Here is a 115,343-nt window from a genome sequence, read left to right on the forward strand (position 1 = left end):
TATGATAACCATGGCTGAAGGTGTAATGGACCTTAAACTTCCTCTTCTTTTCATAATCCCAAAGAACTCGAACTATTCATTCATTAAGGAAAGTTTTAAAGAAGGGGAAAAACGTGAAGCCTTTTTCATGGGCCTTGGAGACGCAGTCATGCCCACCTTGCTGGTAGTTTCCGCAAATGTATTTCTCGAAAACGGAGGATTCTCATACCCTGTGCTCGGGGCAATGCTGGGAACTCTTGTAGGGCATGTATTTTTGTCCATCCTGGTAATGAAGGGAAAACCTCAGGCAGGGCTGCCCTTCCTGAATTCCGGAGTAATTCTCGGGTTTTTTGCCGGAGTCCTGCTTTCGGGAGCCTCAATCCTGTAAGAGAAAATGTAAATAGGAGTTTTACTTTTCTACTTCATTTATTTTTATAAATTTCAGTTTCCCATCTACTTTTCCGGGGCTTTCACAAAGATTTTTTTATTTTATAGATTAATCAATTGACATGGCCAAACGAATCGCAGTGGTCTTTGACAGTGCCGGAACTCTTCTCCGCATGTACAGAGTTGCAAAAGAATCCAGCACCGGGAATATCCTTGAAAACATAGAGAGCACTGCCATTGTCGCGAAGAAAAACGGTTGCGGCCTTGTAGCTCTTAATACCGAGAACGAAATAATCCTGCACTCAAGAAGGGATATGTTTTTATTTGAGTTTATAAAGGAGTATGGAGTTTCAATAGGTATCAGCTGTTCAAAAGGAAAGTTTACCCCGGACGTTGCCTGTGAGATCATAAGAGGGACTTCTCTCATGATGGGGGATGTTCATGACGTGCTTAAGGCAGTTACATCCCTCTGCCCTGACAGCATTTATCTTGCGGCAGGTCTGATTGTGGACTCAGAGGCAAGAAAAATACCCTATGTGCTCAGCACGGGAGGGCAGGTATTCGGTAAGACGTTGCAGACCATCCAGTCGCTCTATGCTATGGAAGTGGATATGTACATAGCATCCGGGGACAGAATGTCAGCTCTTGTGCAACTTGCAGAGTTAGTAAATATCCCGCAAGAAAGAGTCTTTGCTTTTGCAGATCCCATTATGAAGGAGAAAGTGGTGCTTGAACTTAAAACCAGGTACGAGAAAGTAGTTATGGTAGGGGACGGAATTAACGATATCCTGGCTCTCAGGGCAGCAGATGTGGGTATAATGACGACCCAGCAGGGAGACGAAAGACCAGAAGAGCTCCGGGCAGCAGCAGATGTGGTGCTCGACGATATAATCAAAGTTGTGGATGTGGTAAAAGGATTATAAAGAGCAAAAATCCCTCAAATTCACCAACTGATATTGATTCTAGATGTTAACAGTGACATAATAATGCGTTATGTTTATGTAATGTTTACTCTTATCTAATTGTTGCCCATATGTGTGAAATTTATTGATTCTGTTAATGCGATATTCACTTTAAAGTAATTACTTTTCACTCTTGAGCGATACGTCCAGGCAGGAGAAAGCCACCAGGACTTATTTGCAACTCATAATTTGCGGAGGAAAATACATGCCAGTATTTATTGAAGTAAAAAATCTAACCGTAGATTTCGATGGTCTTAAGGCACTGAAAAACGTAAGTTTAAGCATCAACGAAGGGGAAGTCGTTGGGATTCTGGGAAAAAGCGGATCCGGGAAAACAATCCTTATGCATGTGTTGCGTGGGACCGAATCTTTTGAGAATATCTCGGGCGAAGTAATTTATCATCTGGCCCGCTGTGAGAAATGCGGATATATAGAACGTCCAAGCAAAATAGGCCAGAAATGCCCGGTCTGCGGCGAGAGTCTTGAGGCATTCAAAGCTGATTTTATAAAACTTTCACTTTACGACCCTATAAGAAAGGATATCACCAAGCGCATTGCAATAATGCTCCAGAGAACCTTTGCCCTTTATGGGGATGAAAGAGTTCTGGTAAACGTCATAAACTCCCTGAATGAAATCGGGTATAAGGGAGAAGACGCCATGAAAAAGGCAGTTGAACTCCTCGAGGAGGTAAACCTGAGCCACCGTATGATGCACGTGGCGAGGGAACTTTCCGGGGGGGAAAAACAGCGGGTTGTGCTTGCAAGACAGCTTGTAAGAAATCCATTTCTCCTATTAGCCGACGAGCCTACAGGTACCCTTGACCCCATGACTGCAAAGCTGGTTCACGAAGCCATTATAAAGGCTGTTAAGAGCTACAATATGAGCATGGTCCTTACATCCCACTGGCCCGAAGTAATCGAGAAACTGGCAGATAAGGCAATTCTGCTTGAAAATGGGGAAGTAGTCCAGGAAGGAGACCCACTTGAGGTTTCTGCGATCTTTATGCAAAGTGCATCCATGGTCAGGCAGGAAAAGAACGCTCTGGTAGGAGAGCCTATTATCCGCGTAAGGGATCTGACAAAGCGTTATATCTCAGTAGACCGGGGTGTGGTAAGAGCTGTGGACAAAATCTCTTTTGACGTGATGGAAGGAGAGATTTTCGGCCTTGTCGGGGTAAGCGGAGCAGGCAAGACCACAACCTCGAAAATCCTTATGGGAATTTTACCACCAACCTCAGGAGAAGTTGAAGTCCGCGTCGGGGATGGATGGGTGGACATGACAAAATTAGGGGTTGAAAACAAAGGCAGGGCAACGAAATACATGGGATTCCTGCACCAGGAATATGGGCTTTATACCCACAGCTCCGTAATAGACAATCTTACAGAATCCATTAGCCTGGACCTTCCATTCGAACTTGGGGTTCGAAAAGCCATAATTACTCTCAAGGCTGCAGGTTTTGAAGAAAATAAGGCAAAAGCTGTTTTGTCCAAAATGACCAATGAAATGAGTGAAGGAGAGCGACATAGAATTGCACTTGCGCAGGTCCTTATCAAGGAGCCAAGAATCGTCATTATGGATGAACCAACCGGGACAATGGACCCTATTACCAAGGTATCAGTGACAAACTCCATCCTTAAAGCCAGAGAAGAGATTGGAGAAACCTTTGTTGTTGTCTCTCACGACATGGACTTTGTGAATGAGATCTGCGACCGTGTTGCACTCATGCGCGATGGAAAGATCGTAGCTATAGGGAAACCGGAGAACGTACTCTCCCATCTCACTGAAGAAGAAAGGTTCAAAGCTACAGAAGAAGGGCTCAAAGCTACAGAAGAAATATAAATATGCCGCCACCTCTTAACATAGAAAAATACTAAAATGAGGTGCCGATTACGAGTAATGAGATCAGCGTAGAGGTGAACGGGCAAAAATACACTTTGCCTGCAGGCTCTACCCTTGGAGACGCTCTTAAAGTTTCCCGAGCCCCCTATATAGCCGGTACAGCGGTTGGAATTCTTAAAAAAGCCGCTGAGAAGAGGACGGAGAATGTCACCGAATACGCTATCAAGACACCCAGAGGGGAGCTAAGGATAGAACTCAAAGATCCGGAATCATCCTCTGGAAAACTATGGGCTGAACATTATAAAGAGTATGAAGGTAAAACCATCCACTGGGCAAGTCCTGAAGCTCTGGCTTTCGGACCTTTTGAAGCCGACATAAAGCCTTTGCGTGAGACCGGGAGCTTTGAAGCGTTTGATGTTGTATTCGGGGCAGGAGGATTTGACTCCCGTAATACTCATCTGATCCTGTCAAGAAAAAGGCATGCCGCTGAGTATGGATCTCCCGAAGATGGCGTTTTTGCAACAATTGTAACCGGGAGAAATCTTATTTTCAGGCTTTCGAGAGAAGACTCCATCCTGAGCATAGAGCCTATTATAGAATGGGAACAACTTGCAGAAAAAACCTGTACTACCGATCTTTCTACCCTTCTTGAAAATCATGACAGTGTATTTACTTATTTTGAGGTCGAGCTTTCCAGAAACTCCCCTAAGGGAGCTGAACACTTCTATGCCCTGACCCGCGAGGGAACTCTTAACGTAGATGTGATAACCAGCTCATTTATCTCAGATGATAGCCTGAAAGAAGAACCTGTTCCTTATGAAAATTTTGAGCCGAGAAGAGAAGGTGCCATCTCTGTCAGGACAGTCGGATACGGGGCCGGTAGGATATATATTTCCAGAGAGGAACGGCCTTCAAGCCTTGTGCATTCGGTCGTCGGGCAGGTAACAAAAGGCCTTGAGCTTATCAAACTCGCAGAAAAGGGACAGAAGCTGTCAGTAGAAAGCCTTCCTCCCCAGATAGTCCTGTTGGGACACAGCTTTGAAGAGGTCGAGCCCGTACTTTCCTCTATAGGGGTGGAACTGGTAAAAGATGGGTACACAGGAAAGGACGCAGTAATTGTCAGGCAGGACCCGCCAACAACTCTGGAAATTTTCGGAGAAGCGAAAGTGACTGCTTATGCGGTATCCAGGGAAAAACTCATTGAAGTTGAGCTTTACCCGGAGATAGCCCCAAAATCGGTAGACTTTTTCCGTCATTCTCTTGAACTCAAGACAAAAACCGTCGGAAAACTTCCTGTTTATATGGTCTATGAGAACACTTACCTTTTCAAAACAGAAAAGGAAGTGGTGAAATACAAAGAAATCCTTCCTGAAAACACGCCAAGTGGCAGGGTACTGGCCGGGGAAATTGGAATCACAAATCAGGCCGCAAAAAGGATGGGGACCATAGGAGCGAGACTTGTAGATGATGATCTCTTCGGTCCTACCGGAGAAAAGTTTTCCTCAACGAATATTATCGGTCGGATAGTCGAGCCTGAGAGACTTAAGGGCATCGAAGAAGGAGATGCGATATATATAATTGAAGCTGCACGCAGGAGAACTGATGATAAGGGGAACTGAGAATCCTAATTATTGATAATTATTCAATTATATAAGTTGTATTTAATTAATTAAATAATGCATAATAAACTATTACATAACCGAAAATAATGTTGATACTTGAGCGGATTCACATGTTTGGATTTATCGCAGGTGAAGTCTCCCGAAGTTGAGGAGAGACAGAAGATGACAGAAATAAAACAAAATGAGATTACAAAGTACATTGTAATCAGTTCGGATAAAGTGCTGCCTGCGGATGCAGCCATGAAGATTTATGAATCAGAGTTTCCGGTTACGGTAAAGGAGACCTGCTTTGGGCTTATTGTAACAGGATCAAAGGAGGATGTCCTTTCAGTGGTAGAAAAGATTCAGCAGATGGATAAAAACCACATTTTTATAAAAGATAGGGGATTTCCTGCAGGTGATGAGAGGCGCTGTCGGGCAAGCCGGGGCGGAGGCCCGAGGCCTGGATTCCATTTCCTGAGGGAAGAAGTGAAGATGCTCCCTGCCATAGGGGCTGCACTTGATGAACTGGAAGCAAAAGAGTCCGTAAAAGAAAAACACAAAGAGAAAAGCAGGCTTAAAGTTTCTGATTTGGAAAAAATTATTGAAGAGGAGCTTGCGAGGTGAATTTTTTTGGCAAAGGTTTTCATTTACCCTGTAAACAGTCTTATTTTATCTGACCTGGTTGAGCGCTTCGAGCATAAACCCCTTACAATGATGAACCAGGTAAGAGAGAAAGTTACAAACATCAGCCTGGATTCTCCCCCTATTAATATTACTCCCGAAGATCCTAAAATCGGGCTTCGATATGCTGCGGTTGAAGTGCCGGCTGGAGTAAGGGGAAGAATGTCTCTAATAGGTCCCCTTATAGAAGAAACAGAAGCTGCAATCATAGTTGAAAACCCCCCTGCAAACTTTGGCTGCGTGGGCTGTAACCGCACAAACGAACTGATGAAATATCTGGTGCGCGATAAAGGGGTCCCTGTTCTGGAAGTAAAATATCCGGAATCCGACGAGGATGCCCGCGATTTCGTGAACAAAATCGCAGCATTTCTGGAGTCATTGCCTGAAGAAAAGCCGGACGAAGATGAAAAGCCAGTAGATGAAGAACCGGCAGAAAAGGAGGCAGAGGAATGAGTGCCGAAGAATCCGGACTTGTAAAGATTGCTCTGGTTTCCTGCGGCTCTGAGTATGCCGGGGTTCAGCCCGAATTTGAAGCTGCCGCAGCCAGAGTAGATGCAAAATTCATTTATCCCGAAATTGACATTGCATCCATAGATACCATAGGCAAAGATTTCGGGCTTGAAGTTGCAAGCGGAGACCTCAGGCTCATGATGGCACGGGCAAAGGCCGTTGTTGAAGGTACAACAAAAGTAGATGGGGTCTTTATTACTACCTGCTTCCGCTGTGCAGAAGGAGCTATTGTTCGAAACGAGGTCAGAAGGTACATCCATAAGCACTCCGAGATCCCTGTAATCAGCTATTCATTTACCGAACGAACAAGTGCAGGCACCCTGCTCACCCGTCTTGAAGCCCTGACCACAATTGCCAGGCGCAGGCATCTCCTTGCCAGGGAAGTCCAGACCGGGCTGACTGCGGGAATTGATTCGGGATCGACAACCACAAAAGCTGTGGTTATGAGAGATAACAAGATCATAGGTAAAGGCTGGGTGCCTACAACAAAAGTCCTTGAAAGTGCTGACGAAGCATACTCCCAGGCCCTTAAAGAAGCCGGAGTTGCCAGAGAAGAAGTCCAGGCTCTGGGCACTACAGGATACGGACGTTTTCTTATAGGGAACCATTTTAACGCCCAGCTGATCCAGGAAGAAATTACCGTCAACTCAAAGGGAGCTGTCTACCTTGCAGGCAGGCAAAAGGGCTCTGCGACGGTCATTGATATCGGAGGTATGGACAACAAGGCGATCTCTGTTGAAGACGGAATCCCTGGCATGTTCACAATGGGGGGGATCTGCGCAGGAGCTTCGGGACGTTTCTTTGAAATGATCTCCAAGCGTCTCGGTGTGGAGATTACGGAACTCGGGGCACTTGCAGTCAAGGGTATGCAGGAAAATGTAAACATGAACAGCTACTGCATAGTTTTCGGGATACAGTCCCTTGTAAACTCCCTTGCCAAAGGAGCTACTCCTGAAGATGTCGCAGCTGCAGCCTGCTACAGTGTGGTAGAACAGATCTACGAGCAGCAACTGCAGGAAGTGGACGTAAAAGAGCCATTGATCCTTGTAGGAGGTTCTTCCCTTATCGAAGGAGTCCCGAAAGCTCTCGGAGACCTTCTCAAGATTGAGGTTCTTGTACCGGAAAACTCCCACATGATAGGGGCAGTAGGGGCAGCACTTCTTGCTTCCGGCTATGTGGAGGAGTGAGGTCAAAATGGATTCGCTTGAGATCTTTGTTGTCGAGTCAGCAATTGATTCGGAGCAGGAGTTTTACAGGAAGATTATCGAGGACAACCTTGCAAGTCTCAAGCTTGCTCCTGCAATAGGACGGATCAAGGTAGTGCTAAGACCTGAAGATTCTCTCTTCCAGATGGCAATCATTCTCAGGGATGTTGGCACCAGGGTTACGACAATCGATATTGCTGATGTGGAAGCAAAACCTGTCGCCGGAGAAGTAATGATTTCTATCAAAAAAGAGCAGTACATTCCGGAACTGCTCGGGAAACTCTGGGAGCGCTACGGAAAAGCGAACATCAGCCAGCCGGACCGCTGGACTGTAGCCATAACCACGGATAAACCCGCTGAAGAGGCAGCTTTTATTAAAGAAATGATGGTTGCAGACCCCAGGCACAGGCTTCACGAAAATCTCGTGGATTTCGCGGTCCGCGCCACTCCTGAGGGTTTCAGGGTTCGCTACCATCTATATAAAGGCAATCGATTTGTTTTTGTGGCATCTGAGGAAGCATTGAAACATGAGTGGATCGAAGAAGCAGGAGCAATGCTCGAAGAACTGACGGAAGGAGGGAAAAAGTAAGATGGTTGTACTCCTACCCTATCTTTACACCGGCGGAGTCCATAAACACGGGCTTTTAATTGAACTGATGGAAGATCTCGGAGGCTACATAATTCAGAAAGTAGTTACCGGGACCGAAGTCAATCTTATAATGCTTATCCCTGAAAAAGATATTGATATTGTAAAAAAGCTCTCGCATGAACTGCTTGGAGTCCTGATGGAAGCTCCTCTTACAGGGGTAGAGATTGCAGTTGTCTCCCCTACACTTGCCTCACACCACCTGCCACATTCGGCCTGCGATATAGCAGAATACCTTCGCCATCCCGGAGCTAATACAAATATGATAGGGCTTGCAAGGGGAATGGGGCGCAGGGTCTCCCTGTCCATGGACTATGAACGAAAGCTCATCAACGAGCACGATATTGCGGTTTTCACCTTCGGATCTTTCAGTGACTGTATTACGAAAAAGAAGCCGAAACTCTTTGAAGGCATTGAGATACCTATTGTGGTTACCGGAGGGCCTGCTGAACTGAAAACCGAAGATGTCCCCGGAGCAGACCTCTACATTGGAAATATAGGAAGGGTTTCTCACAGGTTAAGAAGAACAGAGGAGATTAATGCCCTCGACAATCTGAACGAAGGGGTTTCAAAGATTGCTTCTGAGATTCGCCAGCAGCAGGCAAAAGACCCGCTTGCGGTACTTCCTGCGCGAGTCATGAAGGAGATCGAAAACCAGGTTCCGGAAATCCGCAGGGTGCTCTCTCCTGCTCCTCTCACCCTTCAGCTTGACGGACTCAGGGTCAAACTTCCATACGATGAATTCCATGAGAAAATTGAAAAGCTGGAGTTTGATGAAGGAGTCGTCCTTTCCGAGCTTGCAAATATTTCCAGGTCAAAAATGAAAAATTATATATTGATAAAAATCAAATCTAAGTCTGACGTTGGTTTTGCAATTTGACCCGGATTCTGTTGGGTTAAACTTTATCCTTTACATTTTTACTGGGTTTGTGGCTTTTCACTTATCCTTTAAACTGTAAAGTCCTACCAGAAAAATGGCGTCCAATCCTGTTTTCCACGTTAATGTGCGCTGGTGGTTTCTTATGGAACTTGAGGATATTGTGGAAATTTTGAAAAGTGACCCCGAGAAAGTCATCCCGGAGCTTCTCGATGATGTCCGGAAACAGTATGGAGAAGTTCCTTACATTATGAATTTTATGAAAGATCTCCCTGAGATCTTCATCCCAAAAACTCTTTATGATAATTCTATCATGCGAGAGTTCAAAAATCTCGACCCGGAAACCGTGGAGCTTATTTCCATAGGTGTAGCTTCTGCCCTTCGCTGCGACCATTGCCTTAAAATGCATATCAGAATCGCAAAAAGAAAAGGAATCACAAAAGAAAAAATATTTTATGCAATAATGATAGGAGCATCCCTGGCCAACGCCGCAGTACTTGCAGGAAGTACAAGGGCGCTTGCATCCGAATTCCCTGGTGACGAAGAGGGATCTAAAGAAGAGGAAAGTGACGAAAAAGAACAATGCTGTGATCCTGATTGCGAAGTATGCAATATCTCCGGAGCAAACATTAAGTAAACAGTCAGCAAAATCCCCGAAATTTAACTTTTTCAGGCTCACTTATTGGAAGTTCAATTTTAGATTTTATTTTAAAAAACAATTTTTGAAGATCGTTTTAATTAAAAATCGGTTTACAGACCAAATTCTGGTTCAATTTTTGCAATAACATTTCTAAGTTAAGTTCTTATAATCTTAATGCTTATTTTTTTACAGATCTTTTCGGTATTTAATTAACACAATCCATAAACTTATTGAGATCAATTGAGAACTCACAAATTATGTCTGTAAAACAGGTTTACCTGATTTATACTAATTCTAATAATCATACTAATAATAATCATACTAATAATAATCATACTAATAATAATTCTAATAATCATACTAATAATAATATTAATAATCTTAATAATAATTGGAAGTAAATTAATTGCCGATACGGAGGCTCATTTACATTAATCAAAACAATATTCATGGAATCATTTTCTCCTTTGTCTTATTGCTGATGGTATTATTCTTACCTGCTGTTTTCCCGGCATCCGGGGCAAGTTCAGAGAAGATTCTCGATAATCCCTGGAGTCATTCTCCTATTACAGTGTACATCGACGGCAAAAATATCCCGCTCCATTACAGCCCCACCTACTATGAACAGATAGAAAAGGCTCTTGAATACTGGGAAGACGGGGGAAACGGTAACCTCGAGTACAGCCCTGTTTTTGAGATTGTCGACTCCGAAGAAGCGGACATACGAATAATGTGGGTGGAAAACCTGGAGAGCGTTGAAGGCGCTCCTTCGGGTGTAGCAGGCTATGCAAAACCCAGTATCTCCGGAGATCGTTTCGTTGGAGTGGATATAGTCCTTGAGGTTGGAAACTATCAGGGTAGGGGCTGGAGGCAGTATGGAGACGCAACCATGCTTACCATTGCAAAGCATGAGCTCGGGCATGCTCTTGGTCTCGGGCACAGCAATGATCGGGGAGATATAATGTATCCTGAGTACGAACTCAGGGATAATGTGAACCCCATTCTGCTGAACAAATATGGAACTCTGTTGCGTGTAGCAGGTTTTATAGCTCTTGCAATTCTCCTGCTCCTTGGTGTAAGCTGGCAGTACAGCCGGAAAAAAAGAAAAAAACTTGAAGATGAGTACTTCAAATGAATGATATCAAATGAATGATAAATAGGCAGATTTCCGGATCACACAGGAGGCTCGTAAGGTTTTTTGTTTTCGAGGGCAAACCTTTTGAAAAAGTCTCTGAAATAAGCAGGAAGTGTCTCCATTTCGAGAATACGTTCAAGGGAAATCCAGGCGTATTCAATATGCTCCGAACTCAATTTAACCTCAGCTATAACATATCCCCCATTATATAGAACAGCAATAACCTTTTTTTTCGGGAGCTCAAAGTTTACTTCTCCTGCAATTTCCCCCGGATAAATTGAAATTCCGGTTTCCTCCCAGACCTCACGCACAACTGCTTCTTTAAGAGTCTCCTCCAGGTTCACCTTCCCACCCGGCAGGTCCCATTTTCCAGGATTGGTGCGGGAGTTTTCCGAACGCCTGAGTAGCAGAAATTCTCCTTTCTCATTCCGGACAAGGGCGTATACAGATATGATATACGGTTTCTCCAGATTCATGTAATATTATCTCAGATTTCTCTGTCTTAAAGGCTGGCTCTTTTAAGATCTTCACATTACAGGTCCTGATTAAAAATTATCTCTCAATAGGAAGGCTTTAAGGCAAATATTTCTATAGAGTGGTTACAAGACTTAAAGGAAAAGGGCAGAATCCGGAATTAATGAATGAAAATGAATCGAAAAAGAATCGAAAAAGGAATTCTAATTTGAAATCCGGTTGAAAATACATCAGAACCACGTCACAATAAGTAGAACTAAAAGAGTCATGAAAAAGGGATTGATATGGCTGGCTGGAAAGGAAAAACAGTATATGTAGACCTTAGCTCCGAAGCAGTTACCGTCACCGGTACCGATGAAAAATTAATCCGTATGTACCTGGGAGGCAGGGGACTTGGAATAAAGTTACTTTCCGAGCTTGCAGATCCTGATATTAACCCTCTTAGCCCTGAAAACCCCCTGATTTTCACTGCCGGGCCGCTTACAGGCCTTGCTCCGATGGCTTCAGGGGCAGTTCTTACATCGAAGTCACCTCTAACAGGCACAATATTTAGCTGGAACATGGGTGGGGGCTTCGGGAGAGAACTTAAAAAAGCCGGGATTGATGCTCTGGTCATTACCGGAAAGGCAAAAAAACCTTCCTTTGTGGAGGTAAGGGGGGAAGATATCAAAATTGTGCAGGCAGACCATCTTTGGGGGAAAAATATCGAAGCATGCACCGAGGCCCTGAAGAATAAAGGAAGCGTCGCCTGCATAGGTCGGGCAGGTGAAAAAGGAGTTCTGATTTCTTCTTTTGTCATTGATTCCGTACACAGCGGAAGGGGGGGTCTGGGGGCGGTTGCAGGCTCAAAGCTGCTGAAGGCAATGGTTGTAAAAGGGGAAAAAGAACGTTTGCCAGCCAGTCCTGAAAAGTTCAAAGACCTTGAAACAAAGATGCTAAAGCTTTTTGAAGCAAACCCCGTACTCTCCAAAGGGCTTGCAAACTACGGCACGCCTTCACTTGTAAAGCTTCTGGATTATATGGATCTCATCCCCTGCAAAAACTTTTCCGGAAGAGGAACTACTTTTGCGGATCTGTTCTCAGGGGAGTATATCAAAACCAGCTTCGAGCTTGAGAAAGAAAGCTGCCCTGCCTGTCCTCTGGGCTGTAAACGAAGGATAATAAAAACCGGGCAGATCCTTCCTGATTACGATTCCCTGTGGGCTTTCGGGTTCAACCTTGAAAACCCGGATTTTAACTCCGTGCTCCGGGCAGACAGAATCTGTAAGGATTACGGGCTTGACCCTATCTCTGCAGGTTCCGTACTCGGCGCCTGTGCGGAACTCAAATCCGGGAAAATAGATCTCAGGGAACTTGAAACTCTTCTTGAAGCAATCGGGGGAGGGAGTGAACCCGGAAATGGAGCTAGAAAGTATTTCTCAGCCCGGAAGAGAGAATATCTTAGTATGGATGTAAAGGGTCTCGAACTCGGGGGTTTTGATCCCCGGGGAATCCGAGGGCAGGCCCTTGCTTACGCTACCTCCTGCCATGGGGGAGATTACTTTACAGCCTTTATGGTCGGACCCGAAGTTCTTGGAAAGCCTCTACTCCTTGATCGCTTCAGCCTCAAAGGAAAAGCTGGAATTCTGCAGGTCTTTGAAAACCTGACTGCTGTGCTGGATTCCCTTGTGCTCTGTCCGTTTTCGATTTTTGCCATTAATGAAGAACTCTGTTCAGCCCTTCTGCATTCGGGGGTTGGGATGGAAGTATCTCCTGCGGAACTCTTGAAATCAGGAGAAAGAATCTGGAATCTGGAGAAAATTTATAACCTGAGAGCGGGTTTTACACGGAAAGATGATGCCCTTCCTGAAAGGTTTTTCGAAGCCGGCAGCGATGAAAGAGGAGATGAAATTCCCAGGCAGGAGTTTGAAGTTGCTCTTCAGGAGTATTACCGTTATCGTGGCTGGGATACGGAGGGAGTTCCCTCTCAGGGAAAACTGAGAGAACTTGGACTCGGATGTTAAAGAAAAACTGAAAAAGGCTACGGACTTTTGCATGTATTGCAAATTCCGCAGGAACAGGGTTCATCCGGAGTTCATAACACCTCCGCAGGAAACCCGTTACATCTTTAGATTTAGCGGGTAATTGACTTGAACAGTCAAATTTTACTTATTATCTCAAAGATTCCGTTCAAATTAATGGAATTATCCAGTTATTTCGAAAGTTTTCTCTGAAATTACTCCCGGAAAAACAAAATCTCGCATAAGCGTTATATACTCTAGGATAATTAATCGTATTAGTTCTCTACCTGTGAGATTGTACATGTATTCAGGTAGTAATTACTTTCCAGTTTTTCTATACAGAGCAAGTAAGCAAAGTATGGATAAAAGGGTAGACAGGCTTAAAAATTAGAACAGCCATCTTATACCACTTCACCGGAATTGGCACTGGAAAAATTTCCCTCAAATCCGGTATGGCGCTTACAACTTATTGAGATAAAAGGGTAGACAGGCTTAAAAATTAGATAAGCCTTTTTATACCACTTCGCCGGAATTGGCACTGGTAAATTTGCCCGCAAATCCGGTATGGCGCTTACAACTTATTGATATACATATCTAAAACGTAAGGGAGAATTGTTATGAAACAGCAGGTTGAAGTTAAGGAGCTCAAAGAAGGGAAGTACGTAATCGTTGACGACGAAGCATGTATCATAAAGAGCATTACAAAATCCAAACCCGGGAAACATGGGGCCGCAAAGGCAAGAATCGAGACAATTGGTCTTTTTGACGGTCAGAAGCGCTCCTACATTGGTTCAGTTGCAAACAAAGTCTATGTTCCGATTGTAGAACGAAAAAGTGCACAGGTAATCTCAATCGTTGGCGAAATCGCCCAGCTCATGGATCTGGGAGACTTTTCGACCTTTGAGATTGTAATCCCTGAGGAATACAAGGAAAAGGTAAAAGAGGGCGAAGAGATTTCTTATATCACAGCCCTCGGAAAGGTCAAACTCGATATAAGGACATAAGTCTCTGAAAAGCAGGTGAAAACTCAGGTTAATAACCTGAGTTTCTTTTTTAAGTAAACAATTTACATCAGGTAAGAGTATGTTTTTGCCCAATTCCTTTATAGATGCTCTTGCAGACTATGAGTCTGCACGTTATGTTATTTTCGGCGTACCCTTTGACAATACCTCCTCGTACCGCGCAGGCAGCCGCTGGGCTCCGGATGCGATGAGGCAGGTTTCTGCAAATTTTGAGAGTTATAACCCGACATTTGACATCGATCTTGTGGACCTTCCGATTTATGATGCAGGAAACCTGGAAACATCAGCCCTGGTTGACGAGACCCTGCGGGATCTTTACGAAGATGTAAAGGGTTTACTGAATGATGGAAAGCTTCCAATAATGCTTGGTGGAGAACATTCCCTTACTTATTCGACGGTTAAGGCGTGTGCCGAGTTCGCAGGAGATGATTTCGGAGTCCTTATCCTTGATGCTCACTTTGACCTCAGGGAGGAGTACAGGGGATTCAAGAATAATCATGCGTGTGTATCCCGGAATATTCTCGATCAGGTCACGAAGAATCTTGTTTCTATAGGTATAAGGAGCGGCCCGGAAGAAGAATGGGTTTTTGCCAGGGAAAATAACCTGAAATACTACACGGCAGATGATGTTGAATCCATAGGCATGGTCGAAGTCCTCAAAGAAGTAATTGAATGTCTGGACTGTAGCCAGCTCTATCTTTCTCTTGATATGGATGCAATAGATCCGTCTTACGCCCCGGGTCTCGGTACACCTGAGCCTTTTGGCCTCAGTGCCAGGGACGTCAGAACTGCAATAAGGACTCTTGCTCCTTACTCAATGGCTTTCGATGTAGTTGAAATTGCCCCTGAATATGATTCCGGACAGACAGCCATGCTCGGAGCAAAACTCATGAGAGAGTTCATTGCCTCCCATGCAAAAAGCTGTATCAAAATATAAGCTGCAAAGAACATATGGGCTTTTTGTAAAAAAGTGATGAAAGGATGAAGTATCCCATTTCGGGACTTCTCCAATTCAATATATTTTTATTTGACAGCTCTTTATTTAAAAAAATCTGACTCGATCACACTCTTTTATCCTTTATTACGCGCGCCAGATAGCTATGATCTTATCAATTGCTATGTGCGTGTATCTTCCGTCTTTTCCAAGAGTGAGTACATTGTCTGCGCAGGCTTCCACTTTTCCGTTAAAAATATCAGGCTCCCCGCAGTAGATGTCTACAATTTCTCCGAGATGGTGTTCCACTATAAAAGACTGCATTTTTTGCACCTCAGGGTATTTCCCACGTATCTAATTTTGGTCCTGCTGGATAAGGAGCAGCTTTCATCCTCTATATGAAGAATAAAAAGCTTAAGTTCCTCCATCAGTCCAAAGAATTATCTAGCTGTAAAAGGGTTTAGAAAAAGATCAATAATGCCCTTTTTCTTCCCCTGTCATTTCCAATAATATAACGGTTTTAAAATATAAAGTTGTTAGATTATTGAGCCCACATAGCTATAATCTTATCAATGGCTATGTGTGTAAGTTTTCCATCATTATTGAGCGTAAGGACATTATCAGCACAGGCTTCTACAGTTCCCCTGAAAATATCTGGCCCTCCACAGTAAACATCTACAGCTTTGCTAAGGTAATGTTCCACAATAAAAGATTGCATCATATATTTTACTCCTGCTGGTCTTCTTGTTTCGGTAGCTGTTTTTATTTGCCTGTTCCCTGTCTACCATTGCTTTGTATATACCGGTTTTCAAACCAATATCTTAGAAACAGACATCTGTGTTTAACTAACTGCTCATTCCTTATAAATTTATTTATAAACTAATATTGATTTTCCGGATGCATCGGCTTTAAATCCCTTTTAAGAAAATTAGCTTACGTGCTGAAATTTCACTTCTTTACTAGATAGCGGTTTTACAAAAAATAAAATCATAATTATATGCTCTTTTACTTCCGGTTTATTTGTGCGGAGGAGCCCGGGAAAGCTAAGTTTAGCTGAAAAATATTTGATAAAGTCCTTTTTTATGAAAAACTTAATGGAAACTCAGACAATACATACGAGAATAATTATTACTACTTCTATTAAGAAATCCTACTTTCAGATTTTGGAATAAAGATTTATATGCGTTTATTCACCCATCAACACTCTTAATAGCTATTTTTCATCGAACAAATGTCCCCTAAATTTTAAGATTATTTTCTGTCGAATACCCCGCTAGCTTGCTGCGGGGTGCGCCAACGCAACTTTGATTAAAGAAGTTAAGGGATAAATCTTTTTCAGAGCAGATCTCAATCCTCTCTACTATCAATCCCCCTGATCTCATAGAGAAAGATATCTTCAATTCTTGTGTCAAAAAGCCTGGCAAGCTTGAAAGCAAGCTCAAGAGAGGGGTCATACTTTCCTTTCTCAATAGCGTGTATTGTCTGCCTTGTTACCCCGACTTTTTCAGCCAGGCCTTCCTGAGTAAGGTCATGAATTGCCCTGTAAACTTTAATATTATTTTTCATCTCAACCCCCGTATTCTTTGTTGTAGTGTCTGTAAAACAGGGAATAAAGCACAAGGACTCCGCAACTGGCGTATGCCATGACGAAACCGAGATCTGTGTAGCCGGGGTAGATATCTCTCATGGCTATCAGAACTGTACCTCCAATAGCAAGACCCAGTGTAACTATCCGGAGAGTAACATACGAGGCTTTCTGGCCGACCTGGTGAACACGCTCGTCTTCCACAACACCTTTCACTCTGCTTTTGCATAAATATATAGCAGCTGTGCCTGCGAAGAAAACGCCTGCGGCTAGTGCCGGATTGCCTATCGAAAAAGCAAAGCTTAAAACCGCTCCCATAAACATTACAATAAGGAATAAAAATATTTGAAATTGCTTAAACTTCATCTTTAAAACCTCCTTGTATATTTCCCATTATATTTGTTCTTAATACTGGGCATCTTTAAGTAAAAGTCTGGATACTTATAGTAAAATGATATGTGCAAAATGTACTGTTTACTTTACATTACGTAAAGTGTTGAATATATTATTTATAGATTTCGGAACAGACGAAAATGGTTCTTCACCGTTTGCAATTGTTGACAATTATTACGTAGTTTGTCAGTGGCCCGGCAAAAAGAGAAAAATCAAGCTTGAATGTGGTTTTCAACAGCAGAGGTCTCTAAATTTTCACATGTTACCTCAATATTTAGAAAATGAATGTAAGTTACCACTCGAATAGCAAAAAGCCAGAAAAATAATAAATTGTGAAAAAAAATTTTTGAGAAAAAGGTTTGAAGAAGGTTTTTCCTCCTTCAAATACACCAATCGAATTTCAGCAAGGTTCAGCCCTTGTTAGCGACTCCGACTGGCTCTGGCTTTTGAGCTGAGAATTTTGAGACGTGGGGTTCTGGGGAGGGCTCGGGCGTGGGGGCGAGGCTTGCCTCCTTAGAGAGAGCTGCAATCAGGCATCCTCTGGCAATTGCGTAGATAGGATCTCTGGAATCTGTTCCCGAGGGGCTTACAATCCTGTTCTTCTTGACACTTGAAATTCTTATTGGTAGGTTAGTCTCCTTTAATCTCTTCTCAAACATTTCCATAAAGCCTCTGGCTCTGGTGCTTCCTCCGGCAATTGCGACCTGGAATTCAGCATCTGGAGGAGCAGTCTCCGATAGTTTGCGCTTGAGGTGCTGCAGAACGTATGTCAGGAGGGCATCGTAATAAACAGCAATTGCTCCCTGGACACTTCCGATTTCGTACTCTGAACCCAGTGAGAAATCTGTTTCTTTTACTGAAGTGATCCTTTCCTTTGCCATGCCTGTGGCAGTTGCGACCTGCTCATCGATCCAATCCCCTCCACGGGCAATGCTGAAAGAAACAATGGGAGTTGCCATGTAAGCCACAGTTACGTTTGTCATTCCTGCTCCTACACTGATACCGATCCCTGTGAAGTTGGAGTCACTTAGTTCTGAATACACAACTGCAAGTCCCTCATCAATAGGGTAGGTGACATATCCTAGTTTATTTGCAAGGGCTTCTACGGTTTTTCCATGATAGAGCACATTGAGCTGGTTATCTATAGGATTTGCAGGGACGGAAACGTACAGTATTTCATCTTTCTTTTCAGGGACTCCGAGTACTCTTTCAATGATGACCTTGATCATAGGAATGGAATCTTTTTCGTCAGGGCTTATTATCCCCTGCTTCATGGGCCTTCGGATGTGCTTATTAAATACATTTGAAAATTTGAAGGCATCTTCTCCAAGCACATTCAGGTTGTTGCCCTTATGGGTGTACAGTACTTTTCCATTGTCAAGCATTTGTTTTGTCAGTTCGTTTGACTCCATTTCAAGGAATGCGTTTCTCTGCTGGGAAAAGGAAATTAAGCCATTTCCTTTGGTCGCGCATATGATATTCATGGTTCCTACATCAAGACCTTTAGCCATTTTTAGTGTCTCCTGAAAAGTTTCTTTTTACTGTTGAATATCCCTTTGGTTTCTTTGCCGCTTGATGCCGTACTGGTAGCCCGGGCAAGTAGCAGTGACGCTGAATCAAGTCCATCATCGAGAACTTCCAGCTTTCCGGAACTGGCAAACTTCAGGCTCTCAACTTCTGAAATTTCATCCTGAATACTGACCTTTTTCTCTTCCGACTCTGTGAACCCTTTTCCGAGAATAAAATCGTATTCAGCGTCTTTTAACTCCATATTGAATCTCGAAAAACCATCTTTTTCTGTAAGAGACCTTTCGAGTGTTTTCTGGACTTCTTTTTCAATCTCGTCTTCACTGTGACTCTTTATCTTTTCGGACTCTATCTCAGAAAGTTGTCTTGCTCTCTCTTCAATCTGATTCAAAACCGTATTTGCAAAGGCATTTCCTGCAAGCAGGCAGACCCCTGTAGCATATACGGCTGCTATATAGGTAACAGTCGGGTATACCCAACCATGGGGGTAAACTGCAAGAAAAGCTACAATCCCTGTACAATTAAGGATAAGCCCTGTTCCCACGATATGCAGATGATATTCTTTCGGTTGCTTTATCATCAGATTGATACCGGTAAGGATCAGGGATAAACCGAAACCTATGAAACCATAAGTAATGGCTATTTCTCCAGGATCGGATTTTCTTGTAAGATGTACTGAAAGAGCAAAAACAATACCTGTTAGCGCCAAAAGAAAACCGGATAGCAGCGCCATCGATGCAAAATAGTGGCTTATTTTGGATTTCATTGACACCATTAATAAGATAGTAGGGATATATAAAAACGTTTTGTTTTTTTTACAAAGATACTATTGAATTTTAAAAAAACTGTGATAAAGATTAATTTAATAATTGACCACGCATTGATGGTTGGAAATTACATATTTCCAAAAATATTTTGTTCAATTCCAATCTCAGATTCAACACATATAAACCTTCTAATGATCTCGAAAACACGCGCTTTTTACAGGGTGATTCAGAGACCAATTAATATATGATTAATCGAGGTATTCTGTATTCTGAAAAGAAATTAGAGAATCTGTATGCAATTTTTTGTGGAAAATATATTTAGTAAGTAGCGGGGAAAAAATCGATAACTGATTAATTTAATATATTATGTAATCCGGCATATTTCTCTTGACTCTGAAAAGTTATGTCTACAAAAATAGATTTTTAACACTTGCGTGACATACGAACAAAAGTGTTAAAGCAGGAAAGTGCATATCGAAAAAATTGAAGGTGCGGATGGAAAGAACTTGAAGGTTTAAATCGTTCAGCAGTTCATCAATAATAGTTCAGCTTTTTTCCCGCGTATTTCCTGATCACAATCAATCTCTTCTTTTTTTTATTACAAGGGAGCGCAGAGGGTCACGAATACCCCTTCCTTTAGGTAGGGGATGAAGTGAACCCTCGCCTCTTCGTTTTTCTCATTAAATCTCTAAATCATTACTTTTTTTGTAAAATGAGCTTGATTTGGCACCATGGCCATAGGAGGTGCCAGCCGCCTATAGCCTGGATGTGATATACATTGGAATTGAACAGTTTTAGCCATGGCTATGGTCAGATTACCTACCATCTCGTGTTGGTGCCAAAGTATCGATACAATATATTCTACAATAAGCGAATTAAAAAGGATTGCGAGTTGATCCTCAACAACATTTGCAATGAGCAAGGCTACAAGATTCATGCTCTGGAGATTGTAGACGATCACGTTCACTTGTTTGTGGAATTTCATCCAAGTAACTCTTTGTCAGAAGTAGTTCAATACTTGAAAGGAGGAAGTTCTTACAGGCTTTTCAAGCTTCATCCTGAACTAAAGAAACGATATTGGGGTGGAAGTCTATGGTCAAGTGGAAAATTCTATCGATCAGTTGGAAATTTAACAGCTGACACAATTAAACATTATATCAAGGAGTCACAGAAAAAACCGAAAGCAAAAGTCAAGTCCTCTAAATCAGTAAAACTTGGTCAGAGAATTATTGAAGACTTCTGAACCCCTGAAACCGGGCGTGCGGCCCGAAGCATACCCCATCCTTTAGGGTGGGGTGGCCGCACGCAATTTGATTTTGAGTCATTTTAGGGAGCTGCATACTGTTTCAGAGCGTTTCTCTCTTCCCTGCGGGAACTGTGGAAATAATTTATATAAGATTGCCACCTTATTAAAACTATGGAGGATAAATTTTTAAGATATACTGAAATTGCATTTTGTATTACTGTCATTGTACTTGTTCTGATTTCTTGCAGTAATACGCCTGTTTGAAATAAAATTCGCAAACTGATTCCTTCAAATTGTTGACATCCCTGGATTTACTCCTTCAGTTTTATAAAAATAATTGATTTTTTGCTCTATTTTACAGGAGTACAGGATTAATACTGGATACAGGACTAATACCTGAGTACAGGATTATGCCGGAAGATAAAATATTTTCGAGATAAAGAACCTTCTCACCCCTTCTCCTCAAAAAGCTCTCTAAGTTCCTCAAGCCATTCCGGAGGGCTTATTACAAGCAGGATATCATCGGGATTAAGTTCTGTCTCAGCTCCAAGATCATAAATAAGCCTGTGGTTCCTGGAAATTGCAAGCACAGAAACTCCGTACTTCTTCCGGATATTAAGGTTTCCCAGGGTTTGGCCTGTAGCTCCTGAGTGTTTTCCTACCCTTATGCTTCGGATATCTACATCGGAAAAGTCAAGGGAAAGCTCACAGACACTTTTCCGGTGTATTTCAGGGCTGCGAAGCATCCTGTAATGGTCAGCCCTGAGTTCTCCGCTCTTCGCAAAATACATGGCTCACCTTTCAGTTTTTCCTGTTTAATTTTTATTCAGCGGTACATGCGGCTTAAAGGCTCGATTATTATGACTATAATGTTTTCTTTTTCGTAATCAACTCTATAGAGTAATCTTAAATGCCTGGATCGCAACCTGAAAAGTTTTTCCTGACTTTCAATTACTCTTTTTGCTCCCCGAGGAATAGGATCAAGGGCAAGCTCTTCAAAGATTTCCCTGGCCCGTGAATGAGTAATTTCATCTGCAGATTTCAAAAAAATTTGAGCTTGAGTATCAAGAAAAACTTCAAACATTTTAGAGCCTCAGTTATTAAAAGTTATTAAAAACTATTAAAGGTCTTTAAATTTTATGAGTTTTCCTCTCTTCTTGTTTTCAAAGCTCTTAGAAACAATCTCTTTTTCCTCTGCGGTGAGCAGGGTATCTATATCTACCATATGTTCCTGTATTTCCCCAAGTTGTTTTTTGATAAAGTTAAGTTCTTCAAGGAGCCTGTTTTCAATGTTTTCTCTACTCATGAGAATCGCCGTGTCTTATACTTATTAGATTATTGTATGAATTACTATTAAAAGTCCGCCAAAAAATACATATTTGAAACTAGACTCATAAGACATGAATATCTAAAAATCCATTTTCCCGATGTTTGCAACAAACGCATGATAACAGAAAGATATCACATTATCTATGAATGTCGGGCTTATGACTTAAGATTCGTCTGTGACATGTCCTGGGTTTCACAGAAATAGCGAGAAATACCAAACACTTTCTCTATAGGAACTACAAATCCTACACCTGTTCCAGGCTCATCAAGTTTTACTGCCTCGGTAATGGAATTCTGGACAGAGTCTGACATGCTTGATTCGACGATAGTAAACACGATTTCTTTCTCAGGTTCGATCATCAGGCCAAGGATACTCTTATTTTCATGTATACCTGTACCGCGCCCAAATAAAATTGTTCCTCCATGGGCACCAGCCTTTCTGGAAGCCTTAATGACATCATCGCCCCACCCTTTTTTTACAATTGTTACTATTAGTACAAAATCTCCTTCATTTGACATTATTTCTACCTCCATTAAATCTTATATATACACCCAGAAGCATAACAAAGATAATAGGTGCAAGTGCTATCATTGCGATCAGGCCGAAACCATCTACAATAGGATTTCCGCCTTCCTGTACCGAAGCCACTCCTACAGCCATTGACATGAGAAATGTCACAGCCATGGGGCCTGTTGCGACGCCTCCTGAATCAAATGCAATCGCTATGAAGTCCTTGTCGCAAAACCATATCAAAACAAGGACAAACAGATAACCAGGAACTATTATGTAAAGGAAAGGAATTCCATAAACAAGTTTTGCCATCGCAATAGAGACAAATACAGCAACTCCGGAAGAAAGCGTGTAGAGCATGAGCTTCGAACTGATATAACCACTGGAAGACTCCTCAATCTGATAACATAATACTCTTACAGCAGGTTCTGCGAAGGTAGCAAGAAACCCAAGGACAAAACCTATCGGGATTAACAGGTTTTTTTTGTCAGAGCTACCAAAAAATTCGCCTATTTCCCTTCCCACAGGGAAAAAGCCATTATAAACCCCGTGTAGAAATAAGATCATTCCGATTGCAGTAAAAAGCATTCCTGTAAAGAGCTTAATCAACTGTGATGAGGGCAACTTCAGATACAAAAGCTGGAATATGATAAAAAATAACACCAGAGGGACAAGTGCCTGGATAACCTCTAGAGATACAAGCAATATCCCCCCTGTAATCCCCGAGCTCATGAGGACAACACTCCCAATAGCATTATACTGATTATGGGACCTATCGAGGCGAAACCTATGAGCCCGAAACCTTCTGAAAGTTGAGACCTATCCTGTAATACTGAAGCTGTTCCGATCCCGAGGGCAAGAATTACAGGTACTGTCATAGGCCCGGTAGTCACGCCTCCGGCATCAAAGGAAATAGCAAGGTATTCTTGAGGTGTGAAAAAGGACAGCACAATTATAATTAGATAGCTTATTGCAAACAGATACTTTATCGGGACGCCGTAGATTATCCTAAGAATGGAAAAAGTCACAAAGAACCCTACTCCAAAAGCTATTGATATGATCAGTAAATTGCGGTCTATGCTGTCCTCTGAAACTGAATCAATCATACTGCTCAAAACTCTTACATCAGGTTCCGCGATAGTTGCAAGAAACGATAACAAAAACGCAACTGCTCCAATAAATATAAGTGAACCGTGTTTTGGTAAATCGGCTCCTATCGCCTCGCCTATTGGCAACATCCCCAGTTTGACGCCCATAAGGAAAAAAGTCATTCCCACTATGACCAGTACTGTGCCGGTCAAAAAGGATGTAATATGACCCAGGTTTGAACCGACTAATACCAGCATGATCACTACCACTGCCAGTGTTAAAGGCAATACCGCCTGAATAACTTCAAGAAAGGTTTGTTTAAAGTCCCTCATCATAGGAGTTTTCCACCAGAGAATAAAGTAAGATATTTTCGAACAAGCAAATCGAAGATATTTAGAAACATTTAATTAGTGAGACATAATTGAAATCTTATTTGCCGCCAGTGGACATTGAAATTCCAGTTTGCGACTCCCCGCATTCATGAGATTAAACATTAAAAATTTTTGTATATGTGTATTAATAATCATGTAAGTATTAATAATTTTACATACTAATATAAGTAAATATTCGTGTATCCAGGGTTTTGATGTTTTCTTTAAAATTGCTCCTTTTCAATAGTATTAGACAAAAATACTGAGAGAAGAGTGGATCTTTATCCCACTCTATCTTCAAAAAGCTCTCTAAGTTCCTCAAGCCTTTCCGGAGGGCTTATTACAAGCAGGATATCATCGGGATTAATTTCTGTCTCAGCTGCCAGATCATACATAAGCTTGTTGTTTCTGGAGATTGCAAGAACAGAAACTCCATATCTCTTCCGGATATTAAGGTCTCCAAGGCTTTGCCCTGCAGCTTCCGAGTTCTTTTCGACTCTTATGCTTCGAATATCTACATCGGAAAAGTCAAGGGAAAGTTCACAGACACTTTTCCGGCGCATTTCAGGGCTGCGAAGCATCCTGTAATGGTCAGCTCTGAGCTGTTCACCCATGGTTTCAATTTCGTTGCCTGGAACCATGTACCTGTTGAGTACCCTCGCAAAGAGTTCTATGGAGCACTCAAATTCATCTGAGATAACTTCGTTAGCTCCGATGGCATAGAAGCCATCCAGTTCGTTCAGGAAATGACTCCGTGCAATAATATGGATGTCCGGATTCAGTCTCCTGGCAGTTTCAATGATTCTCCAGGCACTTACAGGGTCGCCTGCGGTTACTACAACTGCTTTTGCAGTACGGATGGCGGCATGTTCAAGCACGGCTTTCTGAGCTGCATCCCCGTAAATGATCGGCTCACCGTTCAGTTTTTCCTGCCGGACCCTCTCGGGATTAATATCAATTACCACGTAAGGGATTGAAGCTTTCTGGGCAGCAATTCCTACATTTTTTCCATTAACTCCAAAGCCTATTATGATCAGGTGATTTTCAAGCTCTTTTTCCTTCTTTTCTTCCTGGAAAGTCCTGTACCGATCATATACAAATATTTTATGAAGGGGAAGCTTCTGGCTTGAAACTGCTGCATAATGTCCCAGGTCCACCAAAAAAGGAGTTAACACCATGGAAAGCACGGTAACAGCCAGAAACTCCTGATAAATTTCTCCGGAAAGAATTTCACTCTCGAAGCCTACCTTCGCAGTAATAAGGGAAAATTCTCCTATCTGAGCCAGAGAGAATCCAACAAGGATCATCGTATGCAGAGGAAAGCCTATGATAAAAGTGGTAAGAGCGTTTACAAAAGATTTCAGGAAAAGGATCAGGGCAGTAGCTGCAAGGATAAGGAACAAATGTGTTCTCATCAGGTCAAGGTCCAGCAACATACCTGTGGAAACAAAAAAGATGCTCATGAACATATCCCTGAAAGGCATAACGTTTCCGAGAGCCCGAGCAGCATATTCGGACTCCGAAATGATCAACCCTGCAAGAAACGCACCAAGAGCGAGGGAAAGGCCTGCCAGAGAAGTTAGCCAGGCAACAGCAAGACCTATTACTACTATACTCAGCAGGAAAAGTTCGCTATTACGTGTTTTTGCCACATGGAACATGAGAAAAGGGACCACATAACGGGCGCTTACAAGAGTGAGAATAACGAGTCCGATTCCCCGAAACAAAATCTCAAGGAGAGCACTTCCGGCTACCGTCTCTCCTGCAAGAAGCGGAGCAAGTATAATTATAAAAACAGCAGCTATATCCTGGAAAATAAGGATTCCAAGCGCTATCCTCCCGTGCGCACTGTAGATCTCCCCTTTCTCCTGCAACAATTTCAAGACAATCGCTGTACTGCTAAGTGCCACAATGAGTCCCATGAAGACTGAAGCCTCAGGAGAATAGCCCAGCCACCAGAAGATAACAGCAACAATAAGAGTCGTAATAAAGATCTGCAGCCCCCCTCCTAAAATCACAATTCTCCGAAGCTTCAGAAGTTCTCTCAGGGAAAACTCTATCCCGATTGTAAATAGCAGAAGCACAACTCCGATTTCGGCCAGCACTTCAATATTTTCTGTCTCTCGAATCAGTCCTAAACCAAAAGGTCCCGCAAGGATCCCAGCAAGCAAAAAACCTACAAGTGGAGCTATCTTCAATCTCGAGAATGTAAAAACTACAGGGATAGAGAGCCCAAAGATAATTAGCAGGTCAGTTAAAAGATGCAGTGCCATCAATAGCTATTTAATTTTTAAATGATATAAATATCATTGGTGCAAACCACGGATATCCCGGGCAATAAAAAAATTTATGGCTCTTCGTTGTTTTGTGTGGATATCCTCATAAAAACCAATGCGGTCTTGAAGTGAAAATCATCTTATCCATGGAGAATGACGAAGAGCCAAATTTATGCGGAGTCTGTCCCACAAATAAGGGTAAAATGGATCTATTTGGTATTAAAATCTTTTTTTAACCCTTAAAAATTGAAATCGATCTCATTATGGTATTAAAAGTATATTATGGCTTTCAAAACCTTCAGAACGCATTATTATTCCCTTTAAACTGCTAATAAAATAATTAATTGCTTTTCTTCCTTTTTATGCGCATATACTCCCCTAAGAGGGAGTAAAATGGGGGATGCCAGGAGAATTGTAGTTTTAAAAGAAGATAGGCGGGCAGGAACGGGTAAAATCCGGAACAATCTCAAATAAAAAGAGATTCTCAAGAATTATTTTCGAAAAATGATAATTTTTAAAACTTCTTTAGACAATAAGTATTTAATATATGTATTAAATATTAACGTTGACGAATTTAAGACGCATTTTTCTTCAAATGAGCTGGAAAAAACAGGATTTCATTTACTATATTCTGGACATATGTCCCTTAATTTTTCTTCCAGCTTTCACGAGGGTTGAACGTGATATCTAAAGTTAAAGACTGTTTTAACGCATCTAAAGAAGAATTTTCAGACTGGAAATGGCAGTACATGCACAGAATTACGACCGTGGAAGAGCTTGAAAAACTGATCCCGCTCTCGGGGCCTGAAAAAGAAGACATAAAAAAAGCTCTTGAAGTTTTTCCCATGGCGATATCTCCTTATTACGCTTCTCTTATTGATCCGGAAGACCCGGAATGTCCCATTCGGATGCAGGCCGTGCCCCTTTCAGCCGAACTTCATAAATCTTCAGGGGAACTTGAAGACCCTCTCTGCGAGGACAGTGACTCCCCTTCGGAGGGGAGCTGCATAACCCACAGGTATCCGGACAGAGTGCTTTTCCTTATCTCAAACCGTTGTGGGATGTACTGCAGGCACTGCACCCGCAAGCGCAGGGTCGGCAACAGGGAGTATGATTATTCTGAACAGGTAATCAGGGAGGGGGTCGAGTATGTCAGGGAGCACCCCGAAATAAGGGACGTCCTGCTTTCGGGGGGAGACGCCCTGCTTGTTTCCGATGAGAGGCTGGACTGGCTCTTAAGGGAACTTTTTGATATTTCTCATGTGGATATTGTAAGGATAGGCACAAGGGCTCCTGTAACCCTTCCCCAACGCATAACCCCGGAACTGTGTGAAATCCTTGGGAAATACTCTTCGATCTGGCTCAACACCCACTTCAACCACCCAAAAGAAATCACTCCTGAAGCTAAAAAGGCAATGAATATGCTTTCACGTGCCGGAATTCCTCTGGGCAACCAGTCCGTACTTCTCAGGGGAGTAAACGACTGTCCTACGATAATCAAAAAACTCTGTCACGAACTCCTGAAAATAAGGGTCAGACCTTACTACCTCTACCAGTGCGACCTCTCCTTCGGGCTGGAACATTTCAGGACATCGGTTGCAAGGGGCATAGAGATCATAGAGATGCTCAGGGGGCATACCTCGGGGCTTGCTGTCCCTACTTTTGTGGTCGATGCCCCGGGTGGGGGAGGAAAAATCCCTGTCGGGCCCAATTACCTTATCTCAAATTCGGATAATGGGGTCACCCTCAGGAATTACGAAGGGGTGATCTGCATGTACTCGGAACCTGCAGAATACTCTGCGGTGTGCCAGCAAAAATGTTCAATCTGCGATAAGCACCCCGGGCTTAAAAGTGATACGGGCCTTGCAAAACTCTGCGACGAAGAAAACGATGTCATATCCCTCGAACCCGAAGGCCTTGAAAGAAAACAGCGTTTTTGAAGGAAAAAACCCGGAAAACCCGGTGTTCCGAATGCAAAAAATGTGTTTAAATACTTAAGGAGGAGTTACTGCGGAAAAAAACGTTCCCTTAACGCTTGAGATTAAAGAAGAACTCCCCGACTACTGGAAAAAAGCAGAGTTGAAGATGTCCGGGGCAAGGGCTGAACTTGTTATTGATTACTACAATAGAAGAATTAAAGTCATGGATTTTGCCGGGCTTTTTGAAGAAATCTCCGGGACCCTCGAAGCCCTTGCCGAAGCAGAAGAAATGGGTAAAATAATCGTATACACTCCTCCGGAAAAAGGACACGAGCCCAAAACCTGCGGATATGCGGAGGAAGGGATCATCAGGGGATACTACGCCGGAAAAGACTGCCATATTTTCTCAAGCTACCCTAAAAACTCCAGGGGAATTTCCTTTCATAAGGAAATAGAAGACCAGGTAATCAAAAATTGCCTGAGGAAGAGCAGAGGAGCGGGAAAAAACCCACATAAATTAGGAGACTCTCGGAAAAAAAAGAGCTGGAAAATACAAAAAGAGAATATCCGGCTTCCGGAAGAGTACACACTCAGGCCCGCAGTCCAGGCTGATGCCTCCGCAATGGCAATCCTTTACAGTCAGGGATTTCAATTCTATCCCACTCCCCTGCACATGGAAAGCTACCTGCTAAAAACCATGGATTCCAATGTCCTTTACTTCCTTGTGGAAAAGCAAGGGGAAATCGTGAGCCTTGCCTCGGCAGAAATGGACTCCGAAACCGGGAGTGCTGAAATAACCGACTGCCTGACAGTTCCTTCAGAAAGGGGAAAAGGGCTGATAAAAGAGCTTATCACAGCCCTGGAAAAAGAACTTTCATATCGAAACTTCCTGAGTTCTTATACCCTTTGCAGGGCTTCGTCTCCTGGCATCAACGCAGCCTTTGCTTCCCAGGGCTATGCCTACACAGGCAGGCTTGTGAACAACTGCAGGATCGAAAAGGGGTTTGAGGATATGAACATCTGGTGCAAGAGGCTGAAATAAATGCCCCTGCAAAATTTATTCCTTAATTTTGCATCCTGTACATCAGGGAAAAACGCTGATTTGCTGCTGGAGTTGTTCTACTGTTTTCCTTGCAGCTTCTTCAGCCAGGTGCATCCGGTGGGCTTTTTGCGAGACAATCCCTTTTGTTGAGTCCTGCAATTCCAGATCTCCCCGTACCAGTTTTTCCCCTTCCGGAGAGCCAGTGTTTACAAAGGCTACAGTTACATTTCCTTCTTTGAATTGTTCAAAATATTTTGTGTCCTCTCCTGTGGAAGTATAGAAGAACAGGATATTCAAGTCCGAAGAAGCGTAAACAGGTGTATAGAGCCCTTCGGATTCGGTTAAATTAACCAGCAGAGTCTGGGAATCATATTTTTCCTCCACACTATCTACAACCAAAACTTCCATCCCTGATTTTTCCAGTTCATCCCCGAGGCTTTCAGTTAGGGATTTTAATATGAAATCGTCGCCTTCGACATAGAGGTAGATCCTTCCCGGAAAGTCAATTTGTGGGTCGCCTGTGGAGTAGGCACTTACGACGGAGTTAGCTAGGGTCTCGCTCCGTGCCGCCTTGAAGTCCAGAACATAAAAGGAAGAGAGGACAACTGCAAGGACGAGCGCGGAAAGGACTATTTTCTTTATTGCTGCGTTTTCTGCCATATTTCTCAAAATTATATGTTTATCGTTAAAAAGAAATCGGATTTATTGGGATTAAGGGTTTAAAAAGGGAAATAAGGTCTTAAAATGGGAATAAATAATGGTTGGGAAATCGGGACGTACCTGAAAAGGAAAATATAGGAATTCGTGTTAAAAAAGAGAACTGAGAATTCCGGATTTGAAATATCCTGAAGGATAAAACCGGAATCCCGAAATTCAGATAAACACGATGAACAGCACATAGGACACCGTCATCATTGCAAGGGAGTGCTTGAGCCCTGAAGCCGTACTTCCCGAACCCATTTTTCCTGCAACCAGCCCTGAGCCTAAGCCCTGCAGAAGAGCTGCATGGAAGAAGAGAAGGGTATACTCCTTCAGATCAAAGCCTCCCATGGACATTGCCGGATTGCTGGAACCGTCGAGGGCAGGGAGGAAGAACGCAGCAAGCACATATACTATGACCAGGAAGACGCAGAAGGTCACGAAGATGATAAAGACATAGATAAACATCTCTGCAGAGCGCTCTTTTTTAAGGTATTTCTCAATATCGGCATCATCCGCAACCGTGCTGATAACCTGGTGGATATCCCCTGTGGATTCGCTTGCTTTGGCTATGAGGGTCAGGCTGCGCCGAGTCATGTTTGTCCGTATCCTGGCTTCAAAACGTTTCAGGGCTTCTACGAGGTTTGAGTTCCAGCGGATATCCGCAACCGTACATTTGATTTCGGATTTCAGCCTGCCCATATTTGACTGGGCTGTAATGGCAATAGCATCGGCAAGTAGAATCCCTGTCCCGTTTATACTTGCAAGCCTTTTAAGGAACTCCGGGACCTGATCCTCAATCTGCCTGATCTTCCGAACTTCGATTTCATGGAAGATAATGTAAGGAATGAAAAGGACAAGAATGGTTACGTAGATATAGTCGTCAAGGGTAGATGCAGTTTCAACAAACCCTCCATAGTAAGGCCTGTGTTCCAGGAAAGCAGAACCAAAGTACACGAGTGCAACGGGAGCGCTTATTACAAAAGCACATGCTGGCCTATCAAGCATAGTCTTTATAGGGTGCAGGAGCACACTTTTGACCCTGTATACCTTTTCAAAAAACTCCATTTTCTTAAGCAGTTCCTCATCTTTTTCTGTTATTGGCTTTACCCTGACATCACTGAAAGAATCCTGCTTAACTCCGGAGATTTTCTCCTCAGGCATCTTTTCCGCATCTCCTGTAAGCATATCCAGGAAGACGAGGAAGATCATTGTCCCGAAGGGAATTGCTCCATATACAAGGATATAGAGGTTGGTCGCGCCCCCGTTATCAATCATATTCATGACTACGAGGATAACCATAAGGAACAGAGGGCCCACAACGAATACAGTAATATAAACCTCTGCCAGAAGCCCGAGTGTCTCAAGGAAACGCTTTTGTTCCTTATTGGCATTGGATTTATAGAGGTCTGTCTTATTTTTCAGGTAAAGGGTAACGTCTCCGCCGCTGGAGACTATTGAAATCAGGCCGTCCACAAGATCTTTAAACTGCTCGGAAGGCGTCCTGTCGGCTGCATCCCAGAGAGATGCCTGAAGGTCCTTTCCGAAATATTCTATGTCCCTTATAATATTTCCGAACTCCCTTGAGGCAGTCCCGTAGAGGTGAGAATACTTCGAAAGTGACTTCATGATCTCAAAGATAGTCATGCCCCCGCCCCTCTGCATAACATAGAGAAAAGCTGTTGCATGGGGCATTGCTACATTGATAGCTCGCTTCCTGTTATCAGCTTTCATGGACGGGTATGCCATAATAAGCCCGTAGCTAAGGGCTCCGATCATCGAGAACAAGAGGAGGCCCCCTACAACCGTAAGGATGAAGGGGAGCTGCGCTTCAATAAAAATAGGGGTATCAACTGCCCTGGTTACCCTGTTCGAAATGCCAAAAGTCGAAACAATGCTTTCCGGGGTGATGCCCCTGAAAATCTGCCCTCCTATAAGTAAACCTGTAAGCCCGCCGAAGACTCCTGCAAGCAGGGAATATAAAATTGCAGCTGAGACATACTGTTCCACAGGCAGTGGAATCTGGGCCTGGCGAAGCTTTATCCTGAACAGGGAAAACCTGTCTTCTTTCTCAAGGATTTTTTCTCCGAAGATCCTGAATGCCAGGGTATTTATAGCGTTCATGGATACCCCCATTAACCGTGGTGCAGTACCATATCCCGCAAGGTGTCGTTTTCAACCGCTTCCATTACAAGCTGCGGGTTTATGGCATACATATGCACTATCAGGGAAACACTCACGTAATCACGGATCTGTTTTGCTGTCATGTAGGCAAGGATCTGTTCCCGGTTTTTAAACTCAACAAAGAGCTTCTCTGGTTTCCAGCCCCTTGCTTTCATAATCTCATTGAGCACATAGGAATCCCCGGCCCGCTTGAAGTTGTCATGTACCGGGTCCCAACGGTAAAATTCATTGATCCTGAGACTTCCTGACCTTGCATCAAGCCCTGTAATCTCTACAATGGTGTTGGTTCTCCTTACCCTGGTCTCATTGACATAGGTCTGTATCTGGATACTGATTACTCCAAGGGCCTGCATCATCACGTGAGGGACATTGATTGGTTCGTTTTCAAGCCTGTTAACCACTGTCTGTACATCGCTCGCATGCATTGTTGAATAGGTAGTGTGCCCTGTTGACATTGCCTGGAAAAGGGTAAGAGCCTCCTTTCCCCGGACCTCACCCACAATGATATATTCCGGGCGCTGCCTGAGGGCGGCTTTCAGGAGTTCATACATGGACACCTCTCCGGTACCACCTACAGTGAACGATTTCCTGGTTGCACCTGCGATCCAGTTTTCATGGTGGAGCATGATTTCCCTGGTATCTTCAATGGACACTACCTTTGACAGCCTCGGAATGAAAAGAGAAATCGCGTTCATAAGGGAGGTCTTACCCGAAGCAGTACCTCCTGCCAAAAGTACACTGATGTTGTTTTCAATGGAAATCCAGTAGTAAGCCATCATCTCGATGCTGCATGTCCCATATCTGATAAGGTCAATTGGGGTTATGGGGTCTCCTTTGAATTTACGGATAGTGTAGGAACTGCCCCTTGTTGTGATCTCTTTTCCAAGGATTGCCTGAATCCTTGAACCGTCAGGAAGAGTTGCGTCTACAATCGGTTCTCCTATAGAGATATGCTTGCCGCTCCTCTGACAAAGCTTGACAACCAGGGAGTCCAGTTCCTTTTCCCCAAAATTGATATTGGTCACGATGTTATTGTGTTTTCTGTGGTAGAGATAGATAGGGATCTCAATACCTGAACAGGAAATATCTTCGATATTCGGGTCCAGAATGAGTGGATTTATCCTTTCGTATCCGATGAAATTTCTCCTGAGAAAATACATTATCTTGTGAATCGAGGGAACTTCCAGGGTACTGTAATACTGGTCCAGAAGCCTCATGCCTCTGTTAATGAGAATAACGTCCTTCTCCTGTCCGGATATCATATCATCCTGGGTAAGAACATCTTCCAGATTGTCCCGGACCCTATCAAGAACGGCTTTTTCATAGGTGGTGAGAGTGGGCTCAACAGCATTATAATATTTCATTTCCATGTTTTCAATTATGCTGATAAAGGCGTAAGGCTCCTCTACCCAGTAGCGTTCTATTTCAGTAAATCCTGCAGGAATTTCATACTCAAGAAGCGGACCGTAGGTTTCAGGGTCATATGGGGGAAGAACCCGGATCTCCTCATCCTTAAGACTCTGGATAATTTCTGCAAACTTCTTTTTTGCCCCTTCAGGGGTTTTTACTTCATTAAAGAATTCTTTAAGCTTATCACTTAATTTTTCGCCTTCTTTGATCCCAACTATATCACGGCCCAGATCCTTCAGATTCCCGGCGAACCCGGATTTTTTCTTAATTTTTGCTTTTTTGGAAATCTTTTTATTTTTACCTGAAGTTCGGACTTTTTTATCTTTTTTTGTTTCCTGCAAACTCTTTAATTCTTCAACTCCACCTTCGTAATCTGGGCTTTTCTCATTGTGAGGGCCGGCTGGAGGGAAAATACCTTTGTTTTCGGTTTCAAGAATAAGTTCAACTTTCTTTTCAGGAGCAGTTTCTGCAGAAACTGTGGGTTTTGGTTCAAGAGCTACTTTTGAATAAATGGAAGGGTTCGGTTCAAGAGCCTCACTTTCTTCTTGTGAGGTGGGTTTTTGAGTTCCGGTCGCTTCTACAAACGGAGGAGTTTCCGATATGAATTTATTTATCGGGTTTTCCTCAGTCTCAGTTTCCTGAGAAATATTCGTAAATTGAACAGTTTCGAGTACAGGTTTAGGTTTCCGGTTTTCAATCTTGATTTTCATGTCAGGAAGGTCGGTATTCTCGTTTTCTGTATTTTCATTCCCTGTATTATCAGTTCCTGAAGCTTTCGGAAGAATATTTTCCAGATCCCTGTTGTCATTATCAGCCTGAAGGCTGTTAATATTGGCTCTATTCAGAGTATCTTTATAAAAAGTCCTTTTGACAGGCACCTGTAGAAGACAGGATTTCCCTGCCAGAACATCTTCTCCCTCACCTTTATGTATATTCTTGTCTGGTTTTTCTGAGTCATCCGGAGATTTCTCGTTTTTGGAAACCATAGAAGCTCACCCCATCAAGGATTTGTCCCCTCTCAAATTTAGTTCTCAGTCTAATATAATGCATGACAAACTGTTTAAATCTTTTCTCTATGATCTGACAACTTTTCAAGTTTCATAGATATATTACTTAGTACTTTGCGTATTCTTATAAAGCCTTTTTTATTCCTTCTATTGGTATAATAAGGGTAATTACTGGAATTTTCCTTTTTTAATCATATAAGAAATAGAGTTCAATAGTATTAATCTTTTCATTAATTTCTTTCATATGTTTAAAATTATCTTTCTACTGTTCTATATAATTCAAATGTATAAATTAAATAAGTAAGCGCTTACAGTTTGAAACACAAAAAACGGATGTTTTAAAAAGGACCGGAAAATCAAAAGAGATGAAGGGGAAATAAAGTAGAAGTGAAAAAGAAGCAAATGGATGAAAAATAAATTAAGAATAAACAATAAGATTAGAGGGAATGTAGATTTTTCAAAGGAGTTTAATCCCCGATGAGGTTATTTCAAACCTGATCGGATTCAGACTGAGGCATGTCCTTCGCATTTTAGGAATCCTTATGTAGCGCTCAATATTTCCTGTATAGGGATTTTCGTTTACCATAAGTCGGAGAGAACCGCTTACCGAGTATTCTGCAAGGTTATGGGTCATCTTTAATGCAGTATCGTCCATGACGAACATAGATGTACAACCTGCCTTTGTACTCAGGATGAAGTTCAGAGCATCAAACTGGTCCCTGAAATCCTGGATCGAGAGGCGAAGAGTAAAAACGCCGATATTATCAATGACTACAATATCGGTTCCTTCAGGCACATAATCCGAAAGTGTGGGTAGATCTATCTCCAGACCTTCAGGAGTAAACCCAAATTTGGAAGTCTGGACTTTCTCGGAACGTTTTTGAAAAGCCTTTTCGATGGTCAACTGACCGGATTCATAATATTTAGTAAGCCCGAGGTCCATCATTTCAGACAACTCGAGGATATCTTCGGGAAGTTCTTCTGTTGCGACCAGGACACATTTCTTGCCATCAAGGCACGCCCTATGCAGAAAATGAACCGTAAAAGTAGTTTTGCCAGTCCCTGTATCTCCGGTGATTAGAAGAACTCTGCCTGGCAGGTATCCGCCGCCGATCCTGTCGTCAAATCCAGGTATTCCTGATGATATCCGTTTCATTGTTTTGACTCAATCCATTTCTGTGTAGTAAAGCCTTAAAACTCTTGAATTATGAGATTGATGAGAGGGGGTAAAACTGAACTTTTTCTTATTGGGTATAAGGCGAGGTCTTATATAAAATTTACACACAGATATTGGGGAAAACTGTGTAGTAAATAACAGAATATTAGGTGTAGAGATAAAAATATTTGAAAAAAAGAAACGACGAGAGGGGGACTCGAACCCCCGGGATGCGGGGCATCACGGGATTAGCAATCCCGCGCCATACCGGGCTTGGCTATCTCGTCATATCGAACTTTAGAAACGCGTTCCCTAAAATGCATTTCATATATTTAACCTTTTCCGGAGAAAACTACTTTAAATAAATTGTTCATCCAGAAAAATTACAGTTCTATTATAATACCAAGCTCTTGAAAACTATTAAATTAATGTGCTTAGTGATGAGCACACCGCAGGTTGTTGTACCTCGGAGACTTCAGTAGGCTGAGATCTCTTCTCCACCCCGCGACCCCGCAAGCGACGGTTGCCCACGGTGAGTCTGCTCCCTTCCGGGCCTCGACCGGTTTCCGCGGTTAGGGCACGAGAACCTGTTTTCCAGCAAGTCCGCATACCTGCACTATCCAAGCAGGACGGGGTTTCTCAGTTGAAATCACAGGCTGAAATCTCTTTGACGCATCTTCCTTTGGCTTCGTCCCCCGCATATCGGCGATTTCGGGTTATAGGTAACGCCGGGCTACCCGGACTAGCTCATCAGTTATACAAAGACATTAGTCACTTATAAAACTATCCCTCCCGATATGTATTTTAAATCCCCCTTTCATAAACGGACAATGCGCCTGGGTAAAATAAATAAACATCTCATGAAAGCATTTATTGAGAAAAAATACATATGGGAAAAACCAATGGGTTGGAAGGTTTTTTATAGAATCCTTCTTTAAAAGCTATTTTTAAAAGCTATTTTTAAAAGCTATTTTTAAAAGCTATTTTTAAAAATCAAAAAAAGGTTAGTGAGAGAGCCTTCCTTTGAAATATATATTATCATGAATAAAACGCCTTATTTATTTATATGCCGTTTTTCAAAGTAATAGATACATAAAATATATGCATAAAATATATGCATAAAATTCCAAATGGCTTGCAGTGTGTTAAAACACCCTGCAAAATAAATCCACTAGGGGAGTTTGTATGAGATATGGAGTTGCAATTGACCTGGGGACAAGTGGGTATCGGGCTCAGAAGATTGACCTTGATACTCAGGAAATTAAAAGGACAGTAATAACATTGAGAAATCCCCTTCCCGGAGCGAATGTGATGGATCACATGGACTTCGCAATTCACTATGGTCAGGATCTTGCTCACGGGCTTTCCGTAAATGCGGTAAAGACCCTGCTCCAGACCCTTGATGTGCAAAGCGGAGAACTTGACAGACTTTCAATCTGCGGAAACCCTATTCAGTTATCCATTTTTCAGGGAATCAGCATTGAAGATCTGGCTTATGCAGGGGAACGGAAGAAAAAAAAGTACAATATACAGGAACAGAACAGGAATGCGAGAATAATATCCAGCAGCGAAATTTCGGGGCTTGAGGAATTTAACTGTGAAGTTGTAGTCCCTCCTGCAATAAAACATGAAGTTGGAGCCGATGCCCTTGCCCTTATTATTAAATCTGGCATGCTTAACAGCGATGAGATTTCGATTGCAACGGATTACGGGACAAATGCCGAGATGGCGCTCAAAGTAAAAGATATTATTTATACAGGCTCGGCAGCTGCAGGCCCGGCTCTTGAAGGGCAGCAGATAAAGCATGGGACCCTTGCTTCTCCCTTTGCAATTTCGGATTTTGAATTCGAGGACGGAGCATTGAGGAATTATGTATTAAACGAAGAGATGAAACCTTATCCCGGAGATCTTGTAGACCCCAAAACCGGAGAAATTCTTGAAGAGGGGCAGGTCAAAGCAAGAGGAATTACGGGTACAGGAGTGATTGCCCTTATAGAAAAAGCCATGGGCCACGGCCTGGTTGAACTCCCAAAAATCAAGACTTCGGACGAACTAATTCACCTGCAGAACAAAATCACTTTCTCGGAAAAAGACCTCAAAGAAGCCGGAAAAGCCATTGGTGCAATCAGGGCGGGGCACATTACTCTCTGTGCGGTTTCAGGTATCGAACTGACAGATATTGATACCGCGTATATGGCAGGTGCTGCCGGCACATATATGGATGCGGAAAAAGCCCAGAAAATTGGCTTGATCCCTTTCTCTACGGGAAAAATTACCCAGCTCGGGAACACCTCTCTTGCTGTTGCAAGGGAAATCCTGCTTTCGGAAGAAAGGCTGTGGGAACTTCAGGATATTGCAAGCCAGATTATAGGCACTCACACAATGTTTGCGACTGCTCCGGAGTTCCGGGATGCCTATGTCCTTGAACTTGCGTACTGGGAAGAGGGAATGCCCTTTAAGATGTTTAAGAAATTCCTTAAAAAGAAAGGGCTTCCGTCACTTGATGAGCCCATAGATCACCCTGTGGTAGATAAGCGCGTGGAAAGAGATATTCCTGTACTTGGTGAAGAAGGTCTGTATGTGCTCGAAAGGGTCGGGACCTATATGACAATGGTTGTTGACTGTCCCGAGTGCAGGCAGTGCATAAAAGTCTGCCCCAACGACGCCATTACAATTGACGAGGAAAACAGGGTTATGATAAGTACCGACCTCTGCGAAGGTTCACACTGCCAGAAATGTATAAGAGCCTGCCCACCTGACAAATTTAACTGGGAGAATTTAGAGGTCTTCAAACCACAGAAACAGGAGTAAGGTTGATCTGACTGTCAATGGATCAGCACTCAGGTACTTATAACGTCGAAAAATGTTATTATACAATTCACACTCAATAATTAATAAGAGTGATGACGATGGGCGAATCCATCTTAATGTATTTAAAAGTGCCGTTCAGTAGTACTCTGGTCTTTATGCGTGGCTTAGCAGAATTGACACGAATATTAAGGGATAAACAGGTAAACAAATAAGAACACAATCTGAAATAAATACTATTTGAACCTCAAAAGGGCAGAATAAGCAAGAGAAATAAGAGAACCCGTTTGTGAAAAGAACTCGTTTGTGAAAATAACCCTTTTGTGAAAATAACCTGTTTGTGAATTCAATTTAAAAGTGAGGGACAACTTTTTAACAAAAAAGGAGTTTTGGGCGGTTGTGTACACAATGAACACAAATTATATAAATAACCTCATCATAACGAATTATTGAGGCATCTAATCCACTTTCACACCATAAATCATCTACCACATCTAGCCCAATTAGATTTTTAAGTTACGCAACGCAGTTTTTTAGATGCCTCATTACCCAAATAACGCGAAGCTAACTGGGATAGAAAATCATCATATATAACCTTTTATATTCAATGTTTAAAATACTAATCTGATTTGCGATCTCATCTAGCAGAATAAGTGTATTTTGTACAGAATATTGTACAGAATAAAGCATTAAAGCTCCTGATAATTCAAAAGCTTTAATATCTCTACACAAAATATTTCTCTTTTTATTTCGGTGCATTCAGGTCAGGGCATCAGGAGTACGACTCATTATTCGTGAATACTGTATCTATTTTCTCTACTATACTCATCAGGGTTTAGTTTTTATAATTATATTGGGCTGTAGCTTTATTTTTTGAGGCAAAAAATTCTATATTCTAAAGCTGAATGAATATAAATCCTGACATGTAGAGATTTTGATCGAAAATAGATCGGAAATAAGTCCGATAGAAAGAATATCTACGCTTTACCTATACTTTGAATGATACCTGTAAAGGCTGAGATTTTTAGTGATATGCCGTCTTGCTGAAAAATGTGGGAAAGATGCTGAAAAGGGCGAATGGGAGAATGAATTATTTAGGAAGAGTCAGGGGTAAAACTAGCACAAATTTTATAAATAACCTCTACATAGGAGTTAATGAGGCATCTAATCCACTTTCACACCGTAAATCATCTACCACATCTAGCCCAAATAGATTTTTAAGTTACGCAACGCCTATTTTTTAGATGCCTCAATCACCCAATTTGGATGAAACTTTTGATAATGCCTTCTATTAATAATAGAGTTTCTCAGATATAAATATTTATATTTTACTTGATCTATATTTATGCAGGGTATTCTGGAGTATTGAAGGCTAATCTCCGTTATTTCAATGGCAGGGTACAGCTGTCAACTGTATCTATTTCGGCATGGTGTAACATTTTTCTTTTTCCTCATCAATGCCATATTGTAGTTTTTTCCAGCAGCATTTTTCCAGCAGCATAATAGTCTCAAGTATGTCAGCTATACTTTGCTCTTAACTCTAAGTATGGGATTCCATAGGGAAGTCCTGCATGTGAAACTTTGAACGGTGTTGGAGATGTAAGAATAATAATTATTCCATGGCGGTATAGCATCGGTTGCGATATCATAGATGCCTGCGAATTTATTCGCTGGAGACGTCATTTGTTTGTAGAAGTAGGTGACCTGATAAATACAGATTCCAGAAGGAAAACACAGACAATAAAACTCAGTACACAAACATGTTCTTTTATAGATGGATAAAAAAGGGAAATAAAAGGAAAAAGGAAAGGAAGAGGTCAGAGGGAATAAGCTTCACGAAGTTTTACAACGAGCGCTTCGACCTGTTCCACTGCTGTTCCTATATACTTATCAGGGTTTACGAGGTTCTCAATATCTCCTGCACTCAGGTACCTTGAAACAGAAGGAGTATCCAGAAGTACCTGTTTGAAATGTTTCCCTGTATCATGGGCTTCCATCGCTGCATTCCGGACAAGTTCATGGGCTTCCTGTCTGCCCACACCTCTTTTTGCAAGTTCTATCATTACAGCTTCACCCATATTCAGGCCTCTTAGCAGTTCCAGGTTCCTGCGGATATTTTCGGGATAGAACCTGAGATTCTCAAGCACACTGATCCCAAGTTTAAGAATATGGTCCGTAAGTACACAGGCTTCCGGGAAGACAACTCGTTCACAGGAAGAATTTGTAAGGTCCCTTTCGTCCCATAGGGTATTATTAAGAAGTTCAGGCTCAACCATTGCTCTTACAATCCGTGCAAGCCCGCAGATCTGCTCGGACTTTATAGGGTTGCGCTTGTGAGGCATGGTAGATGAACCGACCTGCTTTTTCCCGAAGCTTTCCTCAACCTCGGCGATTTCACTGCGCTGAAGAGTCCTGATCTCTATGCCGATCTTGTCCATAGTAGTAACAGTATTTGCCATCCACATAACAAACTCGGCATGCCTGTCCCTCTGGATGATCTGGTTTGATACATCCACAGCCCCGATTCCTAGGTGCTGCATTGTAAGTTTCTGGATCAGGATTCCGGATTTTCCAAAAGCTGCCTGGGTACCAACAGCTCCGGTCATCTGCCCTACGGTAGCTCTCTGAGTCAGCTCGTATAAGCGGTCCAGATGCCTTGAAATCTCAGAAGCCCAGATTGCAAAACGGAGCCCATATGTTGTGGGAACGCCGATCTGCCCATGTGTCCTTCCGCAGCAAACCGTATTCTTGTGGGCTTCTGCCTGGTTTACCAGAACCCTGAGCAGGATTTTGAGTTTATCTTCCAGTATATCGATTGCGTCCTTTATCTGGAGAGCTGTTGCTGTGTCAAGGATGTCGTTTGAAGTAGCTCCGAAATGGACCCACTTTCCTGCATCGTCTCTGCACTGCTCAGAAATCGCAACAACAACCGCCATCATGTCGTGGTGAATCTCGGCTTCGATTTCGTCAACTCTGTCAGCTTTTACAGAGGTAATGCATTCGGAGATGACCTCAGCCGCTTCTGCGGGGATAAGTCCCATATCCGCTTCTGCCCGGGCAAGGGCTGCCTCGGTCTGTAAGATCCTAGCAAGTCTGTTTTCCTGACTCCATACGTATTTCATTTCTGCTGTACCGTACCGGTATTCTATAGGATGAATAGCCACATCAATCACCTTACTGGAATCGGGAATTTTATTTAATCCCGGATCTACTTTAAGCCTTAATTGTTCTTAGTTTTTTAATAGTCTGAATTTTAGTATTTTTTCCTGAATAACCTTAAACTAAATTATCCTTTAGGCTAAATTATCCTTAGCCTAAATTATCCTTAGCCTAAATAATTCCTGGCAGTATAGAGTTTCAATATTAACTTCACAAATATCATATAAACATGCTAACCGGTAGTCTAATATTTCAGTTACTGCCGGAACTGCAAATATTAACAATACCACTGATGTCAATAATTCTAGTATCATTACTGTTCCGCAGCCGTTAACTTCAGCTTGCAGAGTACGGAATAAACAACAGAACCAATAAATAAACTTTGAGTCTGCAGGATCGAACAAAATCGGGGCATGTGAATGAGAAGAGAATAGACGAAAAGAAAGGGTTACAAATTCAGCAGGTAGCGTAATTTTTTAATGAAAAACATTATATGCCTTAACATCCTTTAAGCGGGCTATCTACCGTATCAATAATAAAAAATAATAGCAGGTGACAAAAATGGCTCGTTTTCCAGAAGCAGAAGAAAGATTATTAAACAAAAAAATCTGCATGAAGTGTAATGCCAGAAACGCTGTAAAGGCAACCCGCTGCAGAAAATGCGGCTACGGTGCTCTTCGCGTGAAATCTAAGGAATCCAAGGGAGCATGATCTTTTTTGCAGGTGGAAGCACACCTCCAGAAAATTATTGAACAGGACGGAAAAGTTCATCTTACCCTTATCGACCCGGCGTCCCAGACGCCCGAACGAGCCGCCGAAATTGCTCTTGCAGCAGTTGAAGGAGGCACAGATGCCATCCTGATAGGGGGCTCAACCGGAGCGTCGGGAACCCTATTAGATGAAACTGTAATAAAGATTAAAGAAAAGGTAAATGTCCCCACCATCCTTTTCCCGGGAAGTTCAGCAGGGCTCAGCAGGTATGCAGATGCCGTATTTTTCATGAGCCTCCTGAATTCCAGAGACTTAGGGTATGTGATTACAAACCAGGTGCTTGGAGCTCCGCTTGTATACAGAAGCCAGATTGAGCCAATCTCCATGGCATACCTTGTGGTCGAACCCGGAGGTACTGTTGGTTGGGTAGGGGACGCAAAACTGATCCCCAGGAAGAAACCTGAAATTGCTGCGGTCTATGCCCTTGCAGGCAAATATCTTGGCATGCACTATACCTACCTGGAAGCAGGATCCGGAGCCGATACGCCTATCAACCCCGAAATGATAGGGGCTGTCAAACACGTACTCGGAGAAAACAAACTTATTGTTGGCGGCGGGATCAGAGACGCAAAAACCGCAAAGCTCTGTGCTTCTGCAGGTGCGGACATGATTGTCACCGGCACGATTGTTGAAGAAGTAAAGGACGTAACTGCAAAGGTGGCTGAGATTGTATCTGCCATCAAAACCTGAACTCTTATAAAAGTTCTCATGGGTTTGCTGCCTGCTTTTCGGCAATCAAAAAGATTCATTTTATTATTTTACTATTTACTTTTTACTTTTTTGAGTTTCGTTTTTAGAGAGCTTTAGCTGTCTCGACTTCCTGCTCTCTCCGGCTGAGTGAATGAAATAGTATTTGGCAGTTAAGTCACGGTGCAGATTAAGTATAATAGCGATGACCTGCCAATAAAAACCGGGGGCCTGGTCTCTGAATAAAGGCCAGAACCAGCAGAAGAAAGGACAAAATAGGAGGAATAATCTGGACGTAAGAGAAGAAGTCCATGAACAGATTCTGGAAATCCTTACAGGTGCAAAATTTCCAATAAACACGCTGGAGGAATTAATTGCTGCTTTGCCCGAGGGGCTGGACACCACATGCATGATAGGCGGCACTGAAGTCACGGCAGCAGAGGCGAAAAGCCTGATTACTGAAAAGGACTTTCCATTCAAAGATGCAAAACACGTAGCAGATCTCCTGGTTGAAAGAGCAGGGCTCTAAGTTTGAGTTATGTCTTTTTCATGGATTTCAATACCGTCGGTGGGGAAACCAGCCTGTGAAGCGTCAGGCTGAAATTATTTTTTAGCTCCAGAGAAAGCCTGAACTCTCATAAAAAGGTATTAAAACTGTTCTGGAAATCGCCTGCTAAAAAGTTGTCTATACACACTGGGATACCTGCTGCATCACAGGACTTCACTTTTATGTAACCCTTACTCATTCCGAAACTTTTTATTTCTGAAACCGTTTTTATACTTAAAAACTATCCTAATGCTTAACTTTCTGGAATCTGTAACAGCATCAATTTACAGGCAGCCGATTGTAATAAATAGTTTTAAAGGTAATATCTCACTCCTATTTTAGTATCATTCTCCTGTTAACACAAAATATTCTATTAATATGGTAGGGTCCGAAGAAGGCATGTTCAGAGCAGACAACTCTTCGTGCAGCGAATATAAAGTCTGCAGAAATCCGGAGGACCCTTTAACTTGCAATAAACACTAAGAGGTATGATTATGATCAGGATTTCCAATCTGGTAAAGGATTATGAGGTACGTTCCGACAAAATAAGAGTATTGGACCATATCGACCTCACGGTGAAGGACGGAGAGATTCTCGGAATTACAGGTCGAAGCGGAAGCGGGAAATCGACCCTGCTCCGCATTATTCGGGGAGTTGAGCCCTTCGATGAAGGAACTGTGGAAGTTGATGGGGAAACTGTAAGCCATGATTCAGGGATTGAAGGAGCAAATTTCCTGAAAAGCGTTACCGCTATCCACCTTCAGCGAAATTTTGGGCTCTGGAACGGTCCTGCAATAGAAAACATCATAAGGAAACTGAATTACCTCCGAGTAGGGCATGAAGCCCTTCCGCACAACGAGACTGAAGTTTATGACGATCTCTTTGCCGAGGCGATGGAGTACATGAAACTTGTGGGCCTGGAACACAAAGCCCTTCACTCTACCAATCTCCTCAGCGGAGGGGAAAAGCAAAGAGTTGTAATGGCAAGACAGCTTGCTGCAAAGCCCAAAGTCCTTCTCCTGGACGAGCCTGTAACAATGACGGGACCGGATACAAAGCAGGAAGTCCTTGATGTGATAAAGGGCCTGAAAGATAATCTGAACATCCCGATTATAGTGGTCTCCCATCTTCCTGAAATCCACGCTTATCTTGCAGACAGGCTTATATTCCTCGAAAACGGGAAAATCGCAGCTGAAGGAGAACCTACCTGGGTCCTTAAAAACTTCCTTAGAGATCTGAAACCCAGGGAAGGGCTCTCAGAGTCCGGGAATAAGGAAGTCTGCATTAAAATAAGGAATATCTCCAAACGTTATTCTCTTATCCGTATGGGAGAAGTCCTCAATATCAAAGACTTCTCTCTGGATGTTTACGGGGGAGAGATTCTTGCATTTATCGGGCCTTCAGGAGCCGGAAAGACAACCATTATGAAATTGATGGAAGGGCTTGTCAGGCCAAAAAGTGGGTCTGTCGAGTATTTATGCAAGGGAGGCTGGGTGGATGTTACCGAGTACAGCAAGAATCGCATGGAACTCAGGCGGATTATGAGTGTTATGAACCAGGAATTCTCAATGTCCGTAAACTCCACTGTAAGGGAACAGATCCGCTTCAGGCTGAGCATTAAAAAACAGGGTGCAATTGAATATGCGAGAAATAAAGCCAGGGAAATGGGACTTTCGGATGAGACTCTGGATACGGTCTACCGCCTGCCCGACATGCCTGAAGAGGAAAAGACTACAGCACTCAGGGAGCTTAACCTCAATGACACCATTTACTCCGAACTCTTCCCAGCAATTTCGATGACAGATGTCGATACCTACGCAAAGCCGGTCTTCGAAGCCCTTGACCTGCCAATGGAAGTCCTTGATAAAACTCCTTACCAGATAAGCGGAGGAGAACATGTCAGGGCTTTTATTGCCCTGAGCCTTGCTACCTCTCCCGAATACCTTATGCTTGACGAACCTTTCGGAGACCTCGACCCTGTAACCCTCAGGGACGTGACAAATTCATTAAAAAGGATCAATGAACGCTTCGGCACGACCATTGTACTCGTGAGCCACCACATGGACTTTGTCCGGGAAGTTGCCCACAGAGCGGTATTAATCGAAAACGGAGCCCTTGTAATGGATGGAAAGCCGATTGAAGTCTCCCGGGAACTGATCAACAGGAGCAATGCCCCTTACATGGAGCACAGCCTGGAAGACCTCATTGAAGGCAACTTAGAAAGCCAGTAATTTAAGAGTCTGCTCAAGACTCTTTTTCTTATTTTATTTCGGCATTTCCAATTGAGTTCCTCTTCTTCAGATTGTCTTAAAAATCGGGGAAGATAAAAACATATTATATTTATGCCTTCTTTTTTTTATATTCTTCTCGAAGTTTGTCCCACTCCTCGTTTCCGAATTTTATGTACAGGCTCGGAGGTACGATTTGTTTCTCAAGATTTTTAACTGTTTTTTCAGAAAGTTCCTGGTTTTCAATAACCTCTTTTCCGGCGGAGATGAGCAGCTTTTTGTATTTTCCTATCAGCGGTTTTAGAATGATATTGTTTTTGCCCCTGAATATTTCCCCTTCTCCCCTGTAGATTTCTGCAATCAGTTCTGTGTGAAAAGTTCTTGCTAGCCGCCTGAAATAAAGGCGTTCGACCTCAAAATTTGTTTGTCCGGGCAGCCCTGCATTCGAAATCACAACGAATTTCGGATACTTCTCGTAACGCTTAGAGTGCCTGTATTCCCCCATTGCATCCTCTTCAAAGTGGGGCAAAAGGGCAGGAGTAAGTCTATCTATGAATTTTTTCATTATGGAAGGGACGTTATCAAAATATACGGGGCATGCAAAGACTACGATATCCGAAGCCATAAATCTGGGAAGCAAATCATCCATATCATCGCGAATAGTACACCGTCCGGGTGTCTTGAGCCAGCACTCAAATTTCCCCCTGCAGTTCCTGATATTCTTCTCGGCAAGGATTATATTTTCAGTTTCTGCCCCGGCTTCTTCTGCTCCTTTTAGAAATTCCTCAACCATGATGAGCGTATTCCCTTCTCTACCTTTATGGCTCCCGCTGAACACTGTTACTTTCATATAACAACCCCCTTTACTCCATTAAATTAAAACTGGTGAGCCGTTTCTTCTCCGGCTCAGAATCTTCCGAATCCTTTGAATCCCCCGAATCCTCCGAATCCTTAAATCGTTTTCAAAATCCTTTATCTGCACCCGTAAAGAGATCCTTCTTTCTACCTACCAGTTTCGTTTCTGTCCTCATTAATGTTTTCACTAAACTTTTTTCCCACGCACCATGCTTTGCCCAGATGCTTTCCGATTTCCCAGTAGTTATTGTCGTACATTGAAAAAACAATGGGTTCAATCTTTTCTATATCAGGAACTCCATTACAGAGATACCGTTCTTCTGCATAACTTTCCACAATCTCTCCGATAAAAACCTCGTTAGTCCCGCCGAAGTCAAGGGTTTCCACGAGCCGACATTCAAGGTTTACAGGGCATTCCCGGATCATTGGAGCTTTTTCGAGCTTTCCGTAGAAAGTTTTAAAGATACCTGATTTGTCTACCTTTTTCCCGGAAACTATGCCACAGTAGTCTGTAGCTTCAACTATGTATCTGGAAGGAATATTCACGCTGAAGCAATTGTTTTCCTTGATTCCTTCATTTGTATAGTGCATTTTTCCCAGGGTAACTGCGATCATAGGGGGACTTGCCTGAACAATTCCGCAAAAAGCAATTGTCAGGTAGTTTGGCTTTCCTTTCACATCGGCACCCACGAGGGTAGTGGGCATAGGATAAAGAAAATTCTTGGCTCCGATGGCTTTTTTCTCTCCGATTTCCATCCTTTCATCCTCCTCAGAGGTTAAGTAAATTGAAATTCTCCCGGGATGTAATTAGTATTCCGGTTTTGAGCGATATCTTGATAGATATATAATTCATCGAAATATAAATGCCCTGTGAGAATTTGAAATGGAACCTGGCGGTTAGGAGAAAAGGAATTGAAAACGATTCAGTGGGACAGAGGTACAAAAAAGGAAAGTTTGCAAGCAGGAAAAACGATGGGCTGGTGTGAACAATAGCACACCTGTTAGCCGGTTACTCATGCCTCAAAGCATCTACAGGAGCCAATTTTGCGGCCTTGCTTGCGGGATAAACCCCTGCGGCAACGCCCACAACTATAGCAACTATGAGGCCTGCCACAAAAATATAAGGGGAATAAAGGAAGGGAAGGTTAAGGAGGTTTGTGGCGGCATAAGCTCCTCCTACTCCCACTCCTACTCCAAGGAGACCTCCGAAGAGGCTGATGATAATGGATTCTATGAGAAAGAGCAGAAGAATATCAGTGCTTGAAAAGCCAAGTGCCTTCATGATCCCTATTTCCCTGGTGCGCTCAGTAACTGTCACAAGCATGATGTTCATTATTCCTATCGAGCCCACAAGCAGGGAGATAAGAGCTACTGCAACAAGGAAATTTCTCAGGGTATCAGCAAGCTGGTTTGTTTGCTCAAGGACATCCGCCTGATTGAAAATCCGGTAGGGCTTCGCGTCTTCATCGTTGATATCCCTTGAAGATACTCCAAAGTTCCGGGCAAGCCGTTTATCCACCTCTTCCGAGACTTCTACCACTTTCTCGATGTTGTCGGACATGGCAAAAAAGGCCGAGAAATCATCTTCTTCTAGCATCTGGTTGATGGTTGAAACTGGGATAAAGATGCTCACATCCCTATCGATCCCCCCTCCTACGAAAGATGTAGCAGGGCTTTTAATGATGCCTTTCACCTTGAACTTCCGGGTCACCGTCCTGCCCCCTTCAAGACGCAGGGTAATGTCTATAGAACTGCGGGTGGATATGTTCCTATCAAATTTTTCGTTTGCAACTTTGGACCCGATTGCTGCAGAAAACGCATCCTGGTCACTTATGAAACTGCCTCTTTCCATAATGATATTGGCAGTATCCTCATAGTCTCCAGTTACTCCCGCGATGTCTATGTTTTTATTCTGGGAGAAGGAGGTTACCACACCAAGCTGCTGTTTTATGGGAGAAACCCCACTGATGCCGGGAGTTTTTTTGATTATTTGAAGCTCATTGTTGTAAAAAAGGTTTGGTTCCTGGCTGTAAATAATAATAAAATTGGAACCCTGGGCATTTATCTCCTCTTCAAAAAAAACATTGAAACTCTCCCCAAGAGAGACGTTCGCCACCACCGCAGCAATCCCTATGATAATGCCAAGGGTAGTCAGGCCTGAGCGGAGCTTTGCACTCGCTATGCTCCCAAGAGAGATACCGATAGCTTGCCTTACCTTCAGCATACATCCTCCCATTTTAGAGTTCCGGGCTGCTTAAGCTCTGAATCCTATTTTCGACAGGTATATAGGGAGATTAAGGGTCTTCAGCCCTCAGGCAGTCCATTGAGGATTAATTTCCACAAAACCCAGCAGATATTAATGTACAATATTTCCCCGTAAATGTTAATGTACAATATATCCCCGTAAATATCAATGTACAATATTCCCTTGTAAATATTAATGTACAAATATATAATAAATCATTGTTGGAAGAAATGGGAGTTTCGATGGGTATTCTGCTCTAAGGTTCTCATGTAACACAGGCGTTAAAAACAGAACAAACTTCCAAACATTACAAATTAGCACATTTCTTATATATGCTGATGTTATATGATAGGAAATATAAGCATATGTATGAAATACTGAAAGTTAAAACGAAATAAAAGATAAATAAACATCATTTTGAGAATTTTATAACCAGTTTCTAAACACTTTAAGCTAGATTTTGAGTGCTGAATGTTATCATTTATACCTCCACCGCCTCTGCTTCATGCCCCATTCAAATCTTGACTGTGCGCTGAAAGATGCACTATTGTAAACACATGGAGGGGGAAAGATTCTGACAAAAAATACTGACAAATACCCTGAACTTTTTTCAAGCATTCCACAGAGCTCACAGCTCTCCGCCGTATATAGTGATCTCGAAGAACTGGCAGAACTACACGTTGCCTATTTTAAACAAGGGATTGAAAGGGGAGATCACTGCCTCTGGACCGTCCAGGATTCGCTGTCAGCCGAAAGAGCAAAAAATGAACTTGAGAAGGCAGGAGTGGATGTCGGGAAATATATCACTTCGTCTCAATTAGAGATTCTGCCAACCGGCACACTTTCAAAAAGTATTCTCCTGCTTGAGTCTGCAGTAAAAGAACTTCTGGGGGCGGGGAATGATAAAGCTCTTTCCGAAGGGTTTCCTGGATTTAGAATAAATCTCGATATTAATAGAGCTGAAAGCTCCCTCAAGCCCTGCCTTGAAAGGTTAGAAGAAAGCCTTAAAGAAATTAATCCGGATAAAAGAGGCAAATTTACATATCTCTGTACTTTCCCTCTTGATGAATTATCAGGCAGCTCACTTCTTGATCTGGTGGAGGAAAAGGGCGTTCTCGTTAAAAGAAAAGGCAAATGGGAATATCTGGTGAATACATGCAACTTAAACGGGCACAAAGAACTTGAAATCACCCTTCTCAAAGCAAAAAATGATGCTGAAGCTACAAACAGGGCAAAAAACAGTTTCATAATGAATATGAGCCATGAGCTTCGAACTCCTCTCAATTCAGTAATAGGTTTTTCTGACCTTCTGCTGGAAGGAGCTTTCGGGCCCATGAATACAAAACAAGCAAAGTACGTCAACAATATCCTGATAAGCGGAAAAAGCCTGCTGGAGATTATTAACAACCTGCTTGACATTTCAAGACTTGAAGCCGGTGAAAAGACCCTCAAGTATGAGGACGTGGATGTTGCCAGTCTCATAGGGGAAGTGAGAATGAGTCTCCTTTCGCCTGCTTCGGTTAAGAAGATCATTGTTGAACTGAAGATAGACCCTTCTGTGGGAAATGTTCGGGCTGATATTACAAAATTCAGGCAGATCATGTACAACCTGGTCAGCAATGCCATAAAGTTTACTCCCGCAAAAGGAAAGGTCATCATCAGTGCCTGCAAAAAAGAAGGAGTTCTTGAGGTTAAGGTTTCGGATAATGGAATAGGGATTTCAAAGGAGAGTCATGAAAAGATATTTATGCCCTTTACACAGGCAGATTCTTCTGCAGCCCGTGGGTACGGTGGAGCTGGTCTCGGATTATATATTGTCAGGAACTTTGTAGATCTTCATGGCGGGAAGATCTGGATCGACTCAGAGATCGACAAAGGAAGCACGTTTACCTTCACCCTTCCGGCAGAATAGGAAAATACATCTCTCCCGGAGAATAATACGAAAAAAGCAAACTCTTCCCTTAAAGGAAAAAAATCGAAAAAAACGGGTTCGGTAACTGAACCCGAATATTGAACTTAGAATACAAGTTACTTAAAAAGCGAATTGAAATTAAATAATTCTGCAAAAATGAGCTGGGTCCAGCGGAAGACACCTGTCATAAAAAATTGATCGAAGCTGGTGCAGGGATGCACTGGGGGTTTCCGCAATAACCTCCCTTACGAGCCAGGGGTTGTAAAGGCAGTGACCAATCTGGCACTGCCTATACTTCCGATGGGTCAAGAAAGACATATTTGAACTTCTATATTCTTATTGCTTCTAAAATATCCGATTTAAGGATTATTCCTAATAGATCCGATTTAAGGATTATTCAGGGATCTCCAGAGCACTTATTTATTTTTCTGCTGCTTTTTTCTGTAAATCAGTACGCTGATCGCGATAAGGGCGACAAGCAGGATGCCGCCTACAATCATACCTGAACTTCCTCCCTGATTTTCCTCAACTTGCTGAATACGAAGATTGCTTACCAGATTTTCGTGTTTATTTATACCGTTGCCGTAAATTGCAGAAAGGCTAAGATTTATCGGTTCAGAGTTTTCTCCTACGTTTTTCGAAGATGGATCTGCTATAGCATCAAACTCTATTGTGAAAAGCTCATCAGCATCCATGGGGCCGATGAAATATTCGGCAGGGTAAAATTTCACCCCTTCAGCTTCAGGTTTGATGCTCACGGAATTAAACTCATTAGGGTGGTTATTTGCCACATCAAACTCGAGGGCAGCTTCGCCGTTTACCAGTTTGAGGGGCTTTGAAGGAATCACCTTTACATTCGAAGAATCAACTTCAAGCGGAATGTTCTTCCGGCTATTGTAGTCAAAAGAGTTGCCTTCTATTGCAAGTTCAAGGTTGTGAGTTCCCTCACCTGCATCTTCAGAAACCATAACGTTAAATGTCAGTTTGATACTATCCCCTGGACCAAGAAGCCCCATCTCTCCGTAGGGAGCCTCAAGAACAACTATTCCCTCAGATAGCGGTCTCAAAACTGCGGCCTGGATTCTCGCATTGGTATCATAGTCTTTTCCATCAATAGTGACGGTAGGAGTTGTTGCGGTATTGCTGAGGGTCACTGTAACAGTGCCCCTGTCTCCAGGCATGAAAGCTTCAGGGTCAGAGATAACCTCTTTGAGTTCCAGAGTACCTTTGCTGTCAAAGGTTTCAGTCCCTATCCTTATATCAAAAGTTTTCTCACTCCAGGGGCTGGTTTTATCGATCCTTGTACGGATGTCAATTGACCGGATTCCCTTCTGAGCATTCTTGTCCACGAAAAGGTGAAACTCTTTGGATGCAAATTTGTTAGGGGCAAGAGCCCCTATATTCTGTACTGCGTTTGCCTGGGAATCAAGGGAAAAGGGATATTCGGGGACTATTTCAATATCAACATTTTCTGCCCTGTCTCTACCTACGTTTTCTACCTGAACTGTTAGGTCAAGATACTCCCCTATTTTAGCAGGGTAAGGGTTTGTTTCAACTATTGTAACTTTCAGGTTTGCACTTGCAGTCGCAGCAGAAGCAGGTGCTGCAAAAATAAATGAAACTAAAAGTAGAAATATAACAACAAAAGTAATTGGGTTTTTCAGTCCTGTCATTTTAACTCATCCTGATTGACTAAATTTGGAAACTTAATTATTAGGTGTAGGCTGGGTTACTCTGGATTGTTCTGATTTCCTTGGTTATTCTGAGCATTGGATTATTCTGAGTATTGGATTATTCTGAGTATTGGATTATTCTGAGCATTGGATTATTCTGATTTCCTTGGTTATTCTGAGTATCATATTATTCTGAGTATTATATTATTCTGAGTACAATGAATTTTCCGAATTATTCTAGCTTATTCCGAATTTCTCTGGATTATTCCGTCTTTTACGAGCACTACCCTGTCAGCATACTTCGCAATATCTGGATCATGCGTAATCATCACGATAGTCCTGCCATCTTCATTCAGTTTGGTAAACATGCTGAGGATTTCGCAGCCTGTTTTAGAGTCCAGGTTTCCTGTAGGCTCATCCGCAAGGAGGATTGCAGGATCATTGATAAGAGCTCTGGCAATAGCTACCCTTTGCGATTGCCCTCCCGAAAGTTCACCTGGTTTGTGGTGCATACGGTCTTCAAGCCCTACCATTTTTAAAAGGTCTTTTGCCCTTTTGCGCGTATCCACACCTTCTCTTGTGTTAGCGTAGGTGGGCAGTTCAACATTTTCAAGAGCTGTAAGCCTTGGAATTAGGTTGAATGTCTGGAATACAAAGCCTATCTCAAGCCCCCGAAGCTTTGCAATTTCCCTATCAGATAGTGTATTGATATCAAGGCCTTTAATTATGATCTTCCCTTCTGTAGGTCTGTCAAGAAAACCTATGAGGTTCATAAGTGTACTTTTTCCTGATCCTGAAGGGCCCATTATAGCAAGAAATTCTCCTTCCCGTACTGTTAGATTGATGTCGCGAAGAATAGGAACTTCCATATCTCCCAGGGTATAACTCTTTTTAACATTGATGATTTCTATTACCGGGGCTCCTTTAAGCAGATTTTCTCCTTCGGTATCGTTTGCCGGGCGACTGGAACGGGGTAATTCACACTTAAATTGCTCTTCATCTGAAGTTTCATCCGAGGCAAAAAGGCTTTCTTCCGGAGATATCTTTTCTTCAGTTTCCCTACTTCTACCTGCTCCCGGGTTCGAATTTCCGGGAGGAGATACTTCGTGATCGAGTATTTTGGTCTTCATGTCCACTTCTTCACTGTTCACACTTTAAATATATTATTCTACTGAGTGCTGTACAATATCAACATTTTCCTTGTTTTAAGCTTTAAACGTTTGTTATCCATCTCATTTTATAATATCAAATCTGCAAAATAATTATTTTTCCCGATTCAGATTTTCAAGTTTTTCGATTACTTCTTCAAGTATGGTGTCAAGCTTGAGCATATCTCTGTGGTATCGTTTAAGGATTTCTATTTTTTCCTTCTGTGCCTCGCTGAGGTCTTCATTCTGATAATGCTCGATCATACGAGGGATTTCAATAGTTGCAGGTTGAATTTCACTTGCCTGTGCTCTTATCAGCTGTCCGATAGCAACCCTTAAGATGTCCTTGTTTGCCCTTACATAGACTTTCCTTGTGCCGGGCTTTGTCCCTCTTACAATAAAACCCGAAGGCTCAAGCTGACGGATCTTGTTGCTTACCGAAGCCAGGGAATAGCCGGTCTCCTCAGCAAGCTCTTTCATTGAAACCTCTCCCGGTTCGATAAAAAGCTTGGCAACTATGGTTGCAGTGAGACTGTCCATTCCGTAGGCTTTGCCAACCCTTTGATAATAATTAATAAACTCCCTGTCAATCTGATCCATAATCATTCATTCAATCATTTATTACTTTTAGTATTTAGTAAAAATAATGTAAATAGAAGTTACTTAAAAGTTATTCTTGCCCTATCAATTTTTAGTCGGTCTGGCTAAAAAAGAATCACTGGAAAAAGAAACGCTGGAAAAGAAACGCTGGAAAAAAAAGCTGAAGAATGCTGAAAAAAGAAAATATTGACAAGATAAGGGCCATCTTCAAACTTGAAAGACCCTTACTCATACCTTAAGGCATCCACAGGATTCATGCTTGCAGCCTTTCTTGCGGGATACAGCCCTGCACCTACACCTACAAGGACCGAAACCAGAATCCCGATTTCGATTAGCTTGAATGGAAAAACCGGTGGAAGTTTAAGGGCATTTTCAAGGATGTAAGCTCCAAACCCGCCTATTGCAGTTCCCATCAGTCCCCCGAAGACGCTAACCATCACGGACTCCAGCAAAAAAAGGGATTGAATATTGGAGCTGCTGTAACCTACGGACTTCATTATACCAATTTCTCTTGTACGTTCGGTAACTGTTACGAGCATGATATTCATAATCCCTATCGAACCCACGAACAGTGAGACTAAAGCAAGGACGAGCAGGAAAGAACTTAAGGCAGCTCCTAATGCTTCGGTCTCTTCAAGGACATCTACCTGATTGAATATGGTATAAGGCTTTGCATCTTCATCCTCAATATCCCTTTGAGGAATTCCGAAGTTCCTGGCAAGCCTTTTATCCACTTCATCCGAAATATTGCGGATATTCTCAGAGCTTTCTGCCATCGCAAAGAAGGCTCCATAGTCCTGTTCTCCGGTCATCTCATTCATGGTCGAAATAGGGATATAAATTATCATGTCTGTACTGCCGTCTCCACCGACAATAGTTTCTTTTGAATCCTCCAGAACTCCTTTTACTTTGAAGCTTTTTCTTACAAGCGTACCGTCTTCCTGTCGGAATGCAATATCAACAGTGCTTCTATGCGAGATACTCCTGCCAAATTCCTCTTTTGCAAGGTCATACCCAAGAACAGCAGAGTAAATGTCCTTATCAGTCAGGAAACTTCCCTCTTCCATTTTAATTCCCTGGATTTCCTGAAAGTCCCCATTTACACCCACAATGCTCACACTTTTAGTATCTGAAAGATAGTTGATCTCTCCTGATATTGTTTTTCTGGGAGAAACTCCCAAAATTCCTGGAGTATTTTCAATTATTTCAAGCTCACTTTCATAAAATAGGTTTGGTTGGTCACTATATGCAATTATGAAATTTGAGCCTACAGAGGCGACCTCATTGGTAAAAAACTGATTGAAGCTGGCACCAAGGGATGCGTTTATGATTACTGCTGCAATGCCTATCACAATTCCGAGCGTTGTGAGTGCAGACCGAAGCTTGGAGCTGCGTATACTTCCAGAAGCAATATGGGCTGCCTGTACAAATTGTATCATATTTTACCCCCCTAAATATGATATTTAGCCAATCTTCATCTGCTTATTGTTTTTTTCTTTCTGTAGATTAGAAAGGCTGCAGGGATAAAGACTGCAATAAGTCCACCTGCAATTGCAACTGTAGAGTTTGTCTCAGGAGTCCGGGAATCCGTTTCAAGGTTCAGATTACCTGCAACATTTTCGTGCCTGTTGATGCCATTGTTGTAGTTTGCAGTTACATTCATGCTTACGGGTCCCGAAGATTTTTTACCGGTATCCGAGGAACTGTCTATCATTGCATCAAACTTTATTGTGAAAAGTTCGTCAGGATCCATAGGTCCGATGAAGTATTCGGCAGGGTAAAACTTTACACCTTCAGCTTTAGGTCTTATGCTGACAGAGTTTAGTTCATTAGGATGGGTATTTGCTACATCAAACTCTACGGTAGTTGTCCCATCCACCATCTGTAGTGGCTTTGAAGGAATTACCTTTATATTCGAAGAATCGACTTTAAGCGGAATGTTCTTCTTGCTGTTGTAGTCAAATGAGTTTCCCTCAATTGCAAGTTCAAAATTGTGAATTCCTTCCCTTGCATCTTCTTCAACCTCTACATTGAAGGTCAATTTGATACTGTCTCCCGGGCCCACAAGTCCCATTTCATAATATGGAGCTTCCGAAACTCTTATTCCGTCAGACAGAGGCCTCAAAACCGCAGCTTGGATTCTCGCATTGGTATCATAGTCTTTTCCATCAATGGTAACTGTAGGCGTAGTTGCTGTATTCTTAAGAGTTACTGTAACAGTTCCCCTATCTCCAGGCATAAAGACTTCAGGAGACGAAACGATTTCTGCAAGCTCAACGGTACCTTTGCTGGTAAAGGCTTCAGTACCTATCCTGATATCAAAACTTTTCTCACTCCATGGATTGTCCTTATCAGCCCTGGAGTGAATCTCAATAGGACGAACGCCTTTCTGGGCTTTTTTATCAACATACAGATAGAATTCCTTTGTAGCGGTTCTGCCAGGATTGAGAGCTCCAATGTTCTGCACAGTGTTTACATTGGAATCCAGAGAGAAAGGATACTCAGGGATTATTTTTATGTCAATATCATTGGCTTTGTTCTCTCCGATGTTTTCCACCTGTATGGTCAGGGTCAGGTATTCCCCTATCTTTGCAGGATAAGGATTTGTTTCGATAATCGTTACTTTCAGGCTCGGACTACCTACAGCCGCTGAAGCCGGAGACACAAAAACAGAGGCTATCAGAAGTAAAGAAAAAAAAGTTGCGATGAAATGCTCTTTAATCAATTCCATGTATTCCCCACCTTAGTTATTTAGTTATATTGAATTACTCCATCTTTTACGAGCACTACCCTGTCAGCATATTTTGCGATCTCAGGGTCGTGTGTAACAATAACTACTGTCCTTCCCTCGTTATTCAAATCCATGAATATTCGGAGGATCTCAGAACCTGTTTTTGAGTCCAGGTTTCCAGTCGGCTCATCAGCAAGGATGAGCGAAGGATCATTGATAAGTGCCCTTGCAATTGAGACCCTCTGAGATTGGCCTCCGGAAAGTTCTCCTGGCTTGTGGTGCATACGGTCCTGCAGTCCCATAAGTTTCAGGAGTTCCGTTGCACGCTTTCGTGGATCGATGCTCCTCGAATTGGCAAAAGTTGGGAGCAAAACATTCTCAAAAGCGGTCAGACGAGGAACAAGGTTGAATGTCTGAAAAACGAAACCTATCTCAAGCCCCCGGAGATGGGCAAGTTCTTCATCTGACATTCTGTGCAGGTCCCTCCCCCTTATAATCACCTGCCCTTCCGTAGGTCTGTCAAGGCAGCCTATAAGGTTCATTAAAGTACTTTTCCCTGAGCCAGATGGTCCCATTATAGCCAGGAATTCTCCCTTTTCTATTTTAAGGTTAATACCTGAGAGTACCGGAACTTCCATGTCTCCAAGCACATAACTTTTCCTTACATTGGAAACTTCGACAATAGGGTACCTATCCTCAGATAAACTATTCTTATTAATGTTCACATCCCCCTCCCCAATTTTACTGAGATATGATCAGAAAAAATCACATTGAATAATCTCAATTGTTTTTACTCCTTATGTAAGAAAATCCATTTTAATCTATGCTCTCTAAATTTTTTTCAAAAATTGAATTTCAAGTCCAACTGTTGTCGATTTATGTCTGCCAATGCAGGCTTTTAAAACTGAACTTTGAAAATAAGCACTAGATACACTGTTTTTGACTCTTGAATAGACTATTGAGTTTCAGACATGATTTTTGCTTAAAATCACCGGGCATTAAAATAAGCATAGTTTTGGACAGTAGAAATCGGAAGTTAAGATTTGTTTCTGGTAGCATATGGCTTTTGCAGGAAATTTGTGCTCCCATCCCGAGACCTATCTTTGTTATTTTAAACTGCTTTCTCTCATACATCGGTTGTATAAATGTAATAGACAAAATCGAAAAACCGCAGTCTCTGAACCAATCAGTTTCAAAAAGTTATTCTTTAGCCGGGGCAGGCATCCAAATATTCAGGTCAAGGTTAAAATCTAAGTGAAACATTCAAACATCTATTGTATTAAAAAATATATGCCCTGTTATACAGGAGCTTGCCTCCAAATATTTGAGATCTATTATTCATAAGGAGATGTAATTCTGTCCAATTTATATAATCTTGTATATATAGCTAAATATAGCCACTGCCAGTTAGAAATTTGAACTGTATATCTCAAGAATAAAAGAAATTCTCAGCAATAATCTTTCTAAGTGGCTGAAAGAGTCGCAAGCTTTGGAGGCTTGATAAAGAAGGCTGTAAACAAACATTTCAGAGAAGTGCACTCAAAAGAGTGTACACAAGAACCGGTGTGAAAAGAATATGACATGTGGAGGGAGTAAATATGTTTTTTGGAATTAATCTCGGTATGTTTTTTGCGGTTGTTTTTAACTTTAACCTCGGTATGCTCTTCGGCTTCTAATCGCGATTGTTAGATCGAGGTCTTAGTTAAGTTGATTGCACGTATGATGAAATATGGATAATTACAGAAACAAAAATCTGGATAATTACAGAAACAAAAATCTGGATAATTGCAGAAACAAGAGAGGTAATGAAAATGTTCTTCAATCTTGTATATTCAAAGATCATCAGATATTACGAAGCAACCTTCTTCAGCTTCACTTACTGGATCTGATAAGGTTACATTGTAATAATCATGAAGGTCTCTGCCTGGATGTTTATCAAGGATATTGGGAATCCTGGGAGTCATTTATTAACAATTTTCCGATAATCACGATTGCAGAAGACCGTGTATAACGGGGGATGAACAAAATACAGGAAAAGAGTGGAGGGAACTGAAATGTTCTTCAACCTTGTATATTCAAAGATCATCAGATATTACGAAGCAACCTTCCTCAGCTTCACTTACTGGATCTGATAAGGTTACATTGTAATAATCATGAAGGTCTCTGCCTGGATGTTATCACGGATATCGGAATTTATTTATTGAGCTTATCCCAAAACCAATTTTAGTCTCTAATCAGTAAAGTTTCAGAACTATTTTCATGATCCGAAACTCTATTGATTATTCTGAATACGAGATTTAGAGAAGCAATTTTGAGTTTTGGGATCGGCTTATTAACAACTTTCCGATAGTCCCAATTGCAGAAGACCGTGTATAACGGGGGATGAACAAAATACAGGAAAAGAGTGGAGGGAACTGAAATGTTCTTCAACCTTGTATATTCAAAGATCATCAGATACTACGAAGCAACCTTTATCAGCTTCACTTACTGGATCTAATTAGGCAGCAATACCGGTGAAAAAATTAGATACTTATATGAAGTTGCCTGCTTTTCAGGCAACTTTATCTTTACAAAAGAAGTCTGTAATTATAACTTTTTTACTTTTCCTATATTTCATAATTATTTTCTTTATTTGATGGTTTTTTTACTTTTTTAATAGCTTCATCTATTTTTAATTTACTCTCTAATATATAATATAAAAGACATACGTAATATTTGAAATCACATTAAAAGCATCAATTTAGGGAGTGGGTTCAATATTTTTTAGACATTGTAATTTTCTGTATGGCATTCTGAGAGATGAATCACGTAGTTTAATAAAAAAACAATATGTATAGACGGTCTAGCTTTTTGTCACAATGAATTATTCTGTATCTAAATACTCAAAGACTACTATTTGTAAGGAGTAGTCGTTCTTTACATTATATATAAATTCATAATATACCTGTATATTGATACTCCTTTAGCAACTATAATTAGGGCTAAAAGTCCTAATATGCTCAGATCATTTTAAATATAGTCATCAATCAAATACAAAGTTTCTAGCTATTGAATCTAAAACCCTTAAAGCCCTTAAGCTTTTTAGCTAGATATCTCTGCAATTGTTTGATGTCTGCTATAGTTCAAGAATAGGTGTGGGAGTATAAAGCGGAATGGGGGGTTGGAGAAGAGAACCGGTAAATCATTGAAAATTGGGCTCAATTTCGGTTTAAGAGCTTATCTCAAAACTCACAATTTGCTTTTTGAATCTTGGAGTTTGGAGAATCAGTCAAGTTTCGGATAATTATAGATAACCCTGAAATACCTTAATAATTAGAATAAAACAGGTTTGAGATCGGCTCTAAAGGAAATGGCTTTGAACGAGGAAGAACAGCATTCTAGGAGTGGAGGGATTTATAATGTTTTTCTATTTAAACTACATAAAGATTACTTTCTATATGCAGATCGAAAGGTTAAGAATAATGTATATAAGTGGCTATGGAGTCCTCAACAGGTAAAGTGCACGTTTAGACGTTTACTGGTCAGCCTTTGAATAATGGGACAGTAAGGACTCAAGTGCTTGTTCAACGAAAGATTGTGGCATCCTTACTGTTTCATTGTCAATGGTAATCCAGAATAATCGTGTGAGATAAACTATTCAGAAGGAGAAGTAAACATAGAGCTTCAGCCGGAATAAATCTATTACATGTGACAATTTTCCTTCTGGGTTTAGTTAACCCGATCTAGAGATTTATCCGGTTGGAGATCTAAAATCTTGAGGGTTTTTGATTCATCAAAAAGGAAATGGAATAAATTTTATAACAAGTATTTAACTAATTTTCAAAAATATAAAATTAAAAACTTTTACTGCGTTTATTACAAGTATTTTACTAATTTTCAAAAATATAAAATTAAAAACTTTTACTGCGGAAAGTCGGATGCAGTGGTCAGAAGAGAATTAGAGGTCCAAAGATAATTCAAAGTCAAGAAAGAATCAAAGCCAGAAACAAATATCTTCGTAAAATTCTGCTATCAAAAAATTACCCGAATTCCGAAAACTTCACTGCTCCCGGAATCCTGAAAAATAAGAAAAAGAATAAGTTTAGAAATGGAAAATTTATTTTTTCACACTTCTTGAGCTACCGCTGCTTCTTGAGCTACCGCTGCTTCTTGAGCTACCGCTGCTTCTTGAGCTGCCGTCACCTCTTGAGCCACCACCGTTGCCTCTTGAGCCACCGTTGCTTCTTGAGCCACCGTTGCTTCTTGAGCTGCCGTTGCCTCTTGAGCCACCGTTGCTGCTCCCATCGTTTGAGCCTTTTGTGCTTCTTCCCCTGGATTTCTGGGCAAGTTCCACGAAAGGTTTGCTTCCTTTTCTTTTATTTTTGAAGATGTCAAGCAGGGCTTCAGCCTGAGCAAAGGGGATGGATACGAAGGAGAAGTGGGGGAAAATCTCTGCGTCCCTTAAGTTCATTTCGCTGTCCCCGATTTCCTGCTGTATGAAATCGGCCAGTTTTTCCGGAGTCATGCCGTCGGCTTTTCCCATGGCTATGAAGATCCTGGTTTTGCCTTTTCTGTCGACATAGGAGCTGCCTTCGGAAATTTCAGTGTACATGCTCTCGTCGAACTTTTCCTTGAAGGCATACTTTAAAAGGGCAGCCAGGATTTTTTCTGCGGGGTATTCCTCAAGGAGCTTTTCGCTCATCCCAAGGCAGTCCCCATATTCTTCTGTCTTTATAGTGTTTTCGAGTTCGGCTTTTACTCTTGCCCTTTTGGCTTTTATTACATCTTTTATCGCAGGGATGCGGCCTTTCTTCATTTCTGACTTTGAGGTCTTCTGTATGTAAGTGAGCCGCCTGAATTCCGAGGATGTAACAAAGGTGATAGCAGTTCCCTGTTTGCCTGCCCTTCCTGTCCTTCCTATCCTGTGCACATAAGACTCTGGGTCCTGGGGCAAGGTATAGTTGATGACATGGGTCAGGTCCATGATATCAATTCCTCTTGCTGCAACATCGGTTGCTGCGAGGATGTGTATCTTTTGCTTCCTGAACTTGTTAAGGATTTTTTCCCGCTCCTGCTGGGAAATGTCTCCGTGAAGGGCATCAGCTAAATAACCCCTGTCGCTGAGTTTCTGAGCAAGCTGGCTGGTGTCGATCTTTGTCCTACAGAATACAAGCCCGTAGAATTCATCTTCGATGTCGATGATTCTGCAGAGGGCTTCAAACTTGTCGCTTTCCTTAACCTCAAAATATATCTGTTCGGTCAGGTTTGCTGTAATTTCTTCTTTCTCAATTGTAACATGCTCGTAGTTCCGCATGTACTTCTTGACGATTCCAAGGATTGTCTTTGGCATTGTGGCTGAAAAGAAAAGCATCCTTTTATCAGGGCCTGTTGCCTTTAAGATTTCCTTTATATCATCAATAAAGCCCATGTTCAGCATTTCGTCGGCTTCGTCAAGTACGAAATACGAGATATGTTCGAGATTGAGGCTCTTTCTTTCAATGTGGTCGATGACCCTTCCCGGGGTTCCTACGACAATGTCCACACCAGTTTTCAACATGCGAAGCTGCTGGGTCATGGACTGCCCGCCATATATAGGGGCAATATACAGTTTTTTATCTCCTTTTAGGGAGTTAAGCTCTTCTGAAACCTGGATTGCGAGTTCCCTTGTAGGGGTCAGGATTATTGCCTTAACATGTCCTGATTTCTCTGGAATTTTCTCTATAATGGGGGCTCCGAAAGCTGTTGTTTTTCCTGTCCCTGTCTGAGCCTGCCCTATAATATCAGATTCTCCTTTCAAAAAAAGTGGAATTACCTTTTCCTGAATCGGGGTTGGTTCTTCAAACCCTTTCTTTTTGAGGGCTTTCAATGTACTGTCCGAGAGCCCAAGCGCCTTAAATTTTGCTAATTTTTCCATGTACTCACTCTATAATTTACAATTATTTTTCTACAAGTCTTGCAGATTGCAGACCTGCTGTTTGCATACTTTCTGCCGCATGCCCGGCAGTTTCCTTTGCGGAAAAGCCCACTTATCAACACCGGTACATGATACCGCTAAAAACAGGTAAACACACCGTATAAATGGTTGATCTCCCCGGGACTGCGAAAAGTTGCCTAAAACCAGGGAAATTCAGAATTGACATGCATAAACTTATACAGCAAAAAAATAGCTTTCTTGGATAAGTTCCGGACACTTTTGAATTCTTCCCCGTGATACAGGCAAATGAGTAACCAGACCTGTGGTCTTTTACTCCAGTGGATACTCCCTACACCCCTTGCCTGTATATAACCCTTTGCTACCTTTCGGGCAGGAACCTCTCAGAAGAAGCTGTGAACTCCGGAGAAAAACCATGATTGAAAATTTGTAAATCCTGAATCAAAAACGTGTTGCGTTTTGAATGTATTAATTCTCACAGTTCATGGCTTATTCAGTACCAGCCTTTTAGGTGAAGCTCGTCTGTTAACATTTCCTTTAGAAGGTTCATCCTGTCTATGGAGTTTCGGATCTGCTCCGGCTTGTCCAGCAATTCTTCACATCCCGTTTCTTCCTGAATGGTCGTAACCCTCAGGAGCTCTGCAAAGTTTACGCATTCATCCAGAAACTGGTTAAACAGCCTGCGAGCCGGCACAAAATAATCAGAAGTCCTGAAATCCGGCTGGATGGTTTTTTCGTATTCTGCTCTCTGCTTCATCTCTGCGGCCAGGGTACGGGCTTCAACATAATCCCTGGCATTCAGAAAGTTTCCCAGATTTTGCAAAGTTGTGCCTATGTGCTGGATAAAATAAGCGACTTCAAAAGCCCACTGCTTGTCATAGTTCGTTCCGGGTCCGGAGTTAAAAGAAGAGGAGTTCATCTACCAGGGTCATCTCCTGCTATATATTCTGTTATTAACTTTTATTCTGTTATTTCGCTTTTCTCTTTTACCTATCTCTAATCTATCCAGAATAATAGCTGTAGAAAGGAATGAATAAAAGATTAACTAATTCTTTCGGATACGATGTGTGTTTTTCGAAATGTCACTTTATCTTAGCAGCTTTTAGCTGCTTTACGGAACAATCTCTTCACCACTTTTTGAAGTATCTTCACCATTTTTGTCCTTCTACTTCTTAAGGACTTCTTCCCTTGCCTTCTCATAGCATCTTTCAATCAGTTCCGGACTGCCCTCCATATCCACTACCACAAACCCGAAACGGTCTGCAAATTCCCTGACTTTTGACTCAAACTCTTTTTCGTAACGAAGTCCCGTATCTACTTTAGCGACGTTTTTGTAGCCTGAATAATCAAAAACCATTTTTGTCATTTCAACATTATCCGGATCAGGCGTGATCCTTGATGCAACCAGCATCTCTTTCCAGTAAGTTGCTCCCACCGGCGTTAGAAAATAAGTGCCTGTACCTTCGGACTTCAGTTTTGAAAGAAAAGATCCCCTGCCTCCAAGCACTGCTCCCACACAGTCGTCTACAATTTCCCCTTCCCTATCTGTCAGGATAAATACAGGAAATCCGTCGGTTTCAAAGTCTTTCTCAACGCTTCCAAGCACGTTTCCGCAAAGACCGTATAAGAGCAGGACAGCGTCAGAGTATTCCTTCATCCTTTCAATGGTTTCATAGACCACTTCCTTGAGCTTGTCAGGAAAGCCGTCCAGGGCAAATTCGAGAAGGTCAACAATAAGGGTGAATCTGCCACTGTCTTTTCGTTCCGAGATTAAGGGGATTTTTTCAAGGGGCAGCAATCTGCAGGAATGCCCGATTTCATTCAGTTTACGGATCAGCCCTGAGTTATTATCGCTATCAACAACGATGACATCTTCAATTTTGGGTCCTTTTTCGATAAGATGCACGACTTCGTCTTCAAAAATTCTGCACCCGATTATAGTCATAACAGGCATTGCGAATTTCCTCCCTTTTCCAGACCGTTAAATAAGTCTGATGTAGCAAAATCTGATGTAGCAAAGTCTGATGTAGCAAAATCTGATGTAGCAAAATCTGATGTAGCAAAGTCTGATGTAGCAAAGTCTGACATATGAATCCATAGCCGGAATTTCTCTTTTTGCCGGATTGATTTAACATGTATCAAATATTCTTGATACTCATCCAGATGTTTTTAATGTGCAATTCATTAATACTACATAGTATTACTGATTTTTGGAAATCAAATTATTTAGGTGGCTGAGAAATGGGAGACGAAAAAGAAGGAACGCAGGAGAAAAAGGCAGAAGAAGAGTCTAAGAATAGTATCGAACCTGATGACGAAGACCTTCTGTATACGCATAAGCCTGAATCCCAGGGCAATGAAATGCGCTGGAACACCACTTTATGCAGAAAGCAGGGGCGTTAAAAACCTTTTTTCATTACCGGAGGAGATTTTAATGTCATTTTTAAACGAAATGTTGCCTGAAACTGCCGAAGCTTTTGGACAGTTGAGAAATTCTATTTTCAAGGACAGTTTCCTTGACATTAAGACAAAAGAACTGATTGCTGTTGCCTCGTCGGTACTCATGCGCTGTCAGTACTGCGTTGATGTACACTCCCAGAGGGCAGTTGCAGCAGGGGCTACAAAAGAAGAGATCGCCGAAGCCATTTCAGTTGCCATGTTTGTAGCTGCAGGGTCGCAGATTGGGTGGACGAACATATACGGTGAAAACGTCTACGACAAAATTTTTGAAAAGGATAAGGACGAAGAAGAATGCTGTTGTTGCTGTGAGGACTGAAATCCTCCAGGCATTTTCATTTTCAGGCTTTTTACTGGTTTTTCTTATCTTCTTTGTTTTTGTTTTTCTCGGCTTTGTTAATCTTTCTCTTCGGTTCGAGTTTAACCTTTTATTCTGATTTTTTGTTTTGCATCTGCGAGATGATGTTCAAAATATTTCCAAATTCAGGGTTTAACCTGTAAAACTTCCATTTTGAGCTGCTGTAAGCTTCGACAATCCCGCAGTTTTTCATGATAGTCAGATGATGGGAAACAAGGTTCTGCCTCTCGTTTAACTTGAATATCAGTTCGCAAACACAGTGGTCTCGCTGAGATAGAAAATAAGCAATTTTTAATCTCATCGGATGCCCGAGAGCGCTGAATATCCCACTGGCTTTTTTAATGTCATTGTCCAGAAAATCTATTTCCTGGGTCATTTTCTCTTCCCATTCCTTTTTTTTCTCAGGATCCGCAGGGCAGCAATAGCTCATAAATAAAAGAAGTTAAGCTTTCTAAATAAGGATATTCATCTCAATTTTGTTTGATGTCAAACATGTTATTATTTATATTTGATTTTTTTTCAGAACCGCGTCTCATTTATACTGATTAACTTTTTTTCAAATTTTTCTGTATCTGCGTGAAAAGGCGGTACGGCTGTGAAAATTAACTGCCCAAAAAGAAGGGTCTTTAACCCAAAAGCTATATATATTTATGCACATATGGGTGAAATTGTGGTTATCTCCTCTTGAAATCACAAATCAGTGAACTTAAATAATAAAAAATTATTCAATGTAAAGCTCTGATTGTATGGAGAAAAGGTATCACAAGAAGTAAGACTCGGGGGTATAAAAAACATGTCGAAACCAAAATCTGTCTGGGAAGAGTTTTTTGCAGATAAGAGAAGCGGAGGTCACAGGTCTTCATCTGAGGAATTTATTTCCAGAGAAGCCAGGGAAAAACTCTTCCATCTGGATGGGGGCAAAACACTTCTTGACTTTGGTTGCGGGGCCGGAGAGCTCCTGGTTTATTATGCATTGGAATATGAAAGGCTTGTAGGAACCGATTTTTCCGCATCAATGCTTGATGAAGCAGGTAAAAGAATCCGGAAAAGAAAGTCTGAAAATATAGCTTTAATCCTTGCTGACGATAAAACTGTCTGGGAAAAGCTTGATTCCTCCTTTGACCGGATAACTGCAGCTGGAGTGATCCAATACCTCACAGATGAAGAAGTTGATACTTTTGTTTACAATTCATCAAGGCATCTTAATAAAGGAGGTAAAATAGTCCTTTTTGACCTACTGGATCCTCGCTTATATCCATTATGGAAAATAGGGTTCTTTTCACGCGACTTCGGATACTGGAAAATCTTTCGTAAAATAGGCTTTGAAGTTCTCACAGTTATATCAGCGAGCTTAAAAAATCGCCCAAAAGATATTCTCGGATATACTCATAAACCCCGTACAATAGAAAGTATTGCAAATAAACATGGGTTTAAGATGGAGTATGTGCAGTCCATGTATTATGAGTACAAGTACCATGCAATAATATCTCGTGAGTAATAAGACACTACTATTCAATAATATATATTGAGTTTAGTTATTTCAATTGACTAAAATGATTTCTTCCCAGATTATTCATTACTTGTCCTGTATTGGAGGAACTGGTATTTCCCCTTGCACAGTTAATCCCGAAAATCCTGAAAATATTGGTCAGGGTAGTATCACTCTGTTTTCACAGGATTACTCTAAAAATGACAGTGTTCAGAATAACGTTTTCATGGCCAAACTTCAAGGGAATAAGCCTTATGACCGGCTATATTCAGTAATTTACGGGACGCTGAAAACACAGGTTCTTTTTAATGGCTTTTCAAAAGGGCTAAAGTATAAAACTACAAAAGACCCCGGTTTATCTCCCTGCGGTTTTCTTCCAGCTGCAGATGCTGTTTTTAGTTCTGGAATAAACAGGTGCACAGGAAGCTTAATGAAATCTCCAGATGCCCACAGGTTCTGTGAAGCTGCTTCCTTTCAGCATATTCACTACCAGGGACAGCCAAGGCAAACAGGGTCGCTTTACATCTGCAGGCTTACACCAATGGTTAAATGTACTTATCACATTTCGATGGATATAAAAACGGACAGTTCTCAAAGTTTTGTTGAGCTTAACAGCCCGGGTTCAAAGCTGGTAATTCAGGAGACAAATAACAGGATTATATTAAAAAGTTATTTTGAAATTTCTTCCGACGATATCGGGTCTGAAACCCTATTTCTGGGGGATGCCGCGGAGAAGCTGGATTTTGAAATTACGTTTGACGGATGCAGTAAGACAAACACCATATTTGCAAAAGACGGAAAATATATCACGACTCCTTTTTATAATTTTGAGAGGCAAAAGTTGCCGTATATTGATTTTTCAAATGGGTACTTCAAGTTCACATCTTTTCTCACTGGAAAAGGAAGATACTTCGATGTCAGTATATACCGCATAAGCCAGAGAGCAGACCGTAAATTCATAACCGCAATAGGGGATAGTGCGCTGGTTCCTTTCGGGCTTGACGGGCCTCATGTAAGAAATACTACCGAGAAGGGTATAAGCTACCTTAACAGCAAGAATTATAGAGGCACCATCTGGTTTGATATAGAGCTTCTTGGGCAGTGCAGTGAGTCAGACCTTGGATACCTGCGCAACCTGGTTGTTAATAATTCCTGGGACGTAGGGGTACACTACTCTGAAGAATTAAACAGCCTCCCTAATGAGCAGGCCTGTAAAGTAATGGATGAGGGATACTCATATGTTTATGAAAAAATAGGAAGGAAGCCGACAAGCTGGTGCTCCATGAGAAACAGGGACAATGTTACACATGCAATTTATGCATATGAAAATCTGGGGATGTTCTGGAGAAACGGAGACTCGGGAATTCATGCGGAAAGATATATTGGAAATCTGGATGATGATGCCTGGGTATGGTGGGAGCCAGCATCCGGGGCAGGCATGGTTTATCCGGCTTTCACCCACGAACTCGACCTGGAACCCTCTATAAAATACTCTATCAGCCGCTCAAAATTCCATAACTGGATGGATAACTACAATTCAAATAAGATGTCCATAGTATCGTTTTATGAATACAACCGGATAAGCCGCAATACATATGATGCCAGTTTTGACATTTTGAAATACACAGAGAATTTTTTCGTGTTTAATGCACATACAAAAGGCTTTGATGCTCTGGTAAATGTAAATATAAGTGCTGGAGAAAACACCAGGGTATGCGATAATACCTTAGAACAGTTTCTCAGTTATAAACTCGAGCAGGATAAATCGATTACGTTCCGGGTAAAAAACAATCATACTTACAGTGTGTATCTGGATAGCGTAGATAAAGAGTGTGATGGTCCTGTAGGCTAATTGTGAGTCCACGATATTTTTTGTAGGCTGGTAGTCTGAAGGCTGCTTTTTGTTGCCTGGTCCCTCTCATCTATAAGTTCAGATACTATTGAATTCAATACTGATGCTGCCCGCCTTTTTTGCCAGGGACTTCGCCATAAACCCGCTTTCAAGCTTGCAGAGGTTGAGTATGGCGCAGGGGACCAGGCAGTTTGAGGAGCACTGCGCTTCCTGTGCTCTATCAATCACGTAGTTGTTTTTTATGTCCAGGGTTTCCATCATGGGAATTTCCATATGCGAAAACTTTTTTATTTTTTCACAGGGGGTTTCGATATCTACGATAATCTTATCGCCCTTCATACCCCCCATAATTTTGTGGGTAAAGCCGCAGATGGTAGAGTTTACTGTAATTTCGGTCAATTTTTCACCTCATATTTCTTATTTCCTTGAGCTTTCTTTTTTTATCGCGGATTTCGGGGTTTCTTTAGCGTTTTTCCAGATTATCCCTACTATCTTTTCTCTCTATTTCCTTTTTATTATTTTCCTTCTATTATATGTCCCTTCTGAATATCAATGAAAATTGATATGTGAAAACGTCTATGACAACATTTTTGAAAAGAAGACGGACGAAGAGGAATGCTGCTGTTGTTTTGAGGACTGAATGCCTCTATTTATTTTGATTTATCTTTTCTTCATTTTTGCTTATTTTGTTCTTCAGTTCGCGCTTGAACTTTTATTCTAATTTTTTGTTTTGCATCTGCGAGATGATGTTCAAAATATTTCCAAATTCAGGGTTTAACCTGTAAAACCTCCATTTTGAGCTGCTGTAAGCTTCGACAATCCCGCAGTTTTTCATGATAGTCAGATGATGGGAAACAAGGTTCTGCCTCTCGTTTAACTTGAATATCAGTTCGCAAACACAGTGGTCTCGCTGAGAGAGAAAATAAGCAATTTTTAATCTCATCGGATGCCCGAGAGCACTGAATATCTCACTGGCTTTTTTAATGTCATTGTCCAGAAAATCTATTTCCTGGATCATTTTCTCTTCCCATTCCTTTTTTTTCTCGGGATCCGCAGGGCAGCAATAGCTCATAAATAAAAGAAGTTAAGCTTTCTAAATAAGTATTTTCATATCAATTTTGTTTGATATTGATCATGTTATTATTTATATTGGATTTTTTTCCAGAATTTTGAGGCCCCAGCTGATTCTATATCAAGATTTTTTGATATCTACCTTGCAGTATTATATAAATGTAATTCATGAATTCAATTGGAATAACTAACAGCCTATCTGAAAAATGTTGTGACTTACTGTACTTTTACTATTGACAATATGCACAACCGGAACGGATACTCTATATTATAGACCGATTGTAACTTTACAATATGCATTACTGACTTTTTGGATAGGCTCTAAGACTTCTTTGTTGGATGAAATGGTGCCAGAATTAACCTGATAATTACAAATTTTTTTAGCCATGACTTCGTTTCATTGATGATAATACACTTTTTTCAATTTTTTCTGCATCTGTTTGATTTATACAAAATATTAATATCATATATATATTTAAATGAATCAATATATCTTGATACACACAACTCCCTTATTATTTCTTATAAAAACATAACTTGATGATTTTCGGAGAATTATAATGAAGCGATTGCATAAAATACAAGACACAGAACGAGTTTCGTTTTCGTTTCCGCTCTTTTCGAAAAAACCGCTTTTCATTTTGGCGATTTTTTGTTTTCTTCTCTTCAGCTCAGGTTGCACTGATAATTCCGGCAACGAAGCAGAGTTTGTTGAAGTTACAAAGGATGTTAACGATTCTGGCAGTGGGGCAGAATTGGTCGAAGTTACGAATCTGAGCCAGATTGATGAAGCCCTCACAAAAGGTCCTGTTGTTCTGAAGCTTGGTTCTAAAGGGTGCATTCCTTGTAAAGAGCAGGAAGAGGTGCTTTCAGAGCTCCTTCCAATCTATCAAGATTCTGCTTCAATTATGCTCATCGATATCAAAGAGTACCCTGAGTTTGCAACAACGTTCGGAGTAAGAGTCATTCCGGATACTTGTATCATTGAAGGTATCGAGGACGGCAAATACATGTACATGAAGCAGGACGGAAGCAAAAGTTCGGAAAGGGCGAGTGCAAGGTTCCTGGGTGTTGTCGATAAAGAAACCCTTTCAGAGACTCTTGAGAAAGCCCTCGAATCCAGAAACACAGGGGAGTAAATTTGTTTTCTGACTTTCTCCCGGTTGCTGCTTTCTTTGCAGGGGTCGTTAGTGTACTCTCCCCATGTATCCTTCCTGTAATTCCGGCAGTATTTGCTTATTCAACTGAAAAAGGAAAGTTCAGGCCCCTTGCAATCGTATCAGGGCTGTCTCTTTCCTTTACCAGCATGGGAATCGTCACTTCCCTTTTCGGAGCGACGCTCACGGCTTATCTAGGTTACCTTAATATTTTTGCAGAAGCTCTTCTGATCACGATGGGCGTTTCATTGCTCTTCGACCTCAATATTTTCAATGTTTTTGGTAATTTTTCTTCACTTGCAAATTCCGAACGAGAGGGTCTTTTCGGAGGCCTTTTGCTTGGTCTCTCTCTCGGGATTATCTGGCTCCCATGTGTGGGCTCAGTACTTGGTTCAATCCTTACAATGGTTGCTGTTTCAGGTAAAATTACGTATGGGGCGCTGATGCTTTTCATTTATTCCATTGGCTTTTCAATTCCAATGCTGCTTGTTGCTTATTCTGCAAGCTTTTCTTCCAAAAAGCTTCAGAAAGTTTCAAAATATGGTTTTCCATTAAAAAAAGTTACAGGCCTTATAATTCTGGGGGTCGGCTTTTTTATGGTTTACCAGAACCACTTCGGTAGCTTCTGAGATCAAATTACTCTGGCTTATCCCAATAAGCCATGCAGTTTTTTTTGAAATAGAAATTGGTTAACAGTGCCTGGAAATATCTTTGGAGAGAATAAGCCTGAGGAGCTGGAAAAATATATCCCAAAAAAAATATAAAGGATGCTGCTGTGGGGACTAAAAAACGAACTGAAGCTTTGATTTTCGGACTCATTAGCTAATTTTACGATTTTTTTTGCTTTCCCTTTCTGCTTTCCCTTTCGACTTCTCTTTTTTCCTATCAAAACCTGAATTTTTCCCTATTCCTGTTCATGATCTTCACAAGGGAAAGCATAACAGGCACTTCCACAAGCACTCCCACAACGGTTGCGAGTGCAGCTCCTGATTCCATTCCGAACAGAATTAAGGCTACTGCCACTGCCAGTTCAAAGAAATTACTGGCGCCGATAAAGGTTGAAGGCGCAGCTTCCCTGTAGGGAATTTTCAGGTATTTTGCTCCTGCATACCCGATTCCGAAGATCAGGTAAGTCTGCAGCACCAGAGGGATCGCGATCAGGAGAATGTGCAGGGGGTAATTTATAATGTTGTCTCCCTGGAATATGAAGATCAGAACCAGAGTTATTAAAAGTCCGGCAGGGGTAATCCACTGTGTTTTTCGGATCAGTCTGTTTTCAAACCAGGTAATACCTTTTTTCCTTATTACTACCTGCCTTGTCAGCACAGCAAGGCCGAGAGGAATTGCCACATAAAACAGGACCGAGACGAAGATAGTCATGAGAGGAACCGGAAAATCAGTTGTAACCCCCAGGAGAAACTTTCCCAACGGAGCGAAAAGGACCAGGATAATAAGGTCATTTACTGAGACCTGAATCAAAGCATAGTTAATATTGGCTCTTGCAAGGTAGGTCCAGACAAGTACCATAGCCGTGCAGGGAGCAATCCCTAGCAGGATCATGCCTGCAATATACTGCGCCTGAAGGCCAGCAGGGATCAGGGATTCAAAGAGCACGCGCATAAAAAGCCATGCAACAAAAGCCATCGTAAAGGGCTTGATTGCCCAGTTTACGATCAGAGTTAGAAGGAGTGGCTTTAAATTTGCCTCAACGTTCAGGATTTCTTCAAAATTAATCTTAAGCATGATAGGATACATCATGACCAGGAGCACGATAGCTACAGGTATTGAGACATTTGCAATCTCAATACCTCCAAGGGTGTCCGCAAAACCTGGAAAAACATAACCTATTGCAGTTCCGAGCATGATACAGATTGCAACCCAGATAGAGAGGTATTTACTGAAGAAATCAAGCTCCCTTTCTTCATTCTCTTCAGGCATATCCTTCTCCCTTATCCCACTCTTCTTTCATTCTCTTCAGGCATATTCTTCTCCCTCATCCCACTCTTCTCCCTCGAACTCTTTGCTTGCAGGGATAATCAGCACGGGTTTTGTGGTTTTCCTGAGTACATTTTCTGCCGTGCTTCCGAGCAGAAGGTCCATTAAGGCTCCTTCCCCGCGGGCAGTCAGCATAATCAGGGTGATATCTTCTATGCTGGCAAATTTAACAATCTCATCTGATGGGATTCCTTCAACGACAAGGTACTGGCTTTTTATGCTTTCAAGCCGCTCCTTAATTCTCCTGAGCTTTTCTTTTGCCTCTTCTCTCTGTTCGTCCAGCAGGTCCATATCTTTTATGTCATCTATTACATGCAGGAACAGAACTTCGTTTAAGATTTCTTTAAACTCCTGAAGTTGTTCTATCGCCTTCATTGCCTCTTTTGAAAAGTCAAGAGGCACAAGAATTTTGGAGAAAGTTGCCCTGCACGCCTTCTCATAAACTTCCTTTCCTTCTTTCATAGCTTCATACTTTTCAACCAGCAGTATTTTCTTTGAACTGCGTGCTATGTATTCCGTAGTTCTTCCGAGAAGTTTCCCCTTTATGAATCCTTTAGTGGTGGCCCCCATTATTATCGCATCAACGTCTTCCCGGTCTGCTATCTCCGCAATTGTCTTTCTGACGTCTCCTAAAACTACCAGGGTTTCGGTTTCAAGTTCAAGTTCCCTGGCAAAACCTGCATAATCCTCAATCCTTTCCTTTGCATTCCGTTCAAACATAGGGGCAAGCCCCTGGCTTTTATGTATGTCCACTACATGCAGCAGGATAACTTTCTTCAAGCCGGCGTTTTTAAGTTCTCCTATGCAGCCGAGCAAATCTTCCGTTTCGATAGTAAAATCCGCAGGAACAAGTACTGTGCTTATCATCTGCTGTCCGCAACCCCCTTTTGCTCTATTTGCTTTCCAGTTCTTACTTTTCAGCATCATCCTGTAGCTTTCTGCTGATCCCCAGTTCATAATTATGTCTTTATCGCTAATAGCTTGATGCACTGAAATAAAAAAAGAAGAGGTGTTTTTAAAAGAAGGGGTGTTTTTAAAAGAATAACTATTTTTAAAATGGATGGCTGTTTTTAAAATGGATAGCTGTTTTTAAAAGAAGATATGTTTTTAGGAAAAAAATGTTTTGGAAAATAAGGTTCTGCCCGAAATTTCAAGATATGAAGGGTCATGGGTAGATCCTTACTTCTCAGAAATATCTCAGATTTCATCAAAATCGATACTGAGGCTTCCTGCTTTTTTTGCAAGGGACTTTGCAAGAAACCCGCTTTCCAGCTTGCAGAGGTTAAGCACCCCGCAGGGCACAAGGCAGTTTGAGCAGATTTTTGCCTCTTTTGCCCTGCCCATCACATAGTTGTCTTTGATGTCCAGGGTTTCCATCATGGGAATTTCCAGGTGCGAGATTTCCTTTATTTTTTCACACGGAGTTTCGATATCTACAATGATTTTTCCGCCTTTCATGCTTCCACGAATTTTGTGTGTAAAGTCGCATATTGTGGAGTTGACAGTAATTTCAGCCATATGACCACCTCAATTCGTTTTCAAATTCAATTTTCAGGTATCTGAAAATATTAATTAATCCTTCTCCATAGTTAATAATTAATCTTTCTCCAAAGATTTACGTTCATATAAAACCTGAATAGTCCGGGTCTGTCGGGGCCAAGATATTTATTCAATCCATTTCCGGATTTCTTTTTCATCCGGGACTTTGCCCGCAAGCTTAACTTCGCCATCAACCACGACTGCAGGAGTTACCATCACGCCGTAGTTCAGGATCGTTTCAATGTCCTCAACTTTTACTACTTCGGCTTTCTTTCCTGTTTCAGTAAGGACTTTTTCGATAGCTTCCTTTGTTTTCTTACACTTTGCGCATCCGGTTCCGAGAATTTCGATTTTCATGTTTTTCACCACTTTTTGTCTTTTGATTTCAGGTTTTGATTTCAGGTTTTGATTCAGGTTTTAATTCAGATTTTGATTCAGGTTTTAATTCAGATTTTGATTCAGGTTTTAATTCAGATTTTGATTCATATTTTGTATTTTCAATCGCTCAGTTTTCACAGATTTCCGCTATAGTTATAGCAGTATGTTGAACAGGTAGCCCGTGAAAACGATCGACAGCGCCACAATTGAGATAAAGATTGCAATCAGTTCTTTTTTCAGCACCTTTTTAAGGATGATCATTTCGGGCAGGGACACAGCCGTAACCGACATGAGGAATGCCAGTGAAGTCCCTATCGGGAGTCCTTTTCCTATAAGGCTCTCCACTATTGGGATCATGCCCATGACGTTTGAGTAGAGGGGTACGCCCACAAGGACAGCAATCGGAACTGCAAGCAGATTGTCCTTTCCTGCGTATTTTTCGAGGATTCCTTCGGGGGCATAGCCGTGGAAGATGCCTCCGATGCTGACTCCTATAATCACGTAGATCCAGACCCTGCTGACGATGTCTTTAACGCTTTCAAGAGCAATGCCTGTCCTTTCCTTTATTGTAAGGGTTTCCGGTCCTGTAGCCTGATTCCCTACTTTAATTTTGTAAACGAACTCTTCCACATACCTTTCCAGCTTCAGGAAGCCAATCAAATAGCCTCCAAATACGCCGAGCAAAATACCCGATATCACATAAATTACAGTTGCCTTCAAGCCGAGGGTTGCCCAGAGTGCGGCCACAGCAGCTTCGTTTACCAGAGGGGATGTTATCAGGAAGGAGAAGGTAACTCCGAGGGGCACTCCAGCTTCCACAAATCCTATAAAAAGGGGCACTGAGGAGCATGAACAGAACGGAGAGACTGTCCCTAGCAGGGAAGCTATCAGGTGATAGCGGAGCCCTTTCTTGCCTCCGAGCACCTTTCTTGTCTTTTCCGGAGTGATATAGGTCCTGAGGTAGGAGATCGCGAAAATCATCACGGACAGCAGGATGACTATTTTCAATACGTCGTAGATGATGAAATTAACACTGGCTGCAAGGTGAGTAGCGGGTGTAATCCCGAAAACCTCGTATGTCAGTTTGTCTGCAATCCATTGCAGAGGATAAAAGATATCAGCCATTTTGAGTCCCTTCTTTTCTGTTTTATTTTTGCCCTATTTGGATGCCCAATTCACATTCTATTATATCAGCATATATTGATATAACAATTCATTGATATAAGGATGTCGCTTCAATGAAATTTTTTACAGGAATACATGAGTTAGAACTTGAACGTTCAATCCAGCAAAATCTCAAAATATACCGGGTTCAATACCTTATTCCGGATATTTTTGAGAACGAAAAGAGACCACAGTACGTTGGGATAAAAAATTTAGCTGAGGTTCTAAAATGGTTAGATGTTCTATCTGTGGGAAGGATGAAAATTCGCTGCTAAAAGTAAAGCACAGAGAACTTGGCACAATAAAGCTCTGTTTTGAATGCTGGGAAGTTGAAAGGGGCAACCAGAACCTTCTTCCCACATGTAGTGGGTGTGATTGCTGCAGATGAGTCTGCCTTCAGGCAGGCAAGTTTCAGAGACTCATTTTTTAAGAAATCTGCCGTGTCCTGCTACCCATGATGCGAAATTTTTGGAAGCAACCGAAAAAATAACTTATTCTTCTACTATTTTCAAAATCTCCCTGACTTTTTCGTTGTCTATGGAATAAAGCCTCATCTTCCCGTCCTTTCGTACTTTGATGATATCCCAGTCCTGCAGTTTTGCAAGATGCATCGAGGTGTTGGACTGGGTCTTGCCTATGAGGTCAGGAATCTCACAGGCGCATTTTTCCCCTTCAAGCAGAACTTTTATGATTTTATATCTGGTCTCCTCGCTCAGGGCTTTGAAGATCTGTATATTCTCTTCATTAATCATATAATCAATCATTGAATTATCGCCGTATAAATACTTTTCTTACGGCACGGTAGATAGTGGCCCGGGGATTGGTTCGGGTTCAATGCATTTCGGATATGCGAAACAAAAACGTGGATGAATTTCAAAAATCAAAAATCAAAAAATAGGAAGGAGATCATTCGGACTGCAGGATCTCCATAACTTTTTCAAGGACTTCAGCGACTTCTTCTTCCTTAAGGTCTCTATCCTTCGTTTTCTTAATTCCCAGGTCAGAAATCACAATCTCGCGATCCACTTTAAAGCCGGCCAGTTCCATAGTTTTGGTTGCACAGTTTACGGGACAGCCGTTAATGGCTATGATCCGGTCGGAAGCTTCGGCAGACTTCATAATCCCCGGAGCTCTGGCCCCGATCCCTACTGTACACATCAGGTTTCCCAGTCCCTGCTTATCGAGCTCAACTGCTATTTTGTTTGAAAGCTGGCCTACATTTGCAGCTCCTGCACAGGGAAAAATTGCCACGTTTGCCGAACCACATGCACATTTTGTTTCTTCTACCATTTTTTACACTACCTTAAATTTTGTTTTAACTTTTGATTTCAATTTGGGTTTCTATCAGTGTTTCATGTCGCTTTGTATGTCTGTTACTTTGTAATCCACTTTTTGATGTCGTCAATGCTTGGGACCTTGCCTGCGACTTTAACATCTCCGTCAATAACAAGTGCAGGAGTGATCATGACTCCGTATCCCAGGATTTTGTCAAAGTCTTCTACTTTGATGATTTCAGCTTCAACACCCATTTCTTTGACAGCTTTTTCGGCAATTTCCTTTGTCTTATTGCATTTTGCGCAACCTGATCCCAGTACTTCGATTCTCATGTGTTTCACCTTGTTATTTGATCCTGTTAATGTGATAGCTTTATATGATTATTTAGAACTTTATCTTAGAACTTTATCTTAGAACTTTACTTATTTGATTCGATTCTACTTCTCTTTTATACAAACAGAGCTCCGAATATATACCCTGATGCAGTTGCAATCAAAACCACAAGGGAAATGTAGGTCATGCCTTTTTTTGTCCCCATGATCCTGTTGATTACAATCATGTTCGGCAGGCTGAGTGCGGGGCCTGCAAGGAGCATGGCTAGTGAGGGGCCTGCTCCCATTCCAAGCAGGGTCAGGGCCTTTATGATAGGCACTTCCGTGAGGGTGGAGAAGTACATCAGGGCTCCGGCTACTGAGGAAATAAAGTTTGAAGTCAGAGAATTTCCTCCCACAAAAGCTGCTACATACTCTTTTGGGAGCACTACAACTGCAATCCCGGCAAAGAAAACTCCCAGCAGGAGCAGGGGGGTGATCTGTTTTGTCAGGAACCAGGTTTCGCCCATCCAGCTTTCAAGTTCTTCTTTTGAGAACCATTTTAAGGATAGGTAAGCTGTAATCCCTATCATGGGAGCCCAGACAAGCAGCTGGGTTGTGTACTTCCAGCCCCAGGAGGACATCAGCTCGGGAGCGATAAGGACTGCAATTAGCAAAACAAAGAGTTCAACGCTGTGTTTATGCTCTTCTTCTCCGAAGGTTTTTATGGACCTGCGTTCGGTTACTTTCCCTTCATACAAAAGGGCCATCACTAAACCAACAAGTACGGAAAGAAGAATTGCTGCAAAGGCACGGGCGGCTCCGAGGTCATATCCCAGGATTTTTGCTGTATAGACAATTGCAAGGATATTGATCGCAGGGGCAGAGAATAAAAATGTGGTTGCAGGACCTATGCCTGCTCCCCGCTTATATATCCCTGCAAAGAGGGGGAGCACTGTACAGCTGCAGACTGCAAGTAGGCAGCCTGAAACCGCAGCTACCGTATATGAAACATATTTTGGGGCGTCCGCTCCGAAGAACTTCAGTACCGATTCCTTGGAAAAGAGGGAGGCAATCGCACCAGCCAGGAAAAAAGCTGGCACAAGGCACATCAGTACATGGAGCGCCAGGTACTCCTGCACTGATTGAAGCCCTACGGATATGAGATAAGTGATATAATCAAGAGTCATTTTTCCACCGGGGGTATTTTTCCAGATATATTCCTGTTATTTCAAATATATTTGAAAGAACCTATATAAAATTTCCTATTTCAAATATATTTGAAATAAGTTTCAGGTCTGTATTCATTCTCCAGTTTTATCTCTTTCCGGAGCTTCAGAGCTGCTGTTCATATCCTGCAGGGGGTTCGCATATGAGTGTTTATTGTCGATAAGAAGAAACCTGGCAGATATGAGATTATATGAGCATTAATTGCACTTGTGGGTGTTTTTGTAATGTTCTACATTCCGCGTTAAAATGCATTACTGTTTATGAATTCCCTTTTTTAAGGGATCTTACTGATCTGAATTCATTCACAGTGGTTTATGCCTGGACTCGCAAAACTATTTATATATTTATGCTCTGCTTTAGGGCTTATAAATTGCCAATTGATTTCGGGCGGAAAAATATAATCTCATACAAAACAGGAAAAGGATCATATAAATCAGGAAAAGGAAGGGGGAAATTAACATGCTTCAGATATTCAAATCAACAGATGCCGGAATGATAAATCTGGATCAAGTTGAAAATGGAGCATGGATTAATCTGGTAAATCCCAGTGAACAGGAAATCTCATATGTTTCGGAAACTCTGAACATTCCTGTTGACCATATTAAAGCTGCCCTTGATGAAGAGGAACGTGCAAGGATTGAAGTTGACGGGGACTGTGCTGTTGTATTGATAGACACTCCTGTGCCGAGTATGAATGTTCAGGAAGGGGGAATCTATTATACCGTCCCTCTTGGAATTATTATCAATGATAAGAATATTGTTACGGTTTCTCTGAGGGAGAATTATATCATAAATGAGTTTATTGAACGGAAAATCAAATCCTTTTACACATTTAAAAAAACACGTTTCTTTTTGCAGATTCTCTATAAAAACTCAAAATTATATCTCCAGTACCTCAGAAATATTGACAAAGCAAGTGGACTTATTGAAAGCAGGCTGCATAAGTCCCTGAGAAACAAAGAGTTAATTCAACTCCTTGAACTGGAAAAAAGTCTTGTATATTTTTCCACATCTTTGAAAAGCAATGAAATGGTCCTTGAAAAAATTCAAAGATCCAATCCTATTAAGATGTATCCGGAAGATGCCGAACTGCTTGACGATGTTATTATCGAAAATAAGCAGGCAATTGAAATGGCAAATATTTATAGCAATATCCTGAGCGGGACAATGGATGCATACGCATCGGTCATCTCCAACAACTTGAATATTGTGATGAAATTCCTTACCTCTGTCACTATCGTCATGTCGATTCCAACGATGGTTGCAAGCTTTTTTGGGATGAACGTTAGTGTCCCATTCCAGGGCAATCCCCATGCTTTTACAATTATTTTTATAATCTCTATGTTTTTCTCGGTGATTCTGGCGATTACAATGATGAGAAAAGAAATGTTCTGAATCCGGAATTGTTTTGAATCCGGAATTGTTTTGAATCCGGACTTTTACGAACTGTTCTATATTCAGAAGTTTTCATTTTTTAATTTCTTCAAAACCTTTTACTTTTTATTTTTCTGCTGCCTTATGTGTCTCTTTTACTACATCTTTCATCATTTCCCCGACAAGCGTTGATTTTTCGCAGTGAGATGCCTCCTTTGGGCTGCAGTTTATGAGGATACCCATTAACCTGTCAGCTGTCCGATAAAACTTCATATCCTCGAGCCTGACCAGAAGTTCGGATAAGCTTTCGCTAAATTTCCTGCATTTTTCGTGGTCACAGATCGCCTGTTCATGCAACCGGCTAACGCATTCTAACTCCTTAATAACCTCATCTGGAAGTTTTTCGGTCATATGAACCTGTCCTGCTCGGTGACCCTTTTTAATGCTTTAATTTTCTTCTAAATGCTACAAGTAAAAATATACCTCTAAATTTGTACAGTCAGCTAAATATCTTTAAATTTGTAATGTCAATTCGCACATATTAAAATGTATAATGTCAACTATTTAATATGTAAATGTGTAATGCCAACTACTTAACTATTTAAAATGTGTAATGCCAACTACTTAACTATTTAAAATGTGTAACGCCAACTACTTAAAATGTATATGCGCATTTGCAGTGTTCCATCATATCCTCTATAAAAACAGCGTAAAAGTTGTCCGGAACTGTAACTTTTTCTCTGTCCCCTATCGCTCTGGCCTCGAGGTCTTCCTGACAGGCATAGACTTTGTATCCCGGCAGTTCCTCTATTCCGGAAAGCAGGTAATAGACTCCATCTCCTGCAAGGTAGAGTCTGGCATTTCCGGAGCGAGCAGCCAGTTTGAGGCATAACTCTGACCTTGGACTGAAAGGGGGCTTTGTCAGCAGGAATATATCATATTCTTCTCGTTTCACATTATTACTCCTGTTTATCCTTACTCAAGAGCTGCGAATTTTTAATAGCTGCCACTTTAAAATACGAGAACACAGTCCGAGCTTTCCATAGCTTCGAGAAAGTCCTCTTCATCGACGAGTTCCACGGTCTCTATCAGGGTTTCCCCAAAAAGGCCTCTCTCAAACAGCGAGGGTTCATGCACAAGTACTCTCAATTCCCCATATGAATAGAGGATATCTGAAAGGTTTGGTACTCCAAGCTTTCTGCTGTCCTGGCCAGCAGCTACAAGATAAACTCCATCTCCGTAAAGGCCAAGGGTCACATGCATCCTGTTAAGGCTTACTGCAGCCGCATTCAATGCTCCGAAGGCTTTTTCACTGCCGTAGGGGGCAGTGTCCAGCAGATAGAATACTGATTTCATAAGAATCCGGACCTCATAAAAACCCTATTCTTCCAGCCTCATCTCGGAAGTGAGATTACTCTATCGCTCTTACTTAGCATTTCTGAAAGTTCATAGAGACTGGTGATCTTTATTCCAGGAAAGTAGTCTTTGCAGTTACTTCCGTTCACAGTTTCCTCTTCTGCTATGTATCCTCTCGCAGCAGCACACCGTGCACAGGCTCTGATTACAGCTCCTTTCTTTGCAAGTCCTGTGAAAAGTTCGCCTGCACTGGTAAAAAAGGACGGTATCTGACCTTTTTTGGGGATATGCACTGCGTCCAGGTACAGGAATATGTTCACCTGATACCTTTCAAGGGCGTTCTCGGCGAGTTTGCAGGCAATCTCAGCGTATTCGGAAATATAAGGGCCGTCAGTGAGTACGATAGTAAGCGTCTTCAAAACTTCCTCCGAATAAATTGTTTTTTAAGTAACAGGCTCAAATATAAGCGGTCAAAATTTGAAGATGTTCCTGATTATTTGCGTACTCCGGTTCTTTAAGAAGTACACACCTGTCCAGAGTGACCTGTCTGGACATAAGCTTGATGGCAAAGCTGTAACAGCCCTGCTCGCTGCACTTACGACAGTTGGTCTGGGGCAGGTATTCGTAGATCTCCATGAGATCAACCCTTACCTTTTCCCTGGGAGCCGGGGCTACACCTTTTGCAATAGCCTCATTGATAATGGTCTTCAGGCTTTCAAGTACTTCTTTTGCTTCATCCTCATTTTTAATCATCCTGATGGAGACTTTTCCACTACCGTAAATAGTTGTGATAATTTCTCCTTTTTGAATTATCAGGCTATCTTTTCTATCCGAATAATTACTTCTGGGAAAGAGGGGCTCAAGGAGTTTCAAGATTCCACCCGGGGGTGGTATCATATTTGCACTCACCCTGAGTCTTGAGGAATCAGCTATGCAGGGCGAAAGCTGTCTGATCTTTGCAATCTCCACTGGCTTTGCCTGAGAAAAGTCTGCAGTTTTCTCTTCATTCTGTCCTGTTTTATTCTTCAGGAATATCTTGCCATATTCACTCAGCTTCACAGTTTCTTCTTCTAAATCAATCAGACCTGCCTGTTGCAAAACCTTGAGATGAAAGTCAAGCGTCTTCTTCCCGATTATCTCCTCTATTTCCCCTGTATTTCTATAGCCATTTGCCAGGAAGTTAATTATCTTCCTTCGGGTACTATTGGCCATAGCAAAGTTTACAAGCTTTGTCTCATTCGGATTTCCTGGCATCTTTTGCACCTAACAAGCTATTGGAACCAGATTCTGCGCCTCCTTATGCTTCAATCAGAAAGCCTTTCCTTCTACCAGGCAACCTCTTTAAGCAACAGATTGCGCACAGGCTCTGGTTATAGTCCCTTTCTTTGCAAGTCCTGTGAAAAGTTCGCCTGCACTGGTAAAAAAGGACGGTATCTGACCTTTTTAGGGAATGGGCACTGCGTTCGGGTACATAATTTATTTACTTGATATAATTTTTTAAGTAACGCTGGTTCAAATATACGCAGTCAGTACCTGCAGATGTTCCTGATTGGTTGAATATCCCGGTTCTTTGAGGGGTGTACACTTATCAAGGGAGGCCTCTCCACTCATTAGTTTTATAGCAAAGGTGTAACAGCTCTGTTCGCTGCACTTTCCGCAGTTTGTCTGGGGTAGGTATTTGTAGATCTCCATGGGTTCGACTCTGACCTTTTCCCTGGGGGCCGGAGCGACACCTTTTGCGATGGCTTCATTGATAGTGCTCTTCAGGTTCTCAAGCGCTTCTCCGGCTTCTCCTTCGTTTTTAATCATAGTCATTGTAACTTTTCCAGTGCCGTAAATAGTTGTAATAATTTCCCCTTTTTGCATTATCAGAGCATTTATTCTGTCTGAATATCTGCCTCTGGGAAAGAGGGGCTCAAGAACTTTCAGGGTTCCACCCAGAGGAGGAGCCATGTTTGCGATCACCCTGAACTTCGAGGAGTCTGCTATGCAGGGTAAAAGCTGCCTTACCTCAGCAATCTCCACTGGCTTTGCCTTGGAGAGGTCTGCATTTTTCTCTTCACCTTTGTCTTCCTTACCTTTCAGGAAATTTCTGCCGTATTCACTTAGCTTCGCAGTCCCTTCTTTTAACTCAATAAGACTTGCCTGTTGTAGAACCTTGAGATGAAAATCGAGCATGGTCTTCCCGATTTCTCCGCCTATTTCCTCTGTACTTCTCTCGCCATTCTCCAGGAAGTTCATTATCTTCCTTCGGGTGGCGTTGGACATAGCGTTATTTACCAGCTTTATTTCATTCGGATTTCCCGGCATCTTTAACACCTACCAGAATTATGAAAATTTAGTCCCACATCTTTTCTCGATGCTCATCGCTTTCAGGCATCATTAATCTCAAAAATAAAGTCCAATTTTTCTAATCAATTATGGAAGCCTCAAATTCTTCTATTAATTATGGAAGCTTCTAATTATTCTATAATTAATTATGGAATTCACTTCTTAAAAACCCGGAAGCCCAATATCAAAAAAGATTGATACGAAATTTAAAAACTGCAAGTTTCCCATTAAGCCGGCGTGTGCTCTCAGGTATGTAATAACAAGGTAAAATTAGAAAGATATGGGTGAAGAGTCACCCACATTTAAATGTTATATGCTGCTTCCCCGTGCTGTGTCCGGTCAAGCCCGATATTTTCCTCACTTTCAGTAACTTTGAGGCCTATTGTCTTGTGGAGCACAAACCCGATAACGAGGGTGCAAACACTTGCGTAGATAAGTGCGATAACAACGCCTTCTACCTGGAGCAGTAGCTGCTCGGAGTTTCCGAGAAGGAGACCTGCAGACCCCACACTTGCAAATACGCCTGTTAGAATCGCACCTGTTATTCCGCCTACCCCGTGAACTCCGAAAGCATCAAGGGAGTCGTCATAACCGAACCTTCCTTTGAGCATTACGGCCTGGTAGCAGACAAAGCTTGTAATTGCGCCCATCGGAATTGCTGCCATAGGGGTAACAAAACCTGCAGCCGGCGTTATTGCAACAAGCCCTGCCAGGATCCCTGTTGCAAACCCGAGGGCAGTAGGGCGCCCTAAATGGATCCATTCCATAGCCATCCAGACAAACCCTGCGGCTGCGGGTGCTATGAGTGTCGTAATGAATGCAAGGGCCGCGATCTCATTTGCAGCAAGGGACGAGCCCGCATTGAACCCGAACCATCCGAACCAGAGAAGCCCGGTTCCCAGGAGAGTAAGGGTAACGTTATGCGGCTTTATCGAATCTATCCCGTACCCTCTCCTCTTGCCAAGGAAGAGCAAAATTGCAAGTGAGGAGATACCTGAGGTTACATGGACTACAGTGCCGCCTGCAAAATCAAGGGCTTCTCCTGTAAGGAACCCACCGCCCCAGACCCAGTGGCAGACCGGTGCATAGACAATAAGCCCCCAGAGTGCAATGAACGCTATGTATGACTTAAACTTAACACGCCCGACAATGGCTCCTGAGATCAGGGCAGGCGTAATTATTGCAAACATTCCCTGAAATGCTACAAATGCATATGTGGGAATTGTGCCCGTTACCGAGTAAGGGTCAATTCCTCGCAGGAATATGTGATCGAGGCCGCCCACAAATCCGTTGCCTTCTCCAAAAGCAAGTGAGTAACCTATTATTACCCATTCGAGAGCCATGACGCCCATTGCAACAAATGAGTGCATCATGCTGCTCAGGACATTCTTACGCTGAACCAGCCCACCGTAAAATAGTGCAAGCCCCGGAAGCATTAATAATACAAGTGCAGATGAAATCAATACCCATACGGTGTCTGCTGCTACAATAGCCATTCTCGTCCACCTCAAATAGCAGAAGTTCCGTTTTCGTTTGTGCGGATCCTTATTACATCCTCAAGCGGGAACACGAATATCTTGCCGCTTCCGATATGCCCGTCATTGCCCTTTGCTCCTTTCTTTATTGCTTCAATCGTTGGATGCAGGAATTCATCGTTTACTGCAATTTCAAGCTTGATTTTCTCAAGAAGGTCTGCTTCAAACTCCATTGCTCTATAGATTTCCAGATGCCCTTTTTGCGCGCCATAACCCGAAACGGAAGATACTGTCAATCTATTGACTTCAACCTTCTGAAGTTCTCGTTTGACCGCATCAAGCCTTTCCGGCCTTATTATTGCAATTACGTACTTCATCAAGACCACCAATAGGTAACCATCATCCGATTTTATGCTATTTAAATATTTCTTAATTGGTTTTAAATATTTGCGTAGTTCAGATTAACTGTCAAAGCATGCGAGATTTCTGGTATCTCAACCTGATACCAGCTTTTACGGGATTGAGCTGCCGCTTTTTTCAGGTTAGGTATCTGGTTCAATCCGGTTATAAAATAAAAGAAATCTAAACTAAAGCTAAAGAAATCTAAACTAAAGCTAAAGAAATCTAAACTAAAGCTAAAGAAATCTAAACTAAAGCTAAAGAAAGCTAAACTAAAGCTAAACTAAAGCTAAATAAATCTAAAAGAAATCTAAAATAAAGCTAAAAGAAATTTAAATAACTTTTAAAAGAGTTAGGTTCGATTCCTGTTCTTTGCCTGTACCGTACCGTTTTCTTATCCGTCCTTTCCACAAGAGAGCTTTTATTCCCTTAAATCAAATTTAGAAGTATGTTCGGAGAAATTGGAAGCATAAGAAACGAGGCAGACGAAACTTCCCTGCAAATTCTCGCCCTTTTCAGGGAAAGTATAAGTGAAATCCGCCTGAATGAGCCTGAATCCGTATCAGCATATTTCAGCCAGGACTATTCACATTATATTGTAGTGCATACTCCTCTGAATATCCGGTTCCCTGATAAAAGGGAAGAGTGGAATTTGCGTTTTTGTAAGGACGTAGGAGTTTCGGTCGTGGAATTGGTCGTAGCCGAAGCAGGCAGCGCTTACGTACGGGGCCTGATGGCAGTTAACGGGTCAAAGGTCTTTACTATCCTTCCTTTTACATCAATAGATGCAGAAAAAGCAAAAAAGGCGAAGTTTCCTGAAGACCGCATGGCCCGCGTGAGGGCACAGGTGCTTCCTGCTGTGCTTTCCGGAATAAAAGGAGAAACTATCCTTGATATCGGAAGCGGTTTTGGAACCCTTACAATGGAGCTTGCAAAAAACAATCCCGACTCACAGGTTTATGGCATTGACCTCCACGATTCCCTAACCGGTCAGGCACAGATGAATGCAGAAGTTCTCGGCATCGAAAATGTTGAGTTCAGAACAGGAAGTGCTTATGCTTTGCCTTTTGAAAGGGACTCTATGGATGCTGCAACCTGCTTTTTCATGCTCCACCACCTTGAAGACATTAAGTTCGCTCTTTTCGAAATTAAGAGAGTGCTGAAAAAAGGTGGGTTATTAACTGCAGTTGAGCCGCTGGCACATCACCACCACCACGGACCTCAACTCTCGGAAGCTGCATGGAAAGAGCTTTTTGAGGATGTGAGTTTTAATGCGGAAACTGAAAATCTGGACGGAGCAGTTGTCCTGAAAGCTGTAAAAAGAGACTAAAATCGGGAAAAATAATGTCAGAAATGGATCGAAAGATTGTCCGGCATATGAATCTGGGCCTCCTATCTTTCAATCCATTTCCATAAGTTTAGTTTTTCCTGCGCTGGAGTATAAACATCATACCAATCACTGCCACCATTGGAAGTGTGACGGTGGGGAATTCTGGAATCTGGTTATAGCTCAGATTATCGAATTTTATCAAATTTATACATGGGCAACCATCTGAAACTCCAATGCTCTGTATGTTTTCAGTCTGACTTTCAATTGTTAATTTATTTGTTGTGAAAATACAGTTCCATTTCGATGTAGACAGTTTTTCTCCATTTACAAGAAATGCATCCATATTACCTACAAGTGCATCCTCAAACTCTATTGAAACCGATTTCACAACAGGTGAGAAATGAATTGTAGTAATATGATAGGTTGGATTCCAGAATCCCAGGTCTGTTCCTATTAGCTTGGTATCAACAATTTTCGCCCCTGACGAAAATGTTACTCCCATATCTGAATAGGCACTTCCTATTTCCTGATTCTCTTGTACACGACCTTCATCAAATGTTATGGTTACTTCTCCGGCACTTGCTGGCGTGACTATTATTGCAATGGCAACACCCAACATTAGAATCAAAGATAATAATTTTGTTCTCATTTTTCCTCTTCCTTTTTTATCTACACCAATCTATAAATACCCAAATCTGTGTATTGATTGTAATACGAATTGAAGCTGTGTTTTATATACTTATGGAAACATTGTTTCTTGAAAAGTTAGGGTTATTTATTCCTGCTTGTTTTCCCGCACCTGATTCACTGTATTTGGCCTGCCAGCCTGTTTTAAGTCGCGTCAAAAGAAAAGAAATTAATAAGAACAGAAAAACATTAAAAAATATGACTTCAGAGATGTTTTCCTAAAGGCCGTAAGGCACATGACCTTTACCCTGTCTTTCTTTTAATCCATCTTTGCAATTTAGTTTTTCCTGCGCTGGAATATAAATAGCATACCAATCACTGCAATCATTGGAATTGCGATAGTGGGGTACTCCGGGATCTGCTGATTACAGGGATTATCAGGTTTTGTATTATTTTCACATGAAGGGTTCTCCGGTACATCAGGGCAATTGTCATCAGGTTTTGTATCATTTTCGCACGACGAATTCTCTGGGATCTCAGGGTAATTGTTATCGGGTTTTGTATTATTTTCGCACGACGAATTCTCCGGAATCTCAGGGATCTCAGGGTAATTGTTATCGGGTTTTGTATTATTTTCGCACGACGAATTCTCCGGGATCTCAGGGTAATTGTTATCGGATTTTGAATCATTCCCGCATGAAGGGTTCTCCGGTACATCAGGGGAAGTGTTATCAGATTTTGCATTATTTCCGAATGAAGGGCTCTCCGGTACATCAGGGCATGTGTCATCAGATTTTGAATCATTTCCGCACAAAGGGTTCTCCGGTACATCAGGGTAATTGTTATTGGGTTTTGAATCATTCCTGTACGAAGAGTTCTCTGATGCTTCCGGGAATTGCTTATAACAAAGATTATCAAACTTTATCTTTTTTGAATATGGTGATTTGCCGGATATGGAAATGCTCTTTATATTAACGTTATTGCTCTCGATTTTTAATGTCTTTTTTGAGTTCCACACACAATTATACTCAGATTTAGAAAGCACTTTCCCATTCACAAGAAGTGCTTCCATATTCCCTGAATATGCATCTTTGAAATCTATTGAAACCGAACTTACAGCTGGTGAGAAATAAATTTGAATTGTACGATTATCAGGGTTCCAGAAACCCATGTCTTTTTTTGAATGCAAAAAACCGATATCAACAAGCTTTACTCCCGGTGAAAATATTATTCCCAGGTTCAAATAATTATTGCCGATTTCCTGCCCAGTACATAAATGGCCCTCATCAAATGTTACGGAGACTTCTCCTGCATTTATTGGCATAATTACTAATGTAATGGTCAGACTCAGAATTAAAAACATATATGAGTAATTTGCTCTCATGTTTTTCCGTCTCTTCTTTATTATTTGAATCAGGCAATAATTATTCAAGCCAGATTATATATTGTGGCCTATAACTGCTGATGAATATTATATATCTATGGAAACATTGTTTCTTGAAAAGTTGGGAAGTAATATTCCTTTTCAAGATCCTTTACAAATTTTTTATCGCTCGTCTCCTGGTATATCAGGTATTACTGAGCAGTGAATTAATTCTGACGTTAAAATCTCATAATAATGTTGGAATATTTTTTATAAAGTCGCTTGCAGAATATCTGGCTTAATTTATGAAGTTATCTGGCTGAACTATTTGATCTGCGAACTTATTGAATACTACTAAGCGGGCAAAACACTCTTATTGCTTATTTATATTTCCTAAATTTTTCAAATAGAAATATTTATATAGTTTTATATCTCCTCCTAAATATTGATTCGGTTATCTATAATTTAATTCTAAATGTGTTAAACTTCAAATGTTCGTATTTTTCAACTTATCGGGGGAAAATAAATTTCACCCATTTGCTGGAAATTTATGGATTGAATAAAATCTTAAAAATATACTCAAGAGGCACATTCCACTTCATACATACTACATTTTTTTGTATATTGTTCTGGCTGGAAAACTCTCTCGAATTTGAAGGAGATTCATATGTACCGTTAATTAGAGACTAAGTATCAGGCTTTGTTTAACTTATGCTATATTTTTGACAAATAATAATTTTTGTAACAGGATGTGATGACAATCCAAAATAAAGACAAGTTATCGGTTATATGTACTCTCTTAACCGCTTTAGTACTTGGAGTGGACAATTCCACAGCACTCCTGAATGAATTGAGGAATAGAAGGTGCACACCACGGGAATAGATACTTTATTTTTCATCAATCAATTCGTTCTCTCATCAATCCTTTTTTGCCTCTACTATGTAACCGGCAAACTGGTCAGCCATAATGGAATCAAGGTGAATTACACACGAAAGATCAATCATTTCGCGTTATTCTTCCTGCCAACTATCCTGGGCCTGGTGTTTGTCTACGATAAGTCACCAGTAACGCGGGCGCTCGGACTGGTCGTTGCCATATGCACAGTATTTATCTTTATTCAGCCGTTACGGGAACGAAGCGGAATTCTCCGGACCATGTTCCTGTCCTTTGACCGGCCCGAGGATCGCCCCCACACCCTGCGCTGGCTGATAACACAATATATCGCGGCTGCCATTGTTATCATTCCCCTGACGATGTATTTCACTTCGGTGAACTTGGAGGCGCTCGTGCTTATTCCGATCCTGATCAACGGGCTGGGAGACGGGCTTGCCGAACCCGTAGGTGTGCGGTTTGGCCGGATAAAATATAATACTCGCGCTCTCTTTTCCGATAAAATGTATCAGCGTTCGATTGAGGGGAGCCTGTGTGTTTTTGTCGCAGGTATCCTGAGTATCGTCGTATTGAGTCACGAGTTCACTCCCTTGCAATTCATCGCTGCACTCGTGACAATTCCACTTGCCACGACACTTGCCGAGGCTTTTTCGCCACATACCTGGGATTCCCCATTTATCTTTGGAGTTGCCGGCGTGTTGCTCATCGGGATCGTGAATCTTTTATAAGAATCTACAGGGGGGAATACCCCCACTGGTGGTTCCAGCTCGCAGGATCAACCGATCCGAACCCCACGCACACCTATGAGGTCGCGGGCATGTATGCAGTGACATTGCAGGTGTCCAATGCCGGCGAGTACACCAGTAAACGGAAGACTGGGTACGTTTTTGTTCTCCCTGCTGCCGAGATCTCCTGAGGTAGAAGCCGTCACGGAAGTGGAAGTGGCAGCACCCGTATTATTTCTGACACTTCTTAAAACGTTGAAGTGAACGGATCTCCGGTGAAAGAAAATGGAACTATGATTCAGTTTGAAGAAGAGACTGAATATGTTGAAAAAGAAACTGAAAATGAAACCGCAAAACCACAGACTACAAATGAAGAAATTAAGAGCAAAATCACCCTTATAATTGAAATGATTTACGGGATAGCTTTTCTGTTAATAGCTTGTCTGCTTATTGTATTTCTGTACAAAAGCAGACGAGATGAACAGGAATAAATAAGGTAACTATTTATGGTGTGATTAGCGGCGTTCCCTCGAGCGCCGCGAAAATCTTTTTTATCGCTGATAACGTTTTTTAATGATGAATCTATATTTTTGGCTTCAGGAAAGTATTTATAAACAATTCCTCAGTAAATTGCAGAGGCAAAAATAAACAACAGGAAGACTCTTTCATGATTCCAAAAGCCTCTTACGATGTCATCGTTGTGGGTGCAGGCCCTGCGGGTTCCACTGCTGCCCTTTATGCCGCAAGGAATGGGGCCTCTGTCCTTCTTCTTGATAAAAAAAGAGAAATTGGAAGCCCTATTCAGTGTGCAGGTTTTCTCCCCGATGCCTCGGAAGTTCAGGCTCTTCTCCCGAATGCCGAGATTCCGGAGACCCTGATAAACTATCCTGAGTCCTGCGTACTCCGGCATATCAAAACCCAGCGCATCATTCCCCCCAACTGCAGCGTTAAAGAATTCGCCGTAAGGGGTGCTGTCCTTGACCGGCGCAGGTATGATCAGTTTCTGGCCGAGCAGGCTGCCACGGCAGGGGCTGAACTGATGGTAAAAACGCGTGTAACAAAAGTGGAGGGCACAACTGTTGATACCTCCGGAATTTTCGGGAAGCATACGATCAAAGCAAAAGCGATTATCGGAGCTGACGGCCCAAATTCCCTGGTCGCAAAATCAAAAGGTCTTTCCTGGAAACCTGATTCAAAAGAGACTTCTGTTGCTATCGAGTACCAGGTCAGAAACGTTGATATTGACCCGGACGCCCTCGAGATGTATTTCGGAAAAGACTACGTTCCCGGCGGTTATGCGTGGATTTTCCCCGAAGGCGAGGGGCGGGCAAATATCGGAATCGGAATCCGAAGCGGGATGGCTGAAAAAGGGGTCTCTGCAAAAGAGTACCTGCACCGTTTCATACAGGACCACCCTCTCGCCGCCCTTAAGCTGAAAAACGCCATCATTATGAATGTTATCGCAGGCATTATTCCCGTAAATGGAGCCCCCGCAAACACTGCAACCGAAGACGCCCTTATCGTGGGGGACGCCGCAGGTCACATCATAGCAACAAACGGAGGTGGAATCCCTCCTGCAATGATCGCCGGAAAAATCGCTGGAGAGACCGCTGCCGAATTTGCAGCCGGAAAGTGCAGGCTTGAAGAATACGACAGGCGCTGGAGAGCTCAGTTCGGATCAGCGCTTGATACTTCGGTACAGGCGAGACAGATCATGGACGGGATAATGAAATCTGATACCCTCATGAACGCGGCTTTCAAGTTTATTTCCCCCGAACAGATGAAAGTCATGCAGTGTGGAAAACTTCCGGGACCTGTAAAACTCGGTCTTCATGCACTGAACCGCGGGAAAAAATAAATGGTGGTTTCAAATTGTGACCCTGGCAGTCAGGCAAAACCTGCCTGTCCGAATACTATTTTTTATCCATTTTTTGGTTTTTAACTTTCTTTCCCCTCAACTTTAGTTTCTTCTTCCTTCTCCTCGTGTGTATCCGTTGAGCCTTCTTTCTCCCCTTCAACCGGACTTTCTGCTATCCTGATCTTCCTTAATTCAGTTTCAGCATCTTCTTTATTGTACCTTGCCTCCGGATAGCCGGGTCTTATTTCAAGCGCTTTGTCAAAAGAGGCAATGGCTTCTTCATACCGTTTCAGGACCACAAATTCAAGCCCCCTGAGGTTCCAGGCTCCTGCAAAATCAGGCTTTAACACCAGAACCTTATCGAAATACTCAATCTTCTTTTCCGGGTCTGTTTCACCCACAGCAAGCCCGTACCATTCTTCTACGTTTTTTCCTTCTATTTTCTTTTTGAACAATTTGTCCAGAAATCCCAATAGCATCACTTCCCATTGAATATACGCGAGGTCGGCAGAAATAGCTGGCGATGATTATTGCTTCCCCTGTTTTTAAAGTGCGGGTCAAAAAACAATTTTCGGTACTATGAGCAGTATTTTTCAGCACCGATGGTATTTCTTTTCCATAGGTTTGGTATCCCTTAGTTGCATACAGGCTCGTCTGTTGTTTTTTTTACGGGGGGTCGGTCAGCTTCAGCTCTGTGAAACGCAGAAGAGAAAACCTGAAGATACCAGAAGAACAAAAGTATAAGGTAAAAATAAAAACAAAAAAGTTTAAAAAGAAAGTTTGCCTGCTTATATTGAAAGCAGGGCACTTTCGTTGTAAAGGCTTTCAAAGTCTGAGCTTATTACAAGTTTAGTAATATTATCCAGTGTAGTTACGTTGTAGGTAACTCCACGTTCGCTCGAGTTTGCCTGGAAAGCTGTGATCTTTTCATTTACTTCAGGCTTCGGGTTAAGGTAGATGGATGTCTGCATGTAACTGCCGTCATCCAGCTTTTTGAGATCTCTGTAGTATTGTTCGGCGGACATATCAATAGAATTATTTGTTCTTTTGGCCACTTCCTGGTAGACGTTTCCTTCCGGATCCGCCTGGCTCAGGAGCTGATCGAATTCAGTAGTGGCTGTTGCATTTCCTTCAAGGACATCGATAACGAGTTCGACATTTTTGTGGGAGCCGAGGACTGCCGGGCTTCCAACGACGTTCCAGATGTCATAGGTTCCGTTTGTCCTGTCCAGGAACTGGTAACCCTTGTAAGGGGATACAAGAGAATCCATAGGTATGATCATCTTCTGTTCAGGGATCTGGTGCAGCTCAAAACCATTTCCGTCGGCATATATAGTGCTGTATCTTTTTGTGACTTCAACGCCGTAGAAGGACGTCATCATTTCCTGGGTACCTAGGGCTGTTTCCAGGGGTGTTCCTGCGGTTTTCTGCATGTCAACATAAAGGGCACTTATAGGACCTTCTGGTGACATTTTCAGCCCGTCGGCAATGGAGTTGAATTGATGATTTACCTGTTTTCCCGGGACCTGGGAAAAGAAAATCAAGGAATCATTCCCAACTTCGGGAGTGGGGACATCATCATTACTATTGTTTGTTGAGCCCTGAATCAATACCACAAAGATTGAGAGAAGCATTGTTGCGGCTAGGAAAATAGCCAGATACTTCTGGTTTTTTGTTGCAGAATCCTTTCGTTTCATGAATGAAACCTCATAACATAAGTAAAATTATTAGGAGTGTAAAAAACACACATAATATCTAAATCTATTGCCATGAAAAAGGTTTCGTATCCGTTTTCTGACAAAAGACCGAATTTGGGATAAATTAGGGATTATAAGTATTAACTTCTCTTAACTACTCTTCTGTTTTTGAAGGCTTCTATCCGATCTTCAGTTCAGTCAAGGGTGAGGATTTTTAGCATATTTGTGCCTCCGGGTTTTCCGGAAGCAGGGCCCTGGGTGAAAACTACGAGATCTCCGCTTTTTGCAAATCCCAGTTCCTTTGCTTTTTTCGTGGTCTCCTTTTCCCAGTTTTCAAAGGTTTCTTTTACGATTACCGGGTAGACTCCATAAGATAGAGCAAGGCAGCTGCAGGCGTTCGGGAAGCGGGTGAATGCCAGGATCCAGGGCTCTGGCTTGAAGCGGGAAAGCCGGCGTGGGGTCGCTCCACTTCGGGTGGGAGTAAGCACAGCGGCTACAGGAAGCTTTTGCAGGGCTTCGTATGCCTGGAGGGCGATTACCTCATCCACTGACATTTCCTGTGCCGTGATCCCCTTGAGCATTGTGTCAATCCCCCATTTCGTCCGGGAACGCCAGTTTTCGGTGGTTTTTGCAATTTTTGCCATCATCTCCACAGTTTCCACAGGATAGTTCCCAACTGCGGTTTCTTCCGAGAGCATAACCGCATCCGTCCCGTCCAGGATGGCATTGGCAACGTCTGTGGCTTCAGCCCGGGTGGGCCTGATGTTGTCGGTCATGGAGGCCAGCATGTGGGTTGCAGTGATTACAGGGATACTCAGGAGCTTTGCACTCCGGATGAGTTCTTTCTGGACTGAGGGGACTTCCTGGATAGGGATCTCGACTCCGAGGTCTCCCCTGGCAACCATCAGGGCGTCGGTTTCCTCCAGAATCTCATCAATATTCTGAACAGCCTGTCTCCGTTCGATTTTAGCGACAATATATACAGGCTTTCCCATGGCTGAAGCAAAATTCCGGACTTTGCGGATATCTTCGGCCGTTTCCACAAAAGAGATGCTGACAGCGTCAACTTCCTCATTCAGGGCAAACTCAAGGATTTTGAAGTCCTTTTCCGTTACCGGGTCCAGGAATATCTTTGCCCCGGGCAGGTTCAGTCCTTTATGGGAATAGAGCTGGCCCCCGACCATAACTTCGCAAAGTACATCCGTTCCCGAGATTTCCAGGCAGCGGAGCTGAATAAACCCGTCGCTCAAGTAGATTAGGCTTCCCGGGGATACGCTTTCCGGGAGCTGTTTGTAGCTGACCGGGATGCGGTCCTCGCTTCCGGAGGCTTCGTCTACAGTAAGGGTTATCCGGTTTCCTTTATGGAGCATAAGCGGCTCTTTTTTGAGCTTGCCTACGCGAATTTTCGGGCCTGGCAGGTCGGCAAGGATGGAAACTGTCCTGTCAAGTTCTTCTGCAACTTTTCGGACCCTCTGGATAACTTTTCCGTGGCTCTCAAAGTCCCCGTGGGAAAAGTTAATCCTTGCCACGTTCATGCCTGCAAGCACCAGTTTCCTGAGGACTTCCTCAGAAGAAGAAGCAGGCCCTATGGTGCAGACGATCTTTGTCTTATGGTCAGGGATTTGCATATTTTCACGGTCGTTGATATTCAATTTGATATTCAATACCGTTTTTGGGATTGTTATTTTTAGCAGTATCAGAACTTACGCTACTTAGTGTGATCTGCTTATTCTTTCCTGTAGATCTTCAGGGCTTCTTCAACGCTTGCTTCTTCTACGGTTATGGCGTAGACAGCATTGCACATGCGTACCGCTTCATCCAGGGATTTTTGGTGGATATTTCTTCCGGTTGCATTCCCCTGGGCTCCGGAGATGTGGATCTGGTCGTGGAGTTTTTTGAGGAAAGCTTCGGCGTCATCACTTGAGCCGCCTGCGCAAACGACTTTGGTGCGTCCGGCTGCTTTTACGGCTTCCTTGAAAATCTCTGCAGATTTTGCCCCTTCCTTTTTCGGGTAATTGACCTTTACAAAGTCAGTCCCTAGGCAGGCTCCGACTCCTGTTGCCCCAGCGATAAGGTGCGGGTCCTTTTCGTCTTTTACGGCAGTTCCGCGGGGGTAGATCCAGAGTACGGACATCATTCCATGCTGATGAGCATCATAAACTACCTGGGCGGCCTGCACAAGCATCTCGGCTTCAAACTCGCTGCCTAGATAGATCGTATACCCAACGCCAAGGATATTGAGTCCGCTGTTTTCCTTAAACTCGGCCACCTGGTCAATGTCATACCAGAGGTTGCTAAAAGGATCAGCCTGGGAAGTTTCCACGAGGTGGGTCTTGGAGTTTACCTTTACAAGATAGGGGATATCCCTGTAGTCCATGCCGTAGCGGGCAATCAGCCCGAGCTGAGTTGCAAAAACCCCTATCTTGCTCTGGGATGCGATCCTGAAAAGGTGTTCCGGGTCAGCATCGTCTTCAGGGACCCCTTCTCCAAAAAAGTCATCATTCAGGTGCTCTACTTTCTGGTCTCCGGCAAAAAGCATGAGCTTGCCGGTGCCTTTGGTAATCTCCATGTAATTTTCCACATATGTGTCACGCATTGTTTTCGGGACATCTAAAGGCACGATTACGTCTTCTTTGTTAATTGAAACCATGTGTATAAACCTCAGTCTGATTGAGTAGCAGTCAATTGGATGATAAGTGGTACTGGATGATTTAGTTAAAAGGTAGGTAGTAATACGAGAAATGATTTATCTAGTTTATTCTTCTCAACTATATTTAATTATTTTCTCAGTTGAACTGCTGGTGCATTGCATCAGGATCCTCCCTGCTCCAAACTTCCTGACGCTTCCTAATCTCTTTCCTATTGTTGTTAAAAAACTATTCGATTAAGAATTATTAAGCGTTTCGGAAATTTAAAACCGGATCAATTACAAGGTTCAAGTAATGAAAAAAAGTAAAGGCATAAAACTTGCATAAAAACTCCCGTGTAATAGAACATTTATGGATATAAAATGAGATCCTGAAAAGGCCATGTGAAAAGTAAATTAAAGCAAAAAAGTATGAGTTTTTACGCCGCTTGCAGGGCTCGAACCTACGACATTCTGGTTAACAGCCAGACACTCTACCAACTGAGTTAAAGCGGCTTTCTGATGGGGAAGCTATTCTATTTGTTTACCCTCAGATCTTCTTATACAAGAAATTCTTCGGATATAAAGTTTATGGGCCTGACCGGATTTGAACCGGTGACCGCTCGGTTATGAGCCGAGCGCTCTAACCTGACTGAGCTACAGGCCCGAATTGTTTCTATGGCGCTTTGGTAGTTGTTAGTAAGGCTTTAATTATAAACTTTCTGCATGTGTTTCTATTTTCTAGAAAAAGCGCTATAGTATATGCAAAAGTTTTACGCCGCTTGCAGGGCTCGAACCTACGACATTCTGGTTAACAGCCAGACACTCTACCAACTGAGTTAAAGCGGCTTCTGGTATCGGGTGTGCTTTTTTGCCCACCTCTCGCGAACATTCCTAAAGCGATGATCTTATTTATATATTTCGCTTGACGCCCTTCTCACAAACTGTAGTAAGGGGTAACCTTGGGGAAATCTGCCGGCAGTAAGTACATTCTATTCGACATAATGTCATTTTACCAATGCCTTTATTTGATTTTCTTTCAATTTACTTTTCATTCATCTACTATATCTATTTGATATCTTTGAATTTAATCTTCATTCACCTGCGATCTATTATTTGATTCCCTTCCAATTCAATGTCTATTCAACTAATGTCTTAATCCGGTCTATATTTTCTTTTTTCTCTAAGTTTCTACTCTCTTTTTATAATATCTCTAAGGATTCCTTTTTCCGCCTATTTTAATGTCAATATTTATTTGCGAGACAAACCTTATATCCTATCATGAATAATATATTTGATTAGCTTTTTACAGCTTTAAGTATCGAAATCGGATGGGCTTTGTTTTAAGCAACGTAAATTCATTTTAGCTTAAAACTCCTTTATTTAAGGACCTGTCCGGGGGATTTCAACCAGTATAAAAGCCGCTTCCGGCTTTATAGTAATGTTAGCATCAGGGGTTTAAGGTCAGTTGCTCTCTGTACTGTTGGGTATCTTTTCAGGCTTTTTCTGATATTAAAGGCACTCTTCGGGTCCTATCGCGCTTCTGGCCTCTTAACCTCACAGGTTAAAAATGGAGAATAAGGGGGCTTATTCACGAAACATCTAAAAATATGTCCAAAATGCAACGCTAAGCTTAAATTGAGTCAAGATGGTGGAATGCAGTACTGTAGCATTTGCAAGTACTGGACAAAAACAGGCACTGCAAGGCTCGACTCAATCATGATATATGACTGAGGAGTCTGCATGGAAAATTTCCGTGTTCCTATGTTTTGCAGTGAATGCAAGGCCCAGCTGAAACGCCAGGTTATAGATTCTAATGTTTTCTACTACTGCAGGAGTTGCGGACGCATGAGTTCTGAGGTCTGTTTCTCCGGGGAAAGTGGCATGACTCATGCTCAGAAACCACTGGCTGCCCAAAGGGTGTCTTCTGTTACAGAGCTGGAGGTCTCTGAAAACGCCCGGAATGCTATGGTAGAGACCTGACCTGAAAAATGTTTTTGGCACGGGAAAGTTAGAATATTCAAATTTAGTTTTTTGAAAATGAGCCTGAAAAGGCTCTCAATTTTTACTTTTTTAATAGCTATAATATTTTTTAGCTCTGGATATATGAAACTCATCATTATTCATTTCCCGGTTTTCTGGCTCTTTTGCTCTATTTCTCAACTGGAATCGCGCTGGATTAAGCAAGCTGGTTTTTGTCGTAAAAACCTGCCGGACTAAACGCGTAAAAAAGTAAATCTCGTCAAGATGATTGATTAATAATCTCTCTGCAAAAAAATGAAGAGAAGTGGAATCTGTAAAAAAGAAACGTTATATTTTGCTGAAAAAACCGTTTACTTTTTCACTGTCCGGCTTTGAGCAATTTGCAAACGTTTTCCACTTCGGTTCGGAACTCATCCTGGGAGATCCCGAAAAGGCCTGTAAGATACATGGCACCTCCGGCACCTGCGCCTTCCTTGATTGTACCTGTCTCGTACCTTTGAAGCCCTTTAAGGGATGATTTCCCAAAGCCAGGGTCAGCAACATAGACTACTGGTACGCCCAGGGCTCTTGTGATCTCGACAAAATGTGCGGATTTATCTTCTACTACATAGCGGGTTGTTGCAATTGAGAGCTTTTCGGTGTTAAAGCCCAGGTGTTTGATAACCGCGTAGACTGCTGCCATCTGAGTTCCGCCGGCAAGGACAACACTGATCTCGGTGCCCTGGAAACCTGCAACAAGGCCCGCAACAGCAGGCATCATGGGGTCTCCCATGCAGGCAACAGCTTTCATAGGGTCATCTTTCAGACAGCCAAATGTCAGGCATGAGGCTTTCATGCCTTCTTCAACAACCCTTTTCTTGAGTTCAAGAGGGTTTTCATCTGCACTGCTGCTGACGTTTCCGTTATACCCGAGCGCTGTTAAAACTCCCATCGCTGTTGTTGTGCCTCCGGGGATGCTTTCCCCGATTATTACGTGGTCTGTCTGGTTTCTGAGCCTCTTGGCAAGGAATTTTGCCCGCTCGTAGATGCCCTGTACATCTCTTACTGCAATCGCCTCCCGGATGTCCTCTCCTGGCTTTGCTTTCAGGTCAATGCACGGGACATCCGGAGTAACTATTAGACCGGAATTAATGAAATGGTAGGGAGCGTCCGTAAGCTTCAGCGCTGAACGGGTCATGATCGCAGGAGTAGGAGTATCATAAGGAGGAGTCATGGGAAGCACCGGTACACTGATAATGTTCCCCGTTTCCATAAGTTCCGCGTCCCCTGCAGGCGTATAATCCGTAAGTTCAGCCGTTTTCCCTGCTGCAGAGAGCTTCGGGATGTGTGCGGTTTTGGTATTGGAAAGTACGCATAAAAACATCGGTTTTTTAGGCTTTTTCGTTACTTCCGGTTCGATCCAGGACATAATATCTCCTCTATGAAATTAACGTAAGTTTCACACAATATTAAGATAAATTGATGTAAATCTCCTCAAAGTCTAGTGAAGAATTCTTCGACTTAGTATTTAATATTTATCGGCACTCAATTATAATTTGATTATACTCAAATTAACTTTACTTTATTTTACTCATATTTCGTGGCCTGTTGCTTCGTCGCTGTGAACTGCGTATTAAAGATCACTTGAGTAAAGGTTTGAGGGCACTTTCAATGTATAAATGTGGTACTGTCTCCGGGTTGTTTAAATGGATGTTATTGCCCTAAAAGGGTGCCTTTCCGGGAAGGGTGGCCATCTTTTTTGAAAAATAGAATTATAATTGTCTGATGGATTTTTTTTCGTTTAATTTCCACTTATTTCTATAAGTCCGGATTCTTTTAAGTAAGCGGTATAAGAAGAAAATGTCCGGAATATGGGGTGCAGCTGCCCCATATTCTTTTCCGGCTGAATTTCTAAGAAAAGGCGTTTACCGGACTCAGTATGTTCTTGCAACGTAAACGCGGGTTTCGGTTTCTTCTCCGCAGGAAGGGCATTTCTCCTTTCCTTTTCCTCTCGGGGTCAGGGGAATTCCCAGGATGCCTGCTCCTATCAGGTCTTCCATTGCAAGTCCGCACTCTCTTTTGCCGCACCAGGGGATTGTTGCAACCCCTTTCTGGATCTTTTCCTTTACTTCCTCAATTTCAGTGCAGTCAAAGATGCGGTTTTCAAGTCCCGTTTTTGCTTTTTCGTAGAGGCTTTCATGGATTGCCTCAAACTTCGAAAGCACTCCGGCTTCAATTTCAGGCAGAGGGATCTGCTCTTTTTCTCCGGTGTCTCTTCTTACCGACACAGCCACATTATTTTCCAGGTCTCGAGGCCCGATTTCAAGCCTTAGGGGCACTCCCTTCATTTCCCACTTGTAGTACTTTGCCCCAGGGCGCAGGTCGCTTGCATCGATTTCAACCCTCATTCCTGCTTTCTTCAGGCGCTCCTGGACATCCTTGCAGGCCGCAAGCACCTCGGCTGCTCCTTTCTTGAAGATGATCGGGATAATGACTGCCTGAACAGGTGCGATTTCGGGAGGCAGGACAAGCCCTTTGTCATCTCCGTGGATGGAGATTGTGGCTGCAATACACCTCTCTGAAATCCCGTAACAGGTCTGGTGAGCATAGCGCTGTTCGCCGTCAGGGGCTTCGTACTTGATATCAAAGGTCTTTGCGAAGTTGTCGCCAAGGTGGTGGGCAGTACCTATCTGAAGAGTCTTTCCATCAGGCATCACGGCATCAATAGCATCGGTGTAGTCGGCGCCCGGGAACTTATCCCAGTCAGGTCTCCTTGAGCGGAGCACAGGAACTCCCAGCCTGCGATATATCTCGGTATAAAGCTCAACTGCTTCTTTTACCTGGGCTTCGGCGTCTTCCCAGGTGGCGTGCACGGTATGGGCTTCTTTAAAAGAAGTAATCTCCCTGAGCCTGATCAGGGGGCGGGTATGCTTTGTCTCGTAGCGGAAAGTATTGACTATCTGATAGAGCTTGAGAGGGAAATCTGCATGAGACCTGATCCAGATTTTGTACATCGGATAGATGGCAGTCTCACTTGTGGGGCGGAGAGCCAGAGGCACGTCAAGAGGATCTTTTCCTCCGTGGGTGACCCAGTATACCTCATCCTCAAAGCCTTTTATGTGCTCGGCTTCTTTCATGAACTCATTTTCGGGGATAAGCAGGGGGAAGAGCGTCTCCTGATGCCCGCTGTTATCCATAATTTCCCTTATGATGTTGTAAGTGTTTCTCCTGATGGCAAAACCGAAGGGGTACCAGACATAAAGCCCCTTTACAGGGTAGCGGACGTCCATTATTTCTGCCATCCACAGGAGATCGTTATACCAATCGCTGAATTCCTCTTTTGGAGGGAGTGCTGCTTCTTTTTCGCTTTCTGCCATACCTTCACCGTATTATCGTGATCTCAGTTAATTTTTATGATAAACCTTATATGAAACGTTTTAGTCCAGATATAACGCGTCATAAAACCTCAGCAGGAAACTCCTGAGTCTTTATTCAGGGTAGTTGACTTGTTACCTTATAATGGGACGTTGTTACGTATTATGAGCTACTGTTGTGTATTATGAAATGTTATTATCTCTAATAATGGAACTTTGGGAAATGTGGCTTCCGGGTGCCGTAAAGGTCTGAATGGTCAGGCACATAGATATTTTTCCGTCCGGTTGCCTATCCGGAAGATTCTGCATATGGCTTTTCTTTATTTTGCACCTTGTGCGGCATCCCTGCTACTTTATCTGGACAGAAAAATGCCTGTATAGCCCTTGACGTGTTTGCCTTTATTGAATTAAAAGTAAATCAATTATGGGGGCTCGACCCCCGGAATCATGTCAGGGCTGTTAAAAAATCGGATAAAAGAATTAATCTCCTCCGAGGGGCTGTACATTGTCCGAAACATCATGTGCAAGTTCGGATTTGTCAACATCGAAAACTATCATGCCGGTGTTTAGCTCCTCAGCCTCTTCCTTTGAGAGTTTGGTAGCAACAGCCTTTTTCGAAATTATTGCGCTGTTTCCGAGCGGGTCTTCAATGATGATTGTGATCGTTCTCTTGCCATCGATTACTTCATTGAGCATGCACAGGAGTTCCTGGCTGCGGGCGAACTTCTCTTCATCTTTATCTTCCTGTACCCATCTGCTCGCAGTCATAAGGACATTCTGAACCCTCTGCAGCACACCTTCGATGTTCGTTATATACGAATCAGACGCCGGGCCGGGTTCGACAGCAATCCCCATTTCCGGAATGCGGATCGTTCCTGAGGTTGAGCGTACGACTCTTGCATTCAGGTCTTCCAGGCTCTCAACTGACAGCTCATAGCGCATGGGCTCTTTACTGGAGAGGATCATGGTATCTGTAAAACGGAAACTGCACTGGCAGTTTGCAGTTATGTACATGATCTCCCCTAAATAGGGAATATTATCTCTCTGCCACTTCATTACAAGGTCTTTCTGACACAGAGGGCAGATGGTCCTTGTCTCAAAGTTTTCATTCTTAAAATAATCCTGATTCAATATTTTCCACCAATAATCTTTGATCTGTCGATTTTAATGCCAGTAGGAGTTACAATCACAGTGTTTCCTTTGACACCTGCAATATCTCCATGGACATCGACAACAACATCTTTCAGCTCTTTTAAAACCCTGTCCCTTAGCAGGTCATCGCCCCTGATGTTTGAGATATCAATCATAAGGATGTTCCCGTTGTAAATCTCCTGCTTGAGTGCGGATATCTGGTTGATGCTTGAAACTTCTGCAATTTTTACGTAAGTCTCTGCAGGCTCGGCCTCAAGGACTTCTTCATATTTGCTGAGGTCAATTTCAGTGTAATCTTCGGCACTGGTTGAACTTTTTACATTGCCGCCAAGGAGTTTGTCTATGAGTTTTGCCATTTATGCACGCCTTTTGTATTTTTTTAAATTTGGATAGTACTGTCCTATATTGGGATCTATATTAATTAATTTTGCTATTATAAAGCCACACTGGTTACCAGCTTCTGTTCAGGAATTTTTCCGTTTGCTACAGGGACATTTTATCTCAAACAGGGTCCCTCTTATGAGCTCCCTCATAACTCAAAATTCCAGAGTTTGTCTCCTACATAGGTTATTGACTTTATGGCTTTTCCTGAATCTGCATCAACCATCTGTTGCCCTTCCATAAGGGCTTTTCCTATGGCAAGAGGTTTTCTGTGTGTCTCTTCAACTATAATTACGAGATCCCCTTCTTTTATTTCAGGGTCAGCTTCCAGGATACCCGGGGCCATAATATCCGCTCCGTTTGAAACGAAACGAATAGCTCCTTTGTCTACAACAACAAGACGTTTCTGCAGCCCCATCTCAAGAGCTCCGCGGACTGTAGGGAAAAGAGTCCCCTCTATTTCAAACAGAAGAGGTCTGCCTTCCACAAGGATAAGGGAATATTCATCCAGAGTAACCTTTTCCAGAGTTTTGTTTTCCAGATCTGCCATCTCTTCACCGAAGGCGGATTCAAGGTCTTTTAACATCTTGTTCTTTGCATTTTTCCTCAGCTGAACTCTTGCCTTTATTTTCAATCAATCACCTGATTTCAAAAGGGTACGGTTATTCATAGGATAGGGTTTTTGAGCTTTTTAAAGCTTCTGTGGGTCCTCAGAGGTTCCTGCTGCAGGATATTTGCTACAGGATGTTTAATTTCCCTTAAAAGTTTTTATCTGATTCTTATGGCTTTTGCCTGGTCTTTACGGTTTTTATTCAAACTTTATGCAAAGCATCATAAGAAGCACCAGAGAGCTTCCGAGAAACACCGTTTCATAGCCTAAAGGATCTATAAATAAACTTCCAAAAACCGGTACCAGCCCGAGGCCTGCATAAATTCCTGTATTAAAGATCCCCATTGCAAATCCACTTGAACTTATCCTGGATACGGCAGTAACAAGCCCTATCACTGCAGCCCCTCCTCCTGCACCAATAAATAAGAATGCCAGCAGAGGTGCTTTTATGGAGAGTAGAACACCTACAGCTGCAAGGACTATTCCTGTCCTGATTATTTTCTTATAATCCGCGCTTGCTCTCCCTGCAGCCAGGGAACTCAACATTGCAGCTATATATGAGGCTGAAATTGCAAGCCCCAGCTCAGGTTTTGTCAGGAAGTCCGCACTGTAGTCCGGATAGTTTGAAGTCAACAGGCCGGTGGCTCCGTATAGGAGGACTGAAATTCCCCATATCTTCCAGAAACCGCTTTCAGAAAACTCTTTCCGGGCTTTTTTCAGGTGCCCGGCAGGTTCGAAGGTCATTAAGGTCTCAGTTTGCTCTCCTGAAGATTCTTTACTGTTTGAGGCGCCGGATTTTTTCTTCTTCCAGCCAGAGCTGCCTGAAGATATCAGTTTCCAGGCTTCCGGAAGAATTGAGGCAAAGGAAAAACCCGCGAGAATGGTAAAGATAATTATTGCAGTTTTGATTCCCATTTCCGCAAGCATTCCTGAGAAAAAAACTCCTGCAGCCAGTCCGGCATTTAACAGAAAATTAAATTCTCCCAGACTTCGCTGGCTGTCTTTCCATTCCGCAAGCATGGAATAAGCCGCAGGAAAAAAAGCCCCGCATCCCATACCTTCTACGAATCTTGAGGTGCCAAGAATCCACAGGTTGTCAGAAAATGAGATAAAAAGACCCGAAATAAAAGTAAGTATGATTCCCAGGCCTGCTACCTTCAGGTTTCCTATCCTGTCTGCAAGGATTCCGAATGGAAGTAGTGTAAGAAAAGCCCCTATAAAATATCCGGAATAAAGCAGGCTTGAGACAGCGGGATTCGCGTTGCCCTCTCCTGCAAGCTCAGGGAGGACAGGAATTGCTGCATTCGAAAGACCCTGGATCGCAAAGACTGAAGAATAGAGTAGGAGTTTTTTAGAATTCATGGTTTTTCGGTTCTGTTTGCAAGTAATTTCCTGCAATCTGACTTTTTGTATATAATTTGCAATCTGACTTTTTGTATATAATTTGCAATCTGATTTTTTGTATATAACTTGCAATCTGATTTTCTGCAAGCTTCAGATATATCTGTTTTCTCCGGGATCTATTTCTTTCGGTTTCTTATCCAGAATATTTTTTCCTTTTTGTGAATACCATACTATCTTTCAGTCATTTAATTGAAGGGCTATTCTACAGAGCCGGCTATTCAGTCTTTTAAGAGCAGAACTCCGGCCAGGATACCGCCATTTGCGACAAATATTTTTTCAAAGCTCAGAATCCCTGTAAGGGCTCCTGCGGCTATAGGGAGCAGGGAAAGACCTACATATATGGTTGTGTTAAAAAGCCCCATTGCAAGACCTCTATCTGCATTCATTCTTGCAACAGAGAGGGCAAAACCTACCATTGCAATTCCTGACCCTCCTCCGAGGCTTGAGAAACCGAGAAAGGGGTATTTGATGGCAGAAAGGGCGCCAAAGGCAGAAAAAGATACTCCTATCCAGATAATTGCCTTTTCTTTGACATTAAAATGCCCAACAAGAAGAGAAGTGATCATGGCGCAGACATAGAGGCTTGCAATAGCGCTTCCAAGCTGGGCTTTTGTCAGGACTCCAAAACTGTAATCAGGGTAGTAGGCTATAAGAACTCCTATTGCTCCGTTGAGCAAAAAAGAACTCAGCCATATCCCTGAATTGTGGCGGTTAAGAAGCCCTGCAACTTCGCCGAAAGAATGTTTGAAATGGTCTTTGAGAGAACCCGTCCCTGGCAGTAAATCTGATCTTCCTCCCGTCCCTTTCAGGTTAATGAGCTCTCTGTGCCTGGGAAGAAGAGGGATAACCGAAAGTAAAGCCATAAAAGTGAATATAAGGATGGCACCTTTAAGGTAGATATCTGCCAGCAGTCCTGAGAATAAAGCTCCCGAAGCCAGCCCTGCATTGAATAGAAAGGTGAATTCTCCCATGCACCGTCCTGGATCTTTACACTTTGAAAGTGTAGAAAAGGCTGCAGGAAAAAAAGCTCCGCAGGCAGAGCCTTCCATAAACCTGGAAATCAGAAGGACCCACAGGTTTTCGGAGAAAAGGATAATTAGCCCTGAGATGGTTGTAAGGATAATGCCAAGTCCTATTAACCTGAAGTTTTCGAATCTGTCAGCCAGAATCCCAAAGGGAAGCATTGTTGCAAGGGCTCCCAGAAAGTACCCTGAAAAGAGCAGGCTTGATGCAAATTCTCCATACGTACTGTGATAACGGGCTGCAAGTTCTGGGAGGATGGGGATTACAGCATTGGAAAGCCCCATAATTGCAAAAACTGCAATATAAATCAAACGCCTCTCAGGGTTCATGGAATTTAAAACTCGCAATCTCGTATAAGTTTTTTATCGTGACTACTATCCTGAAACCTGTTATTCCTTTTTCAATATTTACGGGTTCTTCTCTTAAACATCTGTTAAATATATGTTGTAAATAGAAAATTCCATCTAATGTTCTTATATGGTCTCCTATAACTATTCAGCCTGTAAAAACAAGTCTATTGATCTCGATTTTGGTGAAAATGGGCTGTATGATTACTAACCGGGGAGAAATGAATAAAACACAATCAATTGTCAACAATTAAATAAAATAAATTCACCTAAATTGGCCCCTTAAATTTTTTTAACAATGGCTATTGATGTTGTTTTTCATGGGCCTCATAGTACCGATATTTTCTCTATTATATTTAACTAGAAAGAAATGCATAGCTATTTATATAATTACTTTGAATAGGGGTTATGTGAGTAATGTGAGCGGGAAACTTTTTTCACATACCATACCCCCCACTCCCCATATGACCCCCCACTCCCCAACCCGCTCACACTACTTCTAACTTATTTCTAATTATGCAGCTCTTTTTTCTGTTTCTTTCCAGACTCAGTTACTTTTCTGCTGCTTTTGCGGATCTTTTAGGCAGGTCTAATTTCCTTCTTTTATCTTTTCTATTATTTCGCGGTGATTTGTTTTCGTGCTGTCTGCTGAAATATCAAATGTGTAATTACAGGGCACTTTGGCATTTTTATTTGGCACTTTCACCTGCGAATCTCACCTTCATAACTTATTTTATTTCTAAACGTTTATTAATTCCTTAACTCTTTTCATATTTTAATTTTAATCATATTTTTATTCATTATATAATGAGATTACTTATTATATTACCTATTATATTATCTTTTCTATTTTTCTGGTTATGTTTGAGTATTTTTTAAATCGTATCCTTCTCTATAATGACTATTTATCCCATAATGGACAACTTTAATCTCTTCTTATATTGGAAGAAATTTAGTTTACAAATGTAAAATTCTCTGAAAAATTTCTATTCATCTATAAAAGCACGAGTATGCCATTCTATAATACAGACGATTTTTGCAGGACAACTGATTGAAAAATATAATTTGATTCATGGGGGGTACTTAAAAAAATGAGTATGTTTTTAAGGGGAAATGGCCTGAAAAAGCGGATCATCCGGTAAAATAAAAAACCAGGATAAAAATGAAATGTGAAATTGGGGAAATGGATTCCCGGATTAAGGGATTCCAGATCCTTCTCTTCCCTTAGAAGAGGCCGCTGTGTATTATAAGGGATGAGAAGAGAATTGCCACCATATTCACAACTTTGATCAGGGCATTAAGGGCAGGCCCGGCAGTGTCTTTGAAAGGGTCACCTACGGTATCCCCGACTACTGCAGCTTTATGAGCTTCTGAGCCCCTTCCTCCGTGATTTCCATCTTCAATCAGTTTTTTTGCGTTGTCCCAGGCTCCTCCTCCATTATCCATCAGGAGGGCGAGCATAAACCCGACTATAATAAGCCCTATGAGAAGCCCTGCAAGTGCTTTCGGGCCAAGGATGAACCCCACAAGCAGAGGCACAATTACGGCAAGGAAACCGGGCATTGCCATCTCATGGATAGCTGCTTTTGTTACTATGTCAACACAGCGTCCGTATTCTGGCTTAGCTGTCCCTTCCATAATTCCAGGGATCTCCCTAAACTGCCTGCGGACCTCATTTACAACCTCAAAAGCAGCTTTTCCCACCGCGCTCATCGTAACTGCACTGAATATGAACGGCAGCAGTGCTCCGAGAAGAAGTCCTGCAAGCACCACAGGGTCGTCGAGGTTCAGGGACTGTCCATTAAGGTTTACCTTGTTGCGGTAGTCTGCAAAAAGAGCAAGTGCACCCAGAGCTGCAGAGCTTATTGCATATCCTTTGGTAACCGCTTTTGTGGTGTTTCCCACGGCATCAAGGGCATCCGTGACTTTTCTGACCTTGGCTGGAAGGTTTGCCATCTGGGCAATTCCACCGGCGTTATCCGTAATAGGGCCATAAGAGTCCAGAGCAACTATCATGCCTGTGGTTGAGAGCATTGCAACGGCAGCGATGGCAATTCCGTAGAGCCCTATCCCCGCGTCTGCTGCTCCTCCCACGATAAAGTACGAAGTAAGTATACCTATCACAATTATTACAGTAGGCACGAGCGTGCTTTCGAAGCCTATTGATAACCCTGAAATAATATTGGTTGCAGCCCCTGTTTCTGACGCAGCTGCGATTGTTTTTACTGGTCTGTAGCTTGTGGAAGTGTAGTATTCAGTAATTATCACCATAAGCACCGTGATAACGATGCCTACGATAGTGGCATAGAAAAATCTGATGTCACCCATAAGGGAGTTGGTTACGAAATAGAAAGCAACCAGACTGATAATTGCAGAGCCGCCTACGCCCTTGTAGAGAGCCTGCATGATCTTCCCTTCTTTTCCTATCTTCACAAAGAAGACAGATATGATGGATGCAAAGATTGCGACAGAACCCAGTATCAGCGGGTAGAGTATGGCGTTTTCGTAAGTGCCGATAACAAGGGAACCGAGCAGCATGGCAGCCAGAGAAGTAACCACATACGTCTCAAAGAGGTCTGCCCCCATCCCTGCGCAGTCGCCTACATTGTCACCCACATTGTCGGCAATAACTCCTGCATTCCTGGGATCGTCTTCCGGGATCCCGGCTTCGATCTTACCTACGAGGTCTGCCCCTACATCTGCAGCTTTTGTAAAGATTCCTCCGCCAACCCTGGCAAAAAGGCTGATAAGGCTGGCTCCGAAACCAAATCCGACAACTAAGTCAACGTTCCCATAGAGGATGTAAAAGCCACTTGTCCCGAGCAGTGCAAGTCCTACAACTGCAAGTCCTGTTACGGCCCCCCCGCGGAATGCAACTGACATGGCTTTCTCAATTCCGTTTGATGCGGCATGAGCAGTCCTGACGTTTGCCCTGACTGAGACGCTCATTCCTATATAACCGGCAGCAGCCGAACTTATGGCACCTGCCAGGAATCCTATAGCTATTTTCAGTCCATCATCCAGCAAAAAAAGAATCAGGAACGCTAGAATGATCGAAACTACTGCAATCGTTTTGTACTGGCGATTTAGATAAGCCATAGCTCCTTCCTGAATTGCACCGGCTATTTCCTGCATTTTCTCATTGCCGGTGTCTTCTTTCAGGACGCTTTTTGCGAAAAAAGCAGCGAAGACCAGACTTATAACGCCTGCTAAAGGAGCAATAAATATTAAACCTTCCATAAATTTCCTATCCTTTGGTTTTGATACCCGTTCACATTATCATTTTTTTATAATTCCTTTCAGAGTTCCTATCCTTTAGCTCCAATTTCTTTCTCATTATCTCCAACATGTATTTATTTTTATTTTATAACGATTTTTACATATCAATCTAGTATTAATTCTAAAATATTATTTTGAATTGGTAAAGCCTCATCTTCGACGACAGCGTAAATAGTTATTTTTTATATAAACGTTTGCGCTCCTTTGTCTCATCAAAGGTCCCTCAACTCCTTAAAATACTACCAATTTTCCCATAATTGATGATTTAATAAAATTCAAATCTGCAGGATCAGAGGGAGATATACAGGAGGTTAAAAGAGGGTTTGATAAGGGTTTACTGGATACAATCTCCGGAGAGACCAGTGATTTTATCCTGCGTCTTTTTCAATAAATTTTTTTCGACAGTCTCATTTCCGGCTATAATTATGTAAAGAAACAGTGGATAAGACTGGGAATGCGAACGAAGAGATCATCTTTTTCTTTTACTCATCTAATTTGGATATATATTTATTCTACTAACAAGGTAACAAGTTTCCGTATTCGTCTGGCGAGGGAGAACCCCGGGTTTTTGCCCTGAGATAAATGGGTCGGACCCAGATATGAGCAGGGACCTTTTGACCGTTTAACTCCCAGAGGTCTCCTGTATCAGTAAGAGTTGTTTAACCAGGATGAATCGCCTGAATAATTGGATTGTTTAACCAGCAAAAGTCGTCTAAATCACAGGAGTTGTCTAAAAACACAAACCGATAACAAAAAAGAAGGAAAAGTCTAATCTATAAGACAGGCGGAATATTACTGTCGAGTAGATTTATATAAAATTGTAACAACGTGTCAATTCGCAATGAAATATTTTTGTTGTGCGTGGGCTGGATTCTCAGTTTCTCCATAGTTTCAATGGAAAATCCAGTATCAATTTATATACAAAGACCCATCTATTATCACAAAAATACTTCTGAGGATATCTTTATTGAAATGTTCAGGATGTGTTTTCTGGTAGGATGGTTGAAATTATGGATATGTTAATCTACCTTGCACCAATATGTGCTCTTATTGGTCTGATTTTTGCAGGTATCTCCTACAAAAACGTCCAAAACGAAGGCGAAGGTAATGATCTTATTAAGAAAATTACTGCGTTAATTCACGATGGAGCCATGGTCTATCTTAACAGGCAATATCGTGCAATCGCTGTTTTTGTCGTTTTCCTTGCAATTGTAATTGCATTAATTCTGCCTAACGGAGTTCTCACTGCAGCATGTTTTGTTTTTGGTGCAGTGCTTTCCGCAACAGCTGGATATGCAGGGATGCTTACGGCTACTATTGCGAATGGGCGAACCACAAATGCGGCCACAAGGGGTATTGGTCCTGCTTTCAAGGTTTCATTTGCATCCGGTGCCGTTATGGGAATGAGTGTTGTAGGGCTTGGTCTTTTTGGGCTGTCTGTTTCATTTATAATTCTTTCAAGTGCCTTAGATCTGGGTCTGCTCACCACCGTGAACATTGTTGCGGGCTTTTCACTCGGAGCTTCTTCTATCGCTCTCTTTGCTCGCGTAGGCGGCGGGATATTTACCAAAGCTGCTGATGTCGGTGCAGACCTTGTAGGCAAGGTCGAAGCCGGGATCCCGGAAGATGACCCGAGAAACCCTGCTGTAATTGCTGACAATGTCGGAGATAATGTCGGAGACATTGCCGGAATGGGGGCTGACCTCTATGAATCATATGTAGGCTCAATCCTTGCAACGATGCTTCTTGCAGCATCAACAGCAGCAACTACTTTCCCTGGCATCCCAATTCAGAACGTTGTTCTGGTTCCGCTGGTTATTTCAGCTGTTGGAATTCTTGCATCTATTATCGGTACTTTTTTTGTCCGTACAAACAAGACCGAGTCTTCAGCAATCCACATGGCATTTAATATGGGGCTGATTGCTGCAATTGTTCTTACTGTCATTGCTTCATACTTCGTTACAGGCCAGCTTCTCGGGGAGTACGGGCTGAACGTATTCTTTGCAACCGTTGCAGGGCTTGTTGCAGGTTTCCTCATCGGGCAGATTACGGAGTACTACACCTCGTATGATAAAAAGCCGACTCTCAGGGTTGCAAATTCCTGTCAGACAGGCTCAGCTACAAACATCATCACAGGTTTTTCAAAAGGGATGGAATCAACTATCTGGCCTGTTATTATCATCAGTGCTGCAATCTATATTTCGTTCCAGCTCGCCGGCCTCTATGGCATAGCTATTGCAGCTGTCGGAATGCTTGCAACGCTCGGGATCTCTCTCTCAGTCGATGCATACGGCCCCGTAGCTGATAACGCAGGAGGCATTGCAGAAATGTCTCACCAGAAGAATGAGGTGCGCCAGATTACCGATACGCTTGATGCGGTAGGAAATACTACGGCAGCTATGGGTAAGGGTTTCGCAATCGGTTCCGCAGCTCTTACTGCACTTGCACTCTTTGCTTCATATGGTATTGCAGTGGGTCTCGATGCTATCGATGTTATGAATCCGAACGTATTCATCGGGCTTACTATAGGTGCAATGCTTCCTTTCCTCTTCTCATCAATGACCATTCTGGCTGTCGGAAATGCGGCAGGTGAAGTGGTGGTTGAAGTGAGGAGACAGTTTAAAGAGATTAAAGGTTTGATGGAAGGCAAAGCTGATCCGGATTACAGCAAATGTATTGCAATCTCAACACACTCTGCTCTTAAAGAGATGGTTGCACCCGGAGTCCTTGCCGTTGTTGCACCCCTTTTGGTCGGACTTGTGCTTGGTCCCGGGGCTCTTGGCGGACTCCTTGCAGGTTCCGTGGTTTCAGGTTTCATGCTTGCAATCACAATGTCTAATGCAGGAGGTTCGTGGGACAATGCAAAGAAATACATTGAACTCGGAAACTTCGGCGGAAAAGGTTCTGATGCCCACAAAGCAGGTGTAACCGGCGATACCGTAGGTGATCCTTTCAAGGATACAGCAGGTCCTGCAATCAACATCCTCATTAAGCTCATGAGCATTGTGGCTGTTGTGTTTGCACCCTTGTTTATGTGATTTCCTAACTTTTTCCCTTCTTTTTTCTTTTTAGCCTTGTTTCCTCTGTTCTTTTTAGCCTTGTTTCTTCTGTTCGTCTTTTCCAGTGGTTTCTTTTGCTTAAATCTGTGATAGGTTGTCTATTTCCTGTGTTTCGTATTGCCCTTTTTTGAGTATCAGAAGAATATACCCTTTCTTCCAGTTCATCGATTCCAAATTATGGAACTAAACTTTAAATTTAAATCAAGGATGAATTAGCGTACATTCAATTCACTCTTTAGCTAATCTCAAACGAGTATATAAACCACTGAAACCACTGAAAACACGGAATAAAGGGAGTGCTGAGGCACAGTTGTAAGTCCCCTTCCTCGGGGGCATCAGCCCGATCGGTGGGGGTAGTTCACTTTATGTTTGGAATGAAATAAAAAAGACCTTATGTAAAGGAAGAAGAAAATCTGTCTTTTGAAGCCCGGTTCTTTGTCGGTAAGGAGAGTTTAGTTAACTCCCCTTACTTGAAGCAGCTGGAATTCTATTTCATCAGGAACTGTAGCAAGGAACACAAAGGTGTTGTAACCCAGTTTCTGTATTTCTTTGATTGCATGTGCCTGGGTCTCATTCAGGTCTCTTGAGTCGCTTACGATACAGAATGACTTCCTGTTTCCCGTGTTCACAAGGAAGTTAAAGGTCTTCCCATGGGTGTTGAGGAAGGCAACCAGGTTCTTAAGCTCATCCCAGGTATTGCACATATGGATGTTCCTTGATCCCATATTTTCCACATACCAGTCCCGGCTCACATAAGAGTAAGAGGCATACTGTTCATTCAATTCCTCATAGGATTTGATGATTTTATTGAGGTCTTTTCTCAGGTTTACCCATTTCCAGTTCTGTGTTGTGAAATAGCGGGCTGCCACTATCTCAAAGATTAATTGCTTATCTTCATTTTCGAGTTTCATTTTCTCACATCGCTATTTTGTCTGCCTTCCAGTGTGCTCAGAATACATCATCCTGGGCATAACTCCGGTTAAAACGCAGGGCAAGTTCGGCTTTTTCCAGTTCTCTTCCAAGGTATGCAGCATGGTCCAGGCGCGAAACCAGCTCAAGTTCGAGCAGCGTGTCCATAACTTCCCTGGCACTCTCTCCTGCAACTGCGGCTTTCTCGTGTTCAGCTACAATCAATCCGCCGTTTCCGCTTATTCTATCCGGCACAATCCGGACTCGAATGGGACCTGCAGGGTCTACACGCCAGTTCTTCGAAGCTCTGGCCATGATTACTTTTTCAGGGAGGGGGTTTTCAGGGCGCCTTCTTTTTTCCTTTATGCAGAGAAGATCAATTCCAAGGTCCTTTGGAGAACTTTCCCTTATCCTGCAAAGCTGCATCATCTCAGAGGCTTTTTTCAGCTCTCTTATGGAACCCCGGGCTTTGTCGCTGTATTCTGGGGTAAAAAGGATGCTTGCTCCTGCTTCTGCCCCTATTCCGCAGAGTGTGGCATTTACCCCTATGGTGTCCACATCCATGAGTTCCGTTACATTTCCAGCTCCGAAGAATAACGGAACCTCAGGATACCTCCTGTGAAACTCATGGTAGCGTACAATAGATTCTGTTATATTGTGACCTATAGGGTCAAGGACAGGGTCAGCTATGATCTTTTCAATCCCAAGCCTGCGGGCAGCTTCGATATTTCTTACCAGGCTTTCCAGACTGTTTCCTTCATCGGGAATTACAACTGCTGCAACGCCTGCTCCTGCAACTACCGGACCTGCAGTTTCCATGTTCGTGCCATTA

At 42.3% G+C, this 115,343-nt stretch carries 104 protein-coding genes, 4 tRNA genes and 1 other RNA gene (2 of these 109 cut by a window edge); 37 read left to right on the plus strand and 72 right to left on the minus strand.

Annotated features, from left to right (window positions below):
* The 11 genes from EO98_RS15575 to EO98_RS15625 all read left to right on the plus strand — a co-directional run.
* Nucleotides 1-367, plus strand: the 3' end of a protein-coding gene (locus EO98_RS15575) for a presenilin family intramembrane aspartyl protease PSH (protein WP_048142213.1). Its footprint begins 527 nt before the window's first position; 367 of the gene's 894 nt are visible here — the last part of the coding sequence; the start codon falls outside the window, past its left edge; the stop codon is at nt 365-367.
* A 121-nt stretch (nt 368-488) separates the two neighbouring features.
* Nucleotides 489-1,289, plus strand: a complete 801-nt coding sequence (locus EO98_RS15580) for an HAD family hydrolase (RefSeq protein WP_048142215.1) — start codon at nt 489-491, stop codon at nt 1,287-1,289.
* A 244-nt stretch (nt 1,290-1,533) separates the two neighbouring features.
* On the plus strand, nt 1,534-3,168 hold the full coding sequence (gene atwA, locus EO98_RS15585; protein WP_048134068.1) for a methyl coenzyme M reductase system, component A2: 1,635 nt from the start codon (nt 1,534-1,536) through the stop codon (nt 3,166-3,168).
* 41 nt (nt 3,169-3,209) lie between these two features.
* Nucleotides 3,210-4,787 (plus strand): methanogenesis marker 3 protein, encoded by a 1,578-nt coding sequence (locus EO98_RS15590; RefSeq protein WP_048142217.1) that lies wholly within the window; start codon nt 3,210-3,212, stop codon nt 4,785-4,787.
* Between the two features lie 165 nt (nt 4,788-4,952).
* The gene (locus EO98_RS15595; protein WP_048142219.1) at nt 4,953-5,396 is read left to right on the plus strand and encodes a methanogenesis marker 6 protein; all 444 of its coding nucleotides are present in this window, start codon (nt 4,953-4,955) and stop codon (nt 5,394-5,396) included.
* 6 nt (nt 5,397-5,402) lie between these two features.
* A complete protein-coding gene (locus tag EO98_RS15600) occupies nt 5,403-5,906 on the plus strand; it encodes a methanogenesis marker 5 protein (protein WP_048142221.1) in 504 nt (167 codons plus the stop codon).
* Complete coding sequence (locus tag EO98_RS15605) at nt 5,903-7,150, plus strand: methanogenesis marker 15 protein (RefSeq protein ID WP_048134060.1); 1,248 nt, start codon at nt 5,903-5,905, stop codon at nt 7,148-7,150. The genes EO98_RS15600 and EO98_RS15605 overlap by 4 nt, the downstream gene beginning before the upstream one ends.
* Before the next feature lie 7 nt (nt 7,151-7,157).
* Nucleotides 7,158-7,757: a methanogenesis marker 17 protein gene (locus tag EO98_RS15610; protein ID WP_048142507.1), complete on the plus strand. Its 600-nt coding sequence runs from the start codon at nt 7,158-7,160 to the stop codon at nt 7,755-7,757.
* A gap of 1 nt (nt 7,758) precedes the next feature.
* The gene (locus EO98_RS15615) at nt 7,759-8,694 is read left to right on the plus strand and encodes a methanogenesis marker 7 protein (protein ID WP_048134058.1); all 936 of its coding nucleotides are present in this window, start codon (nt 7,759-7,761) and stop codon (nt 8,692-8,694) included.
* A 142-nt stretch (nt 8,695-8,836) separates the two neighbouring features.
* Nucleotides 8,837-9,328 carry a carboxymuconolactone decarboxylase family protein gene (locus tag EO98_RS15620; RefSeq protein ID WP_048142223.1) on the plus strand — a complete coding sequence of 164 codons (492 nt, stop codon included), beginning with the start codon at nt 8,837-8,839 and terminating at the stop codon, nt 9,326-9,328.
* Between the two features lie 484 nt (nt 9,329-9,812).
* Nucleotides 9,813-10,466, plus strand: coding sequence for a matrixin family metalloprotease (locus EO98_RS15625; protein WP_048142225.1), 654 nt, complete (start codon nt 9,813-9,815; stop codon nt 10,464-10,466).
* A 38-nt stretch (nt 10,467-10,504) separates the two neighbouring features.
* Here the strand turns inward: EO98_RS15625 and EO98_RS15630 are convergent, their stop codons facing one another.
* Nucleotides 10,505-10,942, minus strand: a complete 438-nt coding sequence (locus tag EO98_RS15630; protein ID WP_048142227.1) for an NUDIX domain-containing protein — start codon at nt 10,940-10,942, stop codon at nt 10,505-10,507.
* Between the two features lie 282 nt (nt 10,943-11,224).
* Between EO98_RS15630 and EO98_RS15635 the strand changes: the two genes are divergently transcribed.
* From EO98_RS15635 to speB, 3 genes are all read left to right on the plus strand, one after another.
* Entirely contained in the window at nt 11,225-12,943 is a 1,719-nt protein-coding gene (locus EO98_RS15635; RefSeq protein WP_048142229.1) for an aldehyde ferredoxin oxidoreductase family protein, read from the plus strand.
* 614 nt (nt 12,944-13,557) lie between these two features.
* On the plus strand, nt 13,558-13,944 hold the full coding sequence (locus EO98_RS15640; protein ID WP_048134052.1) for a translation initiation factor IF-5A: 387 nt from the start codon (nt 13,558-13,560) through the stop codon (nt 13,942-13,944).
* 79 nt (nt 13,945-14,023) lie between these two features.
* Nucleotides 14,024-14,899, plus strand: coding sequence for an agmatinase (gene speB / locus EO98_RS15645; protein ID WP_048142232.1), 876 nt, complete (start codon nt 14,024-14,026; stop codon nt 14,897-14,899).
* A 144-nt stretch (nt 14,900-15,043) separates the two neighbouring features.
* Here speB and EO98_RS18925 read toward each other — a convergent pair whose 3' ends face one another.
* From EO98_RS18925 to EO98_RS15675, 6 genes are all read right to left on the minus strand, one after another.
* A complete protein-coding gene (locus EO98_RS18925; RefSeq protein WP_200895197.1) occupies nt 15,044-15,220 on the minus strand; it encodes an MM0924 family protein in 177 nt (58 codons plus the stop codon).
* A 217-nt stretch (nt 15,221-15,437) separates the two neighbouring features.
* Nucleotides 15,438-15,617 (minus strand): MM0924 family protein, encoded by a 180-nt coding sequence (locus EO98_RS15650; RefSeq protein WP_048134045.1) that lies wholly within the window; start codon nt 15,615-15,617, stop codon nt 15,438-15,440.
* A 626-nt stretch (nt 15,618-16,243) separates the two neighbouring features.
* A complete protein-coding gene (locus tag EO98_RS15655; protein ID WP_048142234.1) occupies nt 16,244-16,462 on the minus strand; it encodes a helix-turn-helix transcriptional regulator in 219 nt (72 codons plus the stop codon).
* 1 nt (nt 16,463) lies between these two features.
* Nucleotides 16,464-16,847, minus strand: a complete 384-nt coding sequence (locus EO98_RS15660) for a DUF2178 domain-containing protein (protein WP_048142236.1) — start codon at nt 16,845-16,847, stop codon at nt 16,464-16,466.
* Nucleotides 16,848-17,284: 437 nt separating this feature from the next.
* Entirely contained in the window at nt 17,285-18,385 is a 1,101-nt protein-coding gene (locus EO98_RS15670) for a cell division protein FtsA (protein WP_048142239.1), read from the minus strand.
* 2 nt (nt 18,386-18,387) lie between these two features.
* The gene (locus tag EO98_RS15675) at nt 18,388-19,176 is read right to left on the minus strand and encodes a hypothetical protein (RefSeq protein WP_156161157.1); all 789 of its coding nucleotides are present in this window, start codon (nt 19,174-19,176) and stop codon (nt 18,388-18,390) included.
* Nucleotides 19,177-19,946: 770 nt separating this feature from the next.
* On the opposite strand from EO98_RS15675, the gene tnpA reads away from it, so the two are divergent.
* Entirely contained in the window at nt 19,947-20,411 is a 465-nt protein-coding gene (tnpA, locus tag EO98_RS15680; RefSeq protein WP_048142244.1) for an IS200/IS605 family transposase, read from the plus strand.
* 452 nt (nt 20,412-20,863) lie between these two features.
* On the opposite strand, the gene EO98_RS15685 is transcribed toward tnpA, so the two are convergent.
* The 7 genes from EO98_RS15685 to EO98_RS15715 form a co-directional block, all read right to left on the minus strand.
* Complete coding sequence (locus tag EO98_RS15685) at nt 20,864-21,205, minus strand: cation:proton antiporter regulatory subunit (RefSeq protein WP_048142247.1); 342 nt, start codon at nt 21,203-21,205, stop codon at nt 20,864-20,866.
* Nucleotides 21,206-21,240: 35 nt separating this feature from the next.
* Nucleotides 21,241-21,498 (minus strand): hypothetical protein, encoded by a 258-nt coding sequence (locus EO98_RS15690; protein WP_048142249.1) that lies wholly within the window; start codon nt 21,496-21,498, stop codon nt 21,241-21,243.
* Between the two features lie 36 nt (nt 21,499-21,534).
* Entirely contained in the window at nt 21,535-21,720 is a 186-nt protein-coding gene (locus EO98_RS15695; protein ID WP_048142252.1) for a hypothetical protein, read from the minus strand.
* 179 nt (nt 21,721-21,899) lie between these two features.
* On the minus strand, nt 21,900-22,262 hold the full coding sequence (locus EO98_RS15700) for a P-II family nitrogen regulator (RefSeq protein WP_048142255.1): 363 nt from the start codon (nt 22,260-22,262) through the stop codon (nt 21,900-21,902).
* Nucleotides 22,252-22,986, minus strand: coding sequence for a DUF1538 domain-containing protein (locus EO98_RS15705; protein ID WP_048142257.1), 735 nt, complete (start codon nt 22,984-22,986; stop codon nt 22,252-22,254). Before EO98_RS15705 ends, EO98_RS15700 begins: the two co-directional genes overlap by 11 nt.
* Nucleotides 22,983-23,678: a DUF1538 domain-containing protein gene (locus EO98_RS15710; RefSeq protein WP_048142259.1), complete on the minus strand. Its 696-nt coding sequence runs from the start codon at nt 23,676-23,678 to the stop codon at nt 22,983-22,985. Before EO98_RS15710 ends, EO98_RS15705 begins: the two co-directional genes overlap by 4 nt.
* A 317-nt stretch (nt 23,679-23,995) precedes the next feature.
* A complete protein-coding gene (locus EO98_RS15715; protein ID WP_048142261.1) occupies nt 23,996-25,987 on the minus strand; it encodes a cation:proton antiporter in 1,992 nt (663 codons plus the stop codon).
* Between the two features lie 683 nt (nt 25,988-26,670).
* On the opposite strand from EO98_RS15715, the gene ablA reads away from it, so the two are divergent.
* Together ablA and ablB are read left to right on the plus strand one after the other, a co-directional pair.
* A complete protein-coding gene (gene ablA / locus EO98_RS15720; RefSeq protein WP_048142263.1) occupies nt 26,671-27,930 on the plus strand; it encodes a lysine 2,3-aminomutase in 1,260 nt (419 codons plus the stop codon).
* A gap of 145 nt (nt 27,931-28,075) precedes the next feature.
* A complete protein-coding gene (gene ablB, locus EO98_RS15725) occupies nt 28,076-28,951 on the plus strand; it encodes a putative beta-lysine N-acetyltransferase (RefSeq protein ID WP_048142265.1) in 876 nt (291 codons plus the stop codon).
* Nucleotides 28,952-28,993: 42 nt separating this feature from the next.
* Here the strand turns inward: ablB and EO98_RS15730 are convergent, their stop codons facing one another.
* From EO98_RS15730 to ffs, 6 genes are all read right to left on the minus strand, one after another.
* Nucleotides 28,994-29,611: a hypothetical protein gene (locus tag EO98_RS15730; RefSeq protein ID WP_048142267.1), complete on the minus strand. Its 618-nt coding sequence runs from the start codon at nt 29,609-29,611 to the stop codon at nt 28,994-28,996.
* Between the two features lie 213 nt (nt 29,612-29,824).
* Nucleotides 29,825-31,774 carry a type II secretion system F family protein gene (locus EO98_RS15735; RefSeq protein ID WP_048142269.1) on the minus strand — a complete coding sequence of 650 codons (1,950 nt, stop codon included), beginning with the start codon at nt 31,772-31,774 and terminating at the stop codon, nt 29,825-29,827.
* Between the two features lie 11 nt (nt 31,775-31,785).
* Complete coding sequence (locus EO98_RS15740; protein ID WP_082098652.1) at nt 31,786-33,483, minus strand: type II/IV secretion system ATPase subunit; 1,698 nt, start codon at nt 33,481-33,483, stop codon at nt 31,786-31,788.
* Nucleotides 33,484-34,708: 1,225 nt separating this feature from the next.
* Nucleotides 34,709-35,407: an RAD55 family ATPase gene (locus tag EO98_RS15745; RefSeq protein ID WP_048142271.1), complete on the minus strand. Its 699-nt coding sequence runs from the start codon at nt 35,405-35,407 to the stop codon at nt 34,709-34,711.
* A 202-nt stretch (nt 35,408-35,609) separates the two neighbouring features.
* Nucleotides 35,610-35,694 (minus strand) — tRNA-Ser (locus EO98_RS15750).
* 151 nt (nt 35,695-35,845) lie between these two features.
* Nucleotides 35,846-36,160, minus strand: an RNA gene (gene ffs, locus EO98_RS18020) — signal recognition particle sRNA.
* A gap of 432 nt (nt 36,161-36,592) precedes the next feature.
* Here ffs and EO98_RS15755 point away from each other — a divergent pair.
* On the plus strand, nt 36,593-38,218 hold the full coding sequence (locus EO98_RS15755; RefSeq protein WP_048142273.1) for a methylamine methyltransferase corrinoid protein reductive activase: 1,626 nt from the start codon (nt 36,593-36,595) through the stop codon (nt 38,216-38,218).
* Between the two features lie 1,814 nt (nt 38,219-40,032).
* On the opposite strand, the gene purB is transcribed toward EO98_RS15755, so the two are convergent.
* Nucleotides 40,033-41,379: an adenylosuccinate lyase gene (purB, locus tag EO98_RS15760; protein WP_048142275.1), complete on the minus strand. Its 1,347-nt coding sequence runs from the start codon at nt 41,377-41,379 to the stop codon at nt 40,033-40,035.
* Nucleotides 41,380-41,935: 556 nt separating this feature from the next.
* On the opposite strand from purB, the gene EO98_RS15765 reads away from it, so the two are divergent.
* The 4 genes from EO98_RS15765 (at nt 41,936) to EO98_RS15780 (ending at nt 45,610) form a co-directional block, all read left to right on the plus strand.
* Entirely contained in the window at nt 41,936-42,085 is a 150-nt protein-coding gene (locus EO98_RS15765; RefSeq protein WP_048134021.1) for a 50S ribosomal protein L40e, read from the plus strand.
* A 6-nt stretch (nt 42,086-42,091) separates the two neighbouring features.
* Entirely contained in the window at nt 42,092-42,835 is a 744-nt protein-coding gene (locus EO98_RS15770; protein ID WP_048134019.1) for a geranylgeranylglyceryl/heptaprenylglyceryl phosphate synthase, read from the plus strand.
* A gap of 286 nt (nt 42,836-43,121) precedes the next feature.
* Entirely contained in the window at nt 43,122-43,361 is a 240-nt protein-coding gene (locus tag EO98_RS15775; RefSeq protein ID WP_048142277.1) for an MTH865 family protein, read from the plus strand.
* Nucleotides 43,362-43,873: 512 nt separating this feature from the next.
* Nucleotides 43,874-45,610: an ABC transporter ATP-binding protein gene (locus tag EO98_RS15780; RefSeq protein WP_048142278.1), complete on the plus strand. Its 1,737-nt coding sequence runs from the start codon at nt 43,874-43,876 to the stop codon at nt 45,608-45,610.
* Nucleotides 45,611-45,719: 109 nt separating this feature from the next.
* Here the strand turns inward: EO98_RS15780 and EO98_RS15785 are convergent, their stop codons facing one another.
* Both EO98_RS15785 and EO98_RS15790 read right to left on the minus strand, forming a co-directional pair.
* The gene (locus EO98_RS15785) at nt 45,720-46,457 is read right to left on the minus strand and encodes a flavodoxin family protein (RefSeq protein ID WP_048142281.1); all 738 of its coding nucleotides are present in this window, start codon (nt 46,455-46,457) and stop codon (nt 45,720-45,722) included.
* Nucleotides 46,458-46,609: 152 nt separating this feature from the next.
* Nucleotides 46,610-47,218 (minus strand): flavin reductase family protein, encoded by a 609-nt coding sequence (locus tag EO98_RS15790; protein WP_048142283.1) that lies wholly within the window; start codon nt 47,216-47,218, stop codon nt 46,610-46,612.
* 107 nt (nt 47,219-47,325) lie between these two features.
* Here EO98_RS15790 and EO98_RS19450 point away from each other — a divergent pair, with 107 nt between their 5' ends.
* Nucleotides 47,326-47,448 carry a hypothetical protein gene (locus tag EO98_RS19450; RefSeq protein ID WP_255350286.1) on the plus strand — a complete coding sequence of 41 codons (123 nt, stop codon included), beginning with the start codon at nt 47,326-47,328 and terminating at the stop codon, nt 47,446-47,448.
* 23 nt (nt 47,449-47,471) lie between these two features.
* Here EO98_RS19450 and EO98_RS15795 read toward each other — a convergent pair whose 3' ends face one another.
* Complete coding sequence (locus EO98_RS15795) at nt 47,472-48,686, minus strand: ABC transporter permease (RefSeq protein WP_048142512.1); 1,215 nt, start codon at nt 48,684-48,686, stop codon at nt 47,472-47,474.
* A gap of 637 nt (nt 48,687-49,323) precedes the next feature.
* On the opposite strand from EO98_RS15795, the gene EO98_RS15800 reads away from it, so the two are divergent.
* On the plus strand, nt 49,324-50,619 hold the full coding sequence (locus EO98_RS15800) for an ATP-binding protein (protein WP_082098645.1): 1,296 nt from the start codon (nt 49,324-49,326) through the stop codon (nt 50,617-50,619).
* A 416-nt stretch (nt 50,620-51,035) separates the two neighbouring features.
* Here EO98_RS15800 and EO98_RS15805 read toward each other — a convergent pair whose 3' ends face one another.
* The 9 genes from EO98_RS15805 to EO98_RS15855 all read right to left on the minus strand — a co-directional run bounded on the left by EO98_RS15805 (nt 51,036) and on the right by EO98_RS15855 (nt 64,636).
* A complete protein-coding gene (locus tag EO98_RS15805) occupies nt 51,036-52,292 on the minus strand; it encodes a COG1361 S-layer family protein (RefSeq protein ID WP_048142289.1) in 1,257 nt (418 codons plus the stop codon).
* 242 nt (nt 52,293-52,534) lie between these two features.
* The gene (locus EO98_RS15810) at nt 52,535-53,422 is read right to left on the minus strand and encodes an ABC transporter ATP-binding protein (RefSeq protein ID WP_048142291.1); all 888 of its coding nucleotides are present in this window, start codon (nt 53,420-53,422) and stop codon (nt 52,535-52,537) included.
* 132 nt (nt 53,423-53,554) lie between these two features.
* On the minus strand, nt 53,555-54,040 hold the full coding sequence (locus tag EO98_RS15815) for a GbsR/MarR family transcriptional regulator (protein WP_162197899.1): 486 nt from the start codon (nt 54,038-54,040) through the stop codon (nt 53,555-53,557).
* Nucleotides 54,041-54,264: 224 nt separating this feature from the next.
* Nucleotides 54,265-55,479 (minus strand): ABC transporter permease, encoded by a 1,215-nt coding sequence (locus EO98_RS15820; protein WP_048142295.1) that lies wholly within the window; start codon nt 55,477-55,479, stop codon nt 54,265-54,267.
* A gap of 35 nt (nt 55,480-55,514) precedes the next feature.
* Nucleotides 55,515-56,771 (minus strand): COG1361 S-layer family protein, encoded by a 1,257-nt coding sequence (locus EO98_RS15825; protein WP_048142298.1) that lies wholly within the window; start codon nt 56,769-56,771, stop codon nt 55,515-55,517.
* 20 nt (nt 56,772-56,791) lie between these two features.
* Nucleotides 56,792-57,496 carry an ABC transporter ATP-binding protein gene (locus EO98_RS15830; protein WP_082098646.1) on the minus strand — a complete coding sequence of 235 codons (705 nt, stop codon included), beginning with the start codon at nt 57,494-57,496 and terminating at the stop codon, nt 56,792-56,794.
* Nucleotides 57,497-60,867: 3,371 nt separating this feature from the next.
* Nucleotides 60,868-62,664, minus strand: coding sequence for a DEAD/DEAH box helicase (locus EO98_RS15845; RefSeq protein ID WP_048142305.1), 1,797 nt, complete (start codon nt 62,662-62,664; stop codon nt 60,868-60,870).
* A gap of 511 nt (nt 62,665-63,175) precedes the next feature.
* A complete protein-coding gene (locus EO98_RS15850) occupies nt 63,176-63,601 on the minus strand; it encodes a hypothetical protein (protein ID WP_048142307.1) in 426 nt (141 codons plus the stop codon).
* Nucleotides 63,602-63,847: 246 nt separating this feature from the next.
* Entirely contained in the window at nt 63,848-64,636 is a 789-nt protein-coding gene (locus EO98_RS15855; protein ID WP_048142309.1) for a DUF1638 domain-containing protein, read from the minus strand.
* Between the two features lie 287 nt (nt 64,637-64,923).
* Between EO98_RS15855 and EO98_RS18600 the strand changes: the two genes are divergently transcribed.
* Nucleotides 64,924-65,085, plus strand: coding sequence for a hypothetical protein (locus EO98_RS18600; RefSeq protein ID WP_156161159.1), 162 nt, complete (start codon nt 64,924-64,926; stop codon nt 65,083-65,085).
* Between the two features lie 31 nt (nt 65,086-65,116).
* A complete protein-coding gene (locus EO98_RS15860) occupies nt 65,117-65,458 on the plus strand; it encodes a carboxymuconolactone decarboxylase family protein (protein ID WP_048142311.1) in 342 nt (113 codons plus the stop codon).
* A gap of 109 nt (nt 65,459-65,567) precedes the next feature.
* Here the strand turns inward: EO98_RS15860 and EO98_RS15865 are convergent, their stop codons facing one another.
* Nucleotides 65,568-65,927 carry a helix-turn-helix transcriptional regulator gene (locus EO98_RS15865; protein WP_048142313.1) on the minus strand — a complete coding sequence of 120 codons (360 nt, stop codon included), beginning with the start codon at nt 65,925-65,927 and terminating at the stop codon, nt 65,568-65,570.
* 363 nt (nt 65,928-66,290) lie between these two features.
* On the opposite strand from EO98_RS15865, the gene EO98_RS15870 reads away from it, so the two are divergent.
* Both EO98_RS15870 and EO98_RS15875 read left to right on the plus strand, forming a co-directional pair.
* Entirely contained in the window at nt 66,291-66,995 is a 705-nt protein-coding gene (locus tag EO98_RS15870) for a class I SAM-dependent methyltransferase (RefSeq protein ID WP_048142315.1), read from the plus strand.
* Between the two features lie 217 nt (nt 66,996-67,212).
* On the plus strand, nt 67,213-68,838 hold the full coding sequence (locus EO98_RS15875; RefSeq protein ID WP_235283949.1) for a hypothetical protein: 1,626 nt from the start codon (nt 67,213-67,215) through the stop codon (nt 68,836-68,838).
* 78 nt (nt 68,839-68,916) lie between these two features.
* Here EO98_RS15875 and EO98_RS15880 read toward each other — a convergent pair whose 3' ends face one another.
* Together EO98_RS15880 and EO98_RS15885 are read right to left on the minus strand one after the other, a co-directional pair.
* Nucleotides 68,917-69,237, minus strand: coding sequence for a DUF6951 family protein (locus tag EO98_RS15880; RefSeq protein ID WP_048142318.1), 321 nt, complete (start codon nt 69,235-69,237; stop codon nt 68,917-68,919).
* A 313-nt stretch (nt 69,238-69,550) separates the two neighbouring features.
* Nucleotides 69,551-69,910, minus strand: a complete 360-nt coding sequence (locus EO98_RS15885; protein WP_048131492.1) for a helix-turn-helix transcriptional regulator — start codon at nt 69,908-69,910, stop codon at nt 69,551-69,553.
* Nucleotides 69,911-70,664: 754 nt separating this feature from the next.
* Between EO98_RS15885 and EO98_RS15890 the strand changes: the two genes are divergently transcribed.
* Both EO98_RS15890 and EO98_RS15895 read left to right on the plus strand, forming a co-directional pair.
* Nucleotides 70,665-71,048, plus strand: coding sequence for a co-chaperone YbbN (locus EO98_RS15890; RefSeq protein WP_235283776.1), 384 nt, complete (start codon nt 70,665-70,667; stop codon nt 71,046-71,048).
* A 2-nt stretch (nt 71,049-71,050) separates the two neighbouring features.
* Nucleotides 71,051-71,695 carry a cytochrome c biogenesis CcdA family protein gene (locus EO98_RS15895; RefSeq protein ID WP_048142323.1) on the plus strand — a complete coding sequence of 215 codons (645 nt, stop codon included), beginning with the start codon at nt 71,051-71,053 and terminating at the stop codon, nt 71,693-71,695.
* Between the two features lie 256 nt (nt 71,696-71,951).
* Here EO98_RS15895 and arsB read toward each other — a convergent pair whose 3' ends face one another.
* The 9 genes from arsB to EO98_RS15950 all read right to left on the minus strand — a co-directional run bounded on the left by arsB (nt 71,952) and on the right by EO98_RS15950 (nt 78,918).
* Nucleotides 71,952-73,004: an ACR3 family arsenite efflux transporter gene (gene arsB, locus EO98_RS15905; RefSeq protein ID WP_048142327.1), complete on the minus strand. Its 1,053-nt coding sequence runs from the start codon at nt 73,002-73,004 to the stop codon at nt 71,952-71,954.
* A 36-nt stretch (nt 73,005-73,040) separates the two neighbouring features.
* Nucleotides 73,041-74,018, minus strand: coding sequence for a universal stress protein (locus EO98_RS15910; protein ID WP_235283780.1), 978 nt, complete (start codon nt 74,016-74,018; stop codon nt 73,041-73,043).
* 240 nt (nt 74,019-74,258) lie between these two features.
* Nucleotides 74,259-74,579 (minus strand): DUF6951 family protein, encoded by a 321-nt coding sequence (locus EO98_RS15915; protein ID WP_048142330.1) that lies wholly within the window; start codon nt 74,577-74,579, stop codon nt 74,259-74,261.
* Nucleotides 74,580-74,726: 147 nt separating this feature from the next.
* Nucleotides 74,727-74,957, minus strand: coding sequence for a thioredoxin family protein (locus EO98_RS15920; RefSeq protein ID WP_048131483.1), 231 nt, complete (start codon nt 74,955-74,957; stop codon nt 74,727-74,729).
* 174 nt (nt 74,958-75,131) lie between these two features.
* Nucleotides 75,132-76,103: a permease gene (locus tag EO98_RS15925; protein WP_048142332.1), complete on the minus strand. Its 972-nt coding sequence runs from the start codon at nt 76,101-76,103 to the stop codon at nt 75,132-75,134.
* A 530-nt stretch (nt 76,104-76,633) separates the two neighbouring features.
* Nucleotides 76,634-76,894: a helix-turn-helix transcriptional regulator gene (locus tag EO98_RS15935; protein ID WP_235282810.1), complete on the minus strand. Its 261-nt coding sequence runs from the start codon at nt 76,892-76,894 to the stop codon at nt 76,634-76,636.
* Nucleotides 76,895-77,048: 154 nt separating this feature from the next.
* Nucleotides 77,049-77,432, minus strand: a complete 384-nt coding sequence (locus EO98_RS15940; protein WP_048131479.1) for a putative zinc-binding protein — start codon at nt 77,430-77,432, stop codon at nt 77,049-77,051.
* Nucleotides 77,433-77,515: 83 nt separating this feature from the next.
* Nucleotides 77,516-77,749 (minus strand): thioredoxin family protein, encoded by a 234-nt coding sequence (locus tag EO98_RS15945; protein ID WP_048142337.1) that lies wholly within the window; start codon nt 77,747-77,749, stop codon nt 77,516-77,518.
* Between the two features lie 116 nt (nt 77,750-77,865).
* The gene (locus EO98_RS15950; protein WP_048142338.1) at nt 77,866-78,918 is read right to left on the minus strand and encodes a permease; all 1,053 of its coding nucleotides are present in this window, start codon (nt 78,916-78,918) and stop codon (nt 77,866-77,868) included.
* A gap of 499 nt (nt 78,919-79,417) precedes the next feature.
* On the opposite strand from EO98_RS15950, the gene EO98_RS15955 reads away from it, so the two are divergent.
* Nucleotides 79,418-80,353, plus strand: a complete 936-nt coding sequence (locus tag EO98_RS15955) for a magnesium transporter CorA family protein (RefSeq protein WP_048142339.1) — start codon at nt 79,418-79,420, stop codon at nt 80,351-80,353.
* Between the two features lie 105 nt (nt 80,354-80,458).
* On the opposite strand, the gene EO98_RS15960 is transcribed toward EO98_RS15955, so the two are convergent.
* The 8 genes from EO98_RS15960 to EO98_RS15995 all read right to left on the minus strand — a co-directional run bounded on the left by EO98_RS15960 (nt 80,459) and on the right by EO98_RS15995 (nt 85,871).
* Nucleotides 80,459-80,743 (minus strand): hypothetical protein, encoded by a 285-nt coding sequence (locus EO98_RS15960; RefSeq protein WP_048142340.1) that lies wholly within the window; start codon nt 80,741-80,743, stop codon nt 80,459-80,461.
* A 244-nt stretch (nt 80,744-80,987) separates the two neighbouring features.
* A complete protein-coding gene (gene tusB, locus EO98_RS15965) occupies nt 80,988-81,287 on the minus strand; it encodes a sulfurtransferase complex subunit TusB (RefSeq protein WP_048142341.1) in 300 nt (99 codons plus the stop codon).
* A gap of 56 nt (nt 81,288-81,343) precedes the next feature.
* Nucleotides 81,344-81,688, minus strand: coding sequence for a DsrE family protein (locus EO98_RS15970; RefSeq protein WP_048131473.1), 345 nt, complete (start codon nt 81,686-81,688; stop codon nt 81,344-81,346).
* Between the two features lie 38 nt (nt 81,689-81,726).
* Entirely contained in the window at nt 81,727-82,107 is a 381-nt protein-coding gene (locus EO98_RS15975; RefSeq protein WP_082098647.1) for a DsrE/DsrF/TusD sulfur relay family protein, read from the minus strand.
* 37 nt (nt 82,108-82,144) lie between these two features.
* A complete protein-coding gene (locus tag EO98_RS15980; RefSeq protein ID WP_048142344.1) occupies nt 82,145-82,942 on the minus strand; it encodes a (Fe-S)-binding protein in 798 nt (265 codons plus the stop codon).
* A gap of 258 nt (nt 82,943-83,200) precedes the next feature.
* Nucleotides 83,201-83,998 (minus strand): (Fe-S)-binding protein, encoded by a 798-nt coding sequence (locus tag EO98_RS15985; protein ID WP_048142345.1) that lies wholly within the window; start codon nt 83,996-83,998, stop codon nt 83,201-83,203.
* Between the two features lie 323 nt (nt 83,999-84,321).
* Nucleotides 84,322-85,515, minus strand: a complete 1,194-nt coding sequence (locus EO98_RS15990) for an ammonium transporter (protein ID WP_048131469.1) — start codon at nt 85,513-85,515, stop codon at nt 84,322-84,324.
* Nucleotides 85,516-85,526: 11 nt separating this feature from the next.
* A complete protein-coding gene (locus tag EO98_RS15995) occupies nt 85,527-85,871 on the minus strand; it encodes a P-II family nitrogen regulator (RefSeq protein WP_048142346.1) in 345 nt (114 codons plus the stop codon).
* A 470-nt stretch (nt 85,872-86,341) separates the two neighbouring features.
* On the opposite strand from EO98_RS15995, the gene EO98_RS16000 reads away from it, so the two are divergent.
* Nucleotides 86,342-87,223: a class I SAM-dependent methyltransferase gene (locus EO98_RS16000; protein ID WP_048142347.1), complete on the plus strand. Its 882-nt coding sequence runs from the start codon at nt 86,342-86,344 to the stop codon at nt 87,221-87,223.
* A gap of 88 nt (nt 87,224-87,311) precedes the next feature.
* Here EO98_RS16000 and EO98_RS16005 read toward each other — a convergent pair whose 3' ends face one another.
* Together EO98_RS16005 and EO98_RS16010 are read right to left on the minus strand one after the other, a co-directional pair.
* The gene (locus EO98_RS16005; RefSeq protein WP_048142349.1) at nt 87,312-87,872 is read right to left on the minus strand and encodes a PEF-CTERM sorting domain-containing protein; all 561 of its coding nucleotides are present in this window, start codon (nt 87,870-87,872) and stop codon (nt 87,312-87,314) included.
* Nucleotides 87,873-88,187: 315 nt separating this feature from the next.
* Nucleotides 88,188-89,174: a PEF-CTERM sorting domain-containing protein gene (locus EO98_RS16010; RefSeq protein WP_162198326.1), complete on the minus strand. Its 987-nt coding sequence runs from the start codon at nt 89,172-89,174 to the stop codon at nt 88,188-88,190.
* 903 nt (nt 89,175-90,077) lie between these two features.
* On the opposite strand from EO98_RS16010, the gene EO98_RS19255 reads away from it, so the two are divergent.
* The 3 genes from EO98_RS19255 (at nt 90,078) to EO98_RS16025 (ending at nt 92,688) form a co-directional block, all read left to right on the plus strand.
* Nucleotides 90,078-90,833: a hypothetical protein gene (locus EO98_RS19255; protein WP_235283783.1), complete on the plus strand. Its 756-nt coding sequence runs from the start codon at nt 90,078-90,080 to the stop codon at nt 90,831-90,833.
* Nucleotides 90,834-91,105: 272 nt separating this feature from the next.
* Nucleotides 91,106-91,321, plus strand: a complete 216-nt coding sequence (locus EO98_RS16020) for a hypothetical protein (protein WP_156161161.1) — start codon at nt 91,106-91,108, stop codon at nt 91,319-91,321.
* Between the two features lie 176 nt (nt 91,322-91,497).
* Complete coding sequence (locus EO98_RS16025; RefSeq protein ID WP_048142355.1) at nt 91,498-92,688, plus strand: geranylgeranyl reductase family protein; 1,191 nt, start codon at nt 91,498-91,500, stop codon at nt 92,686-92,688.
* 80 nt (nt 92,689-92,768) lie between these two features.
* On the opposite strand, the gene EO98_RS16030 is transcribed toward EO98_RS16025, so the two are convergent.
* From EO98_RS16030 to EO98_RS16060, 7 genes are all read right to left on the minus strand, one after another.
* On the minus strand, nt 92,769-93,167 hold the full coding sequence (locus tag EO98_RS16030) for a tetratricopeptide repeat protein (protein ID WP_048142357.1): 399 nt from the start codon (nt 93,165-93,167) through the stop codon (nt 92,769-92,771).
* 309 nt (nt 93,168-93,476) lie between these two features.
* Entirely contained in the window at nt 93,477-94,385 is a 909-nt protein-coding gene (locus EO98_RS16035; protein WP_048142360.1) for a hypothetical protein, read from the minus strand.
* Between the two features lie 194 nt (nt 94,386-94,579).
* Complete coding sequence (gene pyk / locus EO98_RS16040; protein ID WP_048142518.1) at nt 94,580-96,013, minus strand: pyruvate kinase; 1,434 nt, start codon at nt 96,011-96,013, stop codon at nt 94,580-94,582.
* Nucleotides 96,014-96,111: 98 nt separating this feature from the next.
* Complete coding sequence (locus EO98_RS16045; RefSeq protein WP_048131463.1) at nt 96,112-97,035, minus strand: aldolase; 924 nt, start codon at nt 97,033-97,035, stop codon at nt 96,112-96,114.
* 419 nt (nt 97,036-97,454) lie between these two features.
* Nucleotides 97,455-97,527: transfer RNA gene (locus EO98_RS16050), tRNA-Asn, on the minus strand.
* A gap of 76 nt (nt 97,528-97,603) precedes the next feature.
* Nucleotides 97,604-97,678 (minus strand) — tRNA-Ile (locus EO98_RS16055).
* Nucleotides 97,679-97,787: 109 nt separating this feature from the next.
* Nucleotides 97,788-97,860 (minus strand) — tRNA-Asn (locus EO98_RS16060).
* 894 nt (nt 97,861-98,754) lie between these two features.
* On the opposite strand from EO98_RS16060, the gene EO98_RS18025 reads away from it, so the two are divergent.
* Nucleotides 98,755-98,994: a hypothetical protein gene (locus EO98_RS18025; protein WP_082098649.1), complete on the plus strand. Its 240-nt coding sequence runs from the start codon at nt 98,755-98,757 to the stop codon at nt 98,992-98,994.
* 358 nt (nt 98,995-99,352) lie between these two features.
* On the opposite strand, the gene cobT is transcribed toward EO98_RS18025, so the two are convergent.
* The 8 genes from cobT to EO98_RS16110 all read right to left on the minus strand — a co-directional run bounded on the left by cobT (nt 99,353) and on the right by EO98_RS16110 (nt 110,504).
* Entirely contained in the window at nt 99,353-100,402 is a 1,050-nt protein-coding gene (cobT, locus tag EO98_RS16075; RefSeq protein WP_048142368.1) for a nicotinate mononucleotide-dependent phosphoribosyltransferase CobT, read from the minus strand.
* A gap of 505 nt (nt 100,403-100,907) precedes the next feature.
* Entirely contained in the window at nt 100,908-102,350 is a 1,443-nt protein-coding gene (proS, locus tag EO98_RS16080; RefSeq protein ID WP_048142370.1) for a proline--tRNA ligase, read from the minus strand.
* 477 nt (nt 102,351-102,827) lie between these two features.
* Complete coding sequence (locus tag EO98_RS16085; RefSeq protein WP_048142375.1) at nt 102,828-103,478, minus strand: ZPR1 zinc finger domain-containing protein; 651 nt, start codon at nt 103,476-103,478, stop codon at nt 102,828-102,830.
* Entirely contained in the window at nt 103,475-103,855 is a 381-nt protein-coding gene (gene sepF / locus EO98_RS16090) for a cell division protein SepF (protein WP_048142377.1), read from the minus strand. The genes EO98_RS16085 and sepF overlap by 4 nt, the downstream gene beginning before the upstream one ends.
* Before the next feature lie 173 nt (nt 103,856-104,028).
* Complete coding sequence (locus EO98_RS16095; RefSeq protein WP_048136522.1) at nt 104,029-104,514, minus strand: RNA-binding protein; 486 nt, start codon at nt 104,512-104,514, stop codon at nt 104,029-104,031.
* A gap of 174 nt (nt 104,515-104,688) precedes the next feature.
* Nucleotides 104,689-105,888, minus strand: coding sequence for an MFS transporter (locus EO98_RS16100; RefSeq protein ID WP_235283785.1), 1,200 nt, complete (start codon nt 105,886-105,888; stop codon nt 104,689-104,691).
* Nucleotides 105,889-106,112: 224 nt separating this feature from the next.
* Nucleotides 106,113-107,246: an MFS transporter gene (locus EO98_RS16105; protein ID WP_048142382.1), complete on the minus strand. Its 1,134-nt coding sequence runs from the start codon at nt 107,244-107,246 to the stop codon at nt 106,113-106,115.
* Nucleotides 107,247-108,488: 1,242 nt separating this feature from the next.
* Entirely contained in the window at nt 108,489-110,504 is a 2,016-nt protein-coding gene (locus tag EO98_RS16110) for a sodium-translocating pyrophosphatase (protein ID WP_048142384.1), read from the minus strand.
* Nucleotides 110,505-111,553: 1,049 nt separating this feature from the next.
* Between EO98_RS16110 and EO98_RS16115 the strand changes: the two genes are divergently transcribed.
* A complete protein-coding gene (locus EO98_RS16115) occupies nt 111,554-113,581 on the plus strand; it encodes a sodium-translocating pyrophosphatase (RefSeq protein WP_048142520.1) in 2,028 nt (675 codons plus the stop codon).
* Nucleotides 113,582-114,054: 473 nt separating this feature from the next.
* On the opposite strand, the gene EO98_RS16120 is transcribed toward EO98_RS16115, so the two are convergent.
* Together EO98_RS16120 and EO98_RS16125 are read right to left on the minus strand one after the other, a co-directional pair.
* Nucleotides 114,055-114,513, minus strand: a complete 459-nt coding sequence (locus EO98_RS16120; RefSeq protein WP_048142385.1) for a hypothetical protein — start codon at nt 114,511-114,513, stop codon at nt 114,055-114,057.
* A 37-nt stretch (nt 114,514-114,550) separates the two neighbouring features.
* On the minus strand, nt 114,551-115,343 hold the 3' portion of the coding sequence (locus EO98_RS16125; protein ID WP_048142386.1) for a dihydropteroate synthase-like protein. It continues 689 nt past the right edge of the window; the window shows 793 of its 1,482 coding nt (coding positions 690-1,482); the start codon falls outside the window, past its right edge; it ends in the stop codon at nt 114,551-114,553.

Source organism: Methanosarcina sp. 2.H.T.1A.6 (assembly GCF_000979455.1).
In the GTDB taxonomy this organism is placed as follows: Archaea; Halobacteriota; Methanosarcinia; order Methanosarcinales; family Methanosarcinaceae; genus Methanosarcina.

Excerpts from the sequence above, each read along its gene's own strand:
- EO98_RS15580 (WP_048142215.1), top strand. The coding sequence starts at position 489 with ATGGCCAAACGAATCGCAGTGGTCTTTGACAGTGCCGGAACTCTTCTC.
- atwA (WP_048134068.1), top strand. The coding sequence starts at position 1,534 with ATGCCAGTATTTATTGAAGTAAAAAATCTAACCGTAGATTTCGATGGT.
- EO98_RS15595 (WP_048142219.1), top strand. The coding sequence starts at position 4,953 with ATGACAGAAATAAAACAAAATGAGATTACAAAGTACATTGTAATCAGT.
- EO98_RS15605 (WP_048134060.1), top strand. The coding sequence starts at position 5,903 with ATGAGTGCCGAAGAATCCGGACTTGTAAAGATTGCTCTGGTTTCCTGC.
- EO98_RS15610 (WP_048142507.1), top strand. The coding sequence starts at position 7,158 with ATGGATTCGCTTGAGATCTTTGTTGTCGAGTCAGCAATTGATTCGGAG.
- EO98_RS15615 (WP_048134058.1), top strand. The coding sequence starts at position 7,759 with ATGGTTGTACTCCTACCCTATCTTTACACCGGCGGAGTCCATAAACAC.
- EO98_RS15620 (WP_048142223.1), top strand. The coding sequence starts at position 8,837 with ATGGAACTTGAGGATATTGTGGAAATTTTGAAAAGTGACCCCGAGAAA.
- EO98_RS15625 (WP_048142225.1), top strand. The coding sequence starts at position 9,813 with ATGGTATTATTCTTACCTGCTGTTTTCCCGGCATCCGGGGCAAGTTCA.
- EO98_RS15630 (WP_048142227.1), bottom strand. The coding sequence starts at position 10,942 with ATGAATCTGGAGAAACCGTATATCATATCTGTATACGCCCTTGTCCGG.
- EO98_RS15635 (WP_048142229.1), top strand. The coding sequence starts at position 11,225 with ATGGCTGGCTGGAAAGGAAAAACAGTATATGTAGACCTTAGCTCCGAA.
- EO98_RS15640 (WP_048134052.1), top strand. The coding sequence starts at position 13,558 with ATGAAACAGCAGGTTGAAGTTAAGGAGCTCAAAGAAGGGAAGTACGTA.
- speB (WP_048142232.1), top strand. The coding sequence starts at position 14,024 with ATGTTTTTGCCCAATTCCTTTATAGATGCTCTTGCAGACTATGAGTCT.
- EO98_RS18925 (WP_200895197.1), bottom strand. The coding sequence starts at position 15,220 with ATGCAGTCTTTTATAGTGGAACACCATCTCGGAGAAATTGTAGACATC.
- EO98_RS15650 (WP_048134045.1), bottom strand. The coding sequence starts at position 15,617 with ATGATGCAATCTTTTATTGTGGAACATTACCTTAGCAAAGCTGTAGAT.
- EO98_RS15655 (WP_048142234.1), bottom strand. The coding sequence starts at position 16,462 with ATGAAAAATAATATTAAAGTTTACAGGGCAATTCATGACCTTACTCAG.
- EO98_RS15660 (WP_048142236.1), bottom strand. The coding sequence starts at position 16,847 with ATGAAGTTTAAGCAATTTCAAATATTTTTATTCCTTATTGTAATGTTT.
- EO98_RS15670 (WP_048142239.1), bottom strand. The coding sequence starts at position 18,385 with ATGGCTAAAGGTCTTGATGTAGGAACCATGAATATCATATGCGCGACC.
- EO98_RS15675 (WP_156161157.1), bottom strand. The coding sequence starts at position 19,176 with ATGGTGTCAATGAAATCCAAAATAAGCCACTATTTTGCATCGATGGCG.
- EO98_RS15685 (WP_048142247.1), bottom strand. The coding sequence starts at position 21,205 with ATGTATTTTGCGAAGAGCGGAGAACTCAGGGCTGACCATTACAGGATG.
- EO98_RS15690 (WP_048142249.1), bottom strand. The coding sequence starts at position 21,498 with ATGTTTGAAGTTTTTCTTGATACTCAAGCTCAAATTTTTTTGAAATCT.
- EO98_RS15695 (WP_048142252.1), bottom strand. The coding sequence starts at position 21,720 with ATGAGTAGAGAAAACATTGAAAACAGGCTCCTTGAAGAACTTAACTTT.
- EO98_RS15700 (WP_048142255.1), bottom strand. The coding sequence starts at position 22,262 with ATGTCAAATGAAGGAGATTTTGTACTAATAGTAACAATTGTAAAAAAA.
- EO98_RS15705 (WP_048142257.1), bottom strand. The coding sequence starts at position 22,986 with ATGAGCTCGGGGATTACAGGGGGGATATTGCTTGTATCTCTAGAGGTT.
- EO98_RS15710 (WP_048142259.1), bottom strand. The coding sequence starts at position 23,678 with ATGATGAGGGACTTTAAACAAACCTTTCTTGAAGTTATTCAGGCGGTA.
- EO98_RS15715 (WP_048142261.1), bottom strand. The coding sequence starts at position 25,987 with ATGGCACTGCATCTTTTAACTGACCTGCTAATTATCTTTGGGCTCTCT.
- ablB (WP_048142265.1), top strand. The coding sequence starts at position 28,076 with ATGTCCGGGGCAAGGGCTGAACTTGTTATTGATTACTACAATAGAAGA.
- EO98_RS15730 (WP_048142267.1), bottom strand. The coding sequence starts at position 29,611 with ATGGCAGAAAACGCAGCAATAAAGAAAATAGTCCTTTCCGCGCTCGTC.
- EO98_RS15735 (WP_048142269.1), bottom strand. The coding sequence starts at position 31,774 with ATGAACGCTATAAATACCCTGGCATTCAGGATCTTCGGAGAAAAAATC.
- EO98_RS15745 (WP_048142271.1), bottom strand. The coding sequence starts at position 35,407 with ATGAAACGGATATCATCAGGAATACCTGGATTTGACGACAGGATCGGC.
- EO98_RS15755 (WP_048142273.1), top strand. The coding sequence starts at position 36,593 with ATGAGATATGGAGTTGCAATTGACCTGGGGACAAGTGGGTATCGGGCT.
- EO98_RS15765 (WP_048134021.1), top strand. The coding sequence starts at position 41,936 with ATGGCTCGTTTTCCAGAAGCAGAAGAAAGATTATTAAACAAAAAAATC.
- EO98_RS15780 (WP_048142278.1), top strand. The coding sequence starts at position 43,874 with ATGATCAGGATTTCCAATCTGGTAAAGGATTATGAGGTACGTTCCGAC.
- EO98_RS15785 (WP_048142281.1), bottom strand. The coding sequence starts at position 46,457 with ATGAAAGTAACAGTGTTCAGCGGGAGCCATAAAGGTAGAGAAGGGAAT.
- EO98_RS15790 (WP_048142283.1), bottom strand. The coding sequence starts at position 47,218 with ATGGAAATCGGAGAGAAAAAAGCCATCGGAGCCAAGAATTTTCTTTAT.
- EO98_RS19450 (WP_255350286.1), top strand. The coding sequence starts at position 47,326 with ATGCCCTGTGAGAATTTGAAATGGAACCTGGCGGTTAGGAGAAAAGGA.
- EO98_RS15795 (WP_048142512.1), bottom strand. The coding sequence starts at position 48,686 with ATGCTGAAGGTAAGGCAAGCTATCGGTATCTCTCTTGGGAGCATAGCG.
- EO98_RS15805 (WP_048142289.1), bottom strand. The coding sequence starts at position 52,292 with ATGACAGGACTGAAAAACCCAATTACTTTTGTTGTTATATTTCTACTT.
- EO98_RS15810 (WP_048142291.1), bottom strand. The coding sequence starts at position 53,422 with ATGAAGACCAAAATACTCGATCACGAAGTATCTCCTCCCGGAAATTCG.
- EO98_RS15815 (WP_162197899.1), bottom strand. The coding sequence starts at position 54,040 with ATGGATCAGATTGACAGGGAGTTTATTAATTATTATCAAAGGGTTGGC.
- EO98_RS15820 (WP_048142295.1), bottom strand. The coding sequence starts at position 55,479 with ATGATACAATTTGTACAGGCAGCCCATATTGCTTCTGGAAGTATACGC.
- EO98_RS15825 (WP_048142298.1), bottom strand. The coding sequence starts at position 56,771 with ATGGAATTGATTAAAGAGCATTTCATCGCAACTTTTTTTTCTTTACTT.
- EO98_RS15845 (WP_048142305.1), bottom strand. The coding sequence starts at position 62,664 with ATGGAAAAATTAGCAAAATTTAAGGCGCTTGGGCTCTCGGACAGTACA.
- EO98_RS15850 (WP_048142307.1), bottom strand. The coding sequence starts at position 63,601 with ATGAACTCCTCTTCTTTTAACTCCGGACCCGGAACGAACTATGACAAG.
- EO98_RS15855 (WP_048142309.1), bottom strand. The coding sequence starts at position 64,636 with ATGCCTGTTATGACTATAATCGGGTGCAGAATTTTTGAAGACGAAGTC.
- EO98_RS18600 (WP_156161159.1), top strand. The coding sequence starts at position 64,924 with ATGGGAGACGAAAAAGAAGGAACGCAGGAGAAAAAGGCAGAAGAAGAG.
- EO98_RS15860 (WP_048142311.1), top strand. The coding sequence starts at position 65,117 with ATGTCATTTTTAAACGAAATGTTGCCTGAAACTGCCGAAGCTTTTGGA.
- EO98_RS15865 (WP_048142313.1), bottom strand. The coding sequence starts at position 65,927 with ATGAGCTATTGCTGCCCTGCGGATCCTGAGAAAAAAAAGGAATGGGAA.
- EO98_RS15870 (WP_048142315.1), top strand. The coding sequence starts at position 66,291 with ATGTCGAAACCAAAATCTGTCTGGGAAGAGTTTTTTGCAGATAAGAGA.
- EO98_RS15875 (WP_235283949.1), top strand. The coding sequence starts at position 67,213 with ATGGCCAAACTTCAAGGGAATAAGCCTTATGACCGGCTATATTCAGTA.
- EO98_RS15885 (WP_048131492.1), bottom strand. The coding sequence starts at position 69,910 with ATGAGCTATTGCTGCCCTGCGGATCCCGAGAAAAAAAAGGAATGGGAA.
- arsB (WP_048142327.1), bottom strand. The coding sequence starts at position 73,004 with ATGCCTGAAGAGAATGAAGAAAGGGAGCTTGATTTCTTCAGTAAATAC.
- EO98_RS15910 (WP_235283780.1), bottom strand. The coding sequence starts at position 74,018 with ATGAACTGGGGATCAGCAGAAAGCTACAGGATGATGCTGAAAAGTAAG.
- EO98_RS15915 (WP_048142330.1), bottom strand. The coding sequence starts at position 74,579 with ATGGCTGAAATTACTGTCAACTCCACAATATGCGACTTTACACACAAA.
- EO98_RS15920 (WP_048131483.1), bottom strand. The coding sequence starts at position 74,957 with ATGAAAATCGAAATTCTCGGAACCGGATGCGCAAAGTGTAAGAAAACA.
- EO98_RS15925 (WP_048142332.1), bottom strand. The coding sequence starts at position 76,103 with ATGGCTGATATCTTTTATCCTCTGCAATGGATTGCAGACAAACTGACA.
- EO98_RS15935 (WP_235282810.1), bottom strand. The coding sequence starts at position 76,894 with ATGATTAATGAAGAGAATATACAGATCTTCAAAGCCCTGAGCGAGGAG.
- EO98_RS15940 (WP_048131479.1), bottom strand. The coding sequence starts at position 77,432 with ATGGTAGAAGAAACAAAATGTGCATGTGGTTCGGCAAACGTGGCAATT.
- EO98_RS15945 (WP_048142337.1), bottom strand. The coding sequence starts at position 77,749 with ATGAGAATCGAAGTACTGGGATCAGGTTGCGCAAAATGCAATAAGACA.
- EO98_RS15950 (WP_048142338.1), bottom strand. The coding sequence starts at position 78,918 with ATGACTCTTGATTATATCACTTATCTCATATCCGTAGGGCTTCAATCA.
- EO98_RS15955 (WP_048142339.1), top strand. The coding sequence starts at position 79,418 with ATGCTTCAGATATTCAAATCAACAGATGCCGGAATGATAAATCTGGAT.
- EO98_RS15960 (WP_048142340.1), bottom strand. The coding sequence starts at position 80,743 with ATGACCGAAAAACTTCCAGATGAGGTTATTAAGGAGTTAGAATGCGTT.
- EO98_RS15970 (WP_048131473.1), bottom strand. The coding sequence starts at position 81,688 with ATGAAATCAGTATTCTATCTGCTGGACACTGCCCCCTACGGCAGTGAA.
- EO98_RS15980 (WP_048142344.1), bottom strand. The coding sequence starts at position 82,942 with ATGCCAGGAAATCCGAATGAGACAAAGCTTGTAAACTTTGCTATGGCC.
- EO98_RS15985 (WP_048142345.1), bottom strand. The coding sequence starts at position 83,998 with ATGCCGGGAAATCCGAATGAAATAAAGCTGGTAAATAACGCTATGTCC.
- EO98_RS15990 (WP_048131469.1), bottom strand. The coding sequence starts at position 85,515 with ATGGCTATTGTAGCAGCAGACACCGTATGGGTATTGATTTCATCTGCA.
- EO98_RS15995 (WP_048142346.1), bottom strand. The coding sequence starts at position 85,871 with ATGAAGTACGTAATTGCAATAATAAGGCCGGAAAGGCTTGATGCGGTC.
- EO98_RS16000 (WP_048142347.1), top strand. The coding sequence starts at position 86,342 with ATGTTCGGAGAAATTGGAAGCATAAGAAACGAGGCAGACGAAACTTCC.
- EO98_RS16005 (WP_048142349.1), bottom strand. The coding sequence starts at position 87,872 with ATGAGAACAAAATTATTATCTTTGATTCTAATGTTGGGTGTTGCCATT.
- EO98_RS16010 (WP_162198326.1), bottom strand. The coding sequence starts at position 89,174 with ATGCCAATAAATGCAGGAGAAGTCTCCGTAACATTTGATGAGGGCCAT.
- EO98_RS16025 (WP_048142355.1), top strand. The coding sequence starts at position 91,498 with ATGATTCCAAAAGCCTCTTACGATGTCATCGTTGTGGGTGCAGGCCCT.
- EO98_RS16030 (WP_048142357.1), bottom strand. The coding sequence starts at position 93,167 with ATGCTATTGGGATTTCTGGACAAATTGTTCAAAAAGAAAATAGAAGGA.
- EO98_RS16035 (WP_048142360.1), bottom strand. The coding sequence starts at position 94,385 with ATGAAACGAAAGGATTCTGCAACAAAAAACCAGAAGTATCTGGCTATT.
- pyk (WP_048142518.1), bottom strand. The coding sequence starts at position 96,013 with ATGCAAATCCCTGACCATAAGACAAAGATCGTCTGCACCATAGGGCCT.
- EO98_RS16045 (WP_048131463.1), bottom strand. The coding sequence starts at position 97,035 with ATGGTTTCAATTAACAAAGAAGACGTAATCGTGCCTTTAGATGTCCCG.
- EO98_RS18025 (WP_082098649.1), top strand. The coding sequence starts at position 98,755 with ATGGAAAATTTCCGTGTTCCTATGTTTTGCAGTGAATGCAAGGCCCAG.
- cobT (WP_048142368.1), bottom strand. The coding sequence starts at position 100,402 with ATGTCCTGGATCGAACCGGAAGTAACGAAAAAGCCTAAAAAACCGATG.
- proS (WP_048142370.1), bottom strand. The coding sequence starts at position 102,350 with ATGGCAGAAAGCGAAAAAGAAGCAGCACTCCCTCCAAAAGAGGAATTC.
- sepF (WP_048142377.1), bottom strand. The coding sequence starts at position 103,855 with ATGGCAAAACTCATAGACAAACTCCTTGGCGGCAATGTAAAAAGTTCA.
- EO98_RS16105 (WP_048142382.1), bottom strand. The coding sequence starts at position 107,246 with ATGAACCCTGAGAGGCGTTTGATTTATATTGCAGTTTTTGCAATTATG.
- EO98_RS16110 (WP_048142384.1), bottom strand. The coding sequence starts at position 110,504 with ATGGAAGGTTTAATATTTATTGCTCCTTTAGCAGGCGTTATAAGTCTG.
- EO98_RS16115 (WP_048142520.1), top strand. The coding sequence starts at position 111,554 with ATGGATATGTTAATCTACCTTGCACCAATATGTGCTCTTATTGGTCTG.
- EO98_RS16120 (WP_048142385.1), bottom strand. The coding sequence starts at position 114,513 with ATGAAACTCGAAAATGAAGATAAGCAATTAATCTTTGAGATAGTGGCA.